This window comes from Streptomyces sp. NPDC050658, from assembly GCF_044457025.1.
Taxonomy (GTDB): Bacteria; Actinomycetota; Actinomycetes; order Streptomycetales; family Streptomycetaceae; genus Streptomyces.
The window spans coordinates 216,315-330,684 of sequence record NZ_JBITGM010000008.1; the positions used below are offsets into that span (position 1 = coordinate 216,315).

The window sequence follows — 114,370 nt, forward strand, 5'->3', positions numbered from 1 at the left end:
TACCGCCTCACCGCCGGCAAGGCGCAGGCCCGCGTCAGCTTCGTGTCGAAGGAGACGTTCCGGCTGGAACTCGCTCCCCAGGGCGACTTCACCGACCCCGTCGGCAAGGACATCGTCCTGCCCCAGGGCGACCCGCCCCGCACCAAGTGGGCCGACAAGGGCGACCGTTACGAACTCAGCACCTCCGAAGTGACCCTGCGGGCCTATAAGTCCCCGCTCCGGTTCGCCCTCCACCGCGCCGACGGCCGTCAGATCTGGGCCGAGTCCAAGGGGCTCTCCTGGACCAAGGACGCCACCACGCAGAGCCTCGCCCGCGGCGCCGACGAGCAGTTCTACGGCGCCGGGATGCAGAACGGGCGCGGCAACACCTCGCACCGCGGCAAGAAGGTCGAGGTCAGCGTCGACTACAACTGGGACGACGGCGGCCACCCCAACTCCGTGCCGTTCTACCTGTCCTCACAGGGCTACGGAGTCTTCCGGAACACCTACGCCCCGGGCACCTACGACTTCGCGGAGCCGGTGACCGCCACCGCCAAGGAACAGCGCTTCGACGCCTACTACTTCGCCGGAGAGGGCGGCGACGCGGCCAAGGACGTCATCGGGCAGTACACGAAGCTCACCGGGAAGCCGTTCCTGCCGCCCGTCTACGGGATGGAGATCGGCGACGCCGACTGCTATCTCCACAACGCCAACCAGGGCGAACGGCACACGCTCGACTCCCTGAAGGTCGCCGACGAGTACCTGAAGCACGACATGCCGGGCGGCTGGATGCTCGTCAACGACGGCTACGGCTGCGGCTACGAAGACCTCGCCGAGACCGCGAAGGGCCTCCAGGACCGCGACATGCAGCTCGGCCTGTGGACCGAGGACGGCATCGACCAGATCGCCGACCAGGTCAAGGCGGGCCAGCGCGTCGCCAAGCTCGACGTCGCCTGGGTCGGCGACGGCTACAAGAAGGCCCTCGACGGCTGCAAGGACGCCTACAAGGGGATCGAGGACAACAGCGACGCCCGCGGGTTCACCTGGGCCCCCGAGAGCTGGTCGGGCGCCCAGCGCTGCGGCGTCCAGTGGTCCGGCGACCAGAGCGGCAGCTGGGAGTACATCCGCTGGCAGATCCCGACGTACGCGGGCGCGACCATGTCCGGTCTCGCCTACACGACCGGTGACGTGGACGGCATCTTCGGCGGCAGCGCCAAGACGTACGTACGTGATCTGCAGTGGAAGTCCTTCCTGCCCGTCACGATGACGATGGACGGCTGGGCCGCCACCGACAAGCAGCCCTTCCGGCACGGGGAGCCGTACACCTCCATCAACCGCAAGTACCTCAAGCTGCACGAGGCGCTGCTGCCCTATCTCTATTCGTACGGGCATCAGGCGACGAAGAGCGGTGTCGGCGCCGTCCGGCCGCTCGCGCTCGAATACCCCGACGACCCGAAGGCCGCCACCGACGCCGCCAAGTACGAGTTCCTGACGGGCGAGGACTTCCTCGTGGCGCCCGTCTACAAGGACACCACCGTCCGGGACGGCATCTACCTCCCGAAGGGGACGTGGACCGACTACTGGAGCGGGCGTACGTATCAGGGGCCGACGACCGTCGACGGCTACAGCGCGCCCCTCGACACCCTGCCGCTCTTCGTCAAGGGCGGTGCCACCGTGCCGATGTGGCCCGGCGGCATCAGGTCCTACAAGGACCGCACCGCCGACTCGCCGCTCGCCTGGGACATCTACCCGCAGGGCAGGTCCTCCTTCGAGCTGTACGAGGACGACGGCGTGACCCGGCAGCACCGCGACGGCAAGTACGCCACCCAGCGCGCCGAGGTCGATGCGCCACGCGCCGGCAAGGGCGATGTGAGCGTACAGATCGGCGCGAGCAAGGGTGAGTTCAGCGGGAAGCAGACCGAGCGGCCGTACGAGTTCACGCTGCACACCGGGGACGCGCCCAGCGGCGTGGAGCTCTCCGGACGCGAACTGCCCCGGCTCGCCTCGAAGGACGCGTACGAGAAGGCGGCGCGCGGCTGGTTCTACGACCGGGACGACCGGGGCGGCGTCGTGAAGGTGAGGACAGGGTCGCTGCGCACCGACCGGGCCTTCGGCCTCGAACTCGACGACACCAGCGCGGTCGGCGGTGCCGTGCCCGGCGCGACCGCCGCGCTGAGCGCCCCCGCAGGACAGGAGCTCGGCGCCGGAGCCGAGGGCAAGGTCGCCGTCGACGTCACCGCGGGCACGCGGGACGCCACCGGGGTCGATGTCACCCTGGACGCGCCGGACGGCTGGACCGTCTCCGGAGAGCACGTCGACCGGATCCCGGCGGGCACCACCCGCCGTGTCGAGGTGGCCGTCACACCGGCCAAGGGCGCAGATCCCGGCGAGCAGCCGCTGACCGCGAGCGCGCGCTATCGCTCGGCGGGCCAGGACCGCACCGCCACCCAGCGGATCGCGGTCGCCGTCATGCCGCCGGCGCCGACGGCCGGCACCTGGGCGAGCGACATGGTCTGGCTCAAGTCGGCCAATGGCTACGGCCCCGCCGAACGCGACCGCAGCAACGGCGAGTCGGGCGCCGAGGACGGTCACACGCTGACCCTCGCCGGAAAGACGTACGAGAAGGGGATCGGCGTGCACGCCGACTCCGTGATCGAGGTCTACACGGGCGGGCAGTGCACGAAGTTCACCGCCGACGCGGGCATCGACGACGAGATCAACGGCTACGGAGAGGTCGCCTTCTCCGTGGAGGCCGACGGCAAGGTGCTGTGGACCTCGCCGAAGGTGACGGGCGCTTCGGCGACCGTGCCCGTGGACGTCGACGTGAGCGGCGCCCGGCACGTGGAGCTGAAGGTGACCGACACCAACGGCTCCAAGAGCGGGGACCACGGCGACTGGGCGGCGGCCAGGTTCAGCTGCGCGTAGCCGACAGCGGAGACAGGGAGCGGCGCCGGGCGGGAAGGACTCCGCCCGGCGCCGCCGTCTCACGTGGCGGTGGTGACCGTCACTTGGTGACCACGATGGCCAGCAGATAGCCCGGGTTGGCGGTGTCGTAGTAGCCGATCACCTGCTGCCCGAACGCGAACGCCTCCTGGACCTCGTCGTGGGTCTGCGGGTTGGGGTTGATGAACGCCCGCCAGGCGCCGTCCACGTGCAGATAGAGGACCGATGCCTGGCCGGGCAGCGGCTGGACGACGTCCCAGAACGCCGTGGCGACGTTGGACGCGAGCGCCTGTGTGGAGATCTCGGGCGCCTGCGCCTGCGGGACCTGCTCCTGACCGAACTGCTGGAGCAACTGCTGGAACGGCTGCTGCTGGCCGAGCTGCTGGAGCTGCTGGCGCAGCTGCGGCGGGACCTGCTGGATGCCCTGCATGCCCGGCTGGCCTTGCATCCCCGGCTGGCCCTGCATCCCCGGCATGCCCTGCGGGCCGAACTGCCGCTGGCCGATGGGCTGCTGGCCGAACTGCTGCTGGAACGGCTGCTGCTGGTACTGCTGCTGGCCGAACTGCTGCGGAGGTGCCGTGCTCGGACCCTGCTGCTGGCCCTGCTGGGGGCCGTACTGCTGCGATCCGTACTGCTGTGATCCGTACTGCTGCGGTCCGTACTGCTGGCCTTGCTGCTGCATGGGACTCATTTGCGGGGTGGTGCTCATGCGGGTGCCACCTTCCCTCAATGGTTGTGGTGCTTCAGCAATGCGCTTCTTGCAGTGACGCGCGTGCCGCTTCAGCCGTGCCGATCAGGCCGCCTCAGCCCGTGACGACCAGGCCGACGACCTCGTCGTCGGAGAACCAGACACGTACGTCGGGATGTCCCCCAGCGAAGGCGGAGTGCACCGCCTGGCGGATCTCGGGGGACGGGTGGTTGAGGTTGCGCCACTCGCCGGCGACGAACAGCCGCAGGCGCGGCGGAAGTTCGGGCGGATAGGGCAGCAGTTCGTCCCAGTACCGCTCGGCGCGTCCGGAGCCCACCGCCGACGGCAGCAGGTTCGTGACCGCCGCCTTGATGTCGGGTCGGTTGCCGATCCGCTGGGAGGCGGGGCGGCCCGGCGCGTCCTGCTGCGCAGAGCCCGTCGCCCGCAGCACGGCACGCGCCCGCTCCGGCGTCATCAGCTGCTGGCCCGCGGCCTTCAGCATGCCCTGGAGGCAGGCCAGGGCGCCGACCACGATCGGCGAGGCGGACGAGGTGCCGGAGAACGTGTCCGTGTACCAGGCGATCTCCTCCGTGCCGCCCTGCAGATCTCCGGGCCGGTCCCAGAAGCCGCCGGTCGTGGTGGTCTCGCGGCCCCAGCCCTGCGCGTCCACGCGGGCCCCGTAGTTGGAGAACCCGAGGCGCGAGCGGTCCGGGCCGTGGTCGCGGCCGTGCGTGCCGGGCGGCGGTGCGCCCGCGCCGACCAGGACGGCGCCCGACGGCCGGTTGGACGGGTTGAACGGGTTGCGCCACGACTCGGGGAACTCGTCGGGCCTGCGCTCGTACACCGCGTCGTCCAGGGACTCGGCGCCGTTGCCCGCCGCGCCGACCACGATGACGCCCTTCGCGGCGGCGTGCCGGATCGCCGCGTAGTCGTCGGGCCACCACTCCAGGGCGATGTAGCCCTTCTGGTCGTCGCGCGGCTCGAAGTCGAACCGCGGTCCGGGGCGGTGCAGTTCGATCAGGATGATGTCGCCGGGGGTCAGCCGCTCCGCCGCCGCGTGGATCGTGGCCGCGGTGCCCAGCGGCTGGAAGGAGGCCGCCGCCGTCACGGACTCCGGTGCGATGCCGGAGATGCCGACGGAGTTGCGGTCGCCGCCGATCACGCCGATCACCGCGGTGCCGTGGTTGCGCCAGGCGACGTCCTGGACGGGCGTGCCGACGACCACCCCGGCGAGCTTCGCGGTCAGGTCCTCGTGGCCGAGCTGCCAGGCGCCCTCGATGTCGATGACGGTCACGCCCTCGCCGGAGCCGCCGAGCCGCTGCCAGGCCCACAGGGCGTCGACGCCTTCGGGGGCGGGGCGCAGATAGCCCTGCCGTCCCGTGAAGTCGGGGGTGACGGCCGCGCCCTCCTTGCGGCGCCCGGACTCGCCGGTCTCCGGACTGCCCGACTGGCGCTGCGGCGGGGGCTGCGGGCGGCCCGTGGCGCCGATCGAGGCGGGGACGGCGCCCGGCTTCACGTACGCCGTGTCGATGCCCGGCAGCGCCGCCATCCGCGCGCGCAGCTCCTGGGCCCGGCTCTCGCCGCCGCGCACCCGGTAGAAGAGCGCCAGATCCGGTGCCGCGTCGTCGCTGCCGCCGCCGGTGTCGATGTCGTGCCGTGCCGCCGACTGGAGCCGCTCCTCGCTGCCGAACAGCGGTTCCATGGCGAGCTGTTCATCGGTGAGGAACATGTTCAGGGCCGACACGTCGGAGCCCGCCGCCGAGCGGATGCCCTGGGTGCCGGCCCGCAGCCGGGCCTCGGGCCGTGCGACGACGATCAGTTCCTGCTCGGCCGGTCGATAGGTGAATCCCGCGCCGTCGGGGCCGGGGCCACTGGCTCCCGGGCCTCCGGCGGACCCTGCCTGGTCGGTCATCGCTCCACCGCTCCCTTCGGTTCCGTCCGGTCCTGCGGGTGCCGTGCTGCGCGCTGTGGCCGCGCCTTCGGGGCACACCCTGCTACCGCGCGGCGCGCTCGTCCACCCCCCCCATTGCCCCAACTGAGTTTGAAATCAAGGTGATCGGGGAAGCCCGTGCAATTCGTCCGGAAGGCGATGTCACGTTCCAATCCGGCCAGATTCCCCTCGCGACTCAGATTCCGCCGCGATGACGCAGACGACGAGCGGGGCGGCACCCTTCCGGAAGGGTGCCGCCCCGCTCGCTCAGATCGTGTCAGTCCTCGGAGGAATCAGACGGTCCGGATTCCTCGCCGCTCTCCTCGTCCGAACCCGCGCCCGGCCCCGGCGGCCGCTTCGGCTTCGGGGGCGTGGTGCGCTCACCCGGGGTGGGACCACCGCCGCCGTCCCGCCGCCGCAGATAGCGCTCGAACTCGCGGGCGATGGCCTCGCCGGAGGCCTCCGGCAGCTCGGCCGTGTCCCTGGCCTCCTCAAGGGACTGGACGTACTCGGCGACCTCGCTGTCCTCGGCCGCCAGCTGGTCCACGCCCACCTGCCAGGCCCGCGCGTCCTCCGCGAGGTCGCCCAGCGGGATGCGCAGGTCGATCAGGTCCTCCAGACGGTTCAGGAGGGCGAGCGTGGCCTTCGGGTTCGGCGGCTGCGAGACATAGTGCGGGACCGCCGCCCAGAGGCTGACCGCCGGGACACCCGCGTGCGTGCACGCCTCCTGGAGGATGCCCACGATGCCCGTGGGGCCCTCGTACTTGGTCTCCTCCAGGTCCATGGTCCGCGCCAGGTCCGGGTCGGAGGTGACGCCGCTGACCGGGACGGGGCGGGTGTGCGGGGTGTCGCCGAGCAGCGCCCCCATGATGACCACCAGCTCCACGCCCAGCTCATGGGCGAAGCCCAGGATCTCGTTGCAGAACGAGCGCCAGCGCATCGACGGTTCGATCCCGCGCACCAGGACGAGGTCGCGCGGCTTCTCGCCGCCGACACGGACCACCGAGAGCCGGGTCGTCGGCCAGGTGATCTTGCGTACCCCGCCCTCCAGGAAGACCGTGGGACGGTTGACCTGGAAGTCGTAGTAGTCCTCGGCGTCCAGCGCCGCGAACACCTCGCCCTTCCACTCCTTGTCGAGATGCGCGACCGCGGTGGAGGCGGCGTCGCCGGCGTCGTTCCAGCCCTCGAACGCGGCCACCATGACCGGGTCGACCAGCTCGGGTACCCCCTCGAGCTCGATCACCCAGGCCTCCTTCCGACGTCCTTTAAGTACGCCCCAACCTTACGGCTTCCGGCCGGGCCGTCCGCAGCCCCCTCGCGCGGGCTTCGATGGGCGGATCACTGCCCCGCGCGGGGCCCGCGCACTCCTTCCGGAGCCGCCGGTTCACTTCCGCGGCGCGGGGCCCGCGGCTCACAGCGTCGAGCGCAGCCACTGCTCGACGCTCGCGATGTGCACCGTCGCCCAGGACCTGGCGGCCTCCGCGTCGCGGTCGCGCAGCGCGGTGAGGATCGCGCGGTGCTCGTGCAGGGTGCGGCTGACGGCGTCCTCCTGGGTGAGGCCGCGCCAGACGCGGGCCCGGGTGGTGGGTCCGGACAGGCCGTCCAGGAGCGAGCAGAGCACGGAGTTCCCGGCGGACTGCACGATGCCCCGGTGGAACTCCAGGTCGCTGGCGACCAGCTCCTCCACCGAAGGCTCCGCGCCGAGCGCGTCCAACTGGGCCGTCAGGGCGTCCAGTTCGGCCTCGGTGATGTGGACGCTCGCCATGGCCGTGGCCGCCGGTTCCAGGATGCGGCGCACCGCGAGGAACTCCAGGACCGTGTCGTCGCGGTGGAAGTCGACGACGAAGCTCAGTGCCTCAAGGAGCAGTTGCGGGTCCAGGCTCGTGACGTACGTGCCGTCGCCCTGGCGTACGTCGAGGATGCGGATCAGCGACAGGGCGCGCACCGCCTCCCGCAGCGAGTTGCGCGAAAGGCCCAGGTCGGCGGCGAGTTCACTCTCCTTGGGCAGCCGGTCTCCGGGGCGCAGCGCACCGGAGACGATCATGCCCTTGATCTTTTCGATGGCCTCGTCGGTGACAGCCATGGGGACCTCGTCTCGCAAGACTGGAAGACATCCGATGTATCGGGTGATTATGGCGTGTTCCAGGGCTCCCGCGCACGTGGGTCAGGCGAATATGTACATCTCTCAGGGCTAAGATTTCCGTACTGACCGCGGTACCGGGGAGAGGGAGGCTACGGCACATGGCCGGGAAGAAGTCGGCGGGGGCCCATCAGGACGCGGTCGCGTCGATCATCGAGGACTGGGCCAGGGAGCGCCCGGACCTCGACACCTCGCCCCTGGAGGTGCTCGCCCGGCTGCACCGCACCTTCCTGCGCTACAACACCCGGCTCACCACCGCCATAGAGCGGCACGGCCTCGCGGTCGCCGGATTCGACGTGCTGACCGCGCTGCGCAGGGCCGGGGCGCCCTACCGGCTCACCGCGGGCCAGCTCGCGGACTCCGGTCTGGTCTCGTCGGCCGGGGTGACCCTGCGCATCGACCGCCTTGAGAAGGACGGCCTCATCGTCCGGGAGCGGGACGCCGACGACCGCCGGGTCGTCTACTCACGCCTCACCGACGAGGGCCTCGCCAAGATCGACGAGGTGTTCGCCGAGCATCTCGACAACGAACGCCGGATGCTCGACGGACTCTCCCCGGCCGAGTGCCGCCAGCTGGCCCGCCTGATGTCCAAGCTGGAGCGGTCCATCACCGACTCCGACGGGGCTCACGAGGCGGACGCCTGAGCCTCCGCCGCCGCTCGGTACATCCGGCGCAGCCGCACCACGCCCAGATCGTGCTGGTACAGGTTCTCGCGCTGGTCGGCGTCGGCCGGCATGGCCTCCAGGATCGCCCGGTCCTGTTCGAGCACCTGCCAGTGCCGCTCCTCGATGAGCGTCTTGTAGAGGAAGCGCCAGGTGTCGCGCTGCCAGCCCTGGACGCGGCGGTAGCGCCAGAAGAAGACGCCGGTGCGGTTCTCGTCGACCGGGCAGACCATGCCGACGATCCCGAACGGGCCGCCGGGTCCGGCCGACGGCGGGTACGGAATGGTCAGGTCCACCCAGTCCACGCCGGTGCGGCACAGCTCCACCCAGTCGAAGTTGACGCCCCGCTGGTCGGTCTTCTCGAAGAAGTAGCCGCGCTCGGTCTCCCTGATGCGGAACTTGGCGGTCGTGTCGCCGTCGTACATCGTGTGCGACTCGTGGTGCAGGAACGCCCCGTGCATGGGGTCGAGGAGGTTCTCCACCGCGAACCGCCACGGTCCTTCCCACTCCGCGTAGCAGAGGATCGCGTCGACGTCCGGGTCGGTGAGCGGCTCCGGCAGCGTCAGTTCGGCCGGCTCCGGGTGCTCCTCGTCGCCGAAGTACGCGAGGATCGCGCCGCCGGTCTCCCGCACGGGCAGCGAGGCGACGAGCTTCTTGCCCTCCAGACTGCAGCCGGGCAGTCCGGGTACGGAGGAGACGGTGCCGTCCGTCTCGACCTCCACCCCGTGGTACCAGCAGGCCACCCGGTCGCCGAGATGTTTCCCGAGCGACAGGGGCGCCCCGCGGTGCGGACAGCGGTCGGCGAGCATCGACAGGGTGCCGTCCGAACGGCGGAAGAGCAGCCACTGCTCGCCGAGGGCGGTGACCTTGCGCATGGCGCCGGGGGCCACGAAGTCCGAGGGGACCACGGGGTGCCACTGGTTGCGCAGGCCCGTGGCGTAGATGTGGTCGGCGGAAGCGGTCAGGCTGGTCGTGGTCTTCATCGGGCTACGCTCCCAGTCGGTTCATCTCGGCGCGGAAGGACTGCTCGGTCCAGGCGGCACCGTCCGGCGCATGGACCTGACGGGCATTCAAGCCGCGTACGACGTCGGCGAGTTCGTGCCCGTCCTTGGTGAAGATCTCCTCCAGGGTGGCGGCGAGCCTGTACTCGTACGGGGTCGGCTCGTGCGCACGGGACTGGTGGACTTCCAGATACGGCCAGCTGGTGTTCGCGGTGGTCACTCTTGTCTCCCAGGGGGTTTACAGGTCGAGGACGAGACGGCCGGAGGCGCAGCGCGAGACGCAGATCATCATCGAGGCGTTCGCGGCGTGCTCGGCCTCGCTGAGCAGGAAGTCGCGGTGGTCGGGCGTGCCGTCGAGCACGCGGGTCTCGCAGCTGCCGCAGATGCCTTCCTGGCAGGAGCTGCTGACGGCTATGCCGGCCGCCTCGGCGGCCCGGAGGACCGAGGTGTCCTCGTCGACGGAGAGCGTCACGCCGGAGCGGCGGCACTCCACCTCGAACGCGGTCTCGTCGCCGGTCCGCTCCACGACGGGCGCGGCGAACCGCTCCACGCGCAGCCGCTCGGCGGGACAGAGCGCCTCCACGGCGGCGAGCAGCGGCTCCGGGCCGCAGCAGTACACCAGCGTTCCCTCGGGCAGCCCGCCGAGCGCGGCGGGCAGGTCGATGTGCCCGTGCTCGTCCTGCGGTACGACGGTCAAGTCGCCTCCCAGGGCCGCCAGTTCGCCGGTGAACGCCATGGAGTCGCGGGTCCGCCCGCCGTACACCATCCGCCAGTCGGCGCCGCGCCGGGCCGCCTCGCGGGCCATCGCGAGGAGCGGCGTGATGCCGATGCCACCCGCGACGAAGAGATAGCCGGGCGCCTCGTCCAGGGTGAAGTTGTTGCGCGGCCCGGACGTGGTGACCCGGCCGCCGGGCCGCAGCTTCGTGTGCACGTGCCGCGAACCACCGCGTGACGACGGCTCGTTGAGTACGCCGATCCGGTACGCGGAGACGTCACGCGGATCGCCGCAGAGGCTGTACTGGCGGACGTGGCCGCCGGTGTGCAGATCGACGTGGGCGCCCGGCGTCCAGGCCGGCAGCGGCTTGCCGTCCGGGTGGACGAGCTCGACGGAGAGGACTCCGTCCGCCTCCCAGGTCATCCGGCGTACCAGCAGATCGAGTTCGTTCTCTTCCATGGTGGTGTCCTCCTCACTGGCCGGGGATCTTGACGGGCGGGGTGAACGGGTTCTTCATCGGGCCGAGCGCGGCCAGGTCGACCTCGACGAGGGTCGGCCCGTCCGAGGCGACGGCGTGGCCGATCACCGGCTCCGCGTGCTCCTCGGCGGCGATCCGCGCGTAGGCCAACCCGCAGGCCCGCGCGAGGAGTTCGAAGTCGGGCGTGGCGAGGTCCACACCGGAGCGGCGCTCGCTGTAGCGGTCCTGCATGTTGCGGAGCACGCCGTAGCCGCCGTCGTTGAAGACGATCAGGGTGAGCCGGGGCTTCTCCTGGGCGAGCGTGAGGAGTTCGCCGAGGTGGACGGCGAGCCCGCCGTCGCCGGCCAGGACCACGGTCGGCGCGTCGGGCCTGGCGAGCGCGGCGCCGATGCCCATGCCCAGGCCCTGTCCGATGCCGCCGCCGCGCGGGAAGACGTTGTCGCGCGGGTCGTACATCTCCAGGAGCCGGTTGCCCCAGCTGCTGGACGGGATGGTGACATCGCGGGCGACGACCGCCTCGCGGGGCAGCGCGGCGCGGATGGCGTCGCAGATCGCGGCCTGGGGGCCGATGCTGTCGTGCAGCGTGGCGCGTACGTCCGCACGGACCCCGGCGATACGGCGCGTCCAGCTCTCCTCGGCCCGCCGGGCGTGCGGCAGCAGCGCGGCGATGACGTCGGGCGCGTGGCCGTGCAGGGCGTGCGCGGCCGGGTAGACGCGTCCGACGGCGTCCGCGTCGACATCGATCTGGATGTGCGCGGCGGGAATCCCGAGCCCGTAGTCGGCGGTCTCGTTGGACCGGAAGTGCGTGCCGACGGTCAGCAGCAGATCGGCGTCGGCGAGCAGGGCGCGCCCCGCCGGGGTGGTGGCGAAGTTCCCGACGACCAGAGGGTGGTCCTCGGGCACGGCCCCCCGCCCGGAGTTGGAGCTGAGCAGCCCCGCCCCCGTGGCATCGAGCAGCGCGGCCAGCTCGGCACGGGCCCGGGTGGCACCGCCGCCGGCCCAGATGAGGGGGCGCCGGGCGGTTGCCAACAGGGCGCACGCGCCCGCCAGTTCGTCTGCCGCGGGGACCGGACGTACCGGATCGGCAGCCTCTGCCGGTACGTCCGTCTGCGCCGCGTACTGGAGATCGATCGGCCACTCGACGCTCGCCGGGCCGCCCGGGTCGGTCAGGGCCGCGCGGGCCGCCTCGCGCAGGACGCGGCCCGCCTCGTCCGCCGACGGGACGGTGGCGGCGTACGCGGAGACGGCCCGGAGCATGCCGAGCTGGTCCTTGGTCTCGTGGATGAAGCCGCGGCCGCTGCCGAGGAACTCAGCTTCCACCTGCCCGGTGACGTGCAGCACGGAGGTGCCGGAGCTGAGCGCCTCGACCAGGGAGCCGGCCGCGTTGCCCGCGCCCGTGCCGGTCGAGGTGAGCGCGCAGCCGAGTGTGCCGCGGGCCCGGCCATAGGCGTCGGCCGCGTTCACGGCGGTCGCCTCGTGGCGGACCGGGACGAACCGCAGCTCCCGGTCGACGGCCTCGACCAGCGGCAGATTGTGCACGCTGACGATGCCGAAGACCGTGTCGACGCCGAGTTCGCGCAGGACGGCGACGAGGAGATCGCCTCCGGTGGCGTAATGCATGGGGAACTCCTCAGAGAATGCCGCGGCCGACGCCGCCGCAGACATCGATGCTGGTGCCGGTGGTGTACGAGGCGCGGGGCGAGAGCAGGGCGACGATCGCGTACGCGACCTCATCGGCCCGCCCGAGCCTGCCGAGCGCGATCCCGCGGTCGGCGGCCAGCTCGGCCTGCCAGTCCTCGTACGACATGCCGGAGTCGGCCGCCGCGTGCCTGCGGGTCCACTGGCCGGTGTCGATCAGGCCCAGGCAGACCGAGTTGACGCGGATGCCCTCGGGGGCGAGCTCCGCGGCCAGGGACTTGGAGAGGTTGAGGATGCCGGCGCGGGCGGCGCTCGTGGTGATGAGGCGGGGCTCGGGCTGCTTGGCGAGGACCGCGTTGACGTTGACGACGCTCGCCGCGTCCGACGCCGCGAGGTAGCGGCGGGCCGCGTGCAGCGGGTTGAGGACGCCGGAGAACTTCAGCTCCAGCTCGTCGCGCCAGTCCTCGGCGGTCGACTCGTCGAGACCCTTCATGCGGGACTGGCCCGCGTTGTTGACGAGCCCGTCGATGGAGCCGAACGTCTGTGCCGCGTGCCGCGTGAACTCCCGTACGGCATCCGCGTCGCGTACGTCGCACACCCCCGTGAGCAGCCGGTCGCCGCCGCCCAGCGAGGCCGCGGCCTTGCCGAGCCGCTCGGCGTCACGTCCGCAGGTGGCGACCCGCGCGCCCTCGTCGAGCAGGGCGCGGACCGTGGCCAGGCCGACGCCCGAGCTGCCGCCGGTGACCAGGACGGTCCGGTCGGCGAGGCCCAGATCCATGATTCATCGCTCCTGTACGTCAGTTCATGGTGAAGCCGCCGTTGACGGCGACCACTTGTCCGGTGAGATAGCGGGACTCCTCGGAGAGGAGGAAGGAGACGAGGCCGACCAGGTCGTCCGGCTGCTGCGGGCGGGAGATCGCCCGGTTGCCCCGGTACAGGTCGTGCCGCTCGGCCGGGACCGTCTCGGTGGCCTCGCACTCGGTGAGTCCCGGCGCCACCGCGTTCACGGTGATCCCCCGCTCTCCCGACTCCCGTGCCATCGCCCGGGTCAGCGCGATGACCGCGCCCTTGGAGGCGATGTAGTGCGCGAGCCGGGGCGATCCGTAGAGGGCCGCGTCGGACGCGATGTTCACGATCCGGCCGGGTGAGCCGAAGAGCGGGTGCAGGGCCTTGGAGACCAGCCAGGGGCCGCGGGCGTTGACCGCCATCAGGCGGTCCCACACCTCGACGTCGATGTCCTGGAACTCCTTGCCGCCCACGCCGTTGGCGAGCGCCGCGTTGTTGACCAGGCCGTACAGCGACCCCAAGTCCCGTACAGCGTCCGCCAGTTCATCGACCGATGCGGGATCGGCCACGTCGCACCGCACGAAGTGCGCGTCGAGCCCGTCGGCCCGCAGCCCCGCGGCGGCGGCCTCGCCGCGCGCGGGGTCCACCTCGGCGACGACGACCCGGAAGCCGTCCTCGCCGGCCCGGCGGGCCATGGCCAGTCCCAGGCCACGGCCCGCCCCGGTGACCACGACCGTGCGGACGTCAGTCACGGGTGACGCCGTGCATCGGCGAGTGCTCGGGGTACGTCGGCACCTGCGGCTTCCGGGTGCCGATGACGACGCAGAACAGCGCGTCCGTGTCGCCCTCGTTCTTCAGGGAACGGGCCACGCCGGCCGGCACGACGATCATGTCGCGGTAGCCGAGCGTGCGGTACTCCACCTCGTCGGCGCCGCGGTGGATGCCCACCTTGACCTGGCCCTCCAGGACGAAGAAGGCCTCCTCGACGTCGTGGTGGGTGTGCTCGGGGCCCTCGGCGCCGGGCGGGAGCAGCATGTTGGAGAAGGTGAAGCCGCCGGACGGGATGATCCGGCTGTCGCCCTCGTGGTTGCCGGTCGCGCCGGAACCGACGTACCGGATCTGCCCGCGGCGGTACTGCGGGCCCGCCTTCTCCTGGAAGGAGAGCGTGTCGAAGTCCGCGACGCGGGACTCCTTGGTGGCGATCAGCGAGTCGGTGTACTTGCCGAGGTCGCCGCCGTTGTCGTACTCGGTGGTGGTCAGAGGCATGGCGGGGCTCCAGTTCAGAGGTGTTCGGGGATACGGGCGGTGATGCGGAGGTGGGAGAGGACCCAGGCGTTGAAGGCCTCGGGGCGCTCCTGGTTCGCCAGGTGACCGGCGTCCTTGACGATCACGTAGGCGGTCTTGTGCAGGGCACCGGCGATGTCCTGCGAGGCCTCGATGCCGGTGACCCGGTCCTGGTCGCCGCAGAGGACGAGGGAGGGCGCGGAGAGCGAGGGGAGCTCGGGGCGCAGATCGGCCGCGGCCATGGACTCGGCGGCGTACCCGTAGCCGGGCAGTCGCACGGCCGCGGCCATGGTGTCGACGACCCGCCGGACCAGCTCCGGCGGTGCGTCCGGCGAGACGAGCCGGGGCCCGCGCCGCTCGGCGAACGCCCGCGGCCCCAGCTCGGCCAGCTCGGCGGCCCGCTGCCGCATGGCGGCGGCCTTCGCCGGGTCGGTGCCGGAACCGGCGCTGGAGTCCGCGACGATCAGCGAGTCGACGAGGTCCGGATGGCGGGCGGCGAGCCGCAGCGCGATCACTCCGCCCCAGGAGACGCCGAGGACGTGGGCGCTGGCGCCGTGTTCCCGGATGACGGCTGCCGCCGCGTCCGCGAACCCGTCGAGGTCCAACGGCCCTTCGGGGTCGGGCGACTTGGCGTATCCGGGAGCGTCCCAGGCCAGGACGCGCAGGTACGAGGAGAGCTCGGCGAGCTGCGGCGCGAAGGCGGCGGACGAGGAGCCGATGCCGTGCAGGCAGAGCAGCAGCGGACCGGTGGAGCCCGCCTCCTCCACATGAAGGGCCGTCACAGGATCTGCCCCGTCCGCCCGGCCAGCGCCGCGAGGCTGCGCAGCACCGCGTACGGCACGACCTGGCTGGTCGCCGGGTTGCCGGGGTCGGGCAGATGCGCGACCTCGAAGCGGTAGGCCCCGTGCGGTCCCGAGGCCTCGACGACATGCCGGGTGCGCTGTGCCCCCGGATCCGCGACGACCCGGACCCGCACAGCGTCCAGGTCGCCGACGGCCAGGGCGACCGACGCCGCGACGTTCGTCGACTTGGGGAACTTCACCGGTACGTCGCGCGCGGTGCCGGACATGACCTCGACCGGACCGGTCGCCGTCCGCAGCCGGGACAGCAACTCCTCGTCCATCCACGGCTGTTCGAGGGTAGAAGGCAGCTTGGTGGTGGTGAGCCCGACCTCGTCGAGCGGGCCGAGGGAGCGCACGGCCTGGAGCAGGTCGAGCCCGCCGACGGCGCCCCCGGTGAAGTACACCCGGCCGGGGCCGGCGGCGAGCAGCCGTTTGGCCAGCTCCTCGTCGGTCAGCGCGCCGGTCGACGCGACCAGCAGATCGGTCCCGGAGGCGAGCACGCGCTCACCCCATTCGCGTACGACACCCTGGCCCGCCGCCTCGACGATCAGATCGCAGCGTTCCATGGCCTCGTCGAAGGAGACCTGCGGTGCCGGGGCGCTCTCGCCGAGCGGACGGTTGTCGACCAGGCAGGTCAACTCGGCGCCGGGGACGCGCTGTTCGGCGAGCGCCGTGCCGACGACGCGGCCGATCGCACCCCAGCCGACGATGCCGACCTTGCGCACATGGCGTACGGCGCTCATGCGTGGACCTCCAGCGGTTCGGGGGAGTGGAGCGGGCCGGGGTCCGGCGAGCCCGCCATGTGGCAGCGGATCTCCTTCGACGGCGGACCGGCCGTCCCCCACAGGTCGGAAAGATCGGGCACGCGCCGCCAGACCCGCGCGATCCACTGGTCCTCGACGATCTGCGCGACCTCGGAGGTGTACTCGCAGACGAGCCCGGAGGGATCGGTGAAGTAGGAGAAGGTGTTGTTGCCGGGGCCGTGGCGTCCCGGACCCCACTGCGGGTTGATGCCGTGGTGCCGCAGCCGCCCCAGGCCCCGCATGAAGTGGTCGACCGAACTCATCTCGTACGCCACGTGGTTGAGCGATGCCCACTCGGCCTGGTTGAAGGCGATGCAGTGGTGGTCGGCGTTGCAGCGCAGGAACGCCATCTGGTGCTCGGACCAGTCGGAGACGCGAAGCCCGAGGACGTCGCGGTAGAAGGCGACGGCGGCGTCGATGTCCGTCGTGTTCAGGACCGCGTGCGTGACGCCGACCGGCACGGCGCCGTCCCGGCCGCGCGGCGCGACCGCCTCGACCTCGGCGCTGATCTCGACGAGGCGGTGCTCGGGGTCGGTGAAGCGCAGGCCGTAGCCGCCGCCGACCTGGTCCAGCGGGCCTGGCCCGGCGACGGGTGTGATGCCGCGGGCGAGCAGCCGCCGCGCCGCCTCGTCGACCTCGGCGGGCGTGGCCACGGCGAAGGAGATCCGGCCGAGCCCGGTGCGGTCGGCGCGGGTGAGCTGGAGGGCGTGGTGCTCGGCTCCGGTGCCGCGCAGCCAGGCGGCGGTGCCGCGCTCGGACTCGACGGTCTCCAGGCCCCAGACCTCCTGGTAGAAGTCGGCGGCCTCGGTGAAGGAGGGGGTGAGCAGTTCGACGGAGCGCAGGGCGCGCAGCCGTGCGACGGGGGGTTGGGGCATGACCTTCTCCAGAGGTGCGGGGATTAGTTGGCCCAGGGGAGCGGGGCGTCGGAGGTGCCCCAGTACAGGGACTTCTGGCGCTGGTAGGCGCGGATGCCGTCGCGGCCCTTCTCCCGGCCGAGACCGCTCTCCTTCATGCCGCCGAAGGGCGTGGCGATGCTGAACTGCTTGTACGTGTTGATCCAAACGGTGCCCGCGTCGACGCGGCGCGCGATCCGCCAGGCGGCCCGGTGGTCGCGGGTCCAGATGCCGCAGGCGAGGCCGTAGACGCTGTCGTTGGCCTGGCACACGAGGTCGTCCTCGTCGTCGAAGGGCAGCGCGACCAGGACGGGTCCGAAGATCTCCTCCTGGCAGGTGCGGGAGGTGTTGGGCAGACCGTCCAGGACGGTCGGCAGGTAGTACGCCCCGTCCTGGTACTCGGCGCCTTCCGGGACGGAGCCTCCGCAGAGCACACGCGCCCCTTCCGCCCGAGCGAGATCGACGTACGCGGCGACGGAGTCCCGGTGCTTGTGGTGGACCATCGGCGCGACCTGGGTGCCGGGGTCGGTGCCGGGCCCGACCCGCAGCTTCCGCGCGCGCTCGACCAGCTCCCCCACGAACTCGGCGTACAGCTCGCGCGCCACGAAGAGCCGCGAGCCCGCGATGCAGGACTGGCCGCTGGAGGAGAACACCCCGAACAGCACGCCGGCCAGCGCCTGTTCGACGTCGGCGTCGGTGAGGACGACCGTGGGCGACTTGCCGCCCAGCTCCAGCGAGAGGGGCATCAGCTTCTCGGCGGCCGCGTGGGCGAGCGTGCGTCCGGTGCTGGTGCCGCCGGTGAAGGTGACCTTGCCGACGCGCGGATCGCGCACGATGGCATCGCCGACGATGCTGCCGCGGCCCGGCAGGACCGACAACAGCCCTGCGGGCAGGCCGAGTTCGTCGAGTGCGCGGGAGACGATCCGGCCGAGCGCGAGGGAGACGAGCGGGGTCCACTCGGCGGGCTTGAGCAGCACCGCGTTGCCGCCCGCGAGCGCCGGGGCGAGCTTCTGGGCGTCGCTGGCGACGGGGGAGTTCCAGGGGTTGATCGCGCCGACGACTCCGATCGGCTCGTGCACGCTCATCGTGACGTAGTCGCCGCGCGAGGGCGTGAGGGCCTCCTCGGAGGTCTCCAGGGCGGCGGCCGTGTAGCGGAAGGTGCCGGCGGCGCTGGCGACCAGGGCGCGGGTCTCGGTGAGCGCCTTGCCGGTGTCGGCGGTCTGCAGGGCGGCCAGGTCGTCCGCGGACTCGTCGATCAGCTCGGCGACGCGGTGCAGGAGCAGGGCGCGCCGGTGGGGGAGGAGGTGCCGCCAACGCGGGTCGGCGGCGGCCCGCGCAGCTTCCTCCGCGGCCTCGGCGACCTCGTCGGGGGTGACCGCGTGCACGGTGGCGATGGCGCGGCCCGTCGCCGGGTCGACGGTGTCGACGGGGGCGCCCGCGCCGCGCCGCCACCGGCCCGCGATGAGGGCTTCGTCGGCTGGGATGCGGGGCATGGGGGCCTCCTTGCGTGCGGGATCCGGGCTGAACCACGCGGCGTGCCACGGCAGTTCCGAATGCTCGTCGGTGAGCGGGGCGCGGACCGGACCGCTCGGCGATCCGATCCGCAACTCGGTAAGTGCTAGAAATCTAAGGGCTTAAATATCTGAAACGCAAGACCCGATCGTGACCGTTCCTCGACGATTTCCCCTGCGGAGACTCTTGACGGCCTCCGGTGTCCGGACGGTACAACTTAAGCGCTTAGAAACTTTGCGCTTACTTGCTCCTCGGCCCGAGTTTCCCCAGACTCCGAGGGCCGAGGCGATCTCTCCCCGCTCGTCCCCGCCATCGCCCCCTCAGCAGCGGAGTACCCGCATGACGATCGACGCCTCCCCGGACCATGCGGTCCGGGCCTCCATAGCCGCCCGCTTCGAACGGCTCCCCCTGTGCCGCTGGCACGTCACCGTCCGGCTCATCGTCGGCGCGGTCACCTTCTTCGAGGCCTTCGACCAGCTCCTGATCGCCTACGCGCTGCCGCAGCTGCGCGAGGAGTGGGACCTCAGCACGTCCGCCGCGACGCTGCTGCTCACCGTCGGCTCGATCGGCATGCTGGTCGGGGCGCTGCTCTCGGGGCGGCTCGCGGACCGGATCGGCCGGGTGAAGGTCATCGCGCTGTGCGTGGCGGTGTCCAGCGCGGCGAACCTGGCGCTGTCGGTGGCGACGTCCCCGGAGATGTTCATGGGCCTGCGGTTCATCCAGGGCCTGGCGATCGGCGGCGAGGTCCCCGTCGCGGCCACCTTCATCGCCGAGATCACCCGCAGCCACAAGCGGGGCCGCTTCGTGCTCCTCTACGAGCTGGTGTTCCCGGCGGGGCTGACGGTGGGCGCGCTGGTCGCGGCCTGGGTGGTGCCGATCCTGGGCTGGCGGTGGATGTACGCCATCGCGGCGCTGCCGGGGCTGCTCTGCATCCTCGTACAGCGCAAGGTGCCGGAGTCGCCGCGGTGGCTGGCGGATCACGGAAGGGTGGACGAGGCGGCATCGGTGATGTCCGGCATCGAGGCGGAGGTCGAGCGGATCACGGCGAAGCCGTTGCCGCCCGTGCCTCAGGCGCTGCCGGTGGCGGCGCCCGGAGAGGCGGCTTCGGGGCTGCGGGGCCTGTTCACGGGCCGCTACCGCCGCCGCACGCTCGTCGTCGGCGTCCTCTGGTTCACGGGCTACTTCGTCAACTACGGCATCACGTCCTGGCTCCCGACGATCTACCAGAACCGCTACGACCTCTCCCTCTCGGACGCGCTCCTCTACTCCACGGTGACGTCCTGCGCGGGCCTGCTGGGCTGTCTCGTCGCTGCCCTGACGGTCGACCTGGCCGGCCGCCGCAGGGTCATCGCGGGCTGCCTGGGCGGGGCGGCGGCGATGCTGCTGGCCCTCGCGTTCCTCGGCGCGGGCACGCCGGTCCAGGTCCTGGTGTGGACGTCGCTCGCGGCGGTCTTCTTCTTCGGCTCCAACATCTGCCTGTACCTCTACACCCCGGAACTCTTCCCCACCCGCATGCGGGCGCTGGGCAGCAGCGTGGGCGGCGCGATGAACCGCCTGGGCGTGATCCTCGGCCCGATCGTGGTGGGCGTCGTCTACGCGGGCGGCAACATCTCCACGGTGTTCGTGATGCTGGGAGCGGTGGCCCTGGCGGGTTCGGCGGTGGCTGCGGTGGCGGCGGAGGAGACGGCGGGGCGAAGGCTGGAGGAGGTCTCGCCGTAGGGGGGGCGGTCCGGGTTCGCCTGCGACGGGCTTCTTCCCTTCCGGCTGCCGCCGGTCGCGCGATTGCCTTGGACCCCGTCTCCACGGGGGCGGGACCGCTACCCCGCCGCTGCCCCGCCCCTCCGCGCCGGATCTTTCCCACCCACCGACCCGATCACCCCGAACCTGCCAAGGACCCCGGGAACGGGCAGGCGGCACGCCAATCCGGCTGTGGCACAGCGACCGGCGATGGTGAGCGCACCGCACGGGGTGGGTGGGCTGTCGCCGGGTAATCGGGCGGGTGGGTGGGATAGTTCCGCCGCGGAGCGGCGGCGCAGGCATGGAGCCGCAGCTGGCGATGGTGAGCGCACCGGACAGGTCGGGTGGGCTGTCGCCGGGTAATCGGGCGGGTGGGTGGGAAAGATCCGCCGCGGAGCGGCGGCGCAGGCACGGCGCCGCAGCCCACGACGGCGAACGCGCAGGAGCCGAGCCGCCCCGTGGGGCAACCCGGAAGCACCCCCGCAGCCGCCCCCGTGGGGCAACCCCGCACCGCCGCAGCCGCCCCCGTGGGGCAACCCGCACCCCCGCAGCCGCCCCCGCGGGGCAACCCGCACCCCCGCAGCCGCCCCCGTGGGGCAACCCGCACCCCCGCAGCCGCCCCCGCGAGGCAACCCCGCAGCCGCTACCCGAACCGCTCGATGCGGATCCGGTCCACCGGCTGGCCCCCCGCCACCAGCAACCGCGACGCATGCTCCGCGAAGCCGTTGGAGCCGCAGACATACGCCTCCCAGCCCTCCGCAGGGGGCGAGTCAAGCAGCGGGGCCAGGTGGGACGCGTTCAGGCGGCCCTCCGTGCCCGTCAGCACCGCTCGCGTCTCATCGCCGTACTCATCCGCATAGATGAGATCAGCGGACGTCCGCGCCGAGACGATCAGCCTCAGCGGGACGTCGAGGCCCGCATCCCGCCGGTGCCGCAGCATCGACATCAGCGGGACCACCCCGGAGCCCGCGCCGAGGAGCAGGGCCGGGCGGTCGCCGGGCCATGCGAAGAAGCCGGACAGCGGGCCCCGCACCTCGACCACGTCGCCGACACGGGCCACCGTGTGCAGGTGGCCGGAGACCTCGCCGCCCGGCACGTGGTCGAGGGTCAGCTCGATCTCACCGGACGCCGCCGCCAGCTCCGGCGCCGAGGCGATGGAGTAGTGGCGCTGGGCGACATAGCCGTCCGGCGCCGTCAGCCGGAGCATCAGGTGCTGGCCCGGCAGATGCCCCTGCCAGTCGGGAACCCGGAGCCGGAACGTCGAGGCGGCAGGCGTCTCGCGGCGGATCTCGACGACCGTCGCCCGCTGCCAGAGTGCCGCCGCCCGATTGCTCACGGCGATCCGGCCGGGCACGGCGAACCGCGTGGGGGGTACGAACGCGGGGGGTACGAAGGTGTCAGTCACCGGAGTAGCGCTCCTCCCGCCAGGGATTGCCCCGGTGGTGATAGCCGTTCTGTTCCCAGAAGCCCGGCTCGTCGTGGTCGAGGAGCCGCAGCCCCGCGATCCACTTCGCGCTCTTCCAGAAGTACAGGTGGGGGACGATCAGCCGGGCCGGGCCGCCGTGCTCGGGAGGCAGCGGGCCGTCCCCGTACTCCCAGACGATCCACGCCTTGCCGTCCGTCACGTCGGACAGCGGCAGGTTCGTGGTGTAACCGGTGTGCGAGTACGCCACGACATGGCTCGCCTCCGGACGCGGCCCCGCCTCCGCGAGGAACGCGTCCAGGCTCACCCCGCCGAACCGCACCCCGAACTTGGACCAGCTGGTCACACAGTGGATGTCGCCCCGGTACTCGGACCCGGGCAGCGCGTGCGCCTCGTCCCACGTCCAGGTGCGCGGGGACGTGACGAGCCCGTCCACGCGGAACGTCCAGTCCTGCGGCGTCAGCGCGGGCGTCACCTCGGCGGAGAGGACCGGCCAGCCGTCCGCCGCGTCGTACTGTCCGGGCGGCAGCCGGGGATCGCGGTCGGCGGCGCGGGCGCGCCCGGTGAAGCCGCGGGTGGGTTGGTGGGTCATATGGTGCTTGCCACTTCGATGGTGCTGTTGGTGTCAGGAGCCCCCGCCGCGTCCTGAAGGGCACGCAGCACGGACACCTCGTCCAGCGTACGCAGCACCCGGTCCCGCATCAGGATCCGGCCGTCGACGACCGTGTCGCGGACGTCCGACGACGCGGCGCTGTACGCCAGCATCGACCACGGGTCGTGCCGGGGCGTGAGGTGCGGCCGGCCGAGGTCGAGGACGATCAGGTCCGCGCGCTTGCCCGGTTCGAGCGAGCCGAGCCGGTCGCCGAGGCCGAGCGCCCGCGCCGACTCGATGGTCGCCATGCGGACCGCCTGCTCCGCGCCGACCGCCGTCGGATCGCCGCCCGCCTTGTGCACGAGCGCCGCGACGTTCACGGCGCCGAGCAGGTCGAGCGTGTTGGAGCTGACCGCGCCGTCCGTGCCGAGGCCGACCGTGACGCCCGCTTCGAGCAGATCGGGTACGCGGGCTATGCCGCAGCCCAGCTTCAGGTTCGATACGGGGCAGTGGGCGACCGCCGTACCGGTGCGGGCGATCGCCGCTATCTCCGCGTCCGTGAGGTCCACGGCGTGGGCCAGGAGCGTGTCCGGACCCAGCACGCCCAGCGAGTCCAGCAGCTCCACGGGCCGCATGCCGTGCTGCTCGACGACCGCCGCCACCTCGCCCGCGTTCTCCGCCGCGTGGATGTGAAGCAGGGCCCCGTGCTCGCGGGCCAGCGCCGTGATCGCCGTCAGCTGCTCGGGCCCCAGGGTGTACGCGGAGTGCGCGAAGAGCACCGGGCGCCTGCCCGGCGCCGGGGCGCGCGCGGCGAGGTCGGCCGCCGCCCAGCCGAGCCGGTCGGCGTACGGGCGGCCGTCCGGCGGTTCCGGTACGTCCATGAAGGTGGGGCCGGTCAGCAGCCGCCACCCGGCGTCCCGCGCCACCGCTTCGGCCGCCTCGTGGAACCAGTACATGTCGAGCGCGGTCGTGACCCCGCCGCGCACCGACTCGGCGATCGCGCCCCGCATGCCCGCCGTCACCGTCCGGGGCGACAGCCGCGCCGCCTCGGCCGGGATGACCCGCTCCAGGAAGCCCTGCAGCGTGACGTCGTCGGCGATGCCCCGGAACAGCGTCATCGCGAGATGCGTGTGCGTGTTGATCAGGCCGGGCAGCACCAGGCATCCCGCGGCGTCCAGCTCGTCCGCCGCCGCGTACGTCGCGCGAAGCCGCTCGGCGGGGCCGACCTCGACGATCTTCCCGTCGCGTACGGCGACGGCGCCGTCCGGCACGACGGTGCCGGCCGCGTCGACGGTCAGGACGTCGCCGCCGTGGACCAGGAGATCCACGGAGCCGCCCCGGTCCTGGGCCGGCAGGTCAGTGGGGTGCATCGGTTCCGTTCTCCGTGATCTTCGTCGGCCTGGGGACAGACGGCGCGCGGCTCAGTGTTCGGTGCCGGCCAGCAGGCGCAACGCGTCCAAGGTTATCCGGGCGCCCCGGTCGACCCCGTCGGCGACCACGTTCCGGTGCGGGTTGTAGCCACCGGTCGCCTCCTCGTCGACCAGCTCGTCCGCGTTCGCGCCGTCCACGACGAGCGCGCCGCCCGCGACCAGGCCGTGCGTCGAGGCGAAGACAAGCAGCGCGCTCAGCTCCATCTCGATCGCCGCGATCCCGGCGGCGGCGTACGCCTCGCCCGGCAGCGGCAGGAAGCCCGGCTGGAACGCGGCCCGCGTCCACACCACGCCCCGGTGGTGCGGGGCGTCGGCGGCCCGCGCCGCCCGCTGGAGCGCGAGCACCGCCTCCGGGGTCGAGAACGCCGGGTACTCGGCGGGGATCAGCTGCCCCGTCACACCGTCGTCGCGCACCGCCGCGTCGGCGATCACCAGGTCGCCGTCGCCGATGCCGGGGCGGATCGCACCGGCCGTGCCGAGCCGCAGGATGGTGCTGACGCCCGCATCGGCCAGCTCCTGGAAGAGCAGGATCGCGCCGGGGGCGCCGACGCCGTGCGAGGCGACGACCACGGGGGTGCCCTGCCAGCTGCCGGTGAAGGTGCGGTACTCGCGGTGGTACGACACCTCCTTCGCGTCGGTCAGGAGGTCCGCGACGGCCGCCGCACGGGCCGGGTCGCCGACGACGACCGCGTGGGCGGGCAGCCCGGTGCGGGGGACGCGGGTGATGGGCAGGGTGTCAGTGCTGTCGGGGGGTGACGTCGTCATGCGGGTGCTCCAACCGAAGGCTTGCGGCGGCGCCTGCGCGCCGTGGACAGGAAGAGGGCGACCAGGGTCACCACGTACGGAGCGGCGTCGGTCGCCTGCTGCGGCATGCCGAGCCCCTGCAGCCGGAAACCGACGGCCTCCGCGATGCCGAACAGCAGCCCCGCGAGCAGCACGCCCAGCGGCAGGGCGCGGCCCAGCATGACGGCGACCACGGCGATCCAGCCCCGGCCCGCCGTCATGTTCTCGGAGAACAACGTGACGTTGCCGAGGGCGAGTTGGGCTCCCGCGAGCCCGCACAGGACGCCCGACGTCAGGACGGCGGCGTACTGATACTTCGCCGGACTGACCCCCAGCGTCGCCGCCGCGTCGGGCGCCTCGCCGACGCCGCGCAGGCGCAGCCCCCAGGGGTGCCGGGCGAGGAACACCGCGGCCACGGCGACGGCGGCCCAGGAGAGGTACACGAGGGCGGAGTGCCCGGAGAAGACGGCGCCCACGAACGGGATGTCGATGCCGCCGAGCCCGGCGAGATCAGGGTCGGAGAAGGTGCCCTGCACCCCGAAGACCGTACGCAGCAGGAAGCCGGTGAGGCCCACGGCGAGCAGGTTGAGCGCGACGCCGAGCACGACGGCGTCCCCGCGCAGACTGATCGTCCCGACGGCCAGGATCATCGAGTACGCCGCCGACGCGAGGGCCGCGAACGCCACCCCCAGCCAGGCGCTTCCGGTGAACCAGCTGCCCGCGACGCCGCTGAAGCAGCCGATCAGCATCATGCCTTCGAGGCCGATGTTGAACACGCCGGCCCGCTCGCAGATCGCGCCGCCGAGCGCGGCGAGCAGGATCGGGGTGAGGGCGAGCAGCGCGGAGTGGAACAGGGCGGAGTCGACGCTCATCGCACGCTCACTTCCTTCGGGGAGTCCTCGGTGCCGCTCGGCTGCTTCTTGCGGGCCCGGCGCCAGGTCAGGTTCAGCCGGGCGGCGAGGAAGACGATGACGACGGCCTGAAGGACCTGGGTCAGCTCGCGCGGCACGTCCGTGGTCCGCTCCATGGCGAGCCCGCCCACTTCGAGCGCCGCGAAGAACAGCGCGGCGAGTGCGGTCCCGATGGGCGCGGCGGCGGCGAGCAGCGCCGCGGTGAGCCCGGTCCAGGTGTGTCCGGCCGCGGTGAGCGAACCGTCGATGAACCGGTACGGGAAGCTGAGCACGCCGATCGCGCCGACCAGGCCCGCGACGGCGCCGGACAGTGCCATCAGACGCAGCGTCAGCTTCGGCCGGTCGACACCGGCGTAGGCGGCGAAGCGCGGGTTGAGCCCCGTCATGCGGATCTCGTAGCCGGTGGCGGTGCGGGCGTCGGCGAAGGCGTACACGGCGGCCGCGACGGCCACGAGGACGAGCCCGACGGTGACGGTCGACGCCCCGAAGGCGGGCAGCTCGACCCCGTCCGGCAGCCGCCGGGTCTGCGGCAGGCTGGACCCTTCCTCCTTGAGCGGGAAGCGCGCGAGATACGAGGCGAAGGACATCGCCGGATACCCGAGCAGCAGACTGCTGACGAGCAGCGGTACGCCGAACCGGTTCTGGCACACGGCGGCGAGCGCGGCGTACGCGGCACCGGCCGCCATCCCCGCGAGCAGCGCGGCGACGACGGTGAGCGGCGCGGGCAGCGGCGAGTAGAGCCCCGTCGCGGCGGCCGCGATCCCGCCGAGCACCAACTGCCCGTCCCCGCCGAGGTTCAGGAGCCCGGCCCGCATCGGGATCGCGAGCGCGACGGCGAGCCCGAGGATGCTGGTCCCGGTGGTCAGCGTGGACCCGATCCCGTCGGGCCCGAGCGCCCCGTTGACGACGGAGCCGTACGCCCCGATGGGATCGGCCCCGGTCCCGACCAGGAAGAGCGCGCCGACGAGCACGGCGGCGATCACGGAGTGCAGCGCGGGCGCACGCAGCACGCGCGCGCCGAGTGATCCCACGTTGCCGGGAGATTGCGTCTCGGCGGCCATGTCAGGGGGCCTCCTTCACGGGGGCGGAGTCGTCGCTCTCGCGGGGAGGCGGGACGGGGGTGCCGGAACCGGCGGCCGGGGGACCGGAGCTGGGCAGGCCTGCGCTTTCGCCGTCTGCCGGGCTGCCGGTGTCGCTGGTGGGCGGTCCGGCTTCGGCTGCCGTGCCCGCGTCATCCGCATCGCTCGGGCGACGTTCCCGCGCCGCGGCGCCGCCCGCCATCGCGAGCCCCAGGGTCCGTTCGTCCGCTTCCTCACGCGCGTACTCCGCGGCGACCCCGCCCTCGTACATCACCAGGACACGGTCCGACAGGCCCCGGATCTCGCTGAGTTCGGCGGAGACCAGGAGGATCGCGTGACCCGCGTCGCGGTGCGCGATCAGCTGGTCGTGGATGGTCTGGATGGCGCCGATGTCGACGCCTCGGGTGGGCTGCTCGACGATCAACAGCGGTGATTCATGGGCCAGTTCGCGGCCGATGACCAGCTTCTGGAGGTTGCCGCCGGACAGCGAGCCCGCCGGGTGGCGCGGCGATGCCGCCTTGATGCCGAAGCGGTCGATCAGGCCGCGCGCGTGCTCGCGGAGCCAGGCCGGGCGCAGCAGGCCGTGGCCCCGGTGGTGGCCCATGGCCAGGTTCTCCGCGATCGTCGCCGCCGGCGCGGTGCCGACCGCCGTGCGGTCCTCGGGGACGTACGCCAGACCCGCCGCACGGCGGCCCGCCGCCGTCGCGTCCGTGATGTCCTGCCCGGAGAGTTCGATCCGTCCGGCGGCGATCGGGCGCAGGCCCGTCACCGCCTCGATCAGCTCGGACTGGCCGTTGCCCGCGACGCCCGCGATGCCGACGATCTCGCCGGCGCGGACGGTGAGCGAGACGTCCCGCACGGAGTCCGTGCGCAGCCCGGTCACGGTGAGGACATCGCCGCCCGGCGTGCCCGACGCGTGCACCCGGTCGAGTTCGACCGCGCGCCCCGTCATCGCCGCCGCGATCCCGTCCGCCGTCGTGTCGGACGTCCGCATGCGCGCCGCGACCCGGCCGTCCCGCAGGACCGTCACCGCGTCGCTGCCCTCCATCACCTCGCGCAGCTTGTGCGTGACGAGGAGGACCGTGCGGCCGTCGTCCGCGAGGGAGCGCAGGACACCGAACAGGGCGTCCGCCTCCGCCGGGGTCAGCACCGCCGTCGGCTCGTCGAGGATCAGCGTACGGGCGCCCCGGTAGAGCAGCTTGAGGATCTCCACGCGCTGGCGCACGCCCACCGGCAGGTCCCCGACCTTCGCCGTCGGGTCCACCGCGAGCCCGTGCTCCTCGGCGAGCGCGCCGACCCGCCGCACCGCCGCCGCCCGGTCCGTCAGACCGAAGCGGCGCGGCTCGGCGGCGTACACGACGTTCTCCGCGACCGTGAAGGACGGGAAGAGCTTGAAGCTCTGGTGCACCATGCCGAGCCCGGCCGCGATCGCCTCGCTCGGGCTGCCGAACGCCACCTCGCGCCCGTCGAGCAGGATCTGCCCGGCGTCCGGCCGAAGGAGGCCGTACAGCACGGACATCAGGGTCGACTTGCCCGCGCCGTTCTCGCCCATCAGGGCGTGGATCTCACCGCGCGCGACGGTCAGGTCCACCCGGTCGTTGGCGAGCGTGCCGGGGAACTCCTTGGTGATGCCCCGGAGTTCGACGGCGGGTGCGTCGGGCGTCACGGCTGCGGCCGACTCAGGCCGCGGGGTCATTGACCTTCAGCTTCCCGGCGACGATGTCGTCCCGCAGCGACTCGACGCGCTTCAGCACGTCCTTGTGGTCCGCGATCAGGCACTTGGAGTCCGCGAGACCCGGCTCCAGGCCGGTCAGCGACATGCCGCCCTCCTTCAGGCCGTACGACACCGTGGTGCCGCCCTTGCCCTTCAGGATCTGCGAGATGCCCTTCTCGACGGCGACATCGGTCTTCTTCAGTACGTTGTCGACGACGACCCCGGGGCTGGTCAGGCACTGGTTGGCGTCCACGCCGTACGCCTGGAAGCCGCCGGACTTCGCGGCCTGGAATACGCCCGTGTTGCCGCCCGCGGCAGCCGCCATCACCTGGTCGGCGCCGCCCGAACCGAGCGTCGCCGCCTGGTCCTTGGCGCGCGCGGCGTCATTGAACGGCGACTGCCCGCCCACGAACAGCGTGCGGGACTTGGCCTTGGGCTCGACCTTCTTCGCACCGGCCGCGAACGGCTCGCTGTAGCGCCGGAACTGCAGGGTGTCGAGGACGTCGACCGCGCCCACCTTCTTGCTCTTGGTGAGCAGCCCGGCCTCCGCGCCCGCGAGGTAGACCGCCTCATGCTCCCGGAAGACCGCGCAGGTGACGTTCTTGTACGCCTTCTTCGTGCACGCGTCGACGAGCAGGAACTGCTGCTTGGGGTGCGCCTCGGCCTGCTGCGCCGCGATGTCGGCGAACTCGAAGCCGACCAGGGCGATGACGTCGGGCCCGGAGTCCACCGCCGACTGCACGTTCTGCTGCCGCGAGGACGTGTCGCTGCTCTGGAAGACCTTCGGCGTCCCGGCGCCCTCGGCCTTCGCCGCCGACTTCACACCGGCGACGGCCAGCTTGAGGAACTCGTTCTGGGCCACCGGGTCCGGCGTGATGAGCGTGAACGCCTTGTCGCCCTTGTCGTCGGATCCGCCCTTGTCGGCGGCGGCGTTGCAGCCGGTGGCCAGGAAGACGGCGGCTGCGGCCGCGGCGCCGATTCTGAGGGACGTACGCGTGGGGATGGAGAGGGACATAGGGGAGCGCCTTCTCGAAGGTGCCTGGTGGGCCCAGGCGGTGGCGGGGAAGCGGACGGTGCGGAGCGGCGCCGCTCAGCGGCGGCAGGAGCGACAGGAGCGACAGCGGCACATTCGGCGGCCGTCGGCGGCCACGGCGGGGCGGCACATGACGTCCGTGCCGTTCTTTCCGGCGTCGTACATGGCTGTCCTCCTCGCACCGTGGGGGGTCCGTCCTGGGTGGCGGTGAGGGTAACACCGGATTTCGGACAGCCGCACGAACGTCTCGAAATATGGTTCGAGCGGGTCGGGTACGGTGACGGCACCCCTCCCCGCATGGCCTGAATCGCCCCTATTTCCCCGGAGTTGACCACCATGACCAGCCAGGATCTGCGCGCCGTCACATGGCAGGCGGCCGCGGAGGGCGGCACCGCCCAGTCCCTCCCGCTCATCTCCCTCATCGACCAGACCGCGCTGCCGCACGCCCTGAACCGGCTCGACGTGACGACGGTCGACGAGCTGATCGACGCCATCGTCCGCCTGGTGGTCCGCGGCGCCCCAGCGATCGGCGCCGCAGGCGGATACGGCGTCGCGCTCGCCATGGCGCAGGGCGAGCGCGAGGGCTGGGACCGGGCGCGCCTGGACGCGGAGGTGGCCCGCGTGCGGGCGGCACGGCCGACCGCCGTGAACCTGATGGTGTGCGTGGACCGGGTCGCGGCGCGGATCGACGAGGGGCCCGCGGCGGTGCTCGCCGAGGCGGACGCCGTCGTCCGGGAGGACCTGGAGGCGAACCACGCGATGGGCGCGTTCGGCGCCGACTGGCTCCTGAAGCGGATCCCCGACGCGGGGGAGTGCCCGCTGCGGATCCTCACCCACTGCAACACGGGCGCGCTGGCCACGGCGGGCTGGGGCACGGCACTCGGCGTGATCCGCGAACTCCACGGGCGTGGGCGCCTGGAGACCGTGTACGCCGACGAGACCCGCCCCCTGCTGCAGGGCGCGCGGCTCACCGCGTGGGAGCTGGCGCAGGAGGGGATACCGCACTTCGTCCAGGCGGACGGCGCGGCGGCCGGGACGATCCTGCGCGGCGAGGTGGACGCGGCGATCGTCGGCGCCGACCGGATAGCGGCGAACGGCGACACGGCGAACAAGGTCGGCACGGTCGCGGTCGCCCTGGCGTGCGCGCACGCCGGCATCCCGTTCATGGTGGCGGCCCCGACGACGACGGTGGACGTCGCCACGGCGACGGGAGCGGACATCCACATCGAACTGCGCGACGAGGCAGAGGTGTTGGAGTGGGCGGGCATCCGCACGACCCCCGCGTCCTCGCGCGGCCACAACCCCGCGTTCGACGTGACACCGGGTTCGCTGGTGAGCGCGCTGGTGACGGAGCGGGGCGTACTCGAGGTGTCGGCGGGGGAGTTGCCGGGGGGCGGGCTGTAGGAGGAACGCCAGGGCTCCGGAGGCCGAACCCCCGGAGCCCTGCGCGCCTGATCCCGAAGGGCCGTCTCAGCCCCGCGTCAGCTCCAGTTCAAGGAGCCACTCCACGACCTCCGTGCGATGGCGCGCCTCGCGAGGGTCCGCGCCCCACACGTAGATCCCGTGCCCGGCGACCACCACCGCCGGCATCCCCGGCTGAAGTGCCGCCTCCAGCCGGTCCCCCAGCACCGTCATGTCCTGGCTGTTCTCGATGACCGGCAGCGTCACCTCCACCTCGTGCGTGCCGTGCCCGAGCCCCTTCAGCATCTCCAGGTCCCGGAACACCACACCGCCCGGCTTCCGGTGCCCCATGGCCACCGAGGCCACCGTGTGGACGTGGACGACCGCCCCGGCCCCGGTCAGCCGGGCCACCCGCGCGTGCAGCGCCGCCTCGGCCGAGGGACGGCCCGGACCCAGCGCCGAACCGGACTCGTCCGTCAACACCACGTCCGCGGACGTCAGTTCACCCTTGTCCCGGCCACTGGCGGTCACCGCGAGCTGCAGCGGCGTACGCGAAAGGACCACGGACAGGTTCCCGGACGTGCCCCGCATCCAGCCGAACGAGGCGAACCGCGCCGCCTCGGCGGCCAGGGCGGCGCCCGCCTCCTCCAGGTCGAGCTCAGTGGTCCCGCTCATGCCGTGCTCCTCGCGACTGAAACAGTGATCTCGTCGAAGGCGGACGCCTCCGGATGCCCGCCGACCCCGGCGGCGAAGTACGGCTCACCGGCCCGCCGGACGCCCACCGTCCGCCACCCGGCCTCCCGCGCCGCGTCCAGCTCGCCGAGCCGGTCGGAGAGGAAGAGGGTGCGCCCGGCGGGCACGTCGATCGCCGCCGAGATGGCCCGGTAGGAGTCCGGCTGCTGCTTCGGGCCCGCGTTCTCGGTGTCGTAGAAGCCGCCGACGAGGTCGAGCAGGGACCCCTCCGGCGAGTACGTGAACCAGGCGCGCTGCGCCGCCACCGAACCCGACGAGTACACGTGGAGCCGCACCCCGTCGGCGGCCCAGCCGCGCAGCACCCCGATCACCTCCGGGTAGAAGTGCGAGACCAGCTCGCCGCGCGCGAAACCCTCCGCCCAGAGGATCCCCTGAAGGGTCTTCAGCGGCGTCGCCTTGCGGTCCTCGTCCACCCAGCCGTGCAGGATCTGCTCGATCCGTCCCGCGTCGGCATCCGGCTCACCGGAAAGCTCCCGCACCTGCGCGACCGCCCGCGCGACCTCCGGCTCCGCACCCCGTGAGCCGAGCAGCGCCCCGAAGCGTTCACGCGCGTACGGGTACAGCACGTCCACCACGAACCCCGTGGCGCTCGTGGTGCCCTCGATGTCGAGCACCACGGCGTCCACGGCGAACCCCGAACCAGAACTCACGCGGCGTACCCCGCGTGGATCGCGTCGAAGTCCGGGAAGCGGTCGGCGATCGGGCTCCCCGTGAAGTTGCCGATCCAGCCGTCCTCCTCGTGGAAGAAGCGGATCGCCGTGAACGCGGGGGACGTGCCCATGTCGAACCAGTGCGTCGTGCCGCGCGGCACCCCGAGCAGGTCGCCCTTCTCGCAGTACACCGCGTGCACCTCACCGCCGACGTGGAGGTAGAAGATGCCGGCGCCCGCGACGAAGAACCGCACCTCGTCATCGTCGTCGTGCGTGTGCTCGGCGAGGAACTTCTGCCGGGCCGCCTTCGCCTTCTCGGGCCACTCGGGGTCGTCGCTGGGGTGCAGCGCCACCACGTCGACCGTCTGGAAGCCCTCTTCGGCGTTGAGCCGGTCGATCTCCGTGCGGTACGCCGCGAAGACCGTGTCGCTGTCCGCGTCGGCCGGTACGTCCTCGCGCACCGGCCACTGTTCGTAGCGCACGCCGACGGGGGCGAGCGCGGCGGCGATCTCGGCGGGGTCCGACGTACGGCGTACGACGGTCTCGGTGCCGGACTCCGGCCACGTCGTCAGGAGAGTCATTGATCACTCCAGGGCAGGTCAGGTCAGGTATGTCTTCGGATCGTAGCCCCAGGCGCCGACCCGTCACACGGTGTCCCACAGCGTGGACGGCGCGGCCGCCCGCACCACCGGCGCGATCTCCTCGGCGAACCGCTGAAGCGTCTCGATCTGCTCGCCGCGCTCCAGGCCGAAGCCGTCAACGGTGATCGACTGCAGGTCATGGCCGTACACCTCGTGGTAGCCGAGGATCTTGTCGATGATCTGCTGCGGGGAGCCGATCAGCTGCGGCCCGTCGGCGATCGCGTCCTGAATGGTGCGGAAAGGCGTGTTGTAGCCCGCTCTGCCCTCCAGGTGCGGCTTGAAGCTCTGCCGTACCCGCGCCTCGTACAGCTCGCCGTAGCGCGCGACCGCCTGCTCCGCCGAGTCCGCGATCAGCAGCCCGCCCGAACCGGCCGCCACCCGAGCCCGCGCCGGATCATGGCCGTACGCCGCGAACCGCTCGCGGTAGTGCGCGATCAGCTTCGCGTACGCGGCGCGCGGCTGGACGGCATTGGCGGTGAAGAGGGGATCGCCGTGCCGGGCCGCCAGGTCGGGGGAGTTGAGGGAGGTCGCCGAGCCGTGCCAGACGCGCGGCACTCCCGCGTACGGGCGCGGCACCGTCGTCACGTTCTTCAGGGCGGGCCTGAACTCGCCCTCCCAGTCCACGTTCTCCTCGCTCCACAGCCGCCGAAGCAGCTCGTACTTCTCCTTCTGCAGATCCCACTGCCGCTCCTCGTCGAGCCCGAAGAGATCGAAGTGTCCGGCCTCGGCACCCTTCCCGATCACCAACTCGACGCGCCCGCGCGAGATCTGATCGAGCGTCGCGTAGTCCTCGGCCACCCGCACCGGGTCGAGGATCGCCACGACCGTGACGCCGGTGAGCAGTCTGATGCGGGTGGTCCGCGCGGCGAGCGCGCCGAGCACGACCGTCGGGCTGGAGGAGAGGAAGGCGCCGGCGTGCCGCTCGCCCACGGCGTACGCGTCGTAGCCGAGTTGCTCGGCGGCCACGCCGACCTCGACGACGTCCGCCAACCGGTCCGCAGCCGTGGGAAGTTCACCGGTCAGGGGATGCGGGGCGTGTCCGATGATCGACAGTACCTGGAACTTCATGGTGTCCTTTCGTGCCTGTCCTTCGTCCGCGTGCTTCAGGCCTGCTTCTGCCAGGCCTGGGCCAGCAGTTCGTACGACCGCACCCGGTCCGCGTGGTCGTGCGTGATGGTGGTGATCAGCAACTCGTCGGCGCCGGTAGCCCGTTGGAGTTCGGCGAGGCCTTCCGTCACCGTCTCGGGCGCGCCCACGAACTGCGTCTCGACGCGGTCGGCCACCAGCACCCGGTCCTCGTCCGTCCACGTGAGGCGGTCCGCCTCCTCGGGGGTGGGGAACGGGATCGCCCCCTCCGCCCGCCGGATGGACCGCACCCAGGGCGCGTAGCCGGTCGCCAGCCGCCGCGCCGTCTCGTCGTCGGGCGCGACCACGGCGTCGGCGGACACCAGCACATACGGTTCCGAGAGCACCGCCGAGGGCCGGAACGCCGCCCGGTAGGCCGCCACGGCCTCCCGCACCGTGCCCGGACTGACGTGGTAATTCGCCCCGAACGGCAGCCCCCGGGCGCCCGCGACCTCGGCGCTCTCGCCCCCGCTGCTGCCGAGGATCCATACGCCGACGTCGGCACCGTCACCGGGCACCGCGTGCGCCTCGGTACCGTCCTCGCCGCGGTACGTACCGCCGAAGAGCGCCAGAATGTCGCCGATCTGCTCGTCGTACGCGGGAGTCTGCGCCCCCGGCTGCTGGAGCAGCTTGAACTGGAGCTGGAATCGGGGGGATCGGAGGATGCGGGCGAGGCCCTCGGGCGGCGCCCCGGACCCACCCGTCCCCGCGGAGCGCGGCCGCCCCGACCGGCCGAGCCCCAGATCGATCCGCCCCGGATGGAGCGCGTCCAGGATCCCGAACTGCTCCACGACCGACAGCGGCGTCTGATGCCCGAGCAGGACCGCGCCCGACCCCACCCGGATCTCCCGCGTCGCCTGGGCGACGGCCTGGATCACCAGGGCGGGCGCGGAACCGGCGACGCCCGGATTGAGATGGTGCTCGGCCAGCCAGTAGCGGCGGTAGCCGAACTCCTCGGCGGCACGGGCGAGTCCGACGGTGTTGCGCAAGGCCGTCGGAGCGTTCGAACCGGAGCTGACGGGGACCAGGTCAAGGACTGAGAGAGGAACCGGAGGCATCCTCCAACTCTCCCCGCGGCGTATTGCACGCGTATGTACGCGGTATGGCAGCCCGGCCGGGTACGCCGAAGGGGCGGCCCCCCTCAAGAGGGAGCCGCCCCTTCGGCAACCAGTGTCTGCCTACTTGTTGTCGAGCACGTCCTGCACCTTGGCGCGGACGTCGTCCGATGCCAGGCCGCGGATCGTCAGCGTCGTGCGGCGGCGCAGCACGTCGTCCGCGGTCTCGGCCCACTCGTGGTCGCGGGCGTAGACGACCTGCGCCCAGATCTCCGGGGCGTCCGGCGAGATGCGCTCGGCGAGCGCCGGGTCCTCGTTCGCCAGGCGGGCGATGTCGAAGGAGAGCGAGCCATAGTGCGTCGCCAGGTGCTTGGCGGTGTCCGCCGCCATCCGCGGGCCGGGCGCCGGGCCGTCGACCAGGAGACGGTGGGCGACCGCGCGCGGGTTGGCGATGCCGGGCAGCGGCAGCCGCTTCTGGAGCTGCGAGATCGGCTCGTAGTCGTCGCCGAGCGGGTGACCCGGCAGCGACTCCAGCTTCTTCATCACCGTACGGCCGATGTGGCGGAAGGTCGTCCACTTGCCGCCCGCCACGGACAGCATGCCGCCCGCGCCCTCGGTGACGACGGTCTCGCGCTTGGCCTTGGACGTGTCGCCCGGACCACCGGGCAGCACACGCAGACCCGCGAAGGAGTACGTGATCAGGTCACGCGACAGCTGCTGGTCGCGGATGGAGAACGCGGCCTCGTCCAGGATCTGCGCGGTGTCGGCCTCGGTGACCCTGACGTCCGCCGGGTCGCCCTCGAACTCCTCGTCCGTCGTACCGAGAAGGAGCATGTCCTCCCACGGCAGCGCGAACGTGATGCGGTACTTGTCGATCGGGGTCGCCAGCGCGGCCTTCCAGGGGGCGGTGCGCTTGAGGACCAGGTGCGCGCCCTTGGAGAGACGGATGGAGGGCGCCGCGTCCGGGTTCTCCATCTTGCGCAGGTGGTCGACCCAGGGGCCGGTCGCGTTCAGGACCAGACGGGCGTTGATGCCGAACTCGTCGCCGCTCATGCGGTCCTTGAGCTCCGCGCCCGTGACCCGGCCCTTGGTGAAGCGCAGGCCCGTGACCTCGGCGTGGTTGAGGACGGCGGCACCGGCCTCGACGGCCGCGCGGACCGTCATCAGGGCCATGCGCGAGTCGTTCATCTGGTCGTCGCCGTACACGGCCACGGCCTTCAGGTTGTCCGTACGCAGCTCCGGCACGTCCTGCGCGGCCTTCGAGGGCGAGAGCAGGTGGCCGACGCCGTCGCCGAACGCGGACAGCGCGCTGTACGCGAAGACGCCCGCGCCCAGCTTGGCCGCGCCGTGCGGGCCGCCCTTGTAGACGGGCAGGTAGAACGTGAGCGGGTTCGCCAGGTGGGGGGCCACCTGGCGGGACACCGCGCGCCGCTCGAAGTGGTTCTCCGCGACCAGCTTCACCGCGCCGGTCTGCAGGTAGCGCAGACCGCCGTGGAGGAGCTTGGAGGAGGCGGAGGAGGTGGCGCCGGCGAAGTCACCGGCGTCCACCAGGGCCACCCGCAGTCCCGACTGCGCGGCATGCCAGGCGGTGGAGATGCCCAGGATCCCGCCGCCGATCACCAGGAGGTCGTACGTCGCCTTGGAAAGCTGTTCCCGGGTCTCGGCGCGGCTCGCCACACCGAAGGAGGCGCGGGAACCGGCAGCCGGATGCGTCCCGAGGGCGGGGACGCTCTGCAGGGTGGTCATGTCTAACTCCTCGTCAGCTTTCGTCCTCGAGCCAGCCCATGGTCCGCTCGACGGCCTTGAGCCAGTTCTTGTACTCACGGTCGCGGATGTCCGCGTCCATGCGGGGGGTCCACTCCGCCGCGCGGCGCCAGTTGGCGCGCAGCTCGTCGGTCGAGGACCAGAAGCCGACGGCGAGACCGGCGGCGTAGGCGGCACCGAGGCAGGTGGTCTCGGCGACCATCGGGCGCACCACGGGCGCGTCGAGGAAGTCCGAGAGGGTCTGCATCAGCAGGTTGTTGGAGGTCATGCCGCCGTCGACCTTGAGGGCCGTGAGCTCGACGCCGGAGTCCTTCGTCATGGCGTCGGTGATCTCACGGGTCTGCCAGGCCGTGGCCTCCAGGACGGCGCGCGCGATGTGCGCCTTGGTCACGTACCGGGTCAGACCGGCGATCACACCGCGGGCGTCGGAGCGCCAGTACGGGGCGAACAGACCGGAGAAGGCCGGCACGAAGTAGGCGCCGCCGTTGTCCTCGACCGACGACGCGAGCGTCTCGATCTCGGCGGCGGAGTTGATCAGGCCCATCTGGTCGCGCATCCACTGCACCAGCGAACCGGTGACGGCGATGGAACCCTCGAGCGCGTAGACCGGCTTCTGGTCGCCGATCTGGTAGCCGACGGTGGTCAGCAGGCCCGAGTAGGAGTTGATGGCGGTCTCACCGGTGTTCATCAGCATGAAGGTGCCGGTGCCGTACGTGGACTTGGCCTCGCCCTGGGCGAAACAGGTCTGGCCGAAGAGGGCCGCCTGCTGGTCGCCGAGCGCCGAGGCGACGGGGATGCCGCCGATCAGCTCGCCGAGGCTGCCGCCGCTGACCTCGCCGTAGACCTCGGCGGAGGAGCGGATCTCGGGGAGCATCGCGAGCGGCACGCCGATGGACTCGGCGATCTTCGCGTCCCACTGCATGGTGTGCAGGTTCATCAGCATGGTGCGCGATGCGTTGGTGACGTCGGTGTAGTGCTTGCCGCCGTTCACACCGCCCGTCAGGTTCCAGATGACCCAGGTGTCCATGGTGCCGAAGAGGATGTCGCCGGCCTCGGCGCGCTCGCGCAGGCCCTCGACGTTGTCGAGCAGCCAGCGGGCCTTGGGTCCGGCGAAGTAGCTCGCCAGGGGCAGACCGGTCTCGCGGCGGAAACGGTCCTGCCCGACGTTGCGGCCGAGCTCCTTGCACAGGGCGTCGGTGCGGGTGTCCTGCCAGACGATGGCGTTGTGGACGGGCTCACCGGTGTTCTTGTCCCAGAGCAGCGTCGTCTCGCGCTGGTTGGTGATGCCGATGGCCTTGATGTCGTCGCGCGTGATGCCGGCCTTGGTGATGGCCCCGGCGACGACCTCCTGGACGTTGGTCCAGATCTCGTTGGCGTCGTGCTCGACCCAGCCCGGCTTCGGGAAGATCTGCTCGTGCTCCTTCTGGTCGACCGAGACGATCCGGCCGTCCTTGTCGAAGACGATGCAGCGGCTGGAGGTGGTGCCCTGGTCGATGGCCGCGATGAACGGGCCTGCGGTGTGTGCGTCGGTGGTCACGGTGTGCTCCATGTTCTTGCTCGGCGGTCTGTCTCAGGCGGTCATCGGTCGCTGTCGCGGTCCTACTTGAACGCGATGTTGTAGAGACCGCCCGCGATGGCTCCGCCGATCAGCGGGCCGACGACCGGAACCCAGGCGTACGTCCAGTCCGAGCTGCCCTTGTTCGGCAGCGGGAGGAGGGAGTGCACGATGCGCGGGCCGAGGTCACGGACCGGGTTGATCGCGTACCCCGTGGGGCCGCCGAGCGAGAGGCCGATGCCGACCACGACGAGCGCGGTGATCAGGGCGCCGAGGATGCCGAGGCCGTTGCCGCCGTCGTTCAGGCCCTGCGTGAGGATGGCGAGGACGAGCACGACCGTGGCGATGACCTCGGTGAGCACGTTCTGGACGGCGTTGCGGATCTCGGGACCCGTCGAGAAGATGCCGAGCACCGGGCCCGCCTTGGGCGCGGCCTTCTGGTCGACCATGCCCTCGTCCATCGGCTGCGCCGCGAGGATCTCGGGGTCGGTCAGGTGGGCCTTGAACTGGCCCATGTAGGTGACCCACACCAGAACGGCGCCGATCATCGCGCCGAGCAGCTGCGAGGCCAGGTAGAGCGGAACGTCGCCCCACTTGGTGCCGCCCTCGATCGCGAGACCAAGCGTGACCGCCGGGTTGAGGTGGGCGCCGGAGACGCCACCCGCGAGATAGGCGCCGGTCAGGACGGCGAAGCCCCACCCGAAGGTGATCGCGAGCCAGCCGGCGTCCTTGGCCTTCGAGGCCTTGAGCGTGACGGCGGCGCAGACGCCACCGCCGAGCAAGATGAGTACGGCGGTACCGATGGTCTCGCCGATGAAGATGTCGGAGCTGGACACCCGCGACTCCTTTGTCCTTCGTCCAGGGGAAGGCGAACCCCGGGTCCCTCCGGTGGTCCGCGACCTCAGGTGAGGTCGTTGCCGGCCCTTGGCCTTGCCACACTCTAGCGCGTAATGCCGGTAGGTGTTCGACAATGCCGACCGATGGACGCGAGTCTCGCCCCGTGGTTACCGACCCGTCAAGAGCTCTGTTATTGAAAACGCGATCGTTATTGATCGTTCCGGGTTATCGGTGACCGTGGGGCGAAACGCGGTCCAACGATGGTCGCGCAGAAGGGTGCACCCTGCATGTTGAACAGGGAAAAGAGAGCGGCGGGCTAGAAACGCCCGGCGCCCAGGTCCCGAGAGACGGCGCGGGCGCAATCCCGCACCGCCGCGATGAGGTCGGGCCGGAGCTCGCCGTCCTTCTGGACGCGCTCCACGGCACCCGTGATGCCGACCGCGCCGACCGGCATCCTGCGCCGGTCGTGGATGGGTGCGGCCACCGAGGCGATGCCCTCCCAGGTCTCCTCGACGTCGGCCGCGTACCCGCGCGCGCGGGTCAGGTCGAGTACGCCCTCGAAGCCGTCGGAGTCGATGACGGTGCGAGAGGTGAAGGTCTGCCGGTCGGCCTCCGCGGCCTCGCTGTGCGCCACCGGGTCGTACGCGGCGAGCACCTTGCCCAGCGCCGTGGAGTGCAGCGGCTGCATGGCGCCGACCTCCAGGACCTGCCGGCTGTCGTCGGGGCGGAAGACGTGGTGCACGATCAGTACGCCCTGCTGGTGCAGGACCCCCAGATAGACGCTCTCGCCGCTGGAGCGGGCCAGGTCGTCGGTCCACACCAGGGCGCGGGCCCGCAGCTCGTGCACGTCCAGATAGCTGTTGCCGAGGCGCAGCAGCTCGGCGCCGAGCTGATAGCGGCCCGACGCGGGGTCCTGCTCGACGAAGCCCTCCGCCTGGAGGGTGCGCAGAATGCCGTGCGCCGTGCCCTTGGCCAGGCCGAGCGCGGACGCGATCTCCGAGAGGCCGAGCCGTCGCTCGCCGCCCGCGAGCAGCCGCAGCATCGCGGCGGCCCGCTCCAGCGACTGGATGTTGCGTGCCATCGCAGCCTCTTCCTCCGTACCCTCGGACATCAACGTTCAGATACCAACGTTCGACAATGCTGAACACTATCGGTCGTTGTCGACCTCCCGCTAATGAGCGGCAGGGGGTGTTTCTCGCCGTTTCCCCCTCGTTCTACGTGATCACCCTCCGGGCTCCGACAGGGGGTGGCACCGGGCCGGGCGTCCGCCCCGTGAACACCTCAGCGCCACGGACGTCCGTCCGGCTACCCTGACCGAGTGCGCCTTCCCACCGAAGCGCAAAGCCGACAGCCGTCGCACCTTTGGGAGCTCTTTCATGGCCTCGTTGCCGACCCCCTCGTCCGGTTCCTCGAACGGAGCCCGGGCCGATGCCCTCCGTGAAGCCCTCGCCACCCGCGTGGTGGTCGCCGACGGGGCGATGGGCACCATGCTCCAGGCGCAGGACCCGACGCTCGACGACTTCCAGCAGCTCGAGGGCTGCAACGAGATCCTCAACGTGACCCGGCCGGACATCGTCCGCTCGGTCCACGAGGAGTACTTCGCGGTCGGCGTCGACTGTGTCGAGACGAACACGTTCGGCGCGAACTTCGCCGCCCTGAACGAGTACGAGATCCCCGAGCGGAACTTCGAGCTCTCCGAGGCCGGCGCCCGCATCGCCCGCGAGGTCGCCGACGAGTTCACCGAGAAGACCGGGCAGCAGCGCTGGGTGCTCGGCTCCATGGGCCCCGGCACCAAGCTGCCCACCCTGGGCCACGCCCCGTACACCGTGCTGCGCGACGCCTACCAGACCAACGCCGAGGGCATGATCGCCGGCGGCGCCGACGCGCTCCTGGTGGAGACCACCCAGGACCTCCTGCAGACCAAGTCCGCGATCCTCGGTGCCCGCCGCGCCCTGGACGCCACCGGCTCGAACCTGCCGCTGATCTGCTCGGTCACCGTCGAGACCACCGGCACGATGCTGCTCGGCTCCGAGATCGGCGCCGCCCTGACGGCCCTGGAACCGCTCGGCATCGACATGATCGGCCTGAACTGCGCCACAGGACCCGCCGAGATGAGCGAGCACCTGCGCTATCTGGCCCGCCACTCCCGCGTACCGATCTCCTGCATGCCCAACGCGGGCCTGCCGGTCCTCGGCAAGGACGGCGCGCACTACCCCCTGACGGCGTCCGAGCTCGCCGACGCCCAGGAGACCTTCGTACGCGAATACGGCCTCTCCCTGGTGGGCGGCTGCTGCGGTACGACCCCCGAGCACCTGCGCCAGGTCGTCGAGCGCGTGCGCGGCGTCGAGACGGTCGCCCGCGACCCGCGCCCCGAGCCGGGCGCCGCCTCGCTCTACCAGACCGTCCCGTTCCGCCAGGACACCTCGTACATGGCGATCGGCGAGCGCACCAACGCCAACGGCTCGAAGAAGTTCCGCGAGGCCATGCTGGAGGGCCGCTGGGACGACTGTGTGGAGATGGCCCGCGACCAGATCCGCGAGGGCGCCCACATGCTCGACCTCTGTGTCGACTATGTCGGCCGTGACGGCGTCAAGGACATGGCCGAGCTCGCGGGCCGCTTCGCCACCGCCTCCACCCTGCCCATCGTCCTGGACTCCACCGAACTCCCGGTCATCCAGGCCGGGTTGGAGAAGCTCGGCGGTCGCGCGGTCATCAACTCCGTGAACTACGAGGACGGCGACGGCCCCGAGTCGCGGTTCACGAAGGTCACCGCGCTCGCCAAGGAGCACGGCGCCGCGCTGATCGCGCTGACCATCGACGAGGAGGGCCAGGCCCGCACCGTCGAGAACAAGGTCGCCATCGCCGAGCGCATCGTCGACGACCTGACCGGCAACTGGGGCATCCACGAGTCGGACATCCTCATCGACACCCTGACCTTCACCATCTGCACCGGTCAGGAGGAGTCCCGGGGGGACGGCGTCGCCACCATCGAGGCCATCCGGGAGCTCAAGCGCCGCCGCCCGGACGTGCAGACCACCCTCGGCCTCTCCAACATCTCCTTCGGCCTCAACCCGGCCGCCCGCGTACTGCTCAACTCCGTCTTCCTGGACGAGTGCGTCAAGGCCGGCCTGGACTCGGCGATCGTGCACGCCTCCAAGATCCTGCCGATCGCGCGCTTCGACGACGAGCAGGTCAAGACCGCGCTCGACCTCATCTACGACCGGCGACGCCCCCAGCAGGGGGACGAACCGGCCTACGACCCGCTGCAGAAGCTCATGGAGCTGTTCGAGGGCGTCTCCACCAAGTCGATGAAGGCCGGCAAGGCCGAGGAACTCCTCGCCCTGCCGCTGGACGAGCGTCTGCAGCGCCGCATCATCGACGGCGAGAAGAACGGCCTGGAGGCCGACCTCGACGAGGCGCTCCAGGACACCCCGGCCCTGGACATCGTCAACAACACCCTCCTGGAGGGCATGAAGGTCGTCGGCGAGCTGTTCGGCTCCGGCCAGATGCAGCTGCCGTTCGTGCTCCAGTCCGCCGAGGTCATGAAGACCGCGGTCGCGCACCTCGAACCGCACATGGAGAAGTCGGACGCCGAGGGCAAGGGCACCATCGTGCTGGCCACGGTCCGCGGCGACGTCCACGACATCGGCAAGAACCTCGTCGACATCATCCTGTCCAACAACGGCTACAACGTGGTCAACCTGGGCATCAAGCAGCCCGTCGCAGCGATCCTGGACGCCGCCGAGGAGCACAAGGCCGACGTCATCGGCATGTCCGGCCTCCTGGTCAAGTCCACCGTGATCATGAAGGAGAACCTGGAGGAGCTCAACCAGCGCAAGCTGGCGGCCGACTTCCCGGTGATCCTCGGCGGTGCGGCCCTGACCCGTGCGTACGTCGAGCAGGACCTGCACGAGATCTACGAGGGGGAAGTGCGCTACGCCCGCGACGCGTTCGAGGGCCTGCGCCTGATGGACGCCCTGATCGCGGTCAAGCGGGGCGTGCCCGGCGCGACCCTGCCCGAGCTCAAGCAGCGCCGCGTGCAGAGCAAGGCCTCCGCCGCCGTCCTGGAGGTCAACGAGGACGAGGGGCCGGCCCGCTCGGACGTCGCCGTCGACAACCCCGTCCCCACGCCGCCGTTCTGGGGCACCCGCGTCGTCAAGGGCATCCAGCTCAAGGAGTACGCCTCCTGGCTCGACGAGGGCGCCCTCTTCAAGGGCCAGTGGGGCCTCAAGCAGGCCAGGACCGGCGACGGGCCGACCTACGAGGAGCTGGTGGAGACGGAGGGCCGTCCGCGGCTGCGCGGCTGGCTGGACGAGCTGCACACCAAGAACATGCTGGAGGCGGCCGTCGTACACGGCTACTTCCCGTGTGTCTCCAAGGGCGACGACCTGATCATCCTGAACGACGACGGCTCGGAGCGCACCCGCTTCTCCTTCCCGCGCCAGCGCCGCGGCCGCCGGCTCTGCCTCGCGGACTTCTTCCGCCCGGAGGAGTCCGGCGAGACCGACGTCGTGGGCCTCCAGGTCGTCACCGTCGGGTCCAAGATCGGCGAGGAGACGGCCAAGCTGTTCGCCGCCGACTCCTACCGCGACTACCTCGAACTGCACGGCCTGTCCGTGCAGTTGGCCGAGGCGCTCGCCGAGTACTGGCACGCGCGCGTCCGCGCCGAGCTGGGCTTCGGCGGCGAGGACCCCGACGACGTACAGGACATGTTCGACCTGAAGTACCGCGGCGCGCGCTTCTCGCTCGGCTACGGCGCCTGCCCCGACCTGGAGGACCGCGCGAAGATCGCCGAACTCCTGGAGCCGGAGCGGATCGGCGTACAGCTGTCCGAGGAGTTCCAGCTGCACCCGGAGCAGTCCACGGACGCGATCGTCATCCACCACCCCGAGGCGAAGTACTTCAACGCGCGCTGATCCCTCGCAGTCGTACACTGGTCGGTCCAGTGCAGGCCGGTTGCCTTCCCGTCAGAAGGAGGCAACCGGCCTTCTCGTCCCTCATGGAAGGTGTGGTCGCATGACCAGTACGGTTTCAGCGCTCGGCACCCGAACGGCCGAAGGCTCCGCCCTGCAGGGCGTGCTCCTCGACATGGACGGAACCCTCGTCGACACCGAGGGATTCTGGTGGGACGCCGAGGTCGAGGTCTTCGCCGCGCTCGGCCACACGCTCGACGAGGCCTGGCGCGATGTGGTCGTCGGCGGCCCCATGACCCGCAGCGCCGGCTTCCTCATCGAGTCCACCGGGGCGGACATCACGCTCGCCGAGCTCACCGTGCTGCTCAACGACGGCTTCGAGGACCGCATCAGCCGCCGGCTTCCGCTGATGCCGGGCGCCGCCCGGCTGCTCGCGGAACTCGCCGCGCACGAGGTGCCGATGGCCCTGGTGTCCGCGTCCCACCGCCGCATCATCGACCGCGTGCTCGACTCGATCGGCTCCCACCACTTCGCGCTGACCGTCGCGGGCGACGAGGTGAACCGGACCAAGCCGCACCCCGACCCCTACCTCATCGCGGCGGCCGGAATCGGTGCGGAACCGGCCAGATGTGCCGTCATCGAGGACACCGCCACCGGCGTCGCGGCGGCCGAGGCCGCGGGCTGCCGGGTGGTCGCCGTACCGTCAGTCGCCCCCATCACCCCGGCATCCGGCAGGACCGTCGTCCCCTCCCTCGAACACGTCAACCTGCCTTTCCTGCAAGGCCTGATGGCCGGAAAGCGCTGAAACGTTGAAGATGTGACCTTTCCCACTCGGCGGGGGGTCGACAACCGCCCAGGGCTGTGCGGGGGAGCCGAAATGCGCCACTTGTGGCGTGGCGTTGTGTCCCGATTCAGGGGAACCTGCACGAATCCTTCCCGTGTTGGGTTATCGGTGCGTCCGCGCCCGGTTTCGCTGCGTGATTAAGGGTCAACTCCGGTCTCTTCCGGCGCTTGTGGCGGTGCGGACTAATGTCGTCGCGAGAACATCGCCCCACCCCCGTGGACCGGCTGACCCCACCCCTCGCTGCCGGTTCCTGGCGGGATTCAACAGCTCTGGAGAACGTCGAGCATGAACCGCAAGACTTTGGTGCTGCCGGCCGTCATAGGTCTGCTCGCCCCCGCCCTCGCCGCGTGCGGCGGAGCGGGCGGTGGAGGGGGAGACGACGAGGCGATCGCCGTCGGCACCACGGACCGGTTCGCCACCTCCGCGGAGGTCCCGGCCCCCTTCGACCCGGCCTACGCCTATGACGCGGGCTCCTGGAACATCCTGCGCCAGACGGTCCAGACGCTGATGGCGATGCCGCGCGGCGACGGCGAGCCGGAGCCGGAGGCCGCCGAGAAGTGCGGATTCACCGACACCGGCAACGAGCGCTACGAGTGCACGCTGCGCAAGGGCCTGAAGTTCGCCGACGGCAAGCCGCTGACCGCCGCCGACGTGAAGTTCTCCATCGAGCGGGTACGCGACATCAAGGTCAAGGACCCCAGCGGCTCCGACGGCCTGGTCGCCAACATCGACGAGATCGAGACCACCGGCGACCGCGGCGTCGTCTTCCACCTCAAGAGCCCCGACGCGACGTTCCCGTACAAGCTGGCCACGCCCACGGCGGGCATCATCAGCTCGGACAAGTACAGCAAGACCAAGCTGCGCGCCGGCTTCGAGGTCGACGGCTCCGGCCCCTACACCGCCGAGCAGGAGGTCAAGGGCAACCAGCTCGTCAAGACGGTGTTCACCAAGAACCCCGACTACAAGGGCGCGTTGAAGCCCAAGAGCGAAAAGATCGAGCTGCGCACCTACGCCTCCGCCGACGCCATGGGGGACGCGCTCAAGGGCGGCGACATCGACATGATGACCCGCACCATGTCGCCCCAGCAGATCAGGGAACTCGACGCGAACCCGGCCAAGAACATCGAACTGGTCGAGATGCCCGCCCTCGAGATCCGCTACCTCGCCTTCAACACGGACGCGAGCACCGTCAAGTCCAAGGCGGTCCGCCAGGCCATGGCGCAGGTCGTGGACCGCGGCGCCCTCGCCAGCGGTGTGTACGGCGACGCGGCCGAGCCGCTGTTCTCGCTGGTGCCCACCACCATTACGGGCCACACCAACTCGTTCTTCAACAAGTACGGCGACCCGAGCCCGAGCAAGGCCCGCGCCCTGCTGCAGAAGGCCGACATCACCACCCCGGTGAAGCTGACCCTGCACTACACGACCGACCACTACGGTCCGGCCACCAAGAAGGAGTTCGAGCTGCTGAAGAAGCAGCTGAACGACAGCGGCCTGTTCGACGTGTCGATCAAGGGCACCCCCTGGAACACCTTCCGCGCCGCCGAGCAGAAGGGCGCGTACGACGTCTACGGAATGGGCTGGTTCCCCGACTTCCCCGACGCCGACAACTTCCTCGCGCCGTTCCTCGACAAGGACAACTTCCTCGGCTCGCCGTACGCGAACAGCACGATCAACGACGAGCTGATCCCGCACTCCCGCCGCGAGGCCGACCGGCTCACCGCCTCCACGAGCATCCAGAAGATCCAGGACATCGTCGCCGAGGACGTGCCGGTGCTCCCGCTCTGGCAGGGCAAGCAGTACATCGCCGCCCGTGACGAGATCACCGGCGTCGAGTGGGCGCTCAACTCCTCGTCGAACCTACAGCTTTGGGAGCTCGGCCGTGGTGTGAGCGGCTGACCTCCGCCGCACCGCAGCAGGCGCCGAGCTCTGCTCCACCGATGGAAAACGACGACAAGGCACGTACGTGAAATTGCGTAACCAGTGGCTGGCCCTTCCCCTCACGGGAGGGCTGGCCGCCGCCCTGCTGACCGGCTGCGGTTCACAGACGGGCGATGCGGGGGAATCCGGTGACTCCGTGGTGGTGGGGATGTCCGACGACATCCTGGCCACCGACCCCGCCTCCGGCTACGACCCGGGGTCGTGGCTCCTCTTCAACAACGTCTTCCAGTCCCTGATGAGCTTCCCGAACGGGGCCACGGAACCGGAACCCGAGGCGGCGAAGGACTGCGGCTTCACGGACACGGAGGCCAAGGTCTTCAAGTGCACCCTCCGTGACGGCCTCAAGTTCAGCAACGGCAACGCGCTGACCTCGAAGGACGTCAAGTTCTCCTTCGACCGTATGAGCGCGATCGGCGACGACAACGGTCCCGCGATCATGTTCCCGATGCTCGACCGGGTGGAGACGCCGGACGGTAAGACCGTCGTCTTCAAGCTCAAGTACCCCGACGCGACCTTCCCCAGCAAGATCGCGTCCGGCGCCGGGTCCATCGTCGACCACCGTTCGTACGACATGAACGGGCTGCGCGCCGACGGCGAGGCCACCGGCTCGGGGCCGTACAAGCTCGACTCCTTCTCCAAGGAGAAGGCGGTGTTCTCGGTCAACCCCGACTACAAGGGCACCGCCAAGGTGAAGAACAAGGGCGTCACGCTCAAGTTCTTCCACAACGACCGCAAGAGGCTCAAGCAGGCGATCCTGGACCACAAGGTCGACATCGCCTACCGAGGCCTCGCCGCGTCCGACATCGCGGACATCGAGCGGGACACGTCCGACGCGAGCCAGAGCATCGACGTCGTCGAGGGCACCAGCGCCGAGGTCCAGCACCTGGTCTTCAACATGAAGGACCCGGTCGCGGGCAAGCTCGGCGTGCGCAAGGCCATGGCCTATCTCCTGGACCGGGACGCCCTGGTCAAGGAGGTCTACCAGGACACGGCGACACCCCTGTACTCGATCGTCCCGGCCGGGATCGGCGGTCACACCACCGCGTTCTTCGACACCTACGGCGCCCGCCCGCAGCGCGCCAAGGCCGCGCAGGCCCTGCGCGCGGACGGACTGACGGGCAAGGTCAAGCTCACGCTCTGGTCGACGCCCGCGCGGTACGGCCCCTCGACGGACGAGGAGCTGAAGGCGATAGCCAAGCAGCTCAACAAGAGCGGTCTCTTCGACGCCGACGTGAAGTCCGTCGGGTTCGAGCAGTACGAGAAGGACATCCAGGCCGGCAAGTACGGCGTGTACGTGAAGGGCTGGGTGCCGGACTACCCGGACCCGGACAACTTCACGCAGCCGTTCTTCGGCAAGGGCAACGTCCTGTCCAACGGCTACGAGAACAGCGACATCACCGGGAAGATCATCCCGGGCACCGCGGCCCAGAGCGACCGCACCAAGACCGACGAGGACTACGCCAGGCTCCAGGACACGGTCGCCGAGGAGCTGCCGATCCTGCCGGTCTGGCAGGCCAAGCAGTACGCGGTGATCCGTGACGACGTGTACGGCGTGGAGTCGTGCCTGGACGCGTCGACGGTGTTCCGGTTCTGGGAGATCAGCAAGGGCTGAGCCCGTCTCCGTACGGGAATGTCTCCGTACGGAAGTGCCTCCGTACGGAAGTGCCTCCGTACAGAAATGAAGGTGGCCGCCCCCTCCCGGGGACGGCCACCTTCCGCGTTGTGCTGCTGCTACTGGGCGCCCGGACGCACCAGACCGCTCTCGTACGCGTACACGGCCGCCTGCACCCGGTCGCGCAGGCCCAGCTTGGTGAGCACATGGCCCACATGCGTCTTGACCGTCGTCTCGCTCACGAACAGGTCCGCCGCGATCTCCGCGTTCGACAGGCCGCGCGCCACCAGCTTGAGGACCTCGACCTCGCGCTCGGTGAGCGTGTGCAGCGTGTCCGGGACGGGCTCGTCGCCCGACGGGAGATGCCCCGCGTACTTGTCCAGGAGCCGGCGGGTGATGCTCGGCGCGAGCATCGCCTCGCCCGAGGCGACCACGCGGATCGCCTGCACCAGCTCGTTCGCCGGGGCGTCCTTGAGCAGGAAGCCGCTGGCGCCCGCGCGCAGCGCCTCCACCACGTACTCGTCGAGGTCGAAGGTGGTCAGGACGAGCACCTTCGCCGGGCCGTCCCGACCGGGGCCGGTGATCTGCCGGGTCGCCTCGACACCGTCCATCCGCGGCATGCGGATGTCCATCAGGACCACGTCGGGCTGCAGCGCCCGCACCTGGTCGAGAGCCTGCAGGCCGTCTCCGGCCTCGCCGACGACCGCGACGTCCTGCTCGGCCTCCAGAATCATCCGGAATCCGGTGCGCAGCAGCGGCTGGTCGTCGACCAGTAGGACACGGATCGCCACGTAACTCTCCTTCGCTAGCCCGGCCCCATTCTGCCCTGCTCACCCTCGCCGGACTCGGGCACCCTCACCGCAAGCGGGTACGGCGGGGGAGTCCCGCCGAATTCCGGACATACGGCCTGGTGGTCGCACCAGCCGCAGAGCTTGGTGGGCCGCGGCCGCCAGTCGCCCGTCTCGGTGGCGAGCGTGATCGCCTCCCACAGCGCGTGCAGCTTCCGCTCGACCTGCTCCAGGTCGGCGATCACCGGGTCGTACGTGATCACGTCGCCGCTGCCCAGATAGACCAGCTGGAGGCGGCGCGGCACGACACCCTTCAGCCGCCACACCACCAGGGCGTAGAACTTCATCTGGAAGAGCGCGCCCTCCGCGTACTCGGGACGCGGGGCCTTGCCCGTCTTGTAGTCGACGATCCGCACCTCGCCGGTCGGCGCCACGTCCACCCGGTCGATGATGCCGCGCAGCTTCAGCCCCGAGTCCAGCTCGGCCTGCACGAACAGCTCCCGCTCCGCGGGCTCAAGACGCGTCGGGTCCTCCAGGGTGAACCACCGCTCGACGAGCTTCTCCGCGTCCCCGAGCCAGCGCGCCAGGCGCTCGCCCTCCGCATCATCGGCGAACAACTCCGTCAGCTCGGGTCTGGCCTCCCGCAGCTTGTCCCACTGACCCGGGATCAGGGACTTGGCACGCGGCGCGGTCCGCTCACCGGCCGGGGCGTCGAAAAGCCGCTCCAGTACGGCATGCACCAGCGTGCCACGCGTCGCCGCCTCGCTCGGCTTCTCGGGCAGCTTGTCGATCACCCGGAACCGGTAGAGCAGCGGGCACTGCATGAAGTCGCTCGCGCGCGAGGGCGACAGCGACGCCGGGCGCACGGCCGCCACGGCACCGTCGGTGCTGGTTTCCATGAGGACAGACCCTACGACCCGCCACTGACAACGGCCGCATACCATCGACGACAGACCCTCTCACCCTGCATGATCGTGCGTGTACCGCGCCGGACAGGGGCGAGGGACGCTTCGAACGAGGGGACATCGTGGACGAAAGCGGCGGGAGCGGCAGGCCGCGGTCCGAGGGCACGGACGGCCTGCGGCCGGGCGTCACGGACGACGTCGGCCACCAGGAGCCGCCGCGTCCGACGGACGCGGCCGGCGACTCCGCGCGGCCCGCGCAGGGCGACACGGACGGCAGCGCTCCCGGCGCTGACGCCACCGAAGCCGCCGCCGAATCCGCGCGGCCCGAACCCGAGAACATCCCGGACGACACGAACCCCGAGCAGCCGCCCGCCGAGGACACCACCGCGCCGCGTCCCGCGGACGACGCGCGCTCGCCCCGGCCCGTCGGCGACCGCCTCACCAAGGCCCCCCGGCCCGCGTCCGACCCCGCCGACACCCACCCCGAGTTCGCCCGCGCCACCCACGGCCCCGCTCCCAAGCCGACCCCGCCCAAGGCGCAGAAGGGGCCCGGCGGCGGGCTTCTCATGGGGCGGCCGTTCGGCGTGCCCGTGTATGTGGCGCCCAGCTGGTTCCTCGTCGCCGCGCTCATCACCTGGGTCTTCGGCGGCCAGCTCGACCGCGTGCTGCCCGAACTCGGCGGCGCCCGCTACCTGGTGTCCCTCTTCTTCGCCGTTGCCTTCTACGCCTCCGTGCTCGTCCACGAACTGGCCCACACGGTCGCCGCCCTGCGCTTCAAGCTGCCGGTGCGCCGCATCCAGCTGCAGTTCTTCGGCGGCGTGTCCGAGATCGAGAAGGAGAGCGAGACCCCGGGGCGTGAGTTCATCCTCGCCTTCGTCGGGCCCCTGCTCTCCCTCGTGCTCGCCGGGGTGTTCTACGCGGGCATGCGCGCCGTGGAGCCCGGCACCGTCCCCGGAGTGCTACTCGCGGGCCTGATGTTCTCCAACCTCATCGTCGCCGCCTTCAACCTGCTGCCCGGCCTCCCGCTGGACGGCGGCCGCATGCTGCGGGCCATTGTCTGGAAGATCACCGGCAAGCCCATGAGCGGCACCGTCGCCGCCGCCTGGGTCGGCCGCGCCCTCGCCATCTCCGTCCTCGTCGGCCTGCCCATCCTCAACCAGTCCGGCGCGCTCGGCGGCGAGGCCCAGGACATCGGCGGCCTGGACACCGTCACCGACGCCCTGCTCGCCGCGATCCTCGCCGCGATCATCTGGACCGGCGCCGGAAACAGCCTCCGCATGGCCCGCCTCCGCCAACACCTGCCCGAGCTGCGGGCCCGCGCCCTCACCCGCCGCGCCGTCCCCGTCGAGACCGACACCCCGCTCTCCGAGGCACTGCGCCGCGCCAACGACGCCGGGGCCCGCGCCCTCGTCGTGGTCGACGCCGACGGCGACCCCACGGCCGTGGTCCGCGAGGCCGCCATCGTCGGCGTGCCCCAGCACCGACGCCCCTGGGTCACCGTCAGCGGCCTCGCCCAGGACATCACCGAGGGCATGCGGGTCTCCGCCGAACTGGCCGGCGAAGAGCTGCTCGACACGCTCCGCGCCACCCCCGCCACCGAGTACCTCGTCGTCGAGGACTCCGGCGAGATCTACGGAGTGCTGTCCGCCGCCGACGTGGAGCGCGCCTTCGTGAAGGCCATGGCACGCCCCAGCTGACCGGGACCCGTGTGGTCGGCGGCCGCCGCACGGGCCGGTAGGCTGTTCACATGTCCGAACCGACCGGTGCCGCCCGCCGACGCGGGCCCTTCAAGGTCGGGGACCAGGTTCAGCTGACCGACCCCAAGGGCCGCCACTACACGTTCACGCTCGAAGAGGGAAAGAACTTCCACACCCACAAGGGTTCCTTCCCGCACGACGAGCTGATCGGCGCTCCCGAGGGCAGCGTTGTCCGCACCACCGGAAACGTCGCCTACCTCGCGCTGCGCCCCCTGCTCCCCGACTATGTCCTGTCCATGCCCCGCGGTGCCGCCGTGGTCTACCCCAAGGACGCGGGGCAGATCCTGGCCTTCGCCGACATCTTCCCCGGCGCCCGCGTCGTCGAGGCCGGCGTCGGCTCCGGCTCGCTCAGCAGCTTCCTCCTGCGCGCCATCGGCGACGACGGCATGCTGCACTCCTACGAGCGCCGCGAGGACTTCGCCGAGATCGCCCAGGGCAACGTGGAGCGCTACTTCGGCGGCCCCCACCCCGCCTGGCAGCTCACCGTCGGCGACCTCCAGGACAACCTGAGCGACACCGACGTCGACCGCGTCATCCTCGACATGCTCGCCCCCTGGGAGTGCCTCGACGTCGTCTCCAAGGCGCTCGTCCCCGGCGGCATCCTCTGCTGCTACGTGGCGACCACCACCCAGCTCGCCAGGACCGTCGAGTCCATCCGCGAGATCGGCGGCTTCAACGAGCCGACCGCCTGGGAGTCGATGATCCGCAACTGGCACATCGAGGGCCTCGCCGTCCGCCCCGACCACCGCATGATCGGCCACACCGGCTTCCTGCTCACCGCCCGCCGCCTCGCGGACGGCGTCGAGCCGCCCATGCGCCGCCGCCGCCCCGCCAAGGGCGCGTACGGCGAGGACTACTCCGGACCCAACGCCGACGGCGGCTCCCCGCGCTGACCCGCGCGGCGGACCCCGCCCAATGGACAGGCGCCGCCGCCGAGTTCCCCGACCGACCGGGGAACTCGGCGGCGGCGCCGTTTCGTTGACGGTACGCCAGCCCCGTACCAGAGAATCATCGGCGTACCAGAAGAACCGTGAAACCCACCGGACCCCGGTGTTCCACCTCACTGTGAGGTATGGCACGATGCTGGCCACTCCCACCGGCACAGCCCTCACAGGAGACGCTCCTAGTGCAGCACCCCGCCGTCCCGGAACTGGCACACACCACCACCCGCCCCATCCACTGGCTGGCCACCGCCGCCGCTCTCGCCGCCGTCGTCGCGGGCTCCTCCTTCCTGCAGCCCGACCCGGCGAACGCCGCACAGCCCGGCTCCAGACCCGCGAGCAGGTCCGCGCCCGCCGCCCCGGCGCCCGCCCCCGACGCCTCGACCGTCACCTATCCCTTGACCTGCGGAAACGTAAAACCTGTGGTCAAGAAGAAGGCCTCCGGTGACCTCGACGGCGACGGCAGACCCGAGACGGTCGCCGTGGTGCACTGCGCCGCCGGATCCGGCACCCCGCCCGACGGCATCTACGTGATCACCCGCCCCACCGAGGGCAAGCCCCGCGTGGTCGCCACCCTGGTCGACCCCAAGGACCGGCAGAACGTCAGCGACTTCGCCGTACGTGACGGGGCGATCACCGCCACACTGCTCGGCTACTCCACGCCGGACGTGCCCAGCTGCTGCCCGGACCTCAAGGACGAGGCCAAGTGGCGGTGGAGGGACGGTACATTCGCCCGCTCCACTCCGGCCGGCGCACACAGCGTGTGACCGTACGGACACGGCAAAGGGCCTGTATCCACCGCCGACCGGTGGGCACAGGCCCTTCGCTGTGTGTGGGTTCGACTCCCGCTCAAGCCGCGTCGGGGCCGTAGACCTCGACGCTGTCCGAAACGCGACGTACATGAATACAGTCGCCCGGACATTCCTTCGCCGAGTCCACCACGTCCCGCAGAAGCGGCAGCGGAACGGGCGTTGTGGCCCCCGGCGCCTGCAACAGCTCGTCGTCGGCGCTCTTCACATAGGCCAGGCCGTCGATGTCCAGCTCGAACACCTCGGGCGCGTACTGGGCGCAGATGCCGTCACCGGTACAGAGGTCCTGGTCGATCCAGACCTCCAGAGGATCGCCCTCAGGGCCGGTCCCAGCCTCGTTCTGCACGGTCATCTCTCCTGCCGATCGCTGCGTCGGACGGGCCGACTCTGCAGCAAGTCGGGCCAGCCCTGACGGGTGTTGAACGCTTCGACGATACAACCGCCCGCTTTCCGATGTTGTTGGGTGGGTATTCACCTGGCGTGAGGGAGAGCGCAAGGGTGAAGATCGGACACACCCCATCGTCTTTTTGATCTAGGGGTTTCAATCGACACCCACCCAGGTAGGGTCTGGAAGCGTCCAGCTCCCCTTGGAGGAGGTGAGGACCGTGGCAGCCCACGACGACGACATCAACCGCGGCATCCGGCCGGGGCGGGGGTCTGAAGACCCCGCCGGTCAGGTTGCCTATCTCGAGCAGGAAATCGCCGTCCTGCGACGTAAGCTCGCCGACTCTCCGCGTCATACGAGGATTCTCGAAGAGCGGATCGTCGAGCTGCAGACCAACCTGGCCGGCGTATCCGCACAGAACGAGCGGCTCGCCAACACGCTCCGTGAGGCCCGCGACCAGATCGTGGCCCTCAAGGAAGAAGTCGACCGGCTCGCACAGCCACCGGCCGGCTTCGGAGTCTTCCTCGTGGCGAACGAGGACGGCACGGCCGACATCTTCACCGGGGGCCGCAAGCTCCGGGTGAACGTCAGCCCCAGCGTGGAGCTCGAAGAGCTCAGGCGCGGCCAGGAAGTAATGCTCAACGAAGCGCTCAACGTGGTCGAGGCCATGGAGTACGAGAGCGTCGGAGACATCGTCACCCTCAAGGAGATCCTCGAGGACGGCGAGCGGGCCCTGGTGGTCGGACACACCGACGAGGAGAGGGTGGTCCGGCTCGCCGAACCGCTCCTCGACGTCACCATCAGGCCCGGCGACGCGCTCCTGCTCGAACCCCGCTCCGGCTACGTCTACGAAGTGGTCCCCAAGAGCGAGGTCGAGGAACTCGTCCTCGAAGAGGTCCCGGACATCGGCTACGAACAGATCGGCGGCCTGGGCAACCAGATCGAACTGATCCGGGACGCGGTCGAACTGCCCTACCTCTACCCGGACCTCTTCAGGGAGCACGAACTGCGCCCGCCCAAGGGCGTACTGCTCTACGGGCCCCCCGGCTGCGGCAAGACGCTGATCGCGAAGGCCGTCGCCAACTCCCTTGCCAAGAAGGTCGCCGAGGTGACCGGACAGGCGGCGGGGAAGAGCTACTTCCTCAACATCAAGGGACCCGAGCTCCTCAACAAGTACGTCGGCGAGACCGAGCGCCACATCCGCCTGGTCTTCCAGCGTGCGAGGGAGAAGGCGAGCGAGGGCACCCCCGTCATCGTCTTCTTCGACGAGATGGAGTCCCTCTTCCGCACCCGCGGATCCGGTGTCAGCTCGGACGTGGAGAACACCATCGTCCCCCAGCTGCTCGCCGAGATCGACGGCGTGGAAGGCCTGGAGAACGTCATCGTCATCGGCGCCTCCAACCGCGAGGACATGATCGACCCCGCGATCCTGCGCCCCGGACGACTCGACGTGAAGATCAAGATCGAGCGTCCGGACGCCGAGGCGGCGAAGGACATCTTCGCCAAGTACCTCACCGAGCGGCTCCCGCTGCACGCGGACGACCTCGCCGAGCACAGCGCCGACCGGCGCGCCACGGTGGTCGGCATGATCCAGTCCGTCGTGGAGCAGATGTACGCGGAGTCCGAGGAGAACCGCTTCCTCGAGGTGACGTACGCCAACGGAGACAAGGAAGTCCTCTACTTCAAGGACTTCAACTCCGGCGCCATGATCGAGAACATCGTCGGACGCGCCAAGAAGATGGCCATCAAGGCCTTCCTCGAAGCCAACCAGAAGGGCCTTCGGGTCTCCCACCTCCTCCAGGCTTGCATCGACGAGTTCAAGGAGAACGAGGACCTGCCCAACACCACCAACCCGGACGACTGGGCCCGCATCTCCGGCAAGAAGGGCGAACGGATCGTGTACATCCGTACGCTCGTCACCGGAAAGCAGGGCGCGGACACCGGACGCTCCATCGACACGGTGGCCAACACCGGTCAGTACCTGTAGAAGACAGGACGGCTGCGGGTGTCCTTCACGGGTACCCGCAGCCGTCTGTTTTTCAATGAAGGCAATGATCTCCCCACCAGCGCAAAGGCGCTCTAGGCTCTTCGGTACCGCCGAGTCGCGCAGTGCGGGGTCGGGCACCGCACACGCACCGGAGAACCAGCGGTACTTGAGCGCCGTTCCCGAAGGGGAGCGCCGCCGGGCAAGGAGGGCCGCATGACCGTACGGCGAGTAATGGGCATCGAGACGGAGTACGGCATCTCCGTCCCCGGCCACCCCAACGCCAATGCCATGCTCACCTCGTCCCAGATCGTCAACGCCTACGCCGCGGCGATGCACAGGGCGCGACGCGCCCGCTGGGACTTCGAGGAGGAGAACCCCCTGCGGGACGCGCGGGGCTTCGACCTCGCACGCGAGTCCGCCGACGCCAGCCAGCTCACCGACGAGGACATCGGCCTCGCCAACGTCATCCTCACCAACGGAGCGCGACTCTACGTAGACCACGCGCACCCCGAATACAGCTCTCCGGAGGTCACCAACCCCCGGGACGCAGTCCTCTGGGACAAGGCCGGCGAACGCATCATGGCCGAGGCCGCCGAGCGCGCGGCCCAGCTCCCCGGCGCCCAGCCGATCCACCTCTACAAGAACAACACCGACAACAAGGGCGCCTCGTACGGCACGCACGAGAACTACCTGATGAAGCGGGAGACCCCCTTCTCGGACATCGTGCGCCACCTGACGCCGTTCTTCGTCTCCCGGCAGGTCGTCACCGGCGCGGGACGCGTCGGTATCGGCCAGGACGGCCATGAGCACGGCTTCCAGCTCAGCCAGCGCGCCGACTACTTCGAGGTCGAGGTCGGCCTGGAGACCACCCTCAAGCGGCCCATCATCAACACCCGCGACGAGCCGCACTCGGACGCCGAGAAGTACCGCCGCCTGCACGTGATCATCGGCGACGCGAACCTCTCCGAGATCTCGACGTACCTGAAGCTGGGCACCACATCCCTGGTCCTCGCCATGATCGAGGACGGCTTCATCGCGGTGGACCTCGCGGTGGACCAGCCCGTACGCACCCTCCACCAGGTCTCCCACGACCCCACCCTGAAGCGACTGGTCACGCTCCGCAGCGGCCGGACACTCACCGCAGTACAACTCCAGATGGAGTACTTCGAGCTGGCCCGCAAATACGTCGAGGAGCGGTTCGGCGCCGACGCCGACGAGCAGACCAAGGACGTCCTCACCCGCTGGGAAGACGTCCTCGGCCGCCTGGAGAGCGATCCCATGAGCCTCTCCGGGGAGCTCGACTGGGTCGCCAAACGGGAGCTCATGGAGGGCTACCGCCGCCGCGACGGCCTCGACTGGGACGCGGCGCGCCTCCACCTGGTCGACCTCCAGTACGCGGACGTACGCCCCGACAAGGGCCTCTACAACCGTCTGGCGGCCCGCGGCAAGATGAAGCGCCTCCTGGACGAGCCGGCCGTCGAGACGGCCCAGAGCAAGCCTCCGGAGGACACCCGCGCCTACTTCCGCGGCCGCTGCCTGGAGCAGTACGCGGACGACGTGGCCGCGGCCTCCTGGGACTCGGTCATCTTCGACCTGCCCGGCCGTGACTCTCTGCAACGGGTCCCGACCCTGGAACCCCTGCGGGGCACGCGCAACCACGTCAAGGAGCTCCTGGACCGCTGCCGCACGGCGGAGGACCTGGTTCGGGTGCTCTCCGGAGGCTGAAAGGCCCGGCGTGTGGGAATCATCGAGGTGGTCCCCGGACGTTGAGGAAAGTGCGGGGCCGATGTCAGACCCGGCTTATAAGGTCTGATCAAGTGCATCGAACCGAGCGAGCGGGGTGAGGTACATGGCGACCAAGGACACCGGCGGCGGACAGCAGAAGGCGACGCGCTCCACCGAGGAGACCGAGGAGCAGGCGCCGGAGGCGCAGGGCTCCGAGGATCTCAAGGAGCGGCAGGAAAAGCTGAGCGATGACGTGGACTCCGTTTTGGACGAAATCGATGATGTGCTCGAAGAGAACGCAGAGGATTTTGTTCGAAGTTTCGTACAAAAGGGTGGACAGTAGGAAAAATCGGACATGAAGTCGGATGGCTTCAGCCGCTGCTCCCGGTGTCAGCAGACTCTGGAGCGTGCGGCGTTCGCCAGTAACAAGTCGATGCCCGATGGCCTCCAGGCGTACTGCAGGGAGTGCTCTGCCGAGTGTTACCGGCGGCGCCAGGAAGCCAAGGGGCGGGCCGTGCGTGCGAAGGTGCCCGTGGAGCCCGGGTACAAGCACTGTCGGGGTTGCGGTGAAGTGAAGCCGCACGCTGATTGGCACCGGAAGAACAGCGCGGCTGACGGGTTGGCGAGTCGCTGCAAGGCGTGCAAAGCGGCAGCGGGTCCTGAGGGGCACCTGCGGCGTAAGTACGGCACCTCGGTAGCTGAGCGCGATGAGCTGATCGCCTCTCAAATGGGCGTCTGCTGCATCTGCTTGGCCGCCCCGGCGGTACATGTGGATCACTGTCACGAGACGGGTAAGGTCCGTGGCGTACTGTGCTTCAACTGCAACTCTGGCCTCGGCTTGTTGAAGGAAGACACAGACGCAATGCACCGAGCCGCTGCCTACCTGGAAGGAAACCCGTGGAAGCCAACACTCGTAGCACCGGGCGTCTACCAGCTGCCTTCCTGACGCCTGGATCGTCGTCCTTCATGGACTTCCTGTCAGAGCATCAGCCCGAGATCCTGCCCGGCAATCGCCAACTGCCGCCCACTCAGGGCGTCATCGAGGCCCCGCACGGCACGACGATCGTGGCGACGACGTTCCCCGGTGGCGTGGTGCTCGCCGGTGACCGGCGGGCGACCATGGGCAATGTGATCGCGCAGCGGGACATCGAGAAGGTGTTCCCGGCCGACGAGTACTCGGCGGTCGGTATTGCCGGTACGGCCGGTCTCGCCGTCGAGATGGTGAAGCTCTTTCAGTTGGAGCTCGAGCACTTCGAGAAGGTCGAAGGGGCGACGCTCTCGCTGGAGGGCAAGGCCAACCGGCTCTCCACGATGATCCGCAGCAATCTCGGTATGGCCATGCAGGGCCTGGCCGTCGTCCCGCTCTTCGCGGGGTATGACGTGGACCGCGAGAAGGGGCGCATCTTCTCGTACGACGTCACGGGCGGGCGTTCCGAGGAGCACGGCTTCGCGGCCACCGGTTCCGGTTCGGTGTTCGCGCGCGGTGCGATGAAGAAGCTGTACCGCGATGATCTGAGCGAGCAGGAGGCGACGACGCTCGTCGTGCAGGCGTTGTACGACGCCGCGGACGACGACTCGGCGACGGGCGGTCCGGACATGGCCCGGCGGATCTTCCCGATCGTGACCGTGATCTCCGACGAGGGGTTCCGGAGGCTGTCGGACGAGGAGTCCTCCGGGATCGCCCGTTCGATCCTCGAGCGGCGCCTGGAGCAGCCGGACGGCCCGCGGGCCTCGCTGCTCTGATCGATCCGTATTCGCCACTGACTGAGTCACTGACAGAAAGGGACGGATAACCGGTGTCGACGCCGTTCTATGTCTCACCCCAGCAGGCCATGGCCGACCGGGCGGAATACGCCCGCAAGGGCATCGCCCGTGGCCGCAGCCTCGTTGTGCTGCAGTTCGCCGATGGCATCGTGTTCGTCGGCGAGAACCCGTCCCGTGCGCTGCACAAGTTCAGCGAGATCTATGACCGGATCGGCTTCGCGGCCGCCGGCAAGTACAACGAGTACGAGAATCTGCGGATCGGCGGCGTGCGTTATGCCGATCTTCGTGGATACACCTATGACCGTGACGATGTGACGGCCCGTGGGCTCGCGAACGTCTACGCCCAGACGCTGGGCACGATCTTCTCGAGCCAGGCGGAGAAGCCGTACGAGGTCGAGCTGGTCGTCGCCGAGGTCGGGGACACGGCGGAGGGCGACCAGATCTACCGCCTGCCGCACGACGGTTCGATCGTGGACGAGCACGGCTCGGTCGCGGTCGGCGGCAACGCGGAGCAGATCAGCACGTATCTGGATCAGCGCCACCGGGACAGCATGACGCTGGCCGAGGCGTTGAAGCTGGCGGTGCAGTCGCTGTCCCGTGACACCAACGGCAGTGAGCGGGAGATCCCCGCGGAGCGGCTCGAGGTGGCGGTGCTCGACCGGACGCGGCCGCAGCAGCGGAAGTTCAAGCGCATCGTGGGTCGTCAGCTGGCGCGGCTGCTGGAGGACTCTTCGGCGCCGACGGATGCGGCGTCCGACACCGAGGAGGGGGACGCGGGCTCCGACTCCGGGTCCACCACCGGCGACCAGTAGTCCGTTTCGTCGTACGCCCCGTGTCCTGGCCGAGTGGTCAGGGCGCGGGGCGCACGTGTGTCCGGGGTCCGCAGGCGCCTAGGGCGCGGGGGCGGTCGAGCCGCGGACGACCAGTTCGACCGGGAGCGTGTCGAGTTCGGGGGCGCGGCCGTCGAGGACGGCGAGCAGCGAGGTCATGCCGCGCTCGCCGAACCGTTCGGCGGGCAGTCGCACGGTGGTGAGTTCGGGCTCCACGGCGGTCGCCAGGTTGAGGTCGTCGAAGCCGGTCACGGAGAGGTCTTCGGGCACCCGCAGGCCGAGCCTGCGGGCGGCCTTGCAGGCGCCGACGGCCAGGATGTCGTCGTCGCAGACGAGTGCGGTGGGGCGGGGTCCCGACGCGCCGAGGGCGGTCTCGGTGGCGGCGCGGGCGTCGTCGACGGCGAGGGGTGCCCGCACGGTGCGTACGGCGGCTCCGGTGCCGCGCAGCGCCGTGGCGAGGGCGTCGGCGCGTACGTCGAAGGTCCAGGTGTCGACGCCGGCGGCGAGGTGCAGGAAGTCGCGGTGGCCGAGGGCGAGCAGATGCCCGATGACGCGGCGCATGCCGTCGGCGATGTCGAGGTTGACGGTGGCCGCGCCGAGGCTGCCCGCGGGGTCGCTGTCGAGCATGACGAGGGGGAGTTCGTCGCCCCGGATGGCGGCGAGGGCGTCGGAGGCCATGGAGGAGGCGAGGACGCCGTCCAGGGAGGCGCGCGCGGAGTCGAAGGGGTCGCGGGCGGGGCCGACGCCGTCGGGGGAGGGGTAGAGGACGACGCCGAAGCCGTGCTCGGCGGCGACGCGGGCGGCTCCGGTGTAGACGCGGGCGAAGAATTCGTTGGTGAGGGCGGGGACGACGAGGAGCGCGGTCCTGGTCCGGCCCAGGCGCAGGTTGCGGGCGGCGATATTGGGCCGGTAGCCGAGTTCGCGGGCGGTGGCGCGGACCCGCTCGGCGGTGCGCTCGGCGACCCGGCCGCGCCATTTCTCGCCGAGGACCAGCGAGACGGTCGCCTGGGACACGCCGGCGGCGCGTGCGACGTCGTGGCTGGTGGGGCGGGGCCCCGTGGCCTCCTGCTGTGGCCCGGCCACTGGTGGTACCTCCCGGATCGGTGCCGCGGGCCGGCATCGAGGTGGACCCGCGGTGAGCGCTCATGGTACGTATGACGCTCGACGTTATACGTAAAACCTCGGTCCGTCGGAGCCGGGGTGAGGGGCGGGAAGCGATGGCTGCCGGATACGCGGAGATCCTCCGGACGAGATATGCCGGGCGGCTGCTGGCCGGCACGCTGGTGGGCCGGCTGCCGAACGCGACGGCGGCGATCGCCATCGTGCTGTTCATCCGCGCGGAAGGCGGCACGTACAGCCTGGCCGGTGCGCTGGCGGCGGTGTACGGCGTGGCGAACGCGGTGGGGCAGCCGCTGCTCGGCCGTCTGGTGGACCTCTACGGACAGCCCCGCGTCCAGCTCCCGGCGGCGGTGCTTTCCGCCCTGGGCATGGGTGCCTTCGCCTTCACGGGGCCGGACTCGCTCGGGGCCGCCTATGCGGCGGTTGCCGTGGCGGGCCTTTTCACGCCGCCCCTGGAGGGCGGTCTGCGGGCCCTGTGGCCGAGCGTCCTGGGCAGGGAGGAGCAGGTCCACACGGCGTACGCGATGGACGCCATAGCCCAGGAAGTCATGTTCACGGTCGGCCCGTTGCTCGTCACCGGCAGCGTGGCGCTCTGGTCGGAGCAGGCCGCGCTGCTCGTCGTGAACGCCATCGGCGTATTGGGCGCCCTCTCCGTAGTGACGTCGAAGCCCTCGCGCGCGTGGCGCTCGGCGCCCCGTGAGGCGCACTGGCTGGGCGCGCTGCGCTCCAAGGGGCTGCTCGCGCTCCTCGGTGCCTTCCTCTTCATCGGCATGGCGCTCGGCTCCATCACCGTCGCCGGTGTGTCGTACGCGGACGGGCACGGCGGGGACGCGGTCTACGGATGGATGATGGCGGCGATCGGCCTGGGTGCCCTGGTCGGCGGCTCCGTCTACGGGGCGCGGCAGTGGAGCGGCGTACCGGAGAGGCGTCTTACGGTCCTGGTGGCCCTGCTGGCGCTCTGCTACTGGCCGTTGACGCTGACGCCGGGACCGGTCGCCATGGTGGCGCTCACGGTCGTCGCGGGTGTCTTCCTGGCCCCGGCGCTCGCGTGCGCGTTCATCATCGTCGACCGGCACGCCCCGCGCGGCACGGTCACCGAGGCGTTCTCCTGGCTCGTGACGACGTTCACCGTGGGCGCCTCGCTGGGAACGGCCGCCGCCGGGCCGGCGGTCGAGTGGGGCGGCACGGTGTGGGGCTTCGCCGTGCCGGGCTTCGCCGGGGTGGCCGCGCTGCTGGTGCTGCTGGCCACGGGGCGGGTGCTCGCACTGCCGGTGGATTCGGCGGTTGTTGCGGGTTCATCGGAAACTGATCGAAACGGTGCCGTCGAACCCGGTTTCAGTGCAGGGCATAAGGCGTAATGTTCAGTCATGGACCGCCGCATTTTCGGGCTGGAGAACGAGTACGGCGTCACGTGCACGTTTAGGGGGCAGCGCCGGCTGTCACCTGACGAGGTGGCGCGCTACCTCTTCCGCCGTGTTGTGTCATGGGGCCGCAGCAGCAACGTCTTTCTGCGGAACGGCGCCCGCCTCTATCTTGACGTCGGGTCACATCCGGAATACGCGACACCGGAATGTGACAACGTGACCGAGCTGGTCACGCACGACAAGGCGGGCGAGCGCATTCTGGAAGGCCTGCTCGTCGACGCCGAACGCCGCCTGCACGAGGAGGGAATCGCGGGCGACGTCTATCTCTTCAAGAACAACACCGACTCGGCGGGAAACTCCTACGGCTGCCACGAGAACTATCTGGTGGCCCGGCACGGGGAGTTCTCGCGGCTCGCGGACATCCTCATCCCGTTCCTGGTCACGCGGCAGCTGCTGTGCGGCGCGGGCAAGGTGCTGCAGACTCCGCGCGGCGCCGTGTACTGCGTGAGCCAGCGGGCCGAGCACATCTGGGAGGGGGTCTCCTCCGCGACCACCCGCTCCCGGCCGATCATCAACACCCGCGACGAACCGCACGCGGACGCCGAGCGTTACCGCCGGCTGCACGTCATCGTCGGCGACTCGAACATGTCCGAGACGACCATGCTGCTCAAGGTCGGTGCCACCGACCTCGTCCTGCGCATGATCGAGGCGGGCACGGTGATGCGTGACCTGACCCTGGAGAACCCGATCCGGGCGATCCGCGAGGTCAGCCACGACATCACGGGCCGCCGCAAGGTGCGGCTCGCCAGCGGCCGTGAGGCATCGGCCCTGGAGGTGCAGCGCGAGTACTACGAGAAGGCCGTGGACTTCGTGGACCGCCGCGGCATCCGCACGGGCACGGTCGAGCAGGTCCTGGAGCTGTGGGGCCGCACGCTCGACGCGATCGAGGCCGAGGACCTCGACCGGATCGGCACCGAGATCGACTGGGTCATGAAGTACAAGCTCATCGAGCGGTACCGGGCGAAGAACAACATGACCATGTCGCACCCGCGGGTCGCGCAGATAGACCTCGCGTACCACGACATCCACCGGCGTCGTGGCCTGTACTACCTCCTGGAACGAAAGGGACAAGCCGCCCGTATCTGCAACGACTTGAAGATCTTCGAGGGCAAGTCGGTGCCCCCGCAGACCACGCGCGCGCGCCTGCGCGGGGACTTCATCCGCCGGGCCCAGGAGCAGCGCCGTGACTTCACGGTCGACTGGGTGCACCTCAAGCTCAACGACCAGGCGCAGCGCACGGTGTTGTGCAAGGACCCCTTCCGGTCGGTGGACGACCGGGTGGAGAAACTGATCGCCGGCATGTAAACCCCTGCGACAGGTGGTGCGTTGCGGGAACGCAACGCGGGGCGCCGTACGTTCCTCGTACGGCGCCCTTCTCCATGCGTAGAGTTGCGCGCACGCCAACCGACAAGATCGACCGATACGAGGCCCCCACCGTGCGCCGACGCTCACTTCTTCTCGCAGTTCCGGCCGGCCTGCTCACGCTGGCCGGGTGTGGTGACGACAAGAAGGCCGACAAGGCCAAGTCCAGCGACACCCCGTCCCCCAGCAACTCGTCCTCGGCCGCGCCGACGGCGAAGATCGTGGACGGGCCCGTGCCCGAGATCACGAAGGGGACGAAGTTCGGCCAGAAGCCGACCGTCGCCAAGGGGAACGGCAAGCCGTCTTCCGACCTCGCGGTCAAGACCCTGATCCAGGGCAAGGGGGCCGAGGTCAAGAAGGGCGACTACCTCCAGGCCAATTATCTGGGCCAGATCTGGGCCACGGCCAAGGTCTTCGACAACTCCTACGACCGGGGCAACCCGACGGTCTTCCCGATCGGCGTCGGCCAGGTCATCCCCGGCTGGGACCAGGCCCTGGTCGGCAAGAAGCTGGACAGCCGCGTCGAGCTCGCCATCCCCCCGAAGATGGGTTACGGCGAGCAGGGCAACGAGCAGGCGGGCATCAAGGGCGACGACACGCTGGTCTTCGTCGTCGACCTGGTCGGCACCTTCAACGCCAAGAGCTCCGCCAAGGGCAAGGAGGTCGCGCAGTCCAACATCGACCTCCCCAAGGTCGGCACGAACACGGACGGCAAGGCCCCCTCGATCGACGTCCCGAAGAAGAAGGACGCCCCCAAGAAGCTCGTCGCCACCTACGTCCTGGAGGGCGACGGGGACGAGGTCAAGGAGACCGACAGCCTGCTGTGCCAGTACAAGGGCGTGCTGTGGGCCGACGGCAAGGAGTTCGACTCCTCGTACAAGAGCGGTCAGCTCGCCCAGTTCCAGCTGGCGCAGGTCGTCAAGGGCTGGGCGCAGGGCCTGACCGGCAAGAAGGTCGGCAGCCGCGTCCTGATCGTCATCCCGCCGGAGCTGGGATACGGCGACCAGCCGCCGCAGGGCAGCTCCATCAAGAAGGACTCCACGCTGGTCTTCTCCGTGGACATCCTGGCGAAGGCGTGACCCCGCGAGGGATGTAAGACTGTCCGCGCTGACCTTCCGTATCAAGCAGGAGCATTTTCGTGAGCATCGACAAGCCTGAGGTCGACTTCCCCGTCGGCGAGCCGCCGGCCGATCTGCAGATCAAGGAGATCTGGGAGGGTGACGGGGCGGTCGCCAAGGCGGGCGACTTCGTCAAGGTCCACTACGTGGGCGTCGCGTTCAGCACGGGCGAGGAGTTCGACGCCAGCTGGAACCGCGGCAACCCGCTGGAGTTCCAGCTCGGGGCCGGTCAGGTCATCGCCGGCTGGGACCAGGGCGTGCAGGGCATGAAGGTGGGTGGCCGGCGCGAGCTGACCATCCCGGCCCACCTCGCCTACGGCGACCGCGGCGCCGGCGGCGGCCGTATCGCTCCCGGCGAGACGCTGATCTTCGTCTGCGACCTCGTCTCCGTCTGAGCGACGACTCAGCCAAGGTCTGATCAGACCTGTCCACCGAGGGCCCATGCCTGTTCTGGCATGGGCCCTCGGCTTTTGCCACGACACCCCGGGACGGTACGGTCGCGGTCGTAGGAACCTTCAAGAAAGGGCGTCGATGGCCATTGCCAAGGCCGAGCGGCTGATGAACCTGGCGCTGTGTCTGCTGGGAACACGGCGGCCGCTCAGCAAGCGCGAGCTGCGCGAGTCCATCGAGGCCTATCTGGAGGCGGGCTCGGACGACTCCTTCAACCGGATGTTCGAGCGCGACAAGGACGATCTGCGCGAACTCGGCGTGGTCATCGAGACGGTGGAGAACCTCGACGGGGACGTCGGCTATCTCGCCCGCCGCGACAGCAACCGGCTTCCGCCCATCACCATCGACGCCGAGGAGGCCGCCGCCCTGGGCCTGGCCGCCAAGGTGTGGCAGCAGGCCCGCCTCGCCGGAGCCGCCAGCGGCGCCCTGCAGAAGCTGCGCGCCGCGGGCCTGCCCGAGGACGTCGACCCGTACGAGGCGCACAGCGCCCTGGAGCCGCGCATCCCGGTGCACGAGGCCTCCTTCGAGCCGCTGATGCTGGCCTGCCGTGACCGCCGCCCCGTCGTCTTCGACTACCGCAAGGCCACCGCCGCGCGCCCCGAGCAGCGCCATGTCGAGCCGTGGGCGCTGGAGTGCTGGCGCGGCCACTGGTATCTGGCGGGCTGGGACCGCGACCGCGGGGCCGAGCGCGTCTTCCGGCTCTCCCGGATCACGGGCAAGGTGCGCGCCCGCGCGGGGAAGTTCACCGCCGACGTCCCCGACGTGGTCACGGTGCGCGAGACCGTGGCGAGCTGGGCGGGGGAGAGCGCGGACCGCTCCGCCCTGATCAAGCTGCGCTCCGGGGCGGGCTATCCGCTGCGCGCCAAGGCCACCCGTATACGTGAAGCGGGCGAGGGGTGGGACGAGTTGGAGATTCCGTACGGGCACGGGCTCGATGCCTGGCTGGTGGAGTTCGGCCCCGATGTGGTGGTCCTGGAGCCCGCCGAGCTGCGGGCCGATGTCGTGGACCGGCTGCGCGCCGTGGCCAAGGGCTGAGGGGGACGTACAGACCATGGCCTCGAACGCCATCGACCAGACCCGGCGGATGCTCTCCCTGGTGACGTATCTGCGCGAGCGCCCCGGCGCCCATGTCAGCGACGTCGCCCGCGCCTTCGGGATCACCCAGGACGAGCTGATCTCCGACCTGGACGTGCTGCCGCTGTGCGGGACCAGCTTCCGCGGCGGCGACCTGCTCGACATCGACACCGACGGCGACCGCATCTGGTGGCACAACCCGGACGACGTGGCGGCCCCGCTGCGGCTCGCCGCCGACGAGGCCACCGCGCTCCTGGTGGCCGCCCGCGCGGTGGCCACCTTGCCCGGACTGCGCGAGAGCGACCGGCAGGCGCTGCTCAGGGCCACCGCGAAGCTGGAGACGGCGGCCGGTGAGGCCGCAGGGGCCAGCGCGCGGCTCTCGGTGACCTTCGAGTCCGAGGGCGGTGTCTTCGCGGACGTCGACCGGGCCATCTCGGAGCGGCGGCGGCTCTGGCTGCGCTACTACTCGCCGGCCCGCGACGAGCTCACCGAGCGTGAGGTCGACCCGATCCGGCTGTTCGCCGTGGGGCACACGTACATGGAGGCGTGGTGCTACCTCTCCGAGGCACGCCGCACCTTCCGGCTCGACCGGGTCGCCGAGATCAGGCTCCTGGACGAGCCGTCCGCGCCGCCCGAGGTCGAGCTGCGCGATCTCTCCGAGGGCCTGGTGCAGCCCGCCGCCGAGGACCCCGAGGTGGTCGTCGACGTCGGGCCCGGCGGCCGCTGGGTCGCCGAGTACTACCCGCACGACAGCGCCGAGGAACTGCCCGACGGCGGCCTGCGGATCACGCTGCGTACGCCGGACCCCGCATCCCTGCGCAGGCTCGCGCTGCGGCTCGGCGGGGACGGGCACATCGTCTCGCCGAAGGATCTCGCGGACAGCGCGCGGCAGGCGGCGCGCGAGGCGCTGGCGGCCTACGACAGGCATCCCGAAGGGTCGTACGACAGGCAGGAGCAAGGGCGTTGAACACCAGCCTCATGTCCGAGATTCCCGGAATGTCGAGAATCGCCCCGGTGCTGTTCAAGGCCGCCTGCCCCGACTGCCGCGCCCGCTTCGAACTCTCCGCGGGCGCCCTGCGGTTGGCCATCGGGGCGTCGGCCCGCACCACCTTCTACTCGTTCACCTGTCCCGAGTGCGGAGCCGCGGTGCGCAAGCCCGCGGGCGAGCGCATCGTCGAGCTCCTCACCGGCGGTGGGGTGCGGACGCTGCGCCTGCACTCGACCGTCTAGGCTCGGCGCATGTTCTGGGCGATGCTGGCGATTGCTGTGGGGTTCTGTGGGCTTGCCGTGCTCGGCGTCCTGGCGATCCGGGTCTTCCTGGAGGCGCAGCGGCTGAGCCGTCAAGTGACGGAGACCACACGGCGGATCAACCGCGCCGCCGAGGATCTTGAGGCGGCGGCGACGGGCGTGGCCCGTGCGGGCCGGGACGCCCGCTAGGCCCGGTGCGTGCCGCCGGTGCCGCTGAGGCGCGCATCGATACCGCCACCTGTCAACTTCCCTTGCCCGGAAGGTACGCTGCACAGGCGGCCCGGAGTGCGAGGCGCGGGCCGCGACTGGGAGTACGCACAGGGATTGCCCTGCGTTCACCCCTGAGCGTTACGATCGCTGCCAGCACGGTGGCCGGACAGCAAGTCCGGCCTGTCCGGCAGCCCCGCCCCTGCCGCCTCGGTGAGAAGGTATTGACCTATGTTCGGAAAGATCGGCGCCCCCGAGATCATTCTCATTCTCGTCGTCATCGTTCTGCTGTTCGGCGCGAAGAAGCTTCCCGACATGGCCCGGTCGCTCGGCAAGTCCGCGCGCATCCTCAAGAGCGAGGCCAAGGCGATGAAGACGGACGGCAAGAAGGACGAGACCGCCCCGACCGACCCGCCCGCGGAGCCTTCCGCCCAGCAGCGCACCATCCAGGCCGCGCCCGGCGACGTGACCAGCTCGCGCCCGGTCACCGAGCCCACCGATCGTACGACTCAGCGCTGATCCAAGGCCGGCGACGGCCGGCCTGCCGCACGAGATGAGGACGTGGGTTGCTCAAGTCTGCCCGCAAGAAGGAACAGGATCCCGAGGGGCGGATGCCTCTTGCGGAGCACCTGCGTGAGCTCCGCAACCGGCTCGCGAAGGCCGTGCTGGCCATCATCGTCGTCGCGGTCGTCGCCGCCTTCTTCTACAAGGACATCATCGAGTTCTTCACGAACCCGATCCTGAGCTCGGTGGGCTGTGAGTCCAGCTTCGCCGAGCTGGCGAAGAAGGAAGACGGCACGTGCGCGCGCATCGTCCTGAACGGCCTGCTCACGCCGTTCACCCTCGCGCTGAAGATCTCCCTGATGGCCGGTCTGGTGCTCGCCTCGCCGGTCTGGCTCTACCAGCTCTGGGCCTTCGTCGCGCCCGGACTGCACAAGAGCGAGAAGAAGTACGCGTACGCCTTCGTGGGTGCCGGCTTCCCGCTCTTCCTGGGCGGTGCCTTCTTCGCGTACAAGACGCTGCCGACGATGGCGCGGGTGCTGCTGGAGTTCTCGCCGGGCGGTGTGGACAACCAGCTCCCGCTGGACGAGCTGATCGACCTGGTCACCCGCATGGTGATCGTCTTCGGCCTCTCCTTCGAGCTGCCGCTGCTCCTGGTGATGCTCAACCTCACCGGCGTACTCACCGGAAAGCGGATGCTCGGCTGGTGGCGCGGCATGATCATGGGCATCACGGTCTTCGCGGCCGTGGCGACGCCCAGCACGGACCCGCTGACCATGATCGCGCTGGCCGGGCCGATCTGGGTGCTGTACTTCGCGGCCACCGCCTTCGCGCTGATCAACGACCGGCGCAAGGACAGGATCGCGGCTGCCGGGCCCGCCGACGACGAGGCCTCCGACCTCGACCTGACGCCCGAGGACGTCGGCGAGATCGAGTCCGTCGCGGCCAGCCGCGCGCTGCCGGAGCAGGCCGGCTCGGACCGAGACCGGGTAAACGGTTTCGACGACGTGACCTGACCTTGTAGGGTCCGGCCGTGACCAGCGAGATCACTCTCTTCGTCAATCCCACCGCGGGACGCGGCCGGGGCGCCCACGCGGCGCAGCCGGCCGCTTCGGCGTTGCGGGCGGCAGGCTTCTCCGTACGTACCGTCATCGGCGAGGACGCCGCCGACGCGCTGCGCCGGGCGCGGGACGCCGTCGAGGGCGGCACCGGGGCGCTGATAGCCGTCGGCGGCGACGGCATGGCGAGCCTCGCGCTGCAGGCGGTCGCCCAGACCGACACGCCCCTGGGGGTGATCGCGGTGGGCACCGGCAACGACTTCGCGCGGGCGCTCGGCCTCCCGGTGCGGGACCCCGCGGCCGCCGGGGCGATCGTCGCCGACGCGCTGGACGCGGGGCGCACGCGCGGCGTCGACCTGGGGCGGGTGGGCAAGACCTGGTTCGGCACCGTCCTCGCCTCCGGCTTCGACTCGCGGGTCAACGACCGGGGCAACCGGATGCGCTGGCCCACCGGACGCTTCAAGTACGACCTCGCCATGGTCGCCGAGCTGGCCACCTTCAGGCCCACCCCGTTCCGGATCACGCTGGACGACGGGGCGGTCCACGAGGTCGACGCGACGCTCGTCGCCGTCGGCAACGGATCCTCGTACGGCGGAGGCATGCGCATCTGCGCCCGCGCCGACCTGAGCGACGGGCTCTTCGACGTCACCGTCGTCGGCGACTGCAGCCGTACGACGCTCCTGAAGGTGTTCCCGCAGGTCTACAAGGGGACGCACCTGGACCATCCCAAGGTCACCGTCCACCGGGCGCGGAAGGTGGAGCTCGCCGCCTCCGGAGTCACCGGATACGCGGACGGGGAGCAGCTGGGGGCGCTGCCGCTGACCGCGGAGTGTGTGCCGGGGGCCGTGCGGATCCTGGGGCCCGAGACGCCCTGAGTGCCGTAAGACAGATAATGATCGTCCGTTGTCAGTGGGGGCCGGTAGGCTCGAAAGCACGATGACAGAGGACCTCTCACCGGCCGAGCGGTACGCGGCGGCGCGCGAGCGCGCTGTCGAGCAGGCCACCGCACTCGCTGGCTTCCGCGAGATGTACGAATTCGGCCTCGACCCCTTCCAGATCGAGGCCTGCCGGGCGCTCGAGGCGGGCAAGGGTGTGCTCGTGGCCGCCCCCACGGGCTCGGGCAAGACGATCGTCGGCGAGTTCGCCGTGCACCTGGCCCTGCTCCAGGGCAAGAAATGCTTCTACACCACGCCGATCAAGGCGCTCTCCAACCAGAAGTACGCCGACCTGGCGAAGCGGTACGGCGCGGACAAGGTCGGCCTCCTGACCGGCGACAACAGCGTCAACTCCGATGCCCCGGTGGTCGTGATGACCACCGAAGTGCTGCGCAACATGCTGTATTCGGGCTCGCAGTCGCTGCTGAACCTCGGCTATGTGGTGATGGACGAGGTGCACTACCTCTCCGACCGCTTCCGCGGCGCCGTCTGGGAAGAGGTGATCATCCACCTCCAGGAGTCCGTCACGCTGGTCTCCCTGTCGGCGACGGTGTCGAACGCGGAGGAGTTCGGCGACTGGCTGGACACCGTGCGCGGCGACACCCAGGTGATCGTCTCCGAGCACCGGCCCGTGCCGCTCTTCCAGCATGTGCTCGCCGGGCGCCGGATGTACGACCTCTTCGAGGAGGGCGAGGGCCACAAGAAGGCGGTCAACCCCGACCTCACGCGCATGGCGCGGATGGAGGCCAGCCGTTCGTACAACCCGCGGGACCGCCGCAAGGGCAAGATGGTCCGCGAGGCCGACCGTGAGCGCGAGCGCCGGCAGCGGTCCCGGATCTGGACGCCGGGCCGGCCCGAGGTCATCGACCGGCTCGACTCCGAGGGCCTGCTGCCCGCCATCACGTTCATCTTCAGCCGCGCGGCCTGCGAGGCCGCCGTGCAGCAGTGTCTGCACGCGGGTCTTCGGCTGAACGACGAGGAGGCGCGGGCCCAGGTCCGCGAGATCGTCGAGGAGCGGACGGCCGCCATCCCGGACGAGGACCTGCACGTCCTCGGCTACTACGAATGGCTGGAGGGTCTGGAGCGGGGCATCGCCGCGCACCACGCGGGCATGCTGCCCACCTTCAAGGAAGTCGTCGAGGAGCTCTTCGTGCGCGGCCTCGTCCGTGCCGTCTTCGCCACCGAGACGCTCGCCCTCGGCATCAACATGCCCGCGCGCAGCGTGGTGTTGGAGAAGCTGGTCAAGTGGAACGGCGAGCAGCACGCCGACATCACCCCGGGTGAGTACACCCAGTTGACCGGCCGTGCCGGGCGGCGCGGCATCGACGTCGAGGGCCATGCCGTCGTGCTGTGGCAGCGGGCCATGAGCCCCGAGCACCTGGCCGGGCTCGCGGGCACGCGTACGTACCCGCTGCGGTCCAGCTTCAAGCCGTCGTACAACATGGCGGTGAACCTGGTCGAGCAGTTCGGGCGGCACCGCTCGCGCGAGCTCCTGGAGACGTCCTTCGCGCAGTTCCAGGCCGACAAGTCGGTCGTCGGGATCTCCCGCCAGGTGCAGAAGAACGAAGAGGGTCTTGAGGGCTACAAGGAGTCCATGACCTGCCACTTGGGGGACTTCGAGGAGTACGCGCGGCTGCGCCGCGAACTGAAGGACCGCGAGACGGATCTGGCCAAGCAGGGCGCCAACCAGCGCAGGGCCGCGGCCGCCGCCGCCCTGGAGAAGCTGAAGCCGGGCGACGTCATCCATGTGCCGACCGGGAAGTACGCGGGCCTCGCCCTCGTCCTCGATCCCGGGCTGCCCGCCGGGCGGGTCAACGGACACCGTGGCTTCGAGCACCAGGACGGGCCCCGGCCGCTGGTGCTGACCGCCGAGCGGCAGGTCAAGCGGCTCGCCTCGATGGACTTCCCGGTGCCGGTCGAGGCGCTGGAGCGGATGCGCATCCCGAAGTCGTTCAACGCGCGCTCGCCGCAGTCGCGCCGCGATCTGGCCTCCGCGCTGCGCACCAAGGCCGGGCACATCGTGCCGGAGCGGCACCGCAAGGGGCGGGCCGCCGCCGCGGACGACCGCGAGATCGCCCGGCTCCGCGCGGAGCTGCGGGCGCATCCCTGCCATGGGTGCGACGAGCGGGAGGACCATGCGCGGTGGGCCGAGCGGTACTACCGGCTGCGGCGGGACACCAAGCAGCTGGAGCGCCGCATCGAGGGGCGCACGAACACGATCGCCCGGACCTTCGACCGGATCGTCGCGCTCCTGACCGAGCTGGACTATCTGCGGGGCGACGAGGTCACCCAGCACGGCAAGCGGCTCGCCCGGCTGTACGGCGAGTTGGATCTGCTGGCCAGTGAATGCCTGCGGGCGGACGTCTGGGAGGGGCTCAGCCCCGCCGAACTGGCCGCGTGCGTCTCGGCGTTGGTCTTCGAGGCGCGGGTCGGTGACGACGCGCTCGCGCCGAAGCTGCCGTCCGGCAAGGCGAAGGCCGCGCTCGGTGAGATGGTGCGGATCTGGGGCCGCCTCGATGCCCTTGAGGAAGAGTTCAAGATCAACCAGACGGAGGGGGTCGGGCAGCGCGAGCCCGATCTGGGCTTCGCCTGGGCGGCGTACATGTGGGCGTCCGACAAGTCGCTCGACGAGGTGCTCCGGGAGGCGGACATGCCCGCGGGAGACTTCGTGCGGTGGTGCAAGCAGGTGATCGATGTGCTGGGGCAGATCGCCGCGGCGGCGCCTCGCGAGGGGTCGACGGTGGCCAAGAACGCCCGCAAGGCCGTGGATCAGCTGCTGCGGGGGGTCGTGGCGTACAGCTCGGTCGGCTGACGGTGGGTGGGGGCGGGGCGGGCGAGGTGCTGTCCCCAAGCCCGCCCCTTCCCGAAACCTGGGGCAAGCCCCTGGGCCCACTGCCCGGCGGACGGGTCGGGCCCGGTGGGGTGCCGCCTACGCTGCCGAGTCCGCGCGCGCCGCGTCCCGCTTCGCCACCTCCTCGCGCACGATCGGGATCACCTCGCGGCCGAAGTCGATGGCGTCGCCCAGGAGGTCGTAGCCGCGGGCCGAGAGGATTTCCACGCCCAAGTCGTAGTAGTCCAGGAGGGCTTGGGCGACTGTTTCCGGGGTGCCCACCAGCGCCGTGGAGTTGCCGGCGCCGCCCGTTTCCGCCGCCGTGGGGGTCCATAGGGCGCGGTCGTGGCGGTCGGCGGAGGCCGCTGCCGCCAGCAGGCGCTGTGAGCCGGAGTTCTCCGGGCTGTGGGGAGCCGCGCCCGGCCTGCGGGACTTGATGCGGGCCAGTGTCGCGTGTGCCTTCTCCCAGGCCAGCTCCTCGGTCGGCGCGATGATCGGGCGGAACGCCACCTGGATCCTGGGGATGTCCGTGCGGCCCGCGGCCCTCGCCGCCGCCTTCACCGACTCGATCTGCTCGGCGGTCTGGGCCAGCGGCTCGCCCCACAGGCAGTAGATGTCCGCTTCGGCGCCCCCCGCGGCGTACGCGGCAGGCGAGGAACCTCCGAACGAGACGCGCGGATGCGGCTGTTGGACCGGGAAGGTGTCGCTGACGAAGTCCTTGAAGCGGTAGTGCGTGCCCTCGTGGTCGAACGCCTCGTGCGAGGTCCATGCCTTCTTGATGATCTGGATGGCCTCGCGGGTCCGCGCGTACCGCTCGTCCTTGGTGAGGAAGTCGCCCTCGCGCCGCTGCTCGTGGTCGTTGCCGCCGGTGATGAAGTGGACGGCGAGACGGCCGTCGCTGATCCGGTCGAGCGTCGCGAAGGTCTTCGCCGCGAAGGTGGGGTACGAGACGTTCGGGCGGTGCGCCACCAGGATCTGGAGGCGGTCGGTGTGGGACGCGACGTACGCGGCGGCGGGGGAGGGGTCCGGTGAGCCGGAGCCGTACGCGAACAGGACGCGGTCCCAGCCGTGGTCCTCATGGGCCCGGGCGAGCCGGAGCGTGTAGTCCTTGTCGAACGAAGCTCCCGAGCGGGCGGTGACTTCGGAGCCTTCGTTGGTCGCTGCTATGCCGAGGAACTCGACGGGCATGGTGGGGCCTCACATCTCGACTGGTCGTGGTGTGCGCTGACATGACGGGAGTCAGAAACCGACTTCGAAGCAGTCAGGAGCAACACGAGGCGGACCACACTCGACCGAAGTCGATGTGGTCGCGGGTGACCAGCCGCAGCTGAGGGCGCATCGGCCCAGGGGAACAGCCGTCCATATGAGGCGTCAACCACGGCCGGTCGACGGCCATTCCCCGTTCTCCGGAGCCGAGTTGGGGCCGAGTCGGAGCCGTTGGGCGGCCATGTTCCCGCCTGTTCGACGCCATCACTCCATGTGTTCGATTGATCGCCACGCGTGCAAATGGGGCCGAGTGTATGCCTGTCGGCGAGGCCGCTGCAGGGGGTTGCGGAATATGACTCGGCGATGATTCCGGCGGACTAAGCTCGCCCGGAGCGCGGCGAGTTGAAACGAGTTGCGATAGATTCGTGCGCTTGTTCCCATTTCGATTGATATTCCGTCTGTCTCTTTCGTTTTCAACTCCTCGCAGCACACCCCCATTTCGCAGGATCACCCCCCCAATTCCTCCCCCCAAGACGAGTGTTCAGAGGGCATACATGGTGAGTGTTCAATCGCCTCCCGGTGGCCGAGAAGTCCCTTACGCGCGTGTGTTGTTGCTGCCCGCCATGCTGATGGCCGCGGCAACCGGAGCCGCTGTCGCGGCGGTCACGGAACCCGCCCGCATCGCGGTCGGCTGGTGCGGCGCGATCGCGACCCTCGTGGTCATCGCGGTCGGCGCCGAAGCCGTGCGGCGCGGCCGGTCCATCCGTGAGCTCCACACGCAGTACGCACGGCGAATCGCCCATCTGGAGCGGCGTATCGCATCCCATGACGACGAGACCGTCCGGCTGGGCAGGGAGATCATCCCGGAGGCCGTGTTCCGGCTCCGGCAGGGCGAGGCGCCGTCGGAGGTCATCCGGCACCTCGTCGACGGCGACCCCAACTTCGCCGAACTCCCGCAGTCGCAGCGCCAGATGCTGCGGCACGTCCTGGACACCCTGGACACCGGAGAGGCGATGCGCGAGTCCTCGCAGCGCGCCTTCGTCAACATCGCCCGGCGCGTCCAGTCCATCGTCCACCAACAGGCCGCGGAACTGCGCGAGATGGAGGAGTTCCACGGCCGCAACCCCGAGGTCTTCGACGACCTGCTCCGCATCGACCACGGCACCGCGCTGATCGGCCGCCTCGCCGACTCGATCACCGTGCTGGGCGGCGCCCGCCCCGGCCGCCAATGGCCCAAGCCCGTACCGCTGTTCAGCGTATTGCGCGGCGCCATGTCGCGGATCCTGGAGTACCAGCGCGTCGACCTGCACTCGATCGCCAAGGTCGCCATCCACGGCACCTCCGTCGAGCCGCTCATCCACGCCTGCGCCGAACTCCTCGACAACGCCACGCGGTACTCCCCGCCGCAGACGCGGGTGCACGTCACCGCGGTCGAGGTGCAGACCGGCATCGCCGTCGAGATCGAGGACGGCGGCGTCAGCCTCAGCGAGGAGGCCAGGGCACGGGCCGAGCGGATGCTCGCCCAGGCCCAGGCCGGCATCGACCTGAACGACCTCGGCGAGACCCCGCGCCTTGGCATGGCGGTCGTGGGCCGCCTCTCGCAGATGTACAACCTCCAGGTCTCGCTCCGCCAGTCCGCGTACGGCGGCGTGCGCGCGGTCCTCATCGTGCCGCGCGAGATGATCACCACCGGACCCGCGCCCGGCCTGGCGCACGGCATCGGCGCCTCCGCGGTGCCGCGGGTCAACGCCGACGGCCAGCCCATCAAGGAGCCGATCGGCATCCGGCGCAAGAAGCCCCGCGTGATGACGGCGGGACCACCGCTCGCCAAGGCGATGACCGCGCCGATGGAGGACGACGTCCCCGAGGTCACCGAGTGGACGAGCAACGGGCTGCCGCAGCGCCGCAGCCGGGTCCGCACTCCGCTGGGCGAGCGCCTTGCCCAGCAGGCGGCCGACGAGAAGTACCGGGAGCAGAAGGCCCAGTACGCCCCGCCGTCCGCCGCACCGGTCGTACCCGAACCGGTGAAGAAGGAGGAGAAGGAGCCCGGTCTGTGGATCGAGGCCTTCATGAAGGGCGTCAAGGGCGACGAGCCCACCGGCGACGACCCGCTGTCCCCCGGGAACCACACCGAGAACGACCACGGCACCGCCGACAATGCCGACGAGGGGGGCTGGAAGTGATCCAGCAACGGGCCAATTTCGACTGGATGCTCAAGGAGCTCGCCGACGGGGTCCCGCAGACCCGGCAGATCGTCGTGCTCTCCGCGGACGGACTGCGGATCGCACGCTACGGCGGCGACCCCGACGCCGCCGACCGGATCGCCGCCGCCTGCGCGGGACTCCAGTCCCTCGCGGCCGCCGTCGCCACCGAGATCCCGCACAGCGACGGCGGGATGCGCATGGTGATCATCGAGATCGAGGGCGGCTACTTCTACATGATGGCCGCGGGCGCCGGCGCCTACCTCGCCGTCCTCGCCGACGAGACCGTGGACGCGGGCCTCATCGGCAACCGCATGCGGGACCTCGTCGTCCGGATCGGCGCCCATCTGACGAGCCCGCCCCGGCGAGACGGGCAGGCCGTATGACTCCTCCGCAAGGCGATGACCCCGCCCACCGGGACGACCCTCCGCAGCGGGAGCGGCGCACCCCGGAGAACCCCGAACGGCTGTACATCCTGACGGGCGAGGACACCGACAGAGCACCGCTCGACCTGGTCACGCTGATCGTCGCGCACGGCGAGGCGGCACCCACGGCGCAGCCGGAGCACTCGGTCGTCTTACGGCTGTGCAGGCAGCCGCTGTCCGTCGCCGAGCTCTCGGCGTATCTCGCACTGCCGTTCAGTGTGGTGACGGTCCTCCTGACGAAGATGATCGAGGCGGAACTCGTGCAGGCGCGCGAGCCGATCGTCCGCTCCACGCTCCCCGACCGTTCCCTTCTCGAAGCGGTGATGCATGGACTTCAAAAACTCTGAGAGCCTGGCCACCATCACCGGACCCAGCAGCGAGGACGTGCTGCCGCACACGGCCACGGCCGCGGTGAAGATCGTGATCGTGGGCGGGTTCGGGGTCGGCAAGACCACCATGGTCGGCTCGGTCAGCGAGATCCGTCCGCTGACCACCGAAGAGACCATGACCCAGGCCGGTATCGGCGTGGACGACAACTACGGCTCCGAGTCCAAGACCGCCACCACCGTGGCGATGGACTTCGGCCGGATCAGCATCTCCGAAGAGCTGGTGCTCTATCTGTTCGGCACCCCCGGCCAGGAACGCTTCTGGTTCCTGTGGAACGGGCTCTTCGAGGGCGCGCTCGGCGCGGTCGTCCTCATCGACACCCGGCGCCTCGAGGTCAGCTTCGACGTGATCGGGCGCCTCGAGGAGCGGGGCGTGCCCTTCGTCGTCGCCGTCAACGACTTCCCGGACGCGCCCCAGCACCCGATCGCGGCACTGCGCGGCGCCCTCGACCTGGACGAGGCGGTGCCGATCGTGAAGTGCGACGCCCGGCAGCGCGCGTCCAGCCGGGACACCCTGCTGACCCTCATGCGGTACCTGCACGCCCTGGCCGTGGCCCGCGCCTGACACCTCATCTCATCCGCAACCCCGGAGCGATCACCGTGACGACTCCCTCCCACCACCACCCCGGCATGGACGACCCGGCCGGGCCGCCCCCCGGCTGCCCCGCCCACGCCCTGGGCTCCGGCTTCGGCCCCGGCGGACTGCGCCGGCTCTACGGCCCCGAGGCGGACACCGACCTGGCCGGCCTGTACGAGAAGCTGCGCGCCGAGCACGGCGCGGTGGCCCCGGTCCTGCTGCACAACGACGTACGGATCTGGGCGGTCCTCGGCCACAGCGAGAACCTGCACATGGTCCGCACCCCCTCGCAGTACACCCGCGACTCGCGCCAGTGGCGGGCCGTCCTCGACGGCTCCATGGGCCCCGACAACCCGCTTGCCCCCGTCGTCACCTGGCAGCCCATGGCCACCTTCGCGGAGGGCGCCGAGCACGAGCGGCTGCGCGGCGCGGTCACCGGCGCCATGGGAGGCCTCGACCACCGGGGCATCCGCCGCTACATCAACCGCTACAGCAACCTGCTGCTCAACGACATCTGCCAGGACGGCAAGGCCGACCTGGTGAGCGGGTTCGCCGAGCATCTGCCGATGATGGTGATGTGCCATGTCCTCGGCATGCCCGAGGAGTACAACGAGCGGATGGTCCAGGCCGCCCGCGACATGATCAGGGGCACCGAGACCGCCATCGCGAGTAACGCGTACATCATGGAGGCGCTGACGCGCCTGGTGGCGCGGCGCCGGGCGAAGGCGGAGGAGGACTTCACCAGCAACCTCATCGCCCAGCCCCAGCAGCTCACCGACGACGAGGTCGCCGCGCACCTGCGGCTCGTGCTCATCGCCGCCTACGAGGCGACGGCCAACCTCATCGCCAACGCGCTGCGGACGGTCCTCACCGACCCGCGGTTCCGCGCCCAGCTCAGCGGCGGGCAGATGACCGTCCCGGAGGCGATCGAGCAGTCGCTGTGGGACGAGCCGCCGTTCAGCGCCATGATCGGCTACTTCGCCAAGCAGGACACCCAGCTCGGCGGCCAGCAGATCAAGGCGGGCGACGGACTCATCCTCGGCATCGCGCCGGGCAACGTCGACCCTGTCGTACGCCCGGACCTGGCGGCCAACATGCAGGGCAACCGGTCCCATCTGGCGTTCAGCGGCGGTCCGCACGAGTGCCCCGGTCAGGACATCGGCCGGGCCATCGCCGACACCGGCGTGGACGCGCTGCTCATGCGCTTCCCCGATGTCGAACTCTCCGTCGGGGAGCACGAGTTGAGGTGGAACTCGTCCATCCTGTCCCGCCATCTGGTGGAGCTGCCGGTGCAGTTCGCGCCCAGGCCGCCGCAGGACGTGATGGCCCGGCCGATGGCGCGGGTGCCGGGCCAGCGCAACGACTGGCAGGTGTCGTCGCCCGCGCCCCGGCCCGTCCATCCGGCGCCGGCCGCGCCGCAGCCGCAGCCGGTGCCCGCTCCGACGCCGCCGCCCGCACCCGCGCCGGAGCCGGTGGCCGCGGCCGTGCCGCGCCAGGGGGCGTGGCGGCGCTTCGTCACCTGGTGGCGGGGCTACTGACCGTCGCAGGAACCCTGCCAGTCGGTGTACGAGGTCCAGGCGCCCAACGCGCGTGCGCTGACGAAACGGTGCTCGGCGCCCGTCACGGGGTCGGTGAACTCCAGGACGCGGGAGAGGAGTTGCAGGGGCCGCCGGTAGTCGTCCGGCGGCACCGGTCCGGTGACCACCGGGTAGACGGGATCGCCGAGGATGGGCAGCCCGAGCGCGTTCATGTGGACCCGGAGCTGGTGGGTGCGGCCGGTGTGCGGGGTGAGCCGGTATCGCCCCAACCGGCCGTCCCGCTCGATGAGTTCGACCCGGCTCTCGCTGTTGGGCTCGGCGCCGGGGACTTCGTGGGCGGCCATGACGCCGCGTTCCTTGACGATGTGGCTGCGTACGGTGCGGGGGAGCGCGGTGCCGGGGTCGTACGCGGCCACGGCCTCGTACTCCTTGCGCACCCGCCGCTCGCCGAAGAGGCTCTGGTAGGCGCCGCGTTCCGCGGGCCGCACGGTGAACAGGATCAGCCCGGCGGTGAGCCGGTCCAGGCGGTGGGCGGCGCCCAGCGTGGGGATGCCGAGTTCCCTGCGGAGCCGGGCCAGCGCGGTCTCGGTGACGTGGCTGCCGCGGGGCATGGTGGCGAGGAAGTGCGGCTTGTCGGCGACGACGATGTGCTCGTCGCGGTGCACCACGTCGATGGCGTACGGCACCGGGACCTCGGCCGGCAGATCCCGGTGGAACCACACATAGGAGCCGGGCGCGTAGGGCGCGTCCGGCGTCACCGGCGCCCCGTCGACGTCGACGATCCTGCCGTCCCGCAGCATCGCGTCGATCACCCCGGACCCGGCGTTGAGCCGCTCGACGAGGTGATCCCGGACCGTCTCCCACGCCCCGTCGACCGGCAGCCGCACCCGCACGGGGTCGACGCCGAGGCGTTGCGGCAGCGGAGCGGGCGGGATGCGGCGGGTGCGGGTCACAGGGTGCAGCGTACGGTTCGGGTCAGTCGGCCCTGACCAGGGCGTGCAGATGCATGTCGTGCCAGCCGTCGGCGTGCAGGACGGCGCTGCGCTTGGTGCCTTCGGGCTCGAACCCCGTCTTGAGGGCGACGCGGCAGGACGCCTCGTTGGCCACGGAGTGGGTGAGCTCCAGGCGGTGCAGGCCCACCTCGTCGAAGGCCCAGCGGGTCAGCGCGGCCAGGGCGCGTGGGGCGATGCCACGGCCGCGGGCCGCCGGCATGGTCCAGTACGCGACCTCGGCCTGCCCGTCGGCGAGCACGATGAGGCGCAGCGCGATCCGCCCCACCACCGCGTCGGTGGCGGTGTCGGCGATCGCCCAGTACGCGTCCCGCTCCTCGGCCCAGGCCTCGCGCCAGCCGTCGATCCAGCCGCGTGCCTCGTCGACGGAATCGGCGACGCGGGCGTGCCAGCGCTGTATCACCGGGTCCTGGAACGCCTCGTACACGGCGGGCGCGTCATCGACCGACCAGGGCCGGATGACCAGCCCGTCGGCGACGTCGATCCTCGGCTGCACCTGCCGCGCGAGCGTCCCCGCGGCGACTACGTCAGAGATCTTGAAGGGCATGGGGGCATGGTGCCAGCGAGACAGAGACAAAGGGGAGCGGTTTTGGGGGGCGTGCCCCGAAGGGGCGCGGGGAACTGTGCGACCAGCACCCACCGGCGGCGAGCCGAATCACGGCGCCCCCAGCGCCGGGTGCCCTGAACCCGAACCTGGGGGCACCCCCGCTCAAGCCGAGCGCAGCGTTTCCTGCTCCGCCTCCACCTGCGCGTTCCACTCCCGCTTCGACGCCTGCCAGCCGTCCTCGTTGTGTCCGAGCCGCCAGTAGCCGGAGATCGAGAGCCGCTCGCGCGGTACTTCCCGCTCCATCCGCAGGTACCGGCGCAGCTCCTTCACGAAGCCCGCCTCGCCGTGCACGAACGCCTGGACGTCGCCCGCCGGGAAGTCCAGGGAGCGTACGGCCTCGACGAGGGCCGCACCGACGGGGCGCTCCCCGCGGTGCAGCCACTCGATGCCGGCCGCGGAGTCCACCTTCTGCTCCTCGTCCGGCGAGCCCACCTCCACGAAGGCGAACGCCCGCGCGCCCTGCGGCAGCGCCTCGAGCGCCGCGGCGATCGCGGGCAGCGCGCTCTCGTCACCTGCGAGGAGATGCCAGTCGGCGGCGGCGTCGGGAGCGTACGCACCGCCCGGACCGAGGAAGCGGACCGTCGCGCCGGGCTGCACGCGCCGGGCCCACGGGCCCGCGAGGCCCTCGTCGCCGTGGATGACGAAGTCGAGTGCCAGCTCGCGGGCGCGCGGATCCCACCAGCGGACCGTGTACGTACGCGTCACGGGCCACTGCTCGCGCGGGAACTCCTCGCGGATCTTCTGGATGTCGAAGGGCTCCGGGTACGCCACGCCCTCGGCGGGGAACAGCAGCTTCACGTAGTGATCCGTGGAGTCGCCCGCCGTGAACTCGGCGAGGCCGTCGCCGCCGAGTACCACCCGCTGCATGTGCGGGGTGAGCCGCTCGGTGCGCACGACCTGCGCCACGTGGGTCTTCGGTGCCTTGCGTGCGGGACGTTCTGCCATGGCGACGGCCTCCCCTGATCAAAGGTTGCTTAGGCTTACCTAAGCTAGCACCTCAGTCCCGGAGAACGGACAACAACCGCTGGAGTGCGCCACCGAGCCCCCACCGCGCCGCCAGCTCGTCGAGCGCCGCGGGATCGCGCGGCTCGTCCGGCAGCGCGAGGTCCACGTCCGGCAGCGGCACGTCGTCCGCGACACGGACCACCGTCGGCGCGACCGCGACATATCCCCGCGATTCGTCGAGCCGCTTGCGCTGCGAGGGCGTCAGCCTGCTCTTCGGGTCGTCCACGGCGGCCATGATTCCGGCCAGATTTCCGTACGCGTCGAGCAGCTTGGCCGCGGTCTTCTCGCCAATGCCGGGCACGCCCGGCAGTCCGTCGCTCGGGTCGCCGCGCAGCAGCGCCAGGTCGACGTAGCCGGCGCCGTCCACGCCGTACTTCTCGCGGAGCCAGTCCTCGTCCGTGAGCTGGAGCGTGCCGACGCCCTTGAGGGGATAGAGGACGCGGATGCCTCGCTCGTCGTCCACCAGCTGATAGAGGTCGCGGTCGCCGGTGACGATGTCGACGGGGCCGGTGGCCCGGGCGGCGTACGAACCGATCACGTCGTCCGCCTCGTACGCGTCCACCCCCACGCGTGCGATGCCGAGCGCGTCGAGCACGTCCTCGATGATCGGGACCTGCGGAGACAGCGTGTCCGGGGTCTCCTCGGCGTCCGGGCCCTGCTCGACCTCCTCGGCGACGCGATGCGCCTTGTACGAGGGAATCAGCTCGACCCGCCAGTGCGGGCGCCAGTCCGCGTCCCAGCACGCGACCAGGTCGTCGGGCCGGTGGTCCTGGACGAGCCGGGCGATGAAGTCCAGCAGGCCGCGCACCGCGTTGACCGGGGTGCCGTCCGGGGCCTTCACGGAGTCGGGGACCCCGAAATAGGCGCGGTAGTACAGGGAAGCCGTGTCGAGCAGCATGAGCCGTCGCGTTCGCTGAGTCACGTTCGCATCATGCCGCACGGCACTGACAGCGCACCGGCTGCGCCTGCGTCAAGGCGTTGTTTCGGCCCCGCAGGAACGGGGCGGTTTCCGGCTGTACAGAAGTGAACGGAATGTGAACTGGAACACTCTTGCGTTTGGCCTGTGTAAGTGCGGGCAGGCGCGGATCCGGAGCGCTCCCGGTCGACGATTCAACTATTTCGCCGGGCAACAGTGGGCAGAACCCACACTGCTCCACGGCCCGCCGGCGGGGGAGGCGGGCCGTCTTGGTTCAACCCGAGAGGTGTATGTGTCCAGGCTGCAAGCCGAGCACTTGTACAAGGTGTTCGGCAGACGACCCGCTGACGCGGTGGAGAAACTCCGCCACGGAACCGACCGAGAGGAGCTGCGCGCCGAAGGCACCACCGCCGCGGTGATCGACGCCTCCTTCACGGTCGAGCCGGGCCAGATCTTCGTCGTCATGGGTCTCTCCGGATCCGGCAAGTCCACGTTGCTGCGCATGCTCAACGGTCTGTCGGAGCCGACGGCCGGACAGGTGCTCTTCGACGGACAGGACCTGACCGGTCTGAGCGCCCGCGAGCTGCGCGAGGTGCGCTCCAAGAAGATCAGCATGGTCTTCCAGCACTTCGCCCTCTTCCCGCACCGCAGCGTCCTCGAGAACGCCGGCTACGGCCTCGAGGTGCAGGGCGTGCCGCGCGCCGAGCGCGAGGAGCGGGCCATGGTCGCGCTCGAACTCGCGGGACTGAAGGGCTGGGAGAAGTCCTGGCCCGACGAGCTCTCCGGCGGCATGCAGCAGCGCGTGGGCCTGGCCCGCGCCCTGGCCACCGACGCCGACCTGCTGCTCATGGACGAGTCGTTCAGCGCGCTCGACCCGCTGATCCGCCGTGACATGCAGGACCAGCTCCTCGAACTCCAGAAGCGGCTGAAGAAGACCATCGTCTTCATCACCCACGACCTGAACGAGGCCATGCGCCTGGGCGACCAGATCGCCGTGATGCGCGACGGCCGGATCGTCCAGATCGGCAACGCCGAGGACATCCTGGTGACCCCGGCCAACGACTACGTCGCCTCCTTCACGCAGGACGTCGACCGCTCCCGCGTGCTCACGGCGGGCGCGATCATGTCCGAGCCGGACGCGGACTTCGTGCAGGCCGATGCCCCGGCGACGGTCACCAAGGACACCCCGATCATCGAGCTGTTCACGCCGTGCTCCACCAGCGGTGTCGCCGTGGCCGTCACCGACGCCGACGGCGCCCTCACAGGTGTCGTGTCGCGCGCCCGGCTGCTCGCCGTGCTCGGCGAGGAGGCGTCCGCGACGCAGGAGGACGGGTCCGTGCCGCGGCAGGGCGAGTCCGGGCCGCAGGACGCGGTGGCCGTGACCGAGGACGAGGGCAACGACCCGAAGAGCAAGGTGATCGCCAGTGCCTAGGATCCATATCGGCGACTGGGTCGCCTCCGGGGTCGACTGGCTGCGCGACAACTGCGAGTGGCTCTTCGACTTCATCAAGCTGGTCGTCGGGAACGCCTACGACGGTGTCAACGCGGTCCTCACCTCGCCCGAACCGCTCCTCCTCATCGGCATCTTCGCCGTGCTGGCCTTCTGGCTGCGCGGACTGCTCGCCGGTGTGGCCACCTTCGCCGGATTCACGCTGATCGACTCGATCGAGCAGTGGGACCCGGCGATGAACACCCTGTCGCTGGTGCTCGTCTCCTGCGTGATCATCTTCGTGATCGCGCTGCCGATCGGCATGTGGGCGGCCAAGAGCCGCACCGTCAGCGGCATCGTGCGCCCGGTGCTCGACTTCATGCAGACCATGCCCGCCATGGTCTACCTGATCCCCGGCATCTTCTTCTTCGGCGTCGGCCCGGTCCCCGGCATGGTCGCGACCATCGTGTTCGCGCTGCCGCCGGCCGTCCGCCTCACCGAGCTCGGCATCCGGCAGGTCGACGAGGAACTCGTCGAGGCCGCCGAGGCGTTCGGCACCCACCCGCGCTCCACCCTGTGGCGCGTCCAGCTCCCCCTCGCGCTGCCCACGATCATGGCGGGCGTGAACCAGGCGATCATGCTGGCGCTCTCGATGGTCGTCGTCGCGGGCATGGTCGGCGGTGGCGGTCTCGGCTCCACCGTGTACGACGGCATCAGCTCCGTCGATGTCGCGCTCGGCTTCGAGGGCGGTATCGCGGTGGTCATCCTCGCGATGTACCTGGACCGGATGACCGGCGCCCTCAACCAGCGCGTCTCGCCGCTCGGCCGGCGCGCCCTGGCCAAGGCCAACGCCTCGCTCGGCGGGCTGCGGATCATGCAGTGGAAGCCGGCCACGCCGGTCGCCATGGTCGGCGTCCTGGTCCTCGCGCTCGTCGCGGGCGGTCTGAACGTCTTCGGCAAGGACGACGAGGCCACGAAGGTCTCCGCCAATGTCGGCCAGGGCCGCACCATCAAGTTCGGCTACATCGACTGGCCCGAGGGCACCGCCTCCACGTACCTGTGGAAGAACGTCCTCGAGCAGCGCGGCTTCAAGCCCGACGTGAAGGCCCTCGAGGTCGGCGCCCTCTACAACGGCCAGGCCCAGGGCAGCGTCGACGTGCAGACCAACTCCTGGCTGCCGGCCACGCACGACCCGTACTGGAAGAAGTACGGCGACCAGCTGGAGGACTACGGCAGCTGGTACGGCCCGACCTCGCTGGAGATCGCGGTCCCGTCCTACGTCAAGGGCGTCAAGACGCTCGACGACCTCAAGGGCAAGAGCGACACGTTCAAGGGCAAGATCTACGGCATCGAGCCCGGCGCCGGTGAGACCAAGCTCTACGAGGACAAGGTCCAGAACGAGTACGGCCTGAAGGGCAAGTACGAGCTGGTCAAGTCCAACACCTCGGCGATGCTGGCCCAGCTGGACCGCGCGTACAAGAAGAAGGAGCCCATCGCGGTCACCCTCTGGTCGCCGCACTGGGCGTACGACAAGTACAAGCTCACCAAGCTGAAGGACCCGAAGGCCGCCTTCGGTTCGGGCGACGGTATCCACACCATCGGCCGCAAGGGCTTCGCGAAGCAGGAGCCGCAGGTCGCGCAGTGGCTGAAGGACTTCAAGCTCAGCGAGGCGCAGCTCACCTCCCTCGAAGGCGCCATCCAGGACGCCGGCAAGGGCAAGCAGGACGAGGGCGTCAAGGCCTGGATGAAGAAGAACCCGGGCATCGTCGACAAGATGGCCCCGGTCGCCAAGGACACGTACGCGAAGGGCCGGCAGGCCGGCGCCGCGCCGAACATCGGCTACCCGGCGTGGGACGAGGGCATCGCCGCCACGTACCTGTGGAAGAACGTCCTGGAGAAGCGCGGCTACAAGCCGAAGACCACCAAGCTCGACGTCGGCCCGCTGTTCACGGGTCTGTCCACCGGGCAGGTCGACTTCGAGCTCGACGGCTGGCTGCCGGTCGCGCAGAAGCAGTACTGGGAGAAGTACAAGAAGGACCTCGTCGACGTCGGGGCCTGGTACGACAAGACCACGCTCGAAGTCGCGGTCCCGTCGTACGTCAAGGGCGTCAAGACCATGGACGACCTGCGCAAGAACAAGGACAAGTTCAAGGGCAGGATCGTCGGCATCGAGCCGGGCACCGGCCAGATGATGCGGCTGAAGAACAAGGTCATGCCGGCCTACGGCCTGGACGACTTCGAGCTGACCACCGCGGGCACCAGCTCGATGCTCGCCGAGCTGGAGCGCGCGTACGCGAAGAAGGAGCCGGTCGCGGTCGTGCTCTGGTCGCCGCACTGGGCGTACAACAAGTACAAGCTCACGCGCCTGGAGGACCCCAAGAAGACCTGGGGTGCCAACAACCAGATCAAGACGCTGGCCCACAAGAGCTTCCCGAAGAAGTACTCGGAGCTGAACGGCTGGCTGAAGAACTGGAAGATGACTCCGGACGAGCTGATGAGCCTGGAGCAGGCGGTCCAGAAGGCCGGCAAGAACCACGAGGAGGAGGGCGTCCAGAACTGGATCGACGCCCATCCCGGGATCGTCGACAAGATGGCCCCCGTGAAGTGACGGCCCGGCGCCACGCCTGACGGAGCCCCGGCACCGAGTACTCCTCGGTGCCGGGGCTCTTTCGTGTCCCGGTGGCGTCGGCCGCCGCGCTTCGCTGTGCGCAGTGAGTAATAGCAAATTCAATGCTTTGGGCCGCCTTGCCCGAACATGTCCGAGTGAATGCGATCCGGCCGTACCGCAGGACCGTTACCTCGGATCCACCTCGACGAAGGCCGTGCGGTGGCTCACGGCCAGTCAGTTCCCCTGGCAAGACGGGTGGTTCGGCGTCGATGCCGACATTTTGGAACGGTTGGTTCCGGGTCTGACCGGGGTGTGTCCGGATGATGTAACGAATGATCATGTCACGTGTCTCACGTGGCTGCTCTCGCGCGCCGCGCCGCCGCGGCGGCGATCGCCGCCACCCAGTCGGGCTCGACGCCGGCCTCCGAGGCCGCGCTGAGCAGGCGATTCCACAGCTGGGAGCGGGTCCAGGCGGTGTAGCGGCGGTGTGCGGTGGCCGGCGGGACGCCGAAGGCCGACGGGATCTGCCGCCAGGCGCAGTCGCCGGTCAGCGCGAACACCACCGCGGTGAAGACGGCGCGCTCGTCGCGCGGCGCGGTCCCGCCGCCCTGTGGGCGTGCGGGGAACTCGGGGAGCAAGGGGCGGACCACCGCCCACAGTTCGTCGGGGACGAGGCGTCGGCAGAGGTCACTGGTCACTCCGTCATGATGCCGTACGCGTAGCACCACGTGAGACGCCGATACACCCCTCACAACTGCGAACGCGGTGCCCTACAGTGCACGTTGATCGGAAGTGCCAACGGGGAAACGGGGAACTGGTGACTACCGCTGTGAGCATCGAGTACACGGAACCGCAGCCGAACTGCCCGTGTGAGTCCGCACTCCACTCGGCCGGGGAGCCGCCGGCCGTCCATGACCTGACGTGCCGTGAGAAGGAGGTGTTGCTGCTCCTCGGCGCCGGGCTGCCGAACCCGGCCCTTGCCCGGCAGCTCGGAATCGCGGAGCGGACGGTGAAGGCGCATGTCGCCCGCATCATCGGGAAGCTGGGGCTCCGGACCCGGCTCGACGCGGTCGTCATCGCCATCGTCCACCACGGTCTGCTCTGCCCGGACGGAATGCGGCGACCGGCTGTGGAAGCCGACCAGAGGGGATTCCTGCACTAAAGGGCAGTGCCTAAAGATTCACTATGAATGTGTCATTCCTCGTCCATACGCTCTTGCCCGCACAGGAGCCATCGATGAACGGGGAAGAAACGACATGCTCATATCGCGGATCAGTGTCGCGTCGCTAGCCGTGGCGGGCGTGCTGGCGACGGGGGCGGGCGTGGCCACGGCCACGCCCCAGACCGACGGCACGGTGGCGTCGCAGGCCGGCGACACGGTGACCGGGCAGGGCGGCTCCAGCAAGATGCGGCGTCTGTACGAGCTGACCCGCTCCAGCGAGACGAGCGTCAAGGACTGGCGGAAGACCCGCAAGCTGGCCAAGGCCGGGGTCGACCGCTGGAGATTCCGCTGGGACACCGACTGGTGCACCCGGCTCGCCGACAAGCCGGGCGGATTTGATTTCCGGCTGCCCTGCGCCCGGCACGACTTCGGATATCGCAACTACAAGCAGCTGATCGGCAAGAAGGCATTCGCGGGCTCTAAGCACGAACGGCGCGTCGACAAGGCGTTCCTTTTCGACATGAACCGCCAGTGCGCGGTCCAGCCGCAGAAGACCGCCGCCGAGCGCGCGAAGTGCCGCAAGACAGCGAAGGCGTATTACGACCGCGTCAGCTGACCCGGCATCCTCGGGGCCGCTGGGGCGGGGGATGGGGTGGGCGGTGCCGTGTGGCGCATCCCACCCCGCAGCCCGTTCCGGCGGACGGGGGCAGTCCTTAGCCTCGATGAGGTCCTCAGCCCCGATGAGGTCCTCGCCGTCCCCCTCCCGTGAGTCACCCCCGTGAGCCCCCGCCCATGACCGTCGTCCCCCGATCCGGCAGATCCCTGCCGATCCTGCTGGCCACCGCCCTGGCCCTGGCCGGCGCCCTCCTCCTCGCGCACCGGGCCGACGCAGGCCCCGCCTCCGCCGCCACCGGGCGCCTCGCGGCCCTCGTCGGCGATGTCCGCGCGGCCGACGGGCACCGCTACGACGCGCGGGACGACACCGGTCGCACCATGGACGCCGCACAGATCGTCCAGCGGTCCGACGGCGGCTATCTGGCCGTCTACCACACGCTCCTGGACGACGGCCGCTTCCACGCGGGCGTCGCCACCTCCGCCGATCTGCGGCACTGGCAGCGCCGTCACGACTTCGGCCCCGGCACCCATCAGGCGTCCCTGGCCGACGACGGGCGCGGGGGCTACGTCCTCGCGTACGAGAAGGACCCGGACAACCACATCGCCGTGCGCGGGTACGCCGACGAGGCCGCGCTGCTCTCCGGGCGCGCCACCCGTGCGTACGACGCCCCGCGCACCCTCTCGCGCTGCGCCGAGGGCACACCGGCCGTCACCGCGGTCCACGGCGACACCGTCGAGCTCACCGGGCACTACCGCGCCGACTGCGACACCGACCGCCAGCTGCGCGCCACCCTCACCGGCTTCCGGCACTGGAAGGCGACGCCCGACCGGCGGCTCGACCAGGCCCTGCAGACCTGGGGCAACACCGGCAACATAGGCGACCGGGCACCCGTCGAGCTGGCCGGGCAGCGGATGCTCCTCGTCGAGGGGCAGCGGTGGCGCGGCGACTTCGGGAGCTGGCGCAGCTATGCGTACGACCCCTCGAGCGGGCGTGCAGACCGGCTCGAGATCCGCACGCACGGCGGCAGCCGCGCCTTCGCCAACCCCTCCGCGACCCTCCTGACCGACCCGCACGGCAGGCCCGCGCTGCTGGTGAGCCTGTTCGTGCCGGCCCAGGGGGCGGCGCCGGGCGAGGCGGGGCAGCTGCTGTACTGGCGCGAGCTGTAGGTATCGGTCCGCGCAACGGGGCAAAACCGTTTGGCGAACATGCGTAGGGTGCAGAAAACCCAACAGGGTCGAGAGTGGACCGACGCGCAGAAGGGAGCCGGGGCGATGGACGAGCAGAAGGAACCCCTCCGGGTGGGCTCGGCCGTGCGGCGCCGCCGCCGGCAGCTGGAGCTCACCCTCGCCGTGGTGGCCGAGCGCAGCGGGCTCTCGGTGCCGTTCCTGAGCCAGGTGGAGAACGAGCGGGCGCGGCCCAGCAGGCGTTCCCTGCAGCGTGTCGCCGACGCGCTCCTGACCACCGACGTCGAACTGCTCGCCGCCGCCGACCCCGCGGGCACGGTCGATCTGATGCGCGCCGACGAAGGCGGGCGCGAGGGTTCCTCGCCCGACGTCCGCGTACGGAACCTGGTGCGCGGACATCACCAGCTGCACGCCATGGAGTTCACCGGCGACCACGACGAAGGGCGTGAATTCCAGCACCGCAACGACGAGTTGATGTACGTCGTGGGCGGTGCCGTCGAGGTCGAGGCGGAGGGCAGGGCGCACCGGCTCGGCCGCGGCGACAGCCTGTATCTCACCGGCGGGGTGCGGCACCGCTGGCGGGCGACGGTGCCGGACAGCCAGGTCCTCGTCGTGGCCGTCGCCGACCACATCGAGGCGACGGACGACGTCCGCCGCTGAGGAGGCCCCATGTCTGTGGTGCGGGTCGTCTCCCTCGTCCCCTCGCTGACCGAGGCGATCGCCGTGAGCATGCCGGGCGCGCCGGTGGGTGCCACGGAGTGGTGCAGCCACCCGGCGGACCTGGACGTGGTCCGCGTCGGCGGCACCAAGAACCCCGACGTACGCGGCATCATCGCGCTCGCCCCCGATCTGGTGATCGCCAACGAGGAGGAGAACCGCGCCCCCGACCTCGCGGAGCTGCGCGCCGCGGGCATCGAGGTACTCGTCACGGAGGTACGCGATCTGCCGGGCGCCTTCCGGGAGTTGACCCGGGTGCTCGCCGCCTGCGGGGCGGGCCGGCCGCGCTGGCTGGACGAGGCGGAGGAGGCCTGGACACGGCTCCCGCCGCCGGAGGCCCGGCTCCGTGCCGTGGTCCCGATCTGGCGGCGCCCCTGGATGGTCCTGGGCCGCGACACCTTCGCCGGCGACCTGCTGCGCCGCCTGGGCGTCGACAACGTCTACGCGACGCACGCCGACCGCTATCCCCGCATCCCCCTGGAGGAGCTGAGGGCGACGGACCCGGACCTGGTCGTGCTTCCCGACGAGCCGTACCGCTTCACCCGCGAGGACGGCCCCGAGGCGTTCCCCGTCCCGGCCGCGCTGGTGAGCGGGCGCCATCTGACGTGGTACGGACCGTCGTTGGGGGAGGCGCCGGAGGTACTCAGCGCGGCGCTGCGAGCAGCCTTCCGCTGACCAGGCCGCGCACCGTCTGGGTCAGCGCCACCGCCCACGCCGCCACCAGGGCCGCGTACAGGGCGACCGCCAGCCAGTCGTACGCCGCCAGGCCCGTGTGCTTGGCCAGGCCCTCGGCGCCCGTGACGCAGGTGCCGACCGGGAACGTGAAGGCCCACCACGTCATCGCGAAGCCCATGCCCTGGCGGCGGGCCCGGATCACCATTGCGCAGGCCAGCGCCAGCCACAGCAGGGCGAAGCCCATCATCGGTACGCCGAACAGGACGGCGAAGACGGAGAAGCCCTGCTCGAAGGGGGCGGGCACGGCGCCCGACGCCGCCGTGTCGGCGAACTTGTTGACCGCCGTGGTCGACTGTCCGATCGGGCCGAGGACCAGGAAGAGCGTGGGGGTCAGGGCGAGCGGCAGGGGCCCGCCCGTCAGGAGCCTGGCGAAGATCACCGGCAGCATCACCAGGGTGGCGAGCAGGCTCAGGCCGAACAGCGCGAAGCAGGCGAAGAGCAGCGTCGCCTGCGCCTGGCCGGCCGGCAGATGCGGGACCAGGAGCGGGCCGACCGCCGCGGACACCATCGGCGCCACCACCGGAAGCAGCCAGACCGGCGAGGCCTGGCCCGGTTCTATGCGGTGCTTGACGACCATCAGGTACGGGACCGTCACGGCCACCGCGAGGCCGATGACACAGCCGGCCGTGAAGAGCACGGCACCCAGGGCCAGTGCCGCGCCCGTGCCGATCCAGTCCTCGCCCACCAGGAGCGCGCCGCCGCCGACCGAGACCAGGGCCATGGCCAGACAGCCGTAGAAGGGGGCGACGGCCGGGTCGAGGAGGTGGGCGCGGGCCTGGTCGCGGTGGTGGACCCAGTGCAGTGTGCGGGCGGTGAGCAGCAGGGCCAGCATCAGCAGGGAGAGCGCCCAGACCGCCGTGCAGGCGGTGCGCAGGCCGGGGACGTGCGCGGGGAGCGTCGCGCCGGCGTTGGCGATGATCGCCGTGCCCATGACGGCGGCGTACCAGTTCGGGCCGAGGTGGCGGGTGGCGGGGGCGAAACGGGCGGGCGCGGGCGCGGGTGCCTGCGGCTGGGCGACGGTGACCATGCGTCCACGTTCGTGCCTCGGCAGGCCCCCCACCAGGAGTCATGTCCCTATGGGGACATAAACTGGCCTTATGAGTACGTCCGCTTCGCCCTCCGGTTCGCCCGGCCTTCCCGAGTCCGATACGCCGTCGGGGGTGCCGCTCGCCCACCGTGTGCCGGACCTCGGGGCGCTGGAACTGCTGCTCGCCGTGGCGCGGCTCGGCAGCCTCGGGCGGGCCGCGCGGGAGCTGGGCATCACGCAGCCCGCTGCGAGCAGCCGCATCCGGTCGATGGAGCGGCAGCTCGGGGTCGCGCTGGTCGACCGGTCGCCGCGCGGTTCGCGGCTCACCGACGCGGGGGCGCTGGTCACGGACTGGGCGCGGCGGATCGTGGAGGCGGCGGAGGCGTTCGACGCGGGCGCGCAGGCGCTGCGGGACCGGCGTGACTCGCGGCTGCGGGTCGCGGCGAGCATGACGATCGCGGAGTATCTGCTGCCGGGCTGGCTGATCGCGCTGCGTTCGGCGCGGCCGGACACGGCGGTTTCGCTGCTCGCCGGCAACTCGGCGGCGGTCGCCGAGCGGCTGCTCTCCGGGGAGGCGGACCTCGGCTTCGTCGAGGGGCTCACCGTGCCGAGCGGGCTCGACTCGGCAGTCATTGCCCATGACCGGCTGATCGTCGTCACCGCGCCGGGGCACGTGTGGGCGCGGCGCCGGAAACCGCTGGCGGCGGCCGAGCTGGCGGCCACCCCGCTGATCCTCCGCGAGGAGGGTTCGGGCACCCGGCAGGTCCTCGCCGCGGCGCTCGGCGGTCTCGCCCGGCCGCTGATCGAACTGTCCTCCACCACCGCGGTGAAGGCGTCCGCGGTGAGCGGGGCGGGGCCCGCGGTGCTGAGCGAGCTGGCGGTGGGGGAGGAGCTGGCGGCGCGACGACTGGTGGAGATCCCCCTGGAGGGCGTCAGCCTGGGCCGCGCCCTCCGCGCGGTGTGGCCCACGGGGCACCGGCCCACGGGACCGGCGCGGGACCTGCTGTCACTGACGCGGGCGTCCTGACGGAGGGTGCCCGAAGCCCCCCGCCTAGGCGCCCCCCCGCCTAGGCGCCCGCCGCCTCGACCAGCGCCGCCATCACCCGGACGTCCTCCCCCATCTCCGGGTGCCACTGCACGCCCAACACCCAGCCGGAGCCGGGGAGTTCGACGGCCTCCACCGTGCCGTCCGCCGCGTGGGCCGAGGCGACGAGGTCCCGGCCCAGGCGCGCCACCGACTGGTGGTGGTACGTGGGGACGCCCGTCGACGGCTCCGGGGCGATCGACGCGTACAGCGTGTCGGGGACCGGCTTCACCTCGTGGGTGCCGAAGACCCCGATCGCTTCGACATGCCCTTCCAGGTGCTGGGTCAGGGTTCCGCCGAGGGCCACGTTCAGGAGCTGCATCCCCCGGCAGATGCCGAGCAGTGGTGTCCCCGACGCCAATGCCGCCTCGATCAGCGCCAGTTCCCACGCGTCCCGTTCCCGCGCCGGCGGCCCGGTCCGCTCCTCGCGCTCCGCGCCGTAGCGGACCGGCTCGACGTCTGGGCCGCCCGCGATGACCACGCCGTCAAGACGGGCGACGACTTCGGCGGCGTACGAGGGATCGTCCGGCGGGAGCATCGACGCGAGGCCGCCCGCCGCCTGGACCAGGCGCGGGTAGCCCGCCGGCAGCAGGGCGGCCGGCAGCTCCCACACGCCCCAGCTCGCCTTGGACTCCAGATAGGTGCTGACTCCGATCAGCGGCCTGCCGCTCACTGCGTTCTCCCTCGCCATCGTGTTCAGTCACGTCGCCGTGATCAGTTGCGTCGTCGTGATCGGTCGCATCGTCTTGTTCCGTCGAGTCGTCGTGATCAGTCGCCTTGCCCTGATCAGTCGCGTTCCAACTCTGCCTCGGCCGCCGCCAGCGCCGCGAACTCCTCCTCCGGCGCGCTCGCCACCAGATGCTTGCGGCTGTACAGGCCGAAGTAGGCGATGGCGACCACGTACACGGCGAGTGCGATGAGCGCCGCCGTCACGTCCACCAGGAACGTCGCCACCAGCGCCGAGCAGGCGAGGGCCAGTGCGACGGAGGACGTCAGGATGCCGCCCGGCGTGCGGTACGGCCGTTCCAGGCCCGGCTCGCGGCGGCGCAGCACGATGTGCGAGAGCGACATCAGGGCGTACGAGATCGTCGCGCCGAACACCGCGACGTTCAGCATCCGCGCACCGTCCCCGGTGGCCGCCGCCAGACCGAAGCCGATCGCGCCGGGCACCAGGAGGCCGAGGTAGGGGGCCTTGCGGCTGCTCGTCAGGGAGAGGAAGCGCGGCAGATAGCCCGCCCGCGACAGCGCGAACAGCTGGCGCGAGCCCGCGTAGATCAGGGAGAAGAAGGACGCCACCAGGCCCGCCAGGCCCGCGTAGTTGACGATGCGGCTGAGCGCCGTCGCCTCGCCGTTCGGCTGCAGCGCCTCCACCAGCGGGTTGCCCGCCTCCTGGATCGCGTTCGCGCCGCGCGCCCCGGCCGACGCGAAGAACGTGAGGAGCGCGAGGACGACGAGGATCGCCATCGACCAGCGGATCGCGCGCGGCAGCGTACGGGCCGGGTCCTTGGTCTCCTCGGCCGCGAGCGGCACGCCCTCCACGCCCAGGAAGAACCACATGCCGAACGGGAACGCCGCCCAGATGCCCAACAGGCCCATCGGCAGCCAGGAGTTGGAGCCGAAGGCCGAGGAGTCCACCGGGATGTCGTTCAGCTTCGACGCGTCGAAGTCCATGAAGGCGCCGACCGCGAAGACGAGCAGCGCCGCCACCGCGATGCCGGTCACGACGAAGCTGAACCGCAGCGCCTCGCCGACGCCCCAGAGGTGGATGCCGATGAAGATGACGAAGCAGGCCAGGTACACCGGCCAGCCCGACTCCAGGCCGAACAGGCCGAGCGACTCGACGTAGTCGCCGATGAAGATGGAGATCGCGGCGGGCGCCAGGATGTACTCGATGAGGATCGCCGTGCCGGTGAGGAAGCCGCCCCAGGGGCCGAGCGCCCGGCGCGCGAAGCCGTAGCCGCCGCCCGCGGTGGGCAGCACCGACGACAGCTCCGCCAGCGAGAACACCATGCACGCGTACATCACGCCCATGAGCACCATGGCGATGGCGAGACCGCCGAAGCCGCCCTCCGCCAGGCCGAAGTTCCACCCCGAGTAGTCGCCGGAGACGACGTACGCGACGCCGAGCCCGGTGAGCAGGAGCCAGCCCGCGCTGCCCCGGCGCAGCGTCCTGCGCTCCAGATAGTCGTCCGTCGGCGGGGCGGCGGGTGGCTTGGTTGACTCCACGGTCATGGCACGGCTCCTCTGCGGCGGCGGCACTACGGCTCGGCGGCTGGGTGACTCAGACGACTCAATGGAACGGATGCATACCTTTGCCGTGCGGCCGCCGAGAAATCAAGCCCCCTGCGTTACACCGCGGTTAATCACCGCTCACCGCGCCCCTTATGTCAGGAAGCCCCGCAGCAAGGCGGCCGTACCGGCGCAGTGCTCGCGCATCATCTCCCGCGCCCCGTCCGCGTCCCCGTCGAGCACTGCCTCCACGAGCGCGGTGTGCTGGCGCTGCGAATGCTCCAGGTTCCGTACCAAGAGGGGGATGCAGTCGAGCAGGTCGTTGACGGTCGCGCGGACCGCCGCGTACTGCGCGGTGAGCGTGGGCGAGCCGCACAGTTCGGCGAGCGTCAGATGGAGCAGCGTGTCCAGGCGGCGGTACTCGGACAGGGGCGCGTCATGGGTCTGCGCGAGCGCCGTGCGCAGCCGCTCCTTCTGCTCCCCGTCCAGGCCGTGCGCCGCGCAGAGCCCGGCCGCGCCGACCTCAAGGACCTCGCGGAAGCGCAGCGCGTCCTCGACGTCGACGTCCTTGATGCGGCGGCGCAGCTCGTCCTCGCCGGCGGCCTCGGGGCGCGGCCGGACGAACGTACCGCCGTACCTGCCGCGCCGCGACTCGACCAGGCCCTGGTCCTGGAGCACCTTCAGGACCTCGCGCAGCGTGACCCGGCTGATGCCGAGGCGGTCGGCCAACTCCCGCTCCGAGGGGAGGCGTTCGCCGCCGGGCACCAGGCCCAGACGTACGACCTGGAGGATCTGCTCCAGGGCCTCCTCGAAGCCGTTGCCCGCCCGCACGGGACGCAGTACCGGCGTCAGCCGGTCGTCGTCGGCGGACGTGCTCCCGGCGGGCGTGACACCGGAAGCGCCGGCATCCGTGTGCGACATCTGGCCGTACCCCCTTCCCAATCAATGGTTCTCGGCAATACCTTATGGCTCTCGGCTGACCCAAGGAGGATTTTCCCGTGGCAGACCGCACACCCCCGCTCGGGGTCGAGGAGCTGCGTGCTCTCGTCACGAGCGGCGAGATCGACACTGTCGTCCTGGCCTTCCCCGATATGCAAGGGCGGCTCCAGGGCAAGCGGTTCGCCGCACGCTTCTTCCTCGACGAGGTCCTCGAGCACGGCACGGAGGGCTGCAACTACCTCCTGGCCGTCGACGCGGAGATGAACACCGTCGACGGCTACGCGATGTCCTCCTGGGACCGCGGCTACGGCGACTTCGCCATGCACGCCGACCTGAGCACCCTGCGCCGCGTCCCCTGGAACGAGGGCACCGCGATGCTGATCGCGGACCTCGCCTGGAACGACGCATCGCCCGTGGTCGCCGCGCCCCGGCAGATCCTGCGCCGCCAGCTGGACCGGCTCGCGGAACTCGGCTTCACCGCCCACGTGGGCACGGAGCTGGAGTTCATCGTCTTCAAGGACACGTACGAGCAGGCCTGGGACGCGGGCTACAAGGACCTCACCCCGGCCAATCAGTACAACATCGACTATTCGGTGCTCGGCACCGGCCGGATCGAGCCGCTGCTGCGCCGCATCCGCAACGACATGGCGGCCGCCGGGCTCGTCGTCGAGTCGGCCAAGGGCGAGTGCAACCCCGGCCAGCACGAGATCGTGTTCCGGTACGACGAAGCCCTCGTCACCTGCGACCAGCACGCCATCTACAAGACCGGCGCCAAGGAGATCGCGGCCCAGGAAGGCGTCTCGCTCACCTTCATGGCGAAGTTCAACGAGCGCGAGGGCAACTCCTGCCACATCCACCTCTCGCTCCAGGACGCCGACGGCAACAACGCCATGGCCGGCTCCGCCGACGACCCCGGCGGCATGTCGCCCGTCATGCGGCACTTCCTCGCCGGGCAGCTGGCGGCGCTCAGGGACTTCTCCCTCCTGTACGCCCCCAACATCAACTCCTACAAGCGGTTCCGGCCCGGCTCCTTCGCGCCGACCGCCGCCGCCTGGGGCTACGACAACCGCACCTGCGCGCTCCGCGTCGTCGGCCACGGCCGCTCCCTGCGCTTCGAGAACCGCCTCCCCGGCGGCGACGTCAACCCGCACCTGGCGGTCGCCGGACTCGTGGCCGCGGGCCTGCACGGCATAGAGCAGAAGCTCGAACTGCCCGACGAGTGCACGGGCAACGCCTACACCGGCGACTACGCGCACGTCCCCACCACCCTGCGCGAGGCCGCCGAACTCTGGGAGAACAGCCCCACCGCCAAGGCCGCCTTCGGCGACGAGGTGGTCGCGCACTACAGCAACATGGCGCGGGTCGAGCTGGACGCCTTCGACTCCGCGGTGACCGACTGGGAACTCCGCCGCTCCTTCGAACGCATGTGAGGAACGACTTGCTGCAGGTACTCAACCCGGCGACCGAAGAGGTCGTCGCGTCCGTCCCGGCCGCCACCGCGGCAGATGTCGACACCGCCGTCGCCCGCGCCGCGAAGGCACAGGCCCGATGGGCGGCCACCGCCCCCGCCGACCGCGCCCGCCTGCTGCGCCGCTTCGCGGTCGTGGTCGACGAACACCTCGAAGAACTCGCTCAGTTGGAGGTGCGCGAGGCCGGCCATGTCATCGGCAACGCACGCTGGGAGGCGGGCAACGTCCGCGACCTCCTCGACTTCTCCGCCGGGGGAGTGGAACGGCTGAGCGGCCGTCAGATCCCCGTACCCGGCGGCCTGAACGTCACGGTCCTCGAACCCCTCGGCGTCGTCGGCGTCATCGCGCCCTGGAACTTCCCGATGCCGATCGCCGCCTGGGGCACCGCCCCCGCGCTCGCGGCCGGCAACGCGGTCATCCTCAAGCCCGCCGAGACCACCCCGCTCACCGCGCTCCGGCTCGCCGAACTCGCCCTGGAGGCAGGCCTTCCCGAGGGCCTCTTCCAGGTCCTGCCCGGCGCCGGGGACATCGCGGGCAACGCCCTGGTCGAGCACCCCGGCGTCGCCAAGATCGTGTTCACCGGGTCGACCCGCGTCGGCAAGCAGATCATGACCAAGTGCGCCGACCGCGTGAAGCGCCTCACCCTCGAACTCGGCGGCAAGAGCCCGAACATCGTCTTCGCCGACGCCGACGTGGAGGCCGCCGCCCTCGCCACGCCCATGTCGTACCTCGACAACTCCGGCCAGGACTGCTGCGCCCGCACCCGCGTCCTCGTCCAGCGCTCGGTCTACGAGCGCTTCCTGGAGATCGTGACGCCCGCGATCGAGTCGATCGTCGTCGGCGACCCGTCCGACGAGCGGACCCAGATGGGCCCGCTGATCTCCAGGTCCCAGCTGGAGCGCGTCCGTTCGTACGTCCCGGCCGGCGCCGGCATCCAGGGCAAGGCCCCCGAAGGGCCCGGCTTCTGGTTCCCGCCCACGCTGCTCACCGACGTGGACCCGGACGCGCCCGTCGCCGTGGAGGAGGTCTTCGGCCCCGTCGCCGTCGTCCTGCCCTTCGAGGACGAGGCCGACGCGATCCGGCTCGCCAACGCCACCGAGTACGGCCTGTCCGGCTCCATCTGGACGCGGGACGTGGGCAGGGCGCTGCGCGTCTCCCAGGCCGTCCAGGCGGGCAACCTGTCCGTCAACTCGCACTCCAGCGTGCGCTATTGGACCCCCTTCGGCGGCTACAAGCAGTCCGGACTCGGCCGCGAGCTCGGCCCGGACGCCCTCACCGCCTTCACGGAAACCAAGAACGTCTTCATCAGCACGGAACGCACTGACAGCACGGAGGCCTGAGCACCATGACCGAAGAAATCATCTGCCGCCGTCTCGTCGGCCGCACCGCCGTCATCACCGGAGCCGGCAGCGGGATCGGCCTCGCCACCGCGCGCCGCCTCGCCTCCGAGGGCGCCAACGTAGTCTGCGGAGACATCGACGAGACCGCGGGCAAGGCCGTCGCCGACGAGGTCGGCGGGACCTTCGTGAAGGTCGACGTGACCGACGCCGAGCAGGTCGAGGCGCTCTTCAAGACGGCGTACGACACCTATGGCTCGGTCGACGTCGCCTTCAACAACGCGGGCATCTCGCCCCCCGACGACGACTCCATCCTGGACACCGGCCTGGAGGCCTGGAAGCGCGTCCAGGAGGTCAACCTCACCTCCGTCTACCTGTGCTGCAAGGCCGCCATCCCCTACATGCGCGAGCAGGGCAAGGGCTCGATCATCAACACCGCGTCGTTCGTGGCGCGGATGGGCGCGGCGACCTCGCAGATCTCGTACACCGCGTCCAAGGGCGGCGTCCTCGCCATGTCCCGCGAGCTGGGCGTCCAGTTCGCCCGCGAGGGCATCCGCGTCAACGCGCTCTGCCCCGGCCCGGTCAACACCCCGCTGCTGCGCGAGCTGTTCGCGAAGGACCCGGAGCGCGCCGCGCGCCGCCTCGTGCACATTCCCGTGGGCCGCTTCGCGGAGGCCGAGGAGATGGCCGCCGCCGTCGCGTTCCTCGCCAGCGACGACTCCTCGTTCGTGAACGCCACGGACTTCCTCGTGGACGGCGGGCTCACCGGGGCGTACGTCACCCCGCTCTAGGCACCGCGAGCAGTTCACCTCAAGGCCACCCACCCGTCAGCCGGGCGTCGCACGACGCCCGGCTGACCTGCGTAAACACGGGAGTGTGTTCGTGAACTTCAAGCGCCGCGCCATCGCGGCCACAGCCGTCACCGCCGTCGCCGCAGCGGGCCTCGTCACCGTCCAGGCGACCGCGCAGGCCATCCAGCCCGCCCGGTCCGAGCCCAGGACCTGCCCCACGCTCTCCGTCTCGGACGGCTGGTACGGCGAGAACAAGGCGCGGCTCCAGCGGATGATCGAGGAGTACGGCGACTGCGGCCCCCGGCACCACAAGGGAGGAGCCAGGCCGGTCGCCACCTTCGACTGGGACAACACGGTCATCAAGAACGACGTCGGCGACGCCACCATGTTCTGGCTGCTGCGCAACGGCAAGATCCGTACGCCGGAGCGCGGCGACTGGCACACCACGAGCCGCTACCTCACCGATCCGGCGGCCAAGGCCCTCGCCACCGCCTGCCCCGCAACCGGCACCGGCACCGGCACCACCCTGCCCACCGAGCGCGACACGGGCTGCGCCGACGAGATCGCCTCCGTGTACGGCGAGGGCACCACGACCAAGGGCGATGCCGCCTTCGCCGGCTTCGACCACCGTCGCATGGAACCCCAGTACGCCTGGCTCGCCCAGCTCACCCGTGGCTGGTCCGCCCACCAGGTCAAGGGCTTCGCGGCGGCGGCCCGCAAGGAGAACCTCGCCGCGCCCGCCGGCACCGAACAGACGGTGGGCACCGGCAAGTTCACCGGCTGGGTCCGCTACTACGACCAGCAGCGGGATCTGATCCGTACGCTCAAGAAGGCCGGATTCGACGTCTACGTGGTCTCCGCCTCGCCCGAGCCGGTCGCCGAGGTCTGGGCGAAGAGCGTCGGCGTCGACGCGCGGCACACCATCGGCATCCGCAGCGTCACCGCGCACGGGAAACTGACGGCGCGTCTGAAGGGCTGCGGCACCGTGAAGGACGGCGACGACTCGATGATCACGTACATCGACGGCAAGCGCTGCTGGATCAACCAGGAGATCTACGGAGTGCGCGGACCGGCCGCCGAGAAGGTCCAACCGGCCGACAGGCGCCAGGTGTTCGCGGCCGGGGACTCCGACACCGACATCTCCTTCCTGCGCGACGCCACGGCCCTGCGGCTCGTCCTGAACCGCAACAAGAACGAGCTGATGTGCCGCGCCTACGACAACCGCGACGGCCGCTGGCTGGTCAACCCCATGTTCATCGAGCCCAAGGGGAAGAAGGCCGACCCGTACCCGTGCGCCGGCACCGGATACACCGAACGGGACGGCGAGGAGGGCCCGGTGCGCCGCACGGACGGGTCCGTCATCCCCGACCAGCAGGACACGGTGTACGGAGCCTCACCCGCCGCGCAGGGTTGATGTACGGTCCACTCACATGCGTAGCAGAAACATTTTGGCGCTGACTCTGGCCACGGCCGCCACTCTGGCGGCGGCCGTGCCCACAGCTCTCCCCGCGGCCGCCGCCACGGCCGCAGACCCCGCCGACTCCCGTACGCCGGGCGCCCATTGCCCGCAGCTCTCGAAGAAGCTGAGCTGGTACGGCGACAACCGCGCCAGGCTCCAGCAGATGATCGACGAGCGCGGCAGCTGCTCCAACGCCCAGGTGCGGCACGGCAAGCAGCGTCCCGTCGCCTCCTTCGACTGGGACAACACCGTCGCCAAGAACGACGTCACCGACGCGACGATCGCCTGGGCCCTGCACCACGACAAGATCCTTCGCCCGGCCACCTGGAAGTCCACCAGCAAGTGGATGACGGACGACGCCGACAAGGCGCTCACCGCGGCCTGCGGCACCGACGTGCCCGTCGGCAAGCCGCTGCCCACCTCCACCGACACCGACTGCGCCGACGAGATCTTCGAGGTGCGCGAGGACGGGAAGACGATGAGCGGCGCCGCCGCCTTCGCGGGCGAGTGGGACCACCGGCACACCGTGCCCCAGTACGCCTGGGTGCCGCAGCTCTTCGCCGGACACACCGTCAAGGAGCTGGAGTCGTACGCCGCGAAGGCCCGCAAGGAGGCCCTCGCCGCCCCGATCGGCGCGACCCAGACGGTCGGCACGCACGAGATCCCCGGTTACGTCCGCTACTACGACCAGCAGCGCGACCTGATCCGCACGCTGAAGAAGGCCGGGTTCGACGTCTACATCGTCTCGGCGGGCTCGGAGCCGGTCACCGAGGTGTGGTCCAAGAGCGTGGGCATCGACCGCAAGCACACCATCGCCATCCGCTCCGTCCTCGACGACAAGGGCCGCATCACCCCCTGGAACCAGGGCTGCGGCGACGTCCCCGTCAACAAGGGCGAGGCCATCCCCTACATCGACGGCAAGCGCTGCTGGATCAACCAGGAGATCTACGGCGTCAAGGGCAAGTCCGCCTGGGACAAGCAGGACTGGTCCCACCGCATCGCGCTCGGCGGCGGCGACGCCGACACCGACGTCACGTTCGTCGGCGACGCGACCGGCGCCCACCTGGTCCTGAACCGCAACAAGAGCGAGTTCATGTGCCGCGCCTACGACAACGCGGACGGCCGCTGGGTCGTGAACCCCATGTTCATCGAACCGCTGCCGCAGAAGGCCGACCCGTACCCCTGCTCGACGGCCGCGTACAACGAGCACGACGGCGCCAAGGGCCCGGTGCTGCGCGAGGACGGCTCGGTCGTGCCCGATCAGGAGGACGCGGTGTTCTGACGGTCCTGCTGTCCTGATCTTCGGGGCACGACCTAGAGTGCCGGGATGAGTATGTCGCCCCCTCCCGGCTGGTACCCCGACCCGTCGGCGCCGCCGGCTCAGCCCGTCGAGCGCTGGTGGGACGGGTCCGCGTGGACCGAGCACCGGCGCGCCCCGCAGACGGCCCAGGCGCAGCCGGGATTCGGCCCCGCGACGACCCAGCCGCAGCAGGGGCTCGGCCTCGCGACGACCCAGCCGCAGCCCGTGGTCTCCGGGGGCGGCGGCCGGGCCAAGGCCGTCGCGCTCGCCGCCGCCGGGGTCGTCCTCGTCGCGTCGATCGTCACCGGCGTCGTGGTGCTCGGCAAGGACGACGGGGACCCGGAGGGCGACGGCCCCCCGCCGGGCACGTCGGAGCCGGTGGATCCGCCGTCCCCGACCTTCGCGTCGCCCACCACTTCGGCCCCCGACCCCGAACCCTCCCGGCTCGTCGACCAGCTCAACGGCATCACGATCCCCGTGCTCGACGGCTGGGAGAAGGCGGACAGCACGGTCGGCGGCGACCCGACCGTCCGCACCCCCGACGTCTACGACTGCCCCGGCGAGGGCAGCCTCTGCCGGCACGGCACGGTCTACTCCCGCACGGCCACGGCCACCGACGAGCGCTCGCCCAAGGCCCTGGCCCTCGGCGACATCAAGGACGCGGCGGACGCGGCGTACGACGAGGACCGGGTCGGCCAGGAGCCGTACGGCGGCATCACCCGGCACGAGAAGGTCAAGGAGGGCTCGGTCGCCGTCGCGGGCCGCTCCGGCTACCTGGTGCGCTGGCGCGTCTACACCGAGAAGGGCGAGGGCGGATACGTCCAGTCGCTGGTGTTCCCCTCGACCCTCGGCTCCGAGTCGCCGGTCATCGTCCGCTCCGCCCTCGCCGTGGCCGACGGCGCGCCGCCGCTCTCCGACCTGGACGAGATGACCAAGGGGATCCGCCCGATCGGCGGCGGCGAGACGGACGGCGGCGTGGGCAACAGCGTGGGCCCCACGCCCTGACGGCCGGGGCTACAGGAAGGTGTGGCCCTCTCCGCGGTACGTCGGCACCGTCGCCGTCACGCGGTCGCCCTCCACGAGGTGCAGCACGTCGAACCGCTCGCACATCTCCCCGGCCTTGGCGTGCCGGAACCACACCTTGTCGCCGATCAGGAGATCGTCCGCGGGCGAGCCGAGCAGCGGCGTCTGCACCTCGCCCGCGCCCTCCTGCGGGTCGTAGCGCAGACCCTCGGGCAGATACGGCACGGGGGAGCGGTCGGGGCCCGCGGCGCCCGACGCCGGGTAGCCGCCGCCGAGCACCGTCACCGTGCCGACGCCGGGCCTGCGCACCACGGGCTGACCGAAGAGCGCGGCCGGACGCCCGCTGAACGACGTGTAGTTGTCGAAGAGCCTCGGTACGTAGAGACCCGACCCGGCGGCGATCTCCGTCACCGCGCCCTCGGCCGCCGTGTGCTGCACGCTGCCCGTGCCGCCGCCGTTGACGAACTCCAGGTCGGGCGCGACCGCGCGCACCGCGCGGATCGTCTCGGCGCGGCGGGCCGCGAGTTCCCTGCGGGCCGCGCTCTGCATCGCCCGGATCGCCCGCGACCGCAGCGGCCGCCCCGCGATCGCGTCACCGACGCCGGCCACATGCCCCTCGTACGCCATCACACCCACGAGACGGAAGCCGGGCCGCCGGGCCACGGCGCGGGCGAGGGCGGCGACCTGCACGGGGGAGTGCAGCGGAGAGCGGCGCGCGCCGATCCGCACCCGGCCCCCGAGGATCTTGAGGGCGGTGTCCAGTTCGAGACAGACCCGCACCTCCTGGGAGCCCTCCGCCCTGGACTCGTCGATGAGCCGCAGCTGCGCCGGGTCGTCGATCATCACCGTCACGGAGGCGGCCAGCTTCGGGTCGGCGGTCAGCTCCGCGAAACCGGCGCGGTCGGCCGACGGATAGGCGAGCAGCACGTCCTCGAACCCGGACCGGGCCAGCCAGATCGACTCGTCGAGCGTGAACGACATGATCCCCGCGAAGCCGTCCCTGGCCAGGACGCGTTCGAGCAGGGCACGGCAGCGCACGGACTTGCTGGCGACCCGGATCGGCTTCCCGCCGGCCCGCCGCACGAGATCGTCGGCGTTGGCGTCGAACGCCTCCAGGTCGACGATGGCGAGGGGGGCGTCGAGGTGCTTGGTGGCCCGGTCGTAGCGGGCCCGGTCTGCGGCTCGGGCGGTCATGTCCGAAGCCTGCCAGACGCGATTACCCGAGGGTAGGGGGATGATCCGGGCAGATCACCCCGGCCTTCGGTCTGGTTCCCTGCCGACCTGCGTCTGCCTTTAGAGTTACGCGCACAAGAGCGAGGAAACGGGGGGTGCATGAGCACGGAAGCGCGACGGACTCCCGTCCCGCCGCTGCCCACGGCCCCGCCCCCGCCGGCGGGCCCGCCGCAGCCGCCCGCGGACGGCGACCAGGACTCCGTCCTCGGCGACCTCCTCGCCCCCTTCGACCGGGTACGCCTCCCGGAGCCCTCGGAGGCGGCAGAGCCGGCGGAGAGCGAACCGGCCGAAACCCCGCAGTCCCCGCCCCCGCCGCTCGCGTCCGCCCGCTTCCCCGACGCGCCGCCGCCCCCCGTCGAACCGCCCCCCGCCGCGGAGCCCGCACCGGACACGGAGCACATGAACGACACCGATCCGGGTGCCGCCGACTACCCCCTGCCGCCGCCGCAGCCGCCCGTTCCCGACGCCGCCCCCGCGTCCCCGGCCCGGACGACCGCCGCCCGCCGCGCGGTCGGCGCCGTCGACCTGACGCCGGGACCCGGCGCCGGACGGCCCTTCGTGACCCTCGCCCGCCCCGCGCTGTACGACGACAGCACCACCCGGCTGCGGCCCGTCCGCCCCTGGGCACGTCCCAGGGCGGCCGCCGCCGCGGCCTGTGTGGTGCTCGGCCTCGGTCTCATCGGCGGTGCCGCCACCGGGAGTTGGCTCACCGGCGACGCCCGGGGCGCGGGCGGCACCCAGAACGCGTACGCCGTCGCGGGCGAGCTCTGGCACAGCGTGCCCGTCGACCGGCTCTTCCCCGCCACCATCAAGGGCGAGGGGGCGGGCCCCGGCGGCGCCGACCGCACCTGGACCCGGATAGCCGTCGCCCCGGACAGCGGCTGCAAGACCGCCTTCGACCCGCTGCTCCGCAAGGCCCTCGCCCCGGCCGGCTGCCTGCGGCTGCTCCGCGCCACGTACACGGACGCGACCAGCAGCCATGTCACCACCGTGGGCCTGCTGTTCACCAAGGCCGACGCCGACGCGATGCGCTCCCTGCGCACCCGCTTCACCGAGGAGGGCCTCGACCGGCGCGAGGACCTGATGCCGCGCCCGTACGCCGCCAAGGGCACCCCGGCCGCCGGCTTCGGCGACGCCCAGCGCGCCTCCTGGACCGTCTCCGTGCTGCCGGACGCCCCGGTCGTGGCCTTCGCCGTCTCCGGGTTCGCCGACGGCCGCACGGTCACCGAACCCGAGCCCGCCGCCGACGCCATGAAGTCGTCCGCCACCAGCGCCCCCGCCCAGGCGGGCCTCGGCAACGAGGCGAAGGGCATCGCAGACCGCGTCGAGCGGAGCCTGCGCAAGACCATCGCGGCCACGGGGAAGTCCTCATGAGCATCCGCCAGTTGACGACCGCCGCGACCGCCGCCCTCCTCGCCGGGTCGCTCGCCCTGCTGCCCACCGCCGCGCACGCCGACGACGGCATCCGCGCCCAGCAGTGGGCCCTCGACGCCCTGCACACCGAGGAGGCCTGGCAGACCACCAAGGGCAAGGGCATCACCGTCGCCGTCCTGGACACCGGCATAGACGCCGAGCACCCCGACCTCAAGGGCAACGTCCTGACGGGCAAGGACATGGTCGGCTTCGGCGCCAAGCGCGGCGACCGCCCCTGGGCCCGGCACGGCACCGCCATGGCCGGCATCATCGCGGGCCACGGACACGGCGCGGGCGGCGGCGACGGCGTACTGGGCATCGCCCCCGAAGCGAAGATCCTGCCGATCCGCGTGATCCTGGAGGACGGCGACCCCGCCCGCTCCAAGGCCCGCAACACACGCGGCAACGCGCTCGCCGACGGCATCCGCTGGGCCGCCGACCACGGCGCCGACGTCATCAACCTCTCCCTGGGCGACGACTCCAAGTCCGCCCACCCCGAACCCGCCGAGGACGCCGCGGTCCAGTACGCCCTGAAGAAGGGCGCCGTCGTCGTCGCCTCCGCGGGCAACGGCGGCGAGCGCGGCGACCACATCTCCTACCCGGCGGCCTACCCCGGCGTCATCGCCGCCACCGCCGTCGACGAGAACGGCAACCGCGCCTCCTTCTCCACCCGCCGCTGGTACGCCACCGTCAGCGCGCCCGGCAAGGACATCGTCATCGCCGACCCCGACCGCGAGTACTACGAGGGCTGGGGCACCAGCGCCGCGTCCGCGTTCGTCTCCGGCGCCGTCGCCCTGATCCGCGACGCCCACCCCGGCCTGACCCCGGCGCAGATCAAGAAGCTCATCGAGGGCACCGCACGGGACGTGCCCGGCGGCGGCCGCGACGACTCACGCGGCTTCGGCTTCATCGACCCGGCGGCCGCGATCGCCAAGGGCGGGTCGCTGAAGCCGGAGGGGCTGAGTTCGGCGGCGTACGAGAAGAAGTACTTCGGCGCGGGCCCCGATCCCGACCGGGGCGACGGCGGTCCCGCGGGGTGGGTGGGCCCCGTCGCGGGCGGCCTCGGGGTGGCCCTCCTCGCGGCGGGCGTCTACCTGTGGCGCGGCCCGAGGGGACGCGGGACCCGCACCGTCTGAAGCGGCCCCCGCACCGCCCGCCGGGCCCCCGAGCGGGGTCGATAGGCTCAGGAGCGTGGCGAACAAGAACATCCCGGACCCCGGCTTCTCCGACGACGACGGGTCCGCCGACCCCCGGCTGACCAGCGCGCTCGCGGCCTGGGCCGAGGACCGCACGGCGCACGGCCCGGTCCTCGAGGCACTCGCGGGCGCCCGCCTCCTCGTCCCTGTCGTCGCCGTCCTCGGCGAGGTCGAGGAGGACGAGAACGGCCTGCGCCGCGAGAAGACCAGCGACATGGCCGTGCCCACCCTCAAGGCGGGCGACCGCAAGGCGCTGCCCGCCTTCACCTCCATCCGCTCCCTGGCCCTGTGGGACCCGGAGGCCAGGCCCGTCGCCGTGCCGCTGCACCAGGCACTCGCGGCCGCCGCCCACGAGCAGGCGGACACGATCGTGCTCGACCTCGCGGGCCCTGTCCCCTACGAGCTCGGCAGGTCGGCCCTGGTCGCGCTCGCCGAGGGCCGCTCCAGCGCCGACCCGCTCGCCGACCCGGCCGTCACCGATGCCGTGCGCGCGGTCGTCGCCGCCGAGCCGGCCGTGCTCCGCGCCCATCTGGGCGCAGGCCGCGCGGACGGCACCCTCGCCCTGGTCATCGACCCCGCCGCCGACGCCTCCGAAGTGGCCCAGCGCGTGGCCCGGGGCATCGCGGCCGACGAAACACTCAGGGCCCGCCTGGTGCGCGGCCTCGACCTGGCACTGCTGCCTGCCGAGGCGACGCCACCGGGCGAGCCCCTTTACGTACGTACGGTGTAGGACTCAGCCGAAGACCGGGCCCGTGTACTTCTCTCCCGGGCCCTGACCCGGCTCGTCCGGCACCACGGACGCCTCGCGGAAGGCCAGCTGCAGCGACTTCAGGCCGTCACGCAGCGGGGCCGCGTGGAAGGAGCTGATCTCCGTCGCGCTCGCGTCCATCAGACCGGCGAGGGAGTGGATCAGCTTGCGGGCCTCGTCGAGGTCCTTGTGGCCCTCGCCGCCCTCGGCCAGGCCCAGGTTCACGGCGGCGGCGCTCATCAGGTGGACCGCCACCGTGGTGATCACCTCGACCGCGGGGACGTCCGCGATGTCACGGGTCAGGGTGTCGAAGTCGGGGGAGTCACCGGCGGGGGACTCGGGGGTGGGGGTCGCGTCGCTCATGTCCCACACGATAAGCGGAGGCCCGGGCGGGCGGCGCCGCGGGAGGCCGCGCGCACGACGGTTAGCCGCACCCCCCGGGACCTGCTAACCTTGTGTAACGACCGGCCGGAGTCTCGCGTGCCAACGCAAGGAACCGGCCCACAAGTGGAGGCTCCGCTTCCCACCTGGCCGCTCCCCGGAGCGGCGGGTCACCGGTCAGGCGGCCACAGTCCCCGAGACTTCGGCCCGCCCGAGATGCGCCCCGCGATCACCGCGGAGGTGCTCCGGTAGTAATGGAGCCCCTTCCTGTGATCGGCCGGGGCATTTTTTATGCGCCGACGCTGTTGGTCCGAATATTCAGACGTAACGCGGCTGTCCGCCAGACCGCCGCGTGGTGCTACCGAGGAGGATCCATCAGCGCCGAGCCCCGCATCAACGACCGGATTCGCGTTCCCGAGGTGCGACTTGTCGGTCCCAGCGGCGAGCAGGTCGGGATTGTTCCGCTTGCCAAGGCCCTGGAGCTTGCGCAGGAGTACGACCTGGACCTGGTCGAGGTCGCGGCGAACGCACGTCCGCCGGTCTGCAAGCTCATGGACTACGGGAAGTTCAAGTACGAGTCGGCCATGAAGGCCCGTGAAGCGCGCAAGAACCAGGCGCACACGGTCATCAAGGAGATGAAGCTCCGGCCGAAGATCGACCCGCACGACTATGACACCAAGAAGGGTCACGTCGTCCGGTTCCTCAAGCAGGGCGACAAGGTCAAGATCACGATCATGTTCCGTGGTCGCGAGCAGTCCCGGCCGGAGCTCGGCTACCGACTGCTGCAGCGTCTCGCGAACGACGTCGAAGACCTCGGGTTCATCGAGTCGAACCCGAAGCAGGACGGCCGAAACATGATCATGGTCCTCGGTCCGCACAAGAAGAAGACCGAAGCCATGGCCGAGGCCCGCGAGGCCCAGGCCGCCCGCAAGGCCGAGCGCCAGGGCCGAGGCGACGACTCCGCTGAGGAGCCGGCCGTCGACGCCGAGGCCGAGGCCCCTGCTGAGGCCTGATCCAGGACGCGCCTCCCACGCGCGCCCCGGATGACAACTGATACATCTGACGCTCCCTGCCGCCGGTTCGCAGGAACTGGAACCGGCGGGGAGTGCCACTGACGAGGAGAGAACGGCGCTATGCCGAAGAACAAGTCGCACAGCGGTGCCAGCAAGCGCTTCAAGATCACCGGCTCCGGCAAGGTGCTCCGTGAGCGCGCCGGCAAGCGCCACCTGCTCGAGCACAAGTCGTCCCGTCTGACGCGTCGCCTCACCGGCAACGCCGAGATGGCCCCGGGCGACGCCAAGAAGATCAAGAAGCTTCTCGGCAAGTGAGTTCGGGCGCGGCGAGCGCCTGAATTCTGACCGGGACCCAATCGATACCGGGCCGTGTGAAGACAACCACGGCCCCGCTACAAGGAGTTAACAAGTGGCACGCGTCAAGCGGGCAGTCAACGCCCACAAGAAGCGTCGGGCGATCCTCGAGCAGGCCAGCGGCTACCGCGGTCAGCGGTCGCGCCTGTACCGCAAGGCCAAGGAGCAGGTCACCCACTCCCTGGTCTACAACTACAACGACCGCAAGAAGCGCAAGGGCGACTTCCGTCAGCTGTGGATCCAGCGCATCAACGCCGCTGCCCGCGCCAACGGCATCACCTACAACCGCTTCATCCAGGGTCTGAAGGCCGCGAACATCGAGGTCGACCGCAAGATCCTGGCCGAGCTGGCCGTCAACGACACCAACGCGTTCGCCGCGCTGGTCGAGGTTGCGCAGAAGGCGCTGCCCTCGGACGTCAACGCGCCGAAGGCCGCCGCGTAACACTGCGCCGAGCTGAGCGTGAATCGGACCCGCAGGCCACTTGGCCTGCGGGTCCGAGTGTGTCCGGCTTCCCGTCTGCCGTCGTCTGTCGTCTGCCGTCCGCGGGTCTTCTTTGGCTGGTCGCGCAGTTCCCCGCGCCCCTTTCGGGGGCGCTGTTCCTAAGGTGAGTCCCATGGTTGCCGCCCCTGAACTGATTTCTCCCAAATCGCCCCGCGTCACCGCCGCCCGGCGGCTTGCCAAGCGGAATTTTCGGGGGAAGGAGCGGCTGTTTCTCGCTGAGGGGCCGCAGGCCGTGCGGGAGGCCGCGGGGTACGGGGACACGCTCGTGGAGCTGTTCGCGACCGTCGACGCCGCCGAGCGGTACGCCGACATCGTCGGGGAGGCCCGCGCCGCGGGCGCCCGCGTGCACCTCGCCGAGGAAGCCGTGATCGCCGACATCTCGACGACCGTCACGCCGCAGGGGCTCGTCGGGGTCTGCCGGTTCATCGACGTGCCGTTCCAGGACATCCTCGCCGCCCGGCCCAAGCTCGTCGCCGTCCTCGCGCACGTCCGCGACCCCGGGAACGCGGGCACCGTGCTGCGCTGCGCCGACGCCGCGGGCGCCGACGCCGTCATCCTCACCGACGCCTCCGTGGACCTCTACAACCCCAAGTCCGTACGGGCGTCGGTCGGTTCGCACTTCCATCTGCCCGTCGCGGTCGGCGTACCCGTCGAGCAGGCCGTGCAGGGCCTCAAGGACATCGGCGTACGCATCCTCGCCGCCGACGGCGCGGGCGAGGACGACCTCGACGACGAACTCGACAAGGGGACCATGGGCACCCCGTCCGCCTGGGTCTTCGGCAACGAGGCCTGGGGGCTACCGGAGGAGACCCGCGCACTCGCCGACGCCGTGGTGCGCGTTCCGATCCACGGCAGAGCGGAAAGCCTCAACCTCGCCACGGCCGCGGCGGTGTGCCTCTATGCCTCCGCCCGTGCACAGCGTGCCGTGGGAGGGTGCCGCTCCGTCACCCCCAGCTAGTAGTGTGACGGGCTCGGGGGCCTCGGCATTGCTCGAGCGGAGGTGTGCACCTCCTGTGCCAGTCCGAGAGGTGGGATACGGGGAATGAGCATCGGCACGAGCAGATCACCGGCGGCGCAGGGCGTCCTGTGCACCCGCGCGGACCCAGGCGGCCCCGGTGACCTCGGCGGACTCGGCCTCGACCCGGACGAACTGCCCGACGGCCTAGTCGTCGCGGACGAGACGGGCCACGTCATCTGTTTCAACACCGCGGCCGCGCGCATCACCGCGGTCTGCGCCGCCGACGCGCTCGGTACGCCCCTGGAGCGCGCCCTGCCTTTAGAGGACCTCGAAGGGCGCCGCTGGTGGCAGCTCACCGATCCCTACGGCGGCCTCGCCACCCGCTTCGCCCAGCCCGAGCGCAATCTGCTGCTCCCCGGCGGGCGTGAGGTCCTCGTCTCCGCGCGCTATGTGCGCACCGCGCCCACCGGCCCCGTCCGCCGTGTCGTCGTGTCCATCCGCGACACCGAGGCCCGCCGCCGCACCGAGCGCAGCCACGCCGAGCTGATCGCCACCGTCGCCCATGAACTCCGCTCGCCCCTCACCTCCGTCAAGGGCTTCACGGCGACGCTGCTCGCCAAGTGGGAGCGGTTCACCGACGACCAGAAGAAGCTGATGCTGGAGACGGTGGACGCCGACGCCAACCGCGTCACCCGGCTCATCGCCGAGCTGCTCGACATCTCACGGATCGACTCCGGACGGCTCGAGCTGCGCCGCCAGCCCGTCGACATAGGCGCCGCCGTCGGCCGGCACATCCAGGCCCATGTCGCGTCGGGCCAGGACGCCGACCGTTTCCTGGTCCGGATACAGCAGCCGCTGCCCGATCTCTGGGCCGACCCTGACAAGATCGACCAGGTACTCAGCAACCTCCTGGAAAATGCCGTGCGGCACGGCGAGGGAACGGTCACCATTGACGTGGCGTCCTCGCCGGCCTGCTCGACGGCCGTGACGGTCAGCGACGAGGGCCCCGGCATTCCGGAGGAATCGATGGGCCGCGTCTTCACCCGCTTCTGGCGGGGCAGCAAACGCGGCGGGACGGGACTGGGCTTGTACATCGTGAAGGGCATCGTGGAAGCGCACGGCGGCACGATCACCGTCGGCCGCGCGCCCGGCGGCGGCGCCCAGTTCCGATTTACGTTGCCCGTGGGCACTCCGGCGTATCTCCTCTGATCAAGACCCATCACGACTCGTCACGTCTGATCGCGTCTGATCACTGCTGATCCGCCCGAGCAACGCCCGCGGGCTCATTCGCCTGCGCCACCCCCGTTAGAATCGATCCTTGGCACGTTTGCGTCCCTGATCTGTGGACGATTCGTCTCCGAGTCGTAGACGGGGACCATCACCAGCCAACCGGAAGCACGGGAAGAGATGTCGGCACCGAACAAGTCGTACGACCCTGTTGAGGTCGAGGCACTGAAACCTGAAGAGATCGAGCGCATGCGGGACGAGGCGCTCGCCGCCTTCGCCGCCGCCGGCGACCTCGACAAGCTCCAGGAGGCCAAGGTCGCGCACACCGGCGGCACCTCGCCGCTGGCGCTCGCCAACCGCGAGATCGGCGCGCTGCCCCCGCAGGCCAAGGCCGAGGCCGGCAAGCGCGTCGGCATGGCGCGCGGCGCGGTCAGCAAGGCGCTCGCCGCCCGCCAGACCGAGCTCGAGGCAGAGCGCGACGCGCGGGTCCTGGTCGAGGAGGCGGTGGACGTCACGCTGCCCTACGACCGCACCCCGGCCGGTGCCCGGCACCCGCTGACCACGTTCATGGAGCGGGTCGCGGACGTCTTCGTCGCCATGGGCTACGAGATCGCGGAGGGCCCCGAGGTCGAGGCGGAGTGGTTCAACTTCGACGCCCTGAACTTCACCCCGGACCACCCGGCCCGGCAGATGCAGGACACGTTCTTCGTCCAGGGCCCCAAGGGCACCGAGGGGGACGAGTCCGGTGTCGTACTGCGGACGCACACCTCGCCCGTGCAGGCCCGCGCGATGCTCGACCGTGAGCCGCCCGTCTACATCGTCTGCCCCGGCCGCGTGTACCGCACGGACGAGCTGGACGCGACGCACACCCCGGTCTTCCACCAGATCGAGCTGCTCGCCGTGGACGAGGGCCTGACCATGGCCGACCTCAAGGGCACCCTGGACCACATGGTCCAGTCGCTCTTCGGCGCGGACATGAAGACCCGCCTGCGCCCGAACTACTTCCCGTTCACCGAGCCGTCCGCCGAGATGGACATGGTCTGCTACGTCTGCCGTGGCGAGTC

At 70.8% G+C, this 114,370-nt stretch carries 105 protein-coding genes (2 of these 105 only partly in view); 57 read left to right on the forward strand and 48 right to left on the reverse strand.

Features of this window, described 5'->3' with window-relative positions; translation table 11 throughout:
* Positions 1-2,904: the 3' portion of an NPCBM/NEW2 domain-containing protein gene (locus tag ACIBKX_RS27035; RefSeq protein WP_363274907.1), read on the forward strand. The gene continues 159 nt to the left of window position 1, outside the view; 2,904 of the gene's 3,063 nt are visible here — the last part of the coding sequence; the start codon falls outside the window, past its left edge; its stop codon occupies positions 2,902-2,904.
* Positions 2,905-2,983: 79 nt separating this feature from the next.
* On the opposite strand, the gene ACIBKX_RS27040 is transcribed toward ACIBKX_RS27035, so the two are convergent.
* From ACIBKX_RS27040 to ACIBKX_RS27055, 4 genes are all read right to left on the reverse strand, one after another.
* On the reverse strand, positions 2,984-3,631 hold the full coding sequence (locus ACIBKX_RS27040) for a hypothetical protein (RefSeq protein WP_363274906.1): 648 nt from the start codon (positions 3,629-3,631) through the stop codon (positions 2,984-2,986).
* A gap of 94 nt (positions 3,632-3,725) precedes the next feature.
* Positions 3,726-5,522: a S8 family peptidase gene (locus ACIBKX_RS27045; RefSeq protein ID WP_363274905.1), complete on the reverse strand. Its 1,797-nt coding sequence runs from the start codon at positions 5,520-5,522 to the stop codon at positions 3,726-3,728.
* A 295-nt stretch (positions 5,523-5,817) separates the two neighbouring features.
* Entirely contained in the window at positions 5,818-6,783 is a 966-nt protein-coding gene (locus tag ACIBKX_RS27050; RefSeq protein ID WP_363274236.1) for a PAC2 family protein, read from the reverse strand.
* A 168-nt stretch (positions 6,784-6,951) separates the two neighbouring features.
* Complete coding sequence (locus ACIBKX_RS27055; protein WP_363274237.1) at positions 6,952-7,623, reverse strand: FadR/GntR family transcriptional regulator; 672 nt, start codon at positions 7,621-7,623, stop codon at positions 6,952-6,954.
* A gap of 158 nt (positions 7,624-7,781) precedes the next feature.
* On the opposite strand from ACIBKX_RS27055, the gene ACIBKX_RS27060 reads away from it, so the two are divergent.
* Positions 7,782-8,324 (forward strand): MarR family transcriptional regulator, encoded by a 543-nt coding sequence (locus ACIBKX_RS27060; RefSeq protein ID WP_363274238.1) that lies wholly within the window; start codon positions 7,782-7,784, stop codon positions 8,322-8,324.
* Here the strand turns inward: ACIBKX_RS27060 and ACIBKX_RS27065 are convergent.
* Genes ACIBKX_RS27065 through ACIBKX_RS27115 form a run of 11 tightly spaced genes read right to left on the reverse strand, consistent with a single transcriptional unit; the run spans position 8,306 to position 18,275 of the window.
* Positions 8,306-9,325, reverse strand: a complete 1,020-nt coding sequence (locus ACIBKX_RS27065; RefSeq protein WP_363274239.1) for an aromatic ring-hydroxylating dioxygenase subunit alpha — start codon at positions 9,323-9,325, stop codon at positions 8,306-8,308. The two genes, ACIBKX_RS27060 and ACIBKX_RS27065, sit on opposite strands and share 19 nt — an antisense overlap.
* A 4-nt stretch (positions 9,326-9,329) precedes the next feature.
* Positions 9,330-9,563 (reverse strand): recombinase-like helix-turn-helix domain-containing protein, encoded by a 234-nt coding sequence (locus ACIBKX_RS27070; RefSeq protein ID WP_363274241.1) that lies wholly within the window; start codon positions 9,561-9,563, stop codon positions 9,330-9,332.
* A gap of 18 nt (positions 9,564-9,581) precedes the next feature.
* Positions 9,582-10,517 (reverse strand): PDR/VanB family oxidoreductase, encoded by a 936-nt coding sequence (locus ACIBKX_RS27075; RefSeq protein WP_363274242.1) that lies wholly within the window; start codon positions 10,515-10,517, stop codon positions 9,582-9,584.
* A 13-nt stretch (positions 10,518-10,530) separates the two neighbouring features.
* Positions 10,531-12,156: a thiamine pyrophosphate-binding protein gene (locus ACIBKX_RS27080; RefSeq protein ID WP_363274243.1), complete on the reverse strand. Its 1,626-nt coding sequence runs from the start codon at positions 12,154-12,156 to the stop codon at positions 10,531-10,533.
* Between the two features lie 10 nt (positions 12,157-12,166).
* Complete coding sequence (locus tag ACIBKX_RS27085) at positions 12,167-12,952, reverse strand: SDR family oxidoreductase (protein WP_363274244.1); 786 nt, start codon at positions 12,950-12,952, stop codon at positions 12,167-12,169.
* 19 nt (positions 12,953-12,971) lie between these two features.
* Complete coding sequence (locus ACIBKX_RS27090; protein WP_363274246.1) at positions 12,972-13,712, reverse strand: SDR family oxidoreductase; 741 nt, start codon at positions 13,710-13,712, stop codon at positions 12,972-12,974.
* Positions 13,705-14,226: a cupin domain-containing protein gene (locus ACIBKX_RS27095; protein ID WP_363274247.1), complete on the reverse strand. Its 522-nt coding sequence runs from the start codon at positions 14,224-14,226 to the stop codon at positions 13,705-13,707. Before ACIBKX_RS27095 ends, ACIBKX_RS27090 begins: the two co-directional genes overlap by 8 nt.
* Before the next feature lie 14 nt (positions 14,227-14,240).
* Positions 14,241-15,026, reverse strand: a complete 786-nt coding sequence (locus tag ACIBKX_RS27100) for an alpha/beta hydrolase (protein WP_363274248.1) — start codon at positions 15,024-15,026, stop codon at positions 14,241-14,243.
* A complete protein-coding gene (locus ACIBKX_RS27105) occupies positions 15,023-15,829 on the reverse strand; it encodes an aspartate dehydrogenase domain-containing protein (RefSeq protein ID WP_363274249.1) in 807 nt (268 codons plus the stop codon). Before ACIBKX_RS27105 ends, ACIBKX_RS27100 begins: the two co-directional genes overlap by 4 nt.
* A complete protein-coding gene (locus tag ACIBKX_RS27110; protein WP_363274250.1) occupies positions 15,826-16,764 on the reverse strand; it encodes a VOC family protein in 939 nt (312 codons plus the stop codon). Before ACIBKX_RS27110 ends, ACIBKX_RS27105 begins: the two co-directional genes overlap by 4 nt.
* Before the next feature lie 23 nt (positions 16,765-16,787).
* Entirely contained in the window at positions 16,788-18,275 is a 1,488-nt protein-coding gene (locus ACIBKX_RS27115) for an aldehyde dehydrogenase (protein WP_363274251.1), read from the reverse strand.
* A 358-nt stretch (positions 18,276-18,633) separates the two neighbouring features.
* On the opposite strand from ACIBKX_RS27115, the gene ACIBKX_RS27120 reads away from it, so the two are divergent.
* The gene (locus tag ACIBKX_RS27120; RefSeq protein WP_363274252.1) at positions 18,634-20,013 is read left to right on the forward strand and encodes an MFS transporter; all 1,380 of its coding nucleotides are present in this window, start codon (positions 18,634-18,636) and stop codon (positions 20,011-20,013) included.
* Positions 20,014-20,674: 661 nt separating this feature from the next.
* Here ACIBKX_RS27120 and ACIBKX_RS27125 read toward each other — a convergent pair.
* From ACIBKX_RS27125 to ACIBKX_RS27160, 8 genes are read right to left on the reverse strand one after another with little or no spacing between them, the layout of a single operon-like run.
* A complete protein-coding gene (locus ACIBKX_RS27125) occupies positions 20,675-21,436 on the reverse strand; it encodes a ferredoxin reductase (protein WP_363274253.1) in 762 nt (253 codons plus the stop codon).
* Positions 21,429-22,046 carry a sulfite oxidase-like oxidoreductase gene (locus ACIBKX_RS27130; RefSeq protein WP_363274254.1) on the reverse strand — a complete coding sequence of 206 codons (618 nt, stop codon included), beginning with the start codon at positions 22,044-22,046 and terminating at the stop codon, positions 21,429-21,431. Before ACIBKX_RS27130 ends, ACIBKX_RS27125 begins: the two co-directional genes overlap by 8 nt.
* Entirely contained in the window at positions 22,043-23,416 is a 1,374-nt protein-coding gene (locus ACIBKX_RS27135) for an amidohydrolase (RefSeq protein WP_363274255.1), read from the reverse strand. Before ACIBKX_RS27135 ends, ACIBKX_RS27130 begins: the two co-directional genes overlap by 4 nt.
* Positions 23,417-23,467: 51 nt before the next feature.
* A complete protein-coding gene (locus tag ACIBKX_RS27140) occupies positions 23,468-24,241 on the reverse strand; it encodes a purine-nucleoside phosphorylase (protein ID WP_363274256.1) in 774 nt (257 codons plus the stop codon).
* Positions 24,238-25,131: an ABC transporter permease gene (locus ACIBKX_RS27145; protein WP_363274257.1), complete on the reverse strand. Its 894-nt coding sequence runs from the start codon at positions 25,129-25,131 to the stop codon at positions 24,238-24,240. The genes ACIBKX_RS27140 and ACIBKX_RS27145 overlap by 4 nt, the downstream gene beginning before the upstream one ends.
* Positions 25,128-26,231 carry an ABC transporter permease gene (locus ACIBKX_RS27150; RefSeq protein ID WP_363274259.1) on the reverse strand — a complete coding sequence of 368 codons (1,104 nt, stop codon included), beginning with the start codon at positions 26,229-26,231 and terminating at the stop codon, positions 25,128-25,130. The genes ACIBKX_RS27145 and ACIBKX_RS27150 overlap by 4 nt, the downstream gene beginning before the upstream one ends.
* A gap of 1 nt (position 26,232) precedes the next feature.
* Entirely contained in the window at positions 26,233-27,945 is a 1,713-nt protein-coding gene (locus ACIBKX_RS27155; protein WP_363274260.1) for an ATP-binding cassette domain-containing protein, read from the reverse strand.
* Entirely contained in the window at positions 27,929-28,978 is a 1,050-nt protein-coding gene (locus ACIBKX_RS27160; RefSeq protein ID WP_363274262.1) for a BMP family ABC transporter substrate-binding protein, read from the reverse strand. Before ACIBKX_RS27160 ends, ACIBKX_RS27155 begins: the two co-directional genes overlap by 17 nt.
* Before the next feature lie 354 nt (positions 28,979-29,332).
* Between ACIBKX_RS27160 and mtnA the strand changes: the two genes are divergently transcribed.
* The gene (mtnA, locus tag ACIBKX_RS27165) at positions 29,333-30,400 is read left to right on the forward strand and encodes an S-methyl-5-thioribose-1-phosphate isomerase (protein WP_363274263.1); all 1,068 of its coding nucleotides are present in this window, start codon (positions 29,333-29,335) and stop codon (positions 30,398-30,400) included.
* Positions 30,401-30,466: 66 nt separating this feature from the next.
* Here the strand turns inward: mtnA and mtnB are convergent, their stop codons facing one another.
* The 9 genes from mtnB to ACIBKX_RS27210 form a co-directional block, all read right to left on the reverse strand.
* Entirely contained in the window at positions 30,467-31,072 is a 606-nt protein-coding gene (gene mtnB / locus ACIBKX_RS27170; protein WP_363274265.1) for a methylthioribulose 1-phosphate dehydratase, read from the reverse strand.
* Positions 31,069-31,800: an acireductone synthase gene (gene mtnC / locus ACIBKX_RS27175; protein WP_363274266.1), complete on the reverse strand. Its 732-nt coding sequence runs from the start codon at positions 31,798-31,800 to the stop codon at positions 31,069-31,071. Before mtnC ends, mtnB begins: the two co-directional genes overlap by 4 nt.
* On the reverse strand, positions 31,797-32,381 hold the full coding sequence (locus ACIBKX_RS27180; protein WP_363274268.1) for a cupin: 585 nt from the start codon (positions 32,379-32,381) through the stop codon (positions 31,797-31,799). The genes mtnC and ACIBKX_RS27180 overlap by 4 nt, the downstream gene beginning before the upstream one ends.
* Positions 32,382-32,444: 63 nt before the next feature.
* Positions 32,445-33,509 carry an LLM class flavin-dependent oxidoreductase gene (locus tag ACIBKX_RS27185; protein WP_363274270.1) on the reverse strand — a complete coding sequence of 355 codons (1,065 nt, stop codon included), beginning with the start codon at positions 33,507-33,509 and terminating at the stop codon, positions 32,445-32,447.
* Positions 33,510-33,544: 35 nt separating this feature from the next.
* Entirely contained in the window at positions 33,545-34,624 is a 1,080-nt protein-coding gene (locus ACIBKX_RS27190) for an LLM class flavin-dependent oxidoreductase (RefSeq protein ID WP_363274272.1), read from the reverse strand.
* Positions 34,625-34,744: 120 nt separating this feature from the next.
* Entirely contained in the window at positions 34,745-36,367 is a 1,623-nt protein-coding gene (locus tag ACIBKX_RS27195; RefSeq protein WP_363274273.1) for a glycerol-3-phosphate dehydrogenase/oxidase, read from the reverse strand.
* 13 nt (positions 36,368-36,380) lie between these two features.
* On the reverse strand, positions 36,381-37,934 hold the full coding sequence (gene glpK, locus ACIBKX_RS27200; protein WP_363274274.1) for a glycerol kinase GlpK: 1,554 nt from the start codon (positions 37,932-37,934) through the stop codon (positions 36,381-36,383).
* Positions 37,935-37,984: 50 nt separating this feature from the next.
* Positions 37,985-38,776: an MIP/aquaporin family protein gene (locus tag ACIBKX_RS27205; RefSeq protein WP_363274275.1), complete on the reverse strand. Its 792-nt coding sequence runs from the start codon at positions 38,774-38,776 to the stop codon at positions 37,985-37,987.
* A 317-nt stretch (positions 38,777-39,093) separates the two neighbouring features.
* A complete protein-coding gene (locus ACIBKX_RS27210; protein WP_363274276.1) occupies positions 39,094-39,858 on the reverse strand; it encodes an IclR family transcriptional regulator in 765 nt (254 codons plus the stop codon).
* A gap of 295 nt (positions 39,859-40,153) precedes the next feature.
* Between ACIBKX_RS27210 and metH the strand changes: the two genes are divergently transcribed.
* The 4 genes from metH to ACIBKX_RS27230 all read left to right on the forward strand — a co-directional run bounded on the left by metH (position 40,154) and on the right by ACIBKX_RS27230 (position 48,084).
* Positions 40,154-43,693, forward strand: a complete 3,540-nt coding sequence (gene metH, locus ACIBKX_RS27215; protein ID WP_363274277.1) for a methionine synthase — start codon at positions 40,154-40,156, stop codon at positions 43,691-43,693.
* A 100-nt stretch (positions 43,694-43,793) separates the two neighbouring features.
* Positions 43,794-44,495: an HAD family phosphatase gene (locus ACIBKX_RS27220; RefSeq protein ID WP_363274278.1), complete on the forward strand. Its 702-nt coding sequence runs from the start codon at positions 43,794-43,796 to the stop codon at positions 44,493-44,495.
* 324 nt (positions 44,496-44,819) lie between these two features.
* Positions 44,820-46,430: an ABC transporter substrate-binding protein gene (locus tag ACIBKX_RS27225; RefSeq protein WP_363274280.1), complete on the forward strand. Its 1,611-nt coding sequence runs from the start codon at positions 44,820-44,822 to the stop codon at positions 46,428-46,430.
* Between the two features lie 67 nt (positions 46,431-46,497).
* Entirely contained in the window at positions 46,498-48,084 is a 1,587-nt protein-coding gene (locus tag ACIBKX_RS27230) for an ABC transporter substrate-binding protein (RefSeq protein WP_363274281.1), read from the forward strand.
* Between the two features lie 119 nt (positions 48,085-48,203).
* On the opposite strand, the gene ACIBKX_RS27235 is transcribed toward ACIBKX_RS27230, so the two are convergent.
* On the reverse strand, positions 48,204-48,875 hold the full coding sequence (locus ACIBKX_RS27235; RefSeq protein ID WP_135332738.1) for a response regulator transcription factor: 672 nt from the start codon (positions 48,873-48,875) through the stop codon (positions 48,204-48,206).
* Between the two features lie 14 nt (positions 48,876-48,889).
* Positions 48,890-49,771: a RecB family exonuclease gene (locus ACIBKX_RS27240; RefSeq protein WP_363274282.1), complete on the reverse strand. Its 882-nt coding sequence runs from the start codon at positions 49,769-49,771 to the stop codon at positions 48,890-48,892.
* Between the two features lie 128 nt (positions 49,772-49,899).
* Between ACIBKX_RS27240 and ACIBKX_RS27245 the strand changes: the two genes are divergently transcribed.
* The 3 genes from ACIBKX_RS27245 (at position 49,900) to ACIBKX_RS27255 (ending at position 53,242) form a co-directional block, all read left to right on the forward strand.
* On the forward strand, positions 49,900-51,474 hold the full coding sequence (locus tag ACIBKX_RS27245) for a site-2 protease family protein (protein WP_363274283.1): 1,575 nt from the start codon (positions 49,900-49,902) through the stop codon (positions 51,472-51,474).
* A 50-nt stretch (positions 51,475-51,524) separates the two neighbouring features.
* Positions 51,525-52,427 carry a tRNA (adenine-N1)-methyltransferase gene (locus ACIBKX_RS27250; protein WP_363274284.1) on the forward strand — a complete coding sequence of 301 codons (903 nt, stop codon included), beginning with the start codon at positions 51,525-51,527 and terminating at the stop codon, positions 52,425-52,427.
* 233 nt (positions 52,428-52,660) lie between these two features.
* Positions 52,661-53,242, forward strand: a complete 582-nt coding sequence (locus ACIBKX_RS27255) for a hypothetical protein (RefSeq protein WP_363274285.1) — start codon at positions 52,661-52,663, stop codon at positions 53,240-53,242.
* Positions 53,243-53,324: 82 nt separating this feature from the next.
* On the opposite strand, the gene ACIBKX_RS27260 is transcribed toward ACIBKX_RS27255, so the two are convergent.
* A complete protein-coding gene (locus ACIBKX_RS27260; RefSeq protein ID WP_363274286.1) occupies positions 53,325-53,636 on the reverse strand; it encodes a ferredoxin in 312 nt (103 codons plus the stop codon).
* Between the two features lie 253 nt (positions 53,637-53,889).
* Here ACIBKX_RS27260 and arc point away from each other — a divergent pair, with 253 nt between their 5' ends.
* The 6 genes from arc to prcA all read left to right on the forward strand — a co-directional run bounded on the left by arc (position 53,890) and on the right by prcA (position 59,957).
* Positions 53,890-55,656: a proteasome ATPase gene (arc, locus tag ACIBKX_RS27265; protein WP_266868854.1), complete on the forward strand. Its 1,767-nt coding sequence runs from the start codon at positions 53,890-53,892 to the stop codon at positions 55,654-55,656.
* A gap of 213 nt (positions 55,657-55,869) precedes the next feature.
* Entirely contained in the window at positions 55,870-57,381 is a 1,512-nt protein-coding gene (dop, locus tag ACIBKX_RS27270) for a depupylase/deamidase Dop (RefSeq protein ID WP_363274287.1), read from the forward strand.
* Between the two features lie 124 nt (positions 57,382-57,505).
* Positions 57,506-57,724, forward strand: a complete 219-nt coding sequence (locus ACIBKX_RS27275; RefSeq protein ID WP_062780032.1) for a ubiquitin-like protein Pup — start codon at positions 57,506-57,508, stop codon at positions 57,722-57,724.
* Between the two features lie 90 nt (positions 57,725-57,814).
* Positions 57,815-58,327 (forward strand): endonuclease VII domain-containing protein, encoded by a 513-nt coding sequence (locus tag ACIBKX_RS27280; protein WP_363274411.1) that lies wholly within the window; start codon positions 57,815-57,817, stop codon positions 58,325-58,327.
* Positions 58,279-59,124, forward strand: coding sequence for a proteasome subunit beta (gene prcB, locus ACIBKX_RS27285; protein WP_363274288.1), 846 nt, complete (start codon positions 58,279-58,281; stop codon positions 59,122-59,124). Before ACIBKX_RS27280 ends, prcB begins: the two co-directional genes overlap by 49 nt.
* A gap of 53 nt (positions 59,125-59,177) precedes the next feature.
* The gene (prcA, locus tag ACIBKX_RS27290) at positions 59,178-59,957 is read left to right on the forward strand and encodes a proteasome subunit alpha (protein WP_363274289.1); all 780 of its coding nucleotides are present in this window, start codon (positions 59,178-59,180) and stop codon (positions 59,955-59,957) included.
* A gap of 78 nt (positions 59,958-60,035) precedes the next feature.
* On the opposite strand, the gene ACIBKX_RS27295 is transcribed toward prcA, so the two are convergent.
* Positions 60,036-61,058 (reverse strand): LacI family DNA-binding transcriptional regulator, encoded by a 1,023-nt coding sequence (locus ACIBKX_RS27295; protein WP_363274290.1) that lies wholly within the window; start codon positions 61,056-61,058, stop codon positions 60,036-60,038.
* Between the two features lie 134 nt (positions 61,059-61,192).
* Between ACIBKX_RS27295 and ACIBKX_RS27300 the strand changes: the two genes are divergently transcribed.
* The 12 genes from ACIBKX_RS27300 to ACIBKX_RS27355 all read left to right on the forward strand — a co-directional run bounded on the left by ACIBKX_RS27300 (position 61,193) and on the right by ACIBKX_RS27355 (position 73,283).
* The gene (locus ACIBKX_RS27300) at positions 61,193-62,452 is read left to right on the forward strand and encodes an MFS transporter (protein ID WP_363274292.1); all 1,260 of its coding nucleotides are present in this window, start codon (positions 61,193-61,195) and stop codon (positions 62,450-62,452) included.
* A gap of 9 nt (positions 62,453-62,461) precedes the next feature.
* On the forward strand, positions 62,462-63,823 hold the full coding sequence (pafA, locus tag ACIBKX_RS27305) for a Pup--protein ligase (RefSeq protein WP_055550703.1): 1,362 nt from the start codon (positions 62,462-62,464) through the stop codon (positions 63,821-63,823).
* A 131-nt stretch (positions 63,824-63,954) separates the two neighbouring features.
* Positions 63,955-64,959 carry an FKBP-type peptidyl-prolyl cis-trans isomerase gene (locus ACIBKX_RS27310; RefSeq protein ID WP_363274413.1) on the forward strand — a complete coding sequence of 335 codons (1,005 nt, stop codon included), beginning with the start codon at positions 63,955-63,957 and terminating at the stop codon, positions 64,957-64,959.
* 59 nt (positions 64,960-65,018) lie between these two features.
* A complete protein-coding gene (locus ACIBKX_RS27315) occupies positions 65,019-65,393 on the forward strand; it encodes an FKBP-type peptidyl-prolyl cis-trans isomerase (RefSeq protein ID WP_363274294.1) in 375 nt (124 codons plus the stop codon).
* A gap of 136 nt (positions 65,394-65,529) precedes the next feature.
* On the forward strand, positions 65,530-66,483 hold the full coding sequence (locus tag ACIBKX_RS27320; RefSeq protein ID WP_363274296.1) for a WYL domain-containing protein: 954 nt from the start codon (positions 65,530-65,532) through the stop codon (positions 66,481-66,483).
* 16 nt (positions 66,484-66,499) lie between these two features.
* Complete coding sequence (locus ACIBKX_RS27325) at positions 66,500-67,489, forward strand: WYL domain-containing protein (RefSeq protein WP_363274297.1); 990 nt, start codon at positions 66,500-66,502, stop codon at positions 67,487-67,489.
* 11 nt (positions 67,490-67,500) lie between these two features.
* Positions 67,501-67,752 (forward strand): hypothetical protein, encoded by a 252-nt coding sequence (locus tag ACIBKX_RS27330; protein ID WP_361827467.1) that lies wholly within the window; start codon positions 67,501-67,503, stop codon positions 67,750-67,752.
* A 9-nt stretch (positions 67,753-67,761) separates the two neighbouring features.
* Positions 67,762-67,959, forward strand: a complete 198-nt coding sequence (locus tag ACIBKX_RS27335) for a hypothetical protein (RefSeq protein ID WP_363274298.1) — start codon at positions 67,762-67,764, stop codon at positions 67,957-67,959.
* A gap of 249 nt (positions 67,960-68,208) precedes the next feature.
* Positions 68,209-68,496 (forward strand): Sec-independent protein translocase subunit TatA, encoded by a 288-nt coding sequence (gene tatA, locus ACIBKX_RS27340; RefSeq protein WP_363274300.1) that lies wholly within the window; start codon positions 68,209-68,211, stop codon positions 68,494-68,496.
* A gap of 47 nt (positions 68,497-68,543) precedes the next feature.
* Complete coding sequence (tatC, locus tag ACIBKX_RS27345) at positions 68,544-69,494, forward strand: twin-arginine translocase subunit TatC (RefSeq protein ID WP_363274301.1); 951 nt, start codon at positions 68,544-68,546, stop codon at positions 69,492-69,494.
* 17 nt (positions 69,495-69,511) lie between these two features.
* On the forward strand, positions 69,512-70,411 hold the full coding sequence (locus ACIBKX_RS27350) for a diacylglycerol kinase (protein ID WP_363274302.1): 900 nt from the start codon (positions 69,512-69,514) through the stop codon (positions 70,409-70,411).
* 61 nt (positions 70,412-70,472) lie between these two features.
* On the forward strand, positions 70,473-73,283 hold the full coding sequence (locus ACIBKX_RS27355) for a DEAD/DEAH box helicase (protein WP_363274303.1): 2,811 nt from the start codon (positions 70,473-70,475) through the stop codon (positions 73,281-73,283).
* A gap of 117 nt (positions 73,284-73,400) precedes the next feature.
* Here the strand turns inward: ACIBKX_RS27355 and ACIBKX_RS27360 are convergent, their stop codons facing one another.
* A complete protein-coding gene (locus tag ACIBKX_RS27360) occupies positions 73,401-74,489 on the reverse strand; it encodes an LLM class flavin-dependent oxidoreductase (RefSeq protein ID WP_363274304.1) in 1,089 nt (362 codons plus the stop codon).
* Between the two features lie 572 nt (positions 74,490-75,061).
* On the opposite strand from ACIBKX_RS27360, the gene ACIBKX_RS27365 reads away from it, so the two are divergent.
* The 5 genes from ACIBKX_RS27365 to ACIBKX_RS27385 are packed head-to-tail and all read left to right on the forward strand — an operon-like array spanning position 75,062 to position 79,634.
* A complete protein-coding gene (locus ACIBKX_RS27365; protein WP_363274306.1) occupies positions 75,062-76,690 on the forward strand; it encodes an ATP-binding protein in 1,629 nt (542 codons plus the stop codon).
* Positions 76,687-77,094, forward strand: coding sequence for a roadblock/LC7 domain-containing protein (locus tag ACIBKX_RS27370; RefSeq protein WP_363274307.1), 408 nt, complete (start codon positions 76,687-76,689; stop codon positions 77,092-77,094). Before ACIBKX_RS27365 ends, ACIBKX_RS27370 begins: the two co-directional genes overlap by 4 nt.
* Positions 77,091-77,480: a DUF742 domain-containing protein gene (locus ACIBKX_RS27375; RefSeq protein WP_363274308.1), complete on the forward strand. Its 390-nt coding sequence runs from the start codon at positions 77,091-77,093 to the stop codon at positions 77,478-77,480. The genes ACIBKX_RS27370 and ACIBKX_RS27375 overlap by 4 nt, the downstream gene beginning before the upstream one ends.
* Complete coding sequence (locus ACIBKX_RS27380; protein ID WP_363274309.1) at positions 77,461-78,084, forward strand: ATP/GTP-binding protein; 624 nt, start codon at positions 77,461-77,463, stop codon at positions 78,082-78,084. The genes ACIBKX_RS27375 and ACIBKX_RS27380 overlap by 20 nt, the downstream gene beginning before the upstream one ends.
* 35 nt (positions 78,085-78,119) lie before the next feature.
* Positions 78,120-79,634 carry a cytochrome P450 gene (locus ACIBKX_RS27385; protein ID WP_363274310.1) on the forward strand — a complete coding sequence of 505 codons (1,515 nt, stop codon included), beginning with the start codon at positions 78,120-78,122 and terminating at the stop codon, positions 79,632-79,634.
* Here the strand turns inward: ACIBKX_RS27385 and ACIBKX_RS27390 are convergent.
* The 4 genes from ACIBKX_RS27390 to ACIBKX_RS27405 form a co-directional block, all read right to left on the reverse strand.
* On the reverse strand, positions 79,628-80,587 hold the full coding sequence (locus ACIBKX_RS27390; protein WP_363274311.1) for an RluA family pseudouridine synthase: 960 nt from the start codon (positions 80,585-80,587) through the stop codon (positions 79,628-79,630). The genes ACIBKX_RS27385 and ACIBKX_RS27390 overlap by 7 nt on opposite strands.
* Positions 80,588-80,609: 22 nt before the next feature.
* Positions 80,610-81,191, reverse strand: coding sequence for a GNAT family N-acetyltransferase (locus ACIBKX_RS27395; RefSeq protein ID WP_363274313.1), 582 nt, complete (start codon positions 81,189-81,191; stop codon positions 80,610-80,612).
* A 162-nt stretch (positions 81,192-81,353) separates the two neighbouring features.
* A complete protein-coding gene (locus ACIBKX_RS27400; protein WP_363274315.1) occupies positions 81,354-82,196 on the reverse strand; it encodes a siderophore-interacting protein in 843 nt (280 codons plus the stop codon).
* A 52-nt stretch (positions 82,197-82,248) separates the two neighbouring features.
* Complete coding sequence (locus ACIBKX_RS27405) at positions 82,249-83,154, reverse strand: 5'-3' exonuclease (RefSeq protein ID WP_363274414.1); 906 nt, start codon at positions 83,152-83,154, stop codon at positions 82,249-82,251.
* A gap of 310 nt (positions 83,155-83,464) precedes the next feature.
* Here ACIBKX_RS27405 and ACIBKX_RS27410 point away from each other — a divergent pair, with 310 nt between their 5' ends.
* Positions 83,465-84,604 carry a glycine betaine/L-proline ABC transporter ATP-binding protein gene (locus tag ACIBKX_RS27410; protein WP_363274316.1) on the forward strand — a complete coding sequence of 380 codons (1,140 nt, stop codon included), beginning with the start codon at positions 83,465-83,467 and terminating at the stop codon, positions 84,602-84,604.
* Complete coding sequence (locus ACIBKX_RS27415; RefSeq protein WP_363274317.1) at positions 84,597-87,209, forward strand: ABC transporter permease/substrate binding protein; 2,613 nt, start codon at positions 84,597-84,599, stop codon at positions 87,207-87,209. The genes ACIBKX_RS27410 and ACIBKX_RS27415 overlap by 8 nt, the downstream gene beginning before the upstream one ends.
* Before the next feature lie 350 nt (positions 87,210-87,559).
* On the opposite strand, the gene ACIBKX_RS27420 is transcribed toward ACIBKX_RS27415, so the two are convergent.
* Positions 87,560-87,907: a transposase gene (locus ACIBKX_RS27420; RefSeq protein ID WP_363274318.1), complete on the reverse strand. Its 348-nt coding sequence runs from the start codon at positions 87,905-87,907 to the stop codon at positions 87,560-87,562.
* Positions 87,908-88,026: 119 nt separating this feature from the next.
* Between ACIBKX_RS27420 and ACIBKX_RS27425 the strand changes: the two genes are divergently transcribed.
* The 5 genes from ACIBKX_RS27425 (at position 88,027) to ACIBKX_RS27445 (ending at position 91,563) form a co-directional block, all read left to right on the forward strand.
* Positions 88,027-88,371: a helix-turn-helix transcriptional regulator gene (locus tag ACIBKX_RS27425; protein ID WP_363274319.1), complete on the forward strand. Its 345-nt coding sequence runs from the start codon at positions 88,027-88,029 to the stop codon at positions 88,369-88,371.
* A gap of 94 nt (positions 88,372-88,465) precedes the next feature.
* Positions 88,466-88,987 carry a phospholipase A2 gene (locus tag ACIBKX_RS27430; protein WP_363274321.1) on the forward strand — a complete coding sequence of 174 codons (522 nt, stop codon included), beginning with the start codon at positions 88,466-88,468 and terminating at the stop codon, positions 88,985-88,987.
* A 176-nt stretch (positions 88,988-89,163) separates the two neighbouring features.
* Positions 89,164-90,153: a hypothetical protein gene (locus tag ACIBKX_RS27435; RefSeq protein ID WP_363274322.1), complete on the forward strand. Its 990-nt coding sequence runs from the start codon at positions 89,164-89,166 to the stop codon at positions 90,151-90,153.
* 105 nt (positions 90,154-90,258) lie between these two features.
* On the forward strand, positions 90,259-90,831 hold the full coding sequence (locus ACIBKX_RS27440; protein WP_363274324.1) for an XRE family transcriptional regulator: 573 nt from the start codon (positions 90,259-90,261) through the stop codon (positions 90,829-90,831).
* A gap of 9 nt (positions 90,832-90,840) precedes the next feature.
* Positions 90,841-91,563 (forward strand): helical backbone metal receptor, encoded by a 723-nt coding sequence (locus tag ACIBKX_RS27445; protein WP_363274325.1) that lies wholly within the window; start codon positions 90,841-90,843, stop codon positions 91,561-91,563.
* On the opposite strand, the gene ACIBKX_RS27450 is transcribed toward ACIBKX_RS27445, so the two are convergent.
* Entirely contained in the window at positions 91,532-92,650 is a 1,119-nt protein-coding gene (locus tag ACIBKX_RS27450; protein WP_363274326.1) for a TDT family transporter, read from the reverse strand. The genes ACIBKX_RS27445 and ACIBKX_RS27450 overlap by 32 nt on opposite strands.
* Positions 92,651-92,720: 70 nt before the next feature.
* On the opposite strand from ACIBKX_RS27450, the gene ACIBKX_RS27455 reads away from it, so the two are divergent.
* Positions 92,721-93,677: a LysR family transcriptional regulator gene (locus tag ACIBKX_RS27455; protein ID WP_363274327.1), complete on the forward strand. Its 957-nt coding sequence runs from the start codon at positions 92,721-92,723 to the stop codon at positions 93,675-93,677.
* Positions 93,678-93,717: 40 nt separating this feature from the next.
* Here ACIBKX_RS27455 and ACIBKX_RS27460 read toward each other — a convergent pair whose 3' ends face one another.
* From ACIBKX_RS27460 to ACIBKX_RS27470, 3 genes are all read right to left on the reverse strand, one after another.
* On the reverse strand, positions 93,718-94,407 hold the full coding sequence (locus ACIBKX_RS27460; protein WP_363274329.1) for a gamma-glutamyl-gamma-aminobutyrate hydrolase family protein: 690 nt from the start codon (positions 94,405-94,407) through the stop codon (positions 93,718-93,720).
* Between the two features lie 113 nt (positions 94,408-94,520).
* A complete protein-coding gene (gene eat, locus ACIBKX_RS27465; RefSeq protein WP_363274330.1) occupies positions 94,521-95,966 on the reverse strand; it encodes an ethanolamine permease in 1,446 nt (481 codons plus the stop codon).
* A 150-nt stretch (positions 95,967-96,116) separates the two neighbouring features.
* Complete coding sequence (locus tag ACIBKX_RS27470; protein WP_363274332.1) at positions 96,117-96,884, reverse strand: FCD domain-containing protein; 768 nt, start codon at positions 96,882-96,884, stop codon at positions 96,117-96,119.
* 77 nt (positions 96,885-96,961) lie between these two features.
* Here ACIBKX_RS27470 and ACIBKX_RS27475 point away from each other — a divergent pair, with 77 nt between their 5' ends.
* The 6 genes from ACIBKX_RS27475 to ACIBKX_RS27500 all read left to right on the forward strand — a co-directional run bounded on the left by ACIBKX_RS27475 (position 96,962) and on the right by ACIBKX_RS27500 (position 104,263).
* The gene (locus tag ACIBKX_RS27475; protein ID WP_363274334.1) at positions 96,962-98,332 is read left to right on the forward strand and encodes a glutamine synthetase family protein; all 1,371 of its coding nucleotides are present in this window, start codon (positions 96,962-96,964) and stop codon (positions 98,330-98,332) included.
* A gap of 8 nt (positions 98,333-98,340) precedes the next feature.
* The gene (locus ACIBKX_RS27480; RefSeq protein ID WP_363274337.1) at positions 98,341-99,711 is read left to right on the forward strand and encodes an aldehyde dehydrogenase family protein; all 1,371 of its coding nucleotides are present in this window, start codon (positions 98,341-98,343) and stop codon (positions 99,709-99,711) included.
* A 5-nt stretch (positions 99,712-99,716) separates the two neighbouring features.
* Complete coding sequence (locus ACIBKX_RS27485) at positions 99,717-100,499, forward strand: 3-oxoacyl-ACP reductase (RefSeq protein ID WP_363274338.1); 783 nt, start codon at positions 99,717-99,719, stop codon at positions 100,497-100,499.
* A gap of 91 nt (positions 100,500-100,590) precedes the next feature.
* Positions 100,591-101,913: a haloacid dehalogenase-like hydrolase gene (locus ACIBKX_RS27490; protein ID WP_363274340.1), complete on the forward strand. Its 1,323-nt coding sequence runs from the start codon at positions 100,591-100,593 to the stop codon at positions 101,911-101,913.
* A gap of 16 nt (positions 101,914-101,929) precedes the next feature.
* A complete protein-coding gene (locus ACIBKX_RS27495; RefSeq protein WP_363274341.1) occupies positions 101,930-103,240 on the forward strand; it encodes a haloacid dehalogenase-like hydrolase in 1,311 nt (436 codons plus the stop codon).
* 45 nt (positions 103,241-103,285) lie between these two features.
* Positions 103,286-104,263, forward strand: coding sequence for a DUF2510 domain-containing protein (locus ACIBKX_RS27500; RefSeq protein WP_363274343.1), 978 nt, complete (start codon positions 103,286-103,288; stop codon positions 104,261-104,263).
* A gap of 9 nt (positions 104,264-104,272) precedes the next feature.
* Here ACIBKX_RS27500 and ACIBKX_RS27505 read toward each other — a convergent pair whose 3' ends face one another.
* Entirely contained in the window at positions 104,273-105,475 is a 1,203-nt protein-coding gene (locus tag ACIBKX_RS27505; protein WP_363274345.1) for an amino acid deaminase/aldolase, read from the reverse strand.
* 138 nt (positions 105,476-105,613) lie between these two features.
* Between ACIBKX_RS27505 and ACIBKX_RS27510 the strand changes: the two genes are divergently transcribed.
* The 3 genes from ACIBKX_RS27510 to ACIBKX_RS27520 are packed head-to-tail and all read left to right on the forward strand — an operon-like array spanning position 105,614 to position 108,853.
* Positions 105,614-106,888, forward strand: coding sequence for a hypothetical protein (locus tag ACIBKX_RS27510; RefSeq protein ID WP_363274347.1), 1,275 nt, complete (start codon positions 105,614-105,616; stop codon positions 106,886-106,888).
* Entirely contained in the window at positions 106,885-108,063 is a 1,179-nt protein-coding gene (gene mycP, locus ACIBKX_RS27515) for a type VII secretion-associated serine protease mycosin (protein WP_363274348.1), read from the forward strand. Before ACIBKX_RS27510 ends, mycP begins: the two co-directional genes overlap by 4 nt.
* A 55-nt stretch (positions 108,064-108,118) precedes the next feature.
* Entirely contained in the window at positions 108,119-108,853 is a 735-nt protein-coding gene (locus ACIBKX_RS27520; protein WP_363274350.1) for an SseB family protein, read from the forward strand.
* A 3-nt stretch (positions 108,854-108,856) separates the two neighbouring features.
* Here ACIBKX_RS27520 and ACIBKX_RS27525 read toward each other — a convergent pair whose 3' ends face one another.
* A complete protein-coding gene (locus tag ACIBKX_RS27525; RefSeq protein ID WP_363274351.1) occupies positions 108,857-109,234 on the reverse strand; it encodes a DUF1844 domain-containing protein in 378 nt (125 codons plus the stop codon).
* A gap of 332 nt (positions 109,235-109,566) precedes the next feature.
* Here ACIBKX_RS27525 and infC point away from each other — a divergent pair, with 332 nt between their 5' ends.
* From infC to pheS, 6 genes are all read left to right on the forward strand, one after another.
* Entirely contained in the window at positions 109,567-110,265 is a 699-nt protein-coding gene (gene infC, locus ACIBKX_RS27530; RefSeq protein WP_399376313.1) for a translation initiation factor IF-3, read from the forward strand.
* A gap of 120 nt (positions 110,266-110,385) precedes the next feature.
* Positions 110,386-110,580 carry a 50S ribosomal protein L35 gene (gene rpmI, locus ACIBKX_RS27535; protein WP_003947156.1) on the forward strand — a complete coding sequence of 65 codons (195 nt, stop codon included), beginning with the start codon at positions 110,386-110,388 and terminating at the stop codon, positions 110,578-110,580.
* Positions 110,581-110,674: 94 nt separating this feature from the next.
* The gene (gene rplT / locus ACIBKX_RS27540) at positions 110,675-111,061 is read left to right on the forward strand and encodes a 50S ribosomal protein L20 (protein WP_363274353.1); all 387 of its coding nucleotides are present in this window, start codon (positions 110,675-110,677) and stop codon (positions 111,059-111,061) included.
* Between the two features lie 172 nt (positions 111,062-111,233).
* Positions 111,234-112,079: an RNA methyltransferase gene (locus ACIBKX_RS27545; protein WP_363274354.1), complete on the forward strand. Its 846-nt coding sequence runs from the start codon at positions 111,234-111,236 to the stop codon at positions 112,077-112,079.
* Positions 112,080-112,163: 84 nt separating this feature from the next.
* Complete coding sequence (locus tag ACIBKX_RS27550; protein ID WP_363274355.1) at positions 112,164-113,288, forward strand: ATP-binding protein; 1,125 nt, start codon at positions 112,164-112,166, stop codon at positions 113,286-113,288.
* A 198-nt stretch (positions 113,289-113,486) separates the two neighbouring features.
* A protein-coding gene (gene pheS / locus ACIBKX_RS27555) for a phenylalanine--tRNA ligase subunit alpha (RefSeq protein WP_363274356.1) crosses the window boundary here: on the forward strand, positions 113,487-114,370 show its 5' portion. Its footprint extends 244 nt past the window's final position; only the first 884 of its 1,128 coding nucleotides appear in the window; its start codon is at positions 113,487-113,489; its stop codon lies beyond the right edge, outside the window.

Coding starts and splice junctions, on each gene's coding strand:
- ACIBKX_RS27040 (WP_363274906.1), bottom strand. CDS start 3,631: ATGAGCACCACCCCGCAAATGAGTCCCATGCAGCAGCAAGGCCAGCAG.
- ACIBKX_RS27045 (WP_363274905.1), bottom strand. CDS start 5,522: ATGACCGACCAGGCAGGGTCCGCCGGAGGCCCGGGAGCCAGTGGCCCC.
- ACIBKX_RS27055 (WP_363274237.1), bottom strand. CDS start 7,623: ATGGCTGTCACCGACGAGGCCATCGAAAAGATCAAGGGCATGATCGTC.
- ACIBKX_RS27060 (WP_363274238.1), top strand. CDS start 7,782: ATGGCCGGGAAGAAGTCGGCGGGGGCCCATCAGGACGCGGTCGCGTCG.
- ACIBKX_RS27065 (WP_363274239.1), bottom strand. CDS start 9,325: ATGAAGACCACGACCAGCCTGACCGCTTCCGCCGACCACATCTACGCC.
- ACIBKX_RS27075 (WP_363274242.1), bottom strand. CDS start 10,517: ATGGAAGAGAACGAACTCGATCTGCTGGTACGCCGGATGACCTGGGAG.
- ACIBKX_RS27080 (WP_363274243.1), bottom strand. CDS start 12,156: ATGCATTACGCCACCGGAGGCGATCTCCTCGTCGCCGTCCTGCGCGAA.
- ACIBKX_RS27085 (WP_363274244.1), bottom strand. CDS start 12,952: ATGGATCTGGGCCTCGCCGACCGGACCGTCCTGGTCACCGGCGGCAGC.
- ACIBKX_RS27095 (WP_363274247.1), bottom strand. CDS start 14,226: ATGCCTCTGACCACCACCGAGTACGACAACGGCGGCGACCTCGGCAAG.
- ACIBKX_RS27105 (WP_363274249.1), bottom strand. CDS start 15,829: ATGAGCGCCGTACGCCATGTGCGCAAGGTCGGCATCGTCGGCTGGGGT.
- ACIBKX_RS27110 (WP_363274250.1), bottom strand. CDS start 16,764: ATGCCCCAACCCCCCGTCGCACGGCTGCGCGCCCTGCGCTCCGTCGAA.
- ACIBKX_RS27115 (WP_363274251.1), bottom strand. CDS start 18,275: ATGCCCCGCATCCCAGCCGACGAAGCCCTCATCGCGGGCCGGTGGCGG.
- ACIBKX_RS27120 (WP_363274252.1), top strand. CDS start 18,634: ATGACGATCGACGCCTCCCCGGACCATGCGGTCCGGGCCTCCATAGCC.
- ACIBKX_RS27130 (WP_363274254.1), bottom strand. CDS start 22,046: ATGACCCACCAACCCACCCGCGGCTTCACCGGGCGCGCCCGCGCCGCC.
- ACIBKX_RS27135 (WP_363274255.1), bottom strand. CDS start 23,416: ATGCACCCCACTGACCTGCCGGCCCAGGACCGGGGCGGCTCCGTGGAT.
- ACIBKX_RS27140 (WP_363274256.1), bottom strand. CDS start 24,241: ATGACGACGTCACCCCCCGACAGCACTGACACCCTGCCCATCACCCGC.
- ACIBKX_RS27145 (WP_363274257.1), bottom strand. CDS start 25,131: ATGAGCGTCGACTCCGCCCTGTTCCACTCCGCGCTGCTCGCCCTCACC.
- ACIBKX_RS27150 (WP_363274259.1), bottom strand. CDS start 26,231: ATGGCCGCCGAGACGCAATCTCCCGGCAACGTGGGATCACTCGGCGCG.
- ACIBKX_RS27155 (WP_363274260.1), bottom strand. CDS start 27,945: ATGACCCCGCGGCCTGAGTCGGCCGCAGCCGTGACGCCCGACGCACCC.
- ACIBKX_RS27160 (WP_363274262.1), bottom strand. CDS start 28,978: ATGTCCCTCTCCATCCCCACGCGTACGTCCCTCAGAATCGGCGCCGCG.
- mtnA (WP_363274263.1), top strand. CDS start 29,333: ATGACCAGCCAGGATCTGCGCGCCGTCACATGGCAGGCGGCCGCGGAG.
- mtnB (WP_363274265.1), bottom strand. CDS start 31,072: ATGAGCGGGACCACTGAGCTCGACCTGGAGGAGGCGGGCGCCGCCCTG.
- ACIBKX_RS27180 (WP_363274268.1), bottom strand. CDS start 32,381: ATGACTCTCCTGACGACGTGGCCGGAGTCCGGCACCGAGACCGTCGTA.
- ACIBKX_RS27185 (WP_363274270.1), bottom strand. CDS start 33,509: ATGAAGTTCCAGGTACTGTCGATCATCGGACACGCCCCGCATCCCCTG.
- ACIBKX_RS27190 (WP_363274272.1), bottom strand. CDS start 34,624: ATGCCTCCGGTTCCTCTCTCAGTCCTTGACCTGGTCCCCGTCAGCTCC.
- ACIBKX_RS27195 (WP_363274273.1), bottom strand. CDS start 36,367: ATGACCACCCTGCAGAGCGTCCCCGCCCTCGGGACGCATCCGGCTGCC.
- glpK (WP_363274274.1), bottom strand. CDS start 37,934: ATGGAGCACACCGTGACCACCGACGCACACACCGCAGGCCCGTTCATC.
- ACIBKX_RS27210 (WP_363274276.1), bottom strand. CDS start 39,858: ATGGCACGCAACATCCAGTCGCTGGAGCGGGCCGCCGCGATGCTGCGG.
- metH (WP_363274277.1), top strand. CDS start 40,154: ATGGCCTCGTTGCCGACCCCCTCGTCCGGTTCCTCGAACGGAGCCCGG.
- ACIBKX_RS27220 (WP_363274278.1), top strand. CDS start 43,794: ATGACCAGTACGGTTTCAGCGCTCGGCACCCGAACGGCCGAAGGCTCC.
- ACIBKX_RS27225 (WP_363274280.1), top strand. CDS start 44,820: ATGAACCGCAAGACTTTGGTGCTGCCGGCCGTCATAGGTCTGCTCGCC.
- ACIBKX_RS27240 (WP_363274282.1), bottom strand. CDS start 49,771: ATGGAAACCAGCACCGACGGTGCCGTGGCGGCCGTGCGCCCGGCGTCG.
- ACIBKX_RS27250 (WP_363274284.1), top strand. CDS start 51,525: ATGTCCGAACCGACCGGTGCCGCCCGCCGACGCGGGCCCTTCAAGGTC.
- ACIBKX_RS27260 (WP_363274286.1), bottom strand. CDS start 53,636: ATGACCGTGCAGAACGAGGCTGGGACCGGCCCTGAGGGCGATCCTCTG.
- dop (WP_363274287.1), top strand. CDS start 55,870: ATGACCGTACGGCGAGTAATGGGCATCGAGACGGAGTACGGCATCTCC.
- ACIBKX_RS27275 (WP_062780032.1), top strand. CDS start 57,506: ATGGCGACCAAGGACACCGGCGGCGGACAGCAGAAGGCGACGCGCTCC.
- ACIBKX_RS27280 (WP_363274411.1), top strand. CDS start 57,815: ATGCCCGATGGCCTCCAGGCGTACTGCAGGGAGTGCTCTGCCGAGTGT.
- ACIBKX_RS27300 (WP_363274292.1), top strand. CDS start 61,193: ATGGCTGCCGGATACGCGGAGATCCTCCGGACGAGATATGCCGGGCGG.
- pafA (WP_055550703.1), top strand. CDS start 62,462: ATGGACCGCCGCATTTTCGGGCTGGAGAACGAGTACGGCGTCACGTGC.
- ACIBKX_RS27320 (WP_363274296.1), top strand. CDS start 65,530: ATGGCCATTGCCAAGGCCGAGCGGCTGATGAACCTGGCGCTGTGTCTG.
- ACIBKX_RS27325 (WP_363274297.1), top strand. CDS start 66,500: ATGGCCTCGAACGCCATCGACCAGACCCGGCGGATGCTCTCCCTGGTG.
- ACIBKX_RS27330 (WP_361827467.1), top strand. CDS start 67,501: ATGTCCGAGATTCCCGGAATGTCGAGAATCGCCCCGGTGCTGTTCAAG.
- ACIBKX_RS27335 (WP_363274298.1), top strand. CDS start 67,762: ATGTTCTGGGCGATGCTGGCGATTGCTGTGGGGTTCTGTGGGCTTGCC.
- tatA (WP_363274300.1), top strand. CDS start 68,209: ATGTTCGGAAAGATCGGCGCCCCCGAGATCATTCTCATTCTCGTCGTC.
- ACIBKX_RS27355 (WP_363274303.1), top strand. CDS start 70,473: ATGACAGAGGACCTCTCACCGGCCGAGCGGTACGCGGCGGCGCGCGAG.
- ACIBKX_RS27360 (WP_363274304.1), bottom strand. CDS start 74,489: ATGCCCGTCGAGTTCCTCGGCATAGCAGCGACCAACGAAGGCTCCGAA.
- ACIBKX_RS27365 (WP_363274306.1), top strand. CDS start 75,062: ATGGTGAGTGTTCAATCGCCTCCCGGTGGCCGAGAAGTCCCTTACGCG.
- ACIBKX_RS27375 (WP_363274308.1), top strand. CDS start 77,091: ATGACTCCTCCGCAAGGCGATGACCCCGCCCACCGGGACGACCCTCCG.
- ACIBKX_RS27380 (WP_363274309.1), top strand. CDS start 77,461: ATGGACTTCAAAAACTCTGAGAGCCTGGCCACCATCACCGGACCCAGC.
- ACIBKX_RS27395 (WP_363274313.1), bottom strand. CDS start 81,191: ATGCCCTTCAAGATCTCTGACGTAGTCGCCGCGGGGACGCTCGCGCGG.
- ACIBKX_RS27400 (WP_363274315.1), bottom strand. CDS start 82,196: ATGGCAGAACGTCCCGCACGCAAGGCACCGAAGACCCACGTGGCGCAG.
- ACIBKX_RS27405 (WP_363274414.1), bottom strand. CDS start 83,154: ATGCTGCTCGACACGGCTTCCCTGTACTACCGCGCCTATTTCGGGGTC.
- ACIBKX_RS27430 (WP_363274321.1), top strand. CDS start 88,466: ATGCTCATATCGCGGATCAGTGTCGCGTCGCTAGCCGTGGCGGGCGTG.
- ACIBKX_RS27435 (WP_363274322.1), top strand. CDS start 89,164: ATGACCGTCGTCCCCCGATCCGGCAGATCCCTGCCGATCCTGCTGGCC.
- ACIBKX_RS27440 (WP_363274324.1), top strand. CDS start 90,259: ATGGACGAGCAGAAGGAACCCCTCCGGGTGGGCTCGGCCGTGCGGCGC.
- ACIBKX_RS27445 (WP_363274325.1), top strand. CDS start 90,841: ATGTCTGTGGTGCGGGTCGTCTCCCTCGTCCCCTCGCTGACCGAGGCG.
- ACIBKX_RS27450 (WP_363274326.1), bottom strand. CDS start 92,650: ATGGTCACCGTCGCCCAGCCGCAGGCACCCGCGCCCGCGCCCGCCCGT.
- ACIBKX_RS27455 (WP_363274327.1), top strand. CDS start 92,721: ATGAGTACGTCCGCTTCGCCCTCCGGTTCGCCCGGCCTTCCCGAGTCC.
- eat (WP_363274330.1), bottom strand. CDS start 95,966: ATGACCGTGGAGTCAACCAAGCCACCCGCCGCCCCGCCGACGGACGAC.
- ACIBKX_RS27470 (WP_363274332.1), bottom strand. CDS start 96,884: ATGTCGCACACGGATGCCGGCGCTTCCGGTGTCACGCCCGCCGGGAGC.
- ACIBKX_RS27485 (WP_363274338.1), top strand. CDS start 99,717: ATGACCGAAGAAATCATCTGCCGCCGTCTCGTCGGCCGCACCGCCGTC.
- ACIBKX_RS27495 (WP_363274341.1), top strand. CDS start 101,930: ATGCGTAGCAGAAACATTTTGGCGCTGACTCTGGCCACGGCCGCCACT.
- ACIBKX_RS27500 (WP_363274343.1), top strand. CDS start 103,286: ATGAGTATGTCGCCCCCTCCCGGCTGGTACCCCGACCCGTCGGCGCCG.
- ACIBKX_RS27505 (WP_363274345.1), bottom strand. CDS start 105,475: ATGACCGCCCGAGCCGCAGACCGGGCCCGCTACGACCGGGCCACCAAG.
- ACIBKX_RS27510 (WP_363274347.1), top strand. CDS start 105,614: ATGAGCACGGAAGCGCGACGGACTCCCGTCCCGCCGCTGCCCACGGCC.
- mycP (WP_363274348.1), top strand. CDS start 106,885: ATGAGCATCCGCCAGTTGACGACCGCCGCGACCGCCGCCCTCCTCGCC.
- ACIBKX_RS27525 (WP_363274351.1), bottom strand. CDS start 109,234: ATGAGCGACGCGACCCCCACCCCCGAGTCCCCCGCCGGTGACTCCCCC.
- rpmI (WP_003947156.1), top strand. CDS start 110,386: ATGCCGAAGAACAAGTCGCACAGCGGTGCCAGCAAGCGCTTCAAGATC.
- ACIBKX_RS27545 (WP_363274354.1), top strand. CDS start 111,234: ATGGTTGCCGCCCCTGAACTGATTTCTCCCAAATCGCCCCGCGTCACC.
- ACIBKX_RS27550 (WP_363274355.1), top strand. CDS start 112,164: ATGAGCATCGGCACGAGCAGATCACCGGCGGCGCAGGGCGTCCTGTGC.